A 101,011-nucleotide genomic window follows, 5' to 3' on the forward strand; every position below is an offset into this window, starting at 1 on the left:
CCGAACACTTCGGCGGAGTCCAGGATGCGGCGGTGCCACTCGTCACGGCCGACGTAGCGCTCCTTGCCGGGGCAGTACCGCTCGAAGAGGTAGGGGTCCCACACCTCGTAGTTGGGGTGGTAGATCCGCACGCCGTAGTCGTGGAAGCGCTGCACGTCCGCCTTGGGCAGCGCCTGGGCGACGACCTTGCCGATCCAGCGGCCCGGGAAGCGCTCCTCGATGGCCTTCGCGTACTGGCCGTAGAAGTCGGCCTCGTCCTTGCCCTGGAGACGCGTGGTGATGGCGCCGCCGGTGAGCGTGTACGCGGTGGACGACTTGTTCGTGTCGTACTTGTCGATGATGGCGAGGGCCTCGAGGACCTCGTCCATCGGCTTCACGCCCGTGTAGGGGCGGCCCGCCGCCTTCTGCTGGCGCCAGTTGTGGTTGATGTCGCAGTACTGGCACTCCTCCTTGGCGCCGAAGTACTGGCAGACCCGGAAGACCGTCAGGTAGATGAGGTAGCCCCACTGGATGGTGGGTGCCACCTCCATCACCGACTTGCCGTTCTCCAGCGTGTGCCGGTAGTAGTCCGGCATCGGCGGCAGGCCGACGTCGGAGATCCGGGCGCCGTCCAGGTAGAGGCCGAGCACGCCGTGGTCGTCGGCGGCCACGCGGTAGGGCGAGGACGGGTTCACACGGACCGAGACCACGGTGCGGCGCAGCTCGTAGGGGCCGCCGGTGAGGACGATCTCCTCCGGCGGGCGGCGCAGCGCGGCGGCGCCCAGTTCGGGGAGCGTGCCGTGGTCGAAGGAGAAGATGAAGTACGACTTCGGCTTGACCTCGCCGCCTTCGTTGTCGCTCAGCGCCGACTCGTCGAAGGCGATGCCGCCGCGCAGCAGATCCTCCTTGATGACGGCTTCCCGCGGCACGTGCGGGAACCGCTCCATGAGTGACTCGATGAGCTCGGTACGGCTCTCGCTGCGGCTTGGCATGGGCCGGGCACCTCGGATCCTGTCGGTCGATCTGTCCCGTCCACGCTAATACCCGGCCGATCCGTTCGGGACCGGGCTCCGGTCGTAGGGCGGCCGCGCCGCGCGGCTATGCTTTCAACAGTCGCGCCAGAACGCGGTCGAGCGCCTCGATGTCCGCTTCCGGCAGCTCCAGCAGGGCGTCGGGCGGTGTGGTGAGGATCGCGGTGGCGCGGGCGGCCGCGGCCCGGCCGTCCTCGGTGAGGCGGACCAGCTTGGACCGGCGGTCGTCGGGGTTGGTGAGGCGTTCGGCGAGGCCGCGGCGGACCAGGTCGTCGACGATGACGGTGGTGTAGGGCGGGTCGCTGCCCAGCCGCTCGGTCAGGTCCCGCAGCGTGATCGGGTCGCCGGTGAGGCGGCGCAGCGCCCTGATGCGGCTGAAGCTCATGCCGAGGCTCTCGGCCACCGCCTTGCGGCGGTTGTGCCGGTCGAGGACCAGGGTGCTCATTCCCTGCCAGACCCGGGTCGCCGTCCTGAGGGCCGCGTCGTCCGCCGCCGGCGGCTCGGTGTCGTGTGCGCGCTCCATCAGGCCTTCACTGTCTCCTTCGTCCCCTCCGCCTCCTCGGCGGCGAGCGTCCGCGCGGTGCGCCGGGCCGTTTCCCGGGCCCAGCGGCCGGAGGTGAGCGTACCCGTGACCAGCACGGCGGCGCCGCAGCCCGCGATGATCCACCAGGCCGTGCGGGCCGCGTCGGTGAAGCCCGCGGCGCCCGCGTGCACCCCGCCGGCCATCAGGGCGCCGATGACGGCGACGCCGAGGGACTGGCCGACCTGACGGCTGGTGGAGGCCACGGCGGCGGCGAGGCCGGCCTGCGAGCGGGGCATCCCCGAGACGGCCGTGTTGGTGATGGGCGCGTTGACCAGGCCGAATCCGGTGCCGAAGAGCAGGTAGGCGACGACGAGCACCGCCGTCGGCAGGTGCGTGGAGTAGGTGAGCGCCTGCAGTACGGCGCTCGCGCACAGCGCGGTCCCGGCGAGCAGCAGCGGGGTGCGGGGCCCGCGGGAGGCCACCATGCGGCCGGAGACCGGCGCGGTGAGCAGCGCCATGAGGGCCATCGGCAGCAGGAAGAGGCCGGCGTGCAGCGGGTCGAGATGGCGCACGTTCTGCAGGTACAGGGAGCTGACGAAGAGGAATCCGCCGAGTCCGGCGAAGGTGGCGACCGCGATGACGGTGGCGCCCGCGAACGGGGCGGAGCGGAAGAACCGCAGGTCGATGAGGGGGTCAGTGCGCCTGGGTTCGTACCGCAGCAGGCCGAGGAGCGCGCAGAGCGCCGCGGCCGCGCTGCCGGCGACGACGGGCGAGTTCCAGCCGCGGCTCGGCGACTCGATGATGGCGTACGTGAGGCTGAGCAGCAGGGCCATGACGAGTGCCTGGCCGACGGGGTCGACCCGGCGGGGGCGGGCCGCGCGTGATTCCGGCACGTACCTGCGGGTGAGGAAGAGCGCGGCCAGGCCGATCGGCACGTTGATCCAGAAGATGGAGCGCCAGCCGGCCGACTCCACGAGCGCTCCGCCGATGATCGGCCCGGCGGCCATGCTGATGCCGACGACTCCGCTCCAAACGCCGATGGCACGGGCCCGTTGGCGGGGGTCGGTGAAGGTGTTGCTGATGATCGACATGGCGACGGGGTTGAGCATCGAACCGCCGACGGCCTGGAGGATGCGTGCGGCGACGAGCCAGCCGAGGCCGGGGGCGAGACCGCAGAGCAGGGAGGCGGCGGTGAAGATCGCGAGACCGGCCCGGAGCGTGCGGCGGCGCCCCACCCGGTCGGCGGTCGAGCCCGAGAGCATCAGCAGGGCGGCGAGGACCAGCGTGTAGGCGTCGACGGTCCACTGCAGCCCGGAGACCGAGGTGTGCAGGTCACGCTGGATGGAGGGCAGGGCGATGTTCAGGATGGTGTTGTCGAGGCTGACGATCAGCATGCTCATGCAGCAGATGGCGAGCACGAGCCAGGGCCGCGGGCGTGCGGCGTCCTCCGGCATGGCGGAACTCCTCGGGTGGGTGCGCGCGGGTGCGCCTCATTTATTTGTGTTGTCACAACCATTGCGAGGCTACAACTAATGCGCCGGAGGTGTCATACGAGGTTGCGCGGCCGGCACATTTGTCTGGGGCCGCCCGCCCCGGCACCTCTACAACGCCACCGGCACCCCGCCGCGGGCCGACGCGTAGCCCGCCGCCGCGATGCGCAGGGTGCGCAGACCGCCCTCTCCGTCGGCGACGGTCATGCCGCCTTCCGCGGGGCCGAACAGGAAGGCGCGCAGCATGAGTTCGTCCAGGTCGACGCCGAACGGCAGCTCGATGCCGCGCCCCCGCCGTTCGCTGAATCCGTGCACCTTCTGGTCGAAGGCGTCCATCTCCAGGGTGGCCCGCTCGCCGACGACGGTGAGCTCCAGGCCGCCCCAGGAGTGGTGGGAGCGGGGGTGGGACCAGCTGCAGTCGATGGTGGCGACCGCGCCGTTCGCATAGGTGACGCTGACCAGTCCGCCGGTCTCGGCGGCGACCTCGTCCGCGTACAGGAGGTTGTTGGTCTGCGCGTACACCTCCACGGCCCGCTCCTCGCCGAAGAGGTCGTCGAGGAGGTCGGCGACGTGCACCGTGTGGTCCATCAGGGCGCCGCCGCCGGAGAGTTCGGGCTCGGCGAACCAGCGGCGGGCGCGGGTCGGCATGGCGCCGTTGTTCGCGGCCGACACGGTGAGGACCCGCCCCGCCCCGCCCGAGGCGACGGCCGACTTCACGGCGGCGTACGCGGGACTGAACCGCACCGGGTAGGCGACCGCGAGCCGGACGCCCGCGGCGCGGCAGGCGGCGACCATCGCCTCGCCGTCCGCCACCGATGCGGCGAGCGGCTTCTCGCAGAGGACGGGCACACCGTGCGCCGCGGCGAGCTCGACCAGCGGCCGGTGCCGGGCGTTCTCGGAGCAGACGATCACCGCGTCCGGGCCCCAGGCGAAGGCTTCCTCGTACGTCTGCGCGTACGCGGCGCCCGCGGCGTCGGCGACGGCTCGGCCGCGTACCTCACCGGGGGCGGCGCGGTCCGTGTCCGGGTCGCAGCCGAGGACCTCCGTCCCGGGCATCCGGGCGAGGAGCCGCAGATAGCCTGCGGCGTGGACGTGGGCGAACGACAGGACGGCGACCTTCATCACGCTGCCTCCTCGATCTCGACGACGCGGCCGGTGCGGCTGGACTCCACCGCGGCCTCGGCTATCCGCACGGCCTCGACGCCGTCGCGGGCGCTCACGCGGGGCGCGGGTCCGCCGTCGACGGTTCCGCCCTCCCGCCAGGACTCCGCGAATTCGCGGAGTTCGGTGAGGTAGGGGCTCTCGGTCATGGGGCTGTTGGGGATGCCTTCGTCGGCCTCCCGTACGCCCTGCGCGGTGATGCGGAAGCCGGGCGCGGCGGTGGAGTCGTGGTGCAGCAGGCCGTCGCGGCCCGCGACCCGGAAGGTGGTGCGGAACCGCTGGTCGGGCAGGCCCCACAGGCCGTTGATGTGGCTGACGGCGCCGGAGGCGTGGGTGAGGACGGCGGTGGCGGTGACGACTTCGGGCGGTGTGCCGGTGGCGCGTTCGACGCCGCGGGTCCGCGCGTGCACGCGGACGACGTCGCCCGCGAGCCAGCGGGCGATGTCGATGTCGTGCACCATCAGGTCCATGATGACGCCGCCGGACTGGGCGGGGTCGCCGAACCACGGCGCCCACCGGGGCCTGGCCCCGCCGCGTGTGAAGCGCAGCACGGCGAGCTCGCCGAGGTCGCCGCGGACCACGGCCCGCCGCAGGGCCGCGTACGCGGGGAAGTACCGCACCACGTGGGCGGGGTGGAGCCGCACGCCCGCCGCGTCGGCGGCCGCCGCCATCTCCTCGGCGTCGCGGGCGGTGAGGGCGAGCGGCTTCTCGCAGACGACGTGCCGGCCCGCGGCGACGGCGGCGAGGGCGAGTTCCTTGTGGGTGGGGGTGGGGGTGCAGACGTCGACGGCGTCCGTGTCCGCGAGGAGCGCGTCGGGGCTGTCGACCGCCCGGACGTCGTGCCCGCGCCCGGCGTACTCGGCGGCGAGCTTCTCGGCGGAACCGTCGACGGTGTACGTGCTCACCCGGGCGCCGAGCGCCAGCCAGCCGGGCAGATGGGCACGGGCGATGCCGCCCGCGCCGAACAGGCCGATGTGGAGCGGTGGCATAGAGGGGCTGCCTTTCCTTGCCGTGGGGGTGTGGTGGTCGTGCCGAGGGGGGGGCGGGGTCAGGTCTTGGAGCCGGAGAGGGCGACGCTCTGGACGAAGTGCCGCTGCAGGACGACGTAGACGAGCAGCATCGGCAGGCTCGCGATGAGCGAACCGGCCATCATCACGGGATAGTTCGTCTCGAACTGGCCACCGCGATCCCGGGAGCAGGGCGGATGTTGGGCGGTGCCTGCTTCGAGCCTCTGAACTGCTGTGATGAATTGCGACCAGTAGTGACGAGTGCGGACCCGATGGGCCGCCTAGCGCTCCCCCGGCGCTCCCCAAGCGTGAAACGCTCCCCGTAGACTCCCCGGCTTTCGCTTCCCAGCATCCCAGCCCTCTGTGCATTTTCCTACCCCAGGACCTCGCCAGCGTGCCCCGGTTCGTACTCGCTCCCCAACGCCGCGGCGGCTCCCTCTCGCGTGGCTTCCATGGCGATGACGCAGTCACGGCAGGCACGCACTTGGTACTCGCCGTCAGCTCGGGGGCGGATCGTTTTGACGACGGTGGTCTCGGTCGCGCCGAGGCTGGGGTGATGGAAACAGATACCCGACGCCCAGTCATAGAGGGCGAGGATCTGCTGGCGGTCCATGTCCCGACTCCCGTGGGTTGAGCTGGCATTGGCAACTGGGGTGACGCGCATAAATCCCTCCCCGGCAACTGCTTACGGCCTTACTGCACGCGTCAGGGTGCTGCAGGGCTACTGACAGGGGGTGGGCACGGGGTCCTGGCGCCCGGAGAGTGCGAGGCTGGGCACTCGCCCATGATCACAGAAAGCCTCAAATCTGATGCTGACTTATGATCATGGTCGGTAAAGCGTTGGCCGGGTGCACGCGGAACAGCAGGAATGGATCACTGACGCCCTCAGGGCCATCGGTGACCGCATCCGCGTCCGCCGGCACCACATGGACATGACCCAGGAGACGCTCTCCTTCAGCACGGAACTGGGCCGGTCGACCATCCAGCGCATGGAGGCCGGCGAGGAGATGAAGCTCAGCCATCTCCTGCTTGTCGCGCACGCTCTGCGCGTCCACGTCACGGACCTCCTCCACTAGGACCGGCCGGCAACAGGCGGGAGCGATGGGCCATAGCGCCTCTGCTGGTGATGTATGGCATTCAAATGCATATATCTGCCATGCGGAAGACTGCGTACAGCGATCGTTGCAGTGTTCCGTTCGCACGGGGTGCGAACTGATCACCCGTGGTGTAAGCGCTGGCCAGAGCTGCGCACGCACTGTGCACGGAACATCACCTTCGCGGCCGTACACCCGGGCAGTCAAGGTGCACCCGCACCGTGGACCCGCCCGCGGACGCGCTGTGGATGTCATGCGTGGTGTACGGCTCACCAGACCGGATCGGGTGGTCGCAGCGGGCGCAGATCACTGTTCCTCCCGGGCCAGGGAGTCGAGGTCGACAAGCCGGCGGCCGAGCTCGGCGACGCCGATGGCCGCGGCTAGAGGTGTCTCCTGCCGGGCTTCGTCAAGGGCGTCCTGGCTGTCGAGCAGTATCCGGCGTCGCGCGTACCAGCTGACCGAGTACTGCTTGTCTGCTTCGAACTGGCCCTGTACGACGGGCATGAGCTGGGCGATGTGCGCGCGCAGCCGGGCGTCGAGGTCGGCGAGCTGTTCCGGGGGCGGCAGGTCGCGGCAGGCGGCGCGTGCGCGGTCGATGAGCTCCTGAAATGTCGGGGCGCTCATGAGGGCCGCTCCGCCCTCGGGGCCCCGCCGACGGCGAGGATGCGGGCGATGCGTTCGGCGCATGCCTGCTCGTCTCCTCGTTCGCCGACCTCGTAATCGAAGCTGGTGAGGTATCGGCTGCCGATGAGTTGGATCTCTTCGGCGAGGTGTGAGTTGAGGGGGTTGGATACGTTGAGTTTCGGCTCGGGGCCGTGTGCGGTTACACGGAGGCCTCGGCTCTCGAGGTGTTCACCGAGTCGGTGCAGGTCGTCTTTGTCCACGCTTTGACGATCTCAATCCCGCTGGTGGGGGCGGGATATGACAACCTATGACACGGAGTGGATCATGCGGACGGTTGCTATCACGGGCACACGCAGCACAGGGCATCGCAGCCTCGACGAGTACGCCCGGATCTTCGCCGACTACCTCGGTCCGTTCACCCGCGACGCGCACTTCTACATCGGCGGCGCGAAGGGCATCGACTCCCTCAGCCTGCTGTGGCTGGCCGGGAACACGGGCGCACAGATCACCGTCGTCACCCCCGGCACGGTCGACCAGCAGCCGGCCGAAGCCCGCCAGGCGATCACCCGGGTACGGGACCGCATCAAGGAGATCGTCGAACTCGGGGCGCCGGAACTGCGGTCGGCCGCCTTTCACGCACGGAACCGGTGGATGGTCGACCGGGCAGGGATGACCATCGGATTCCCCAAGAGCGATGAGCCACAGTCCGGGACCTGGCAGACCCTCACCTACACCTCCGATATGGGTAAGCCGAGGCTGATCGTGCCCGTATAGGCAACGTCTGCGCCACTATGGCCGGATGGACCACAGAGCCGCCGGGGCTGCCGCACTGAAGCGGCTGCGGCATCGCCGCGGGCTGTCGCTGTCCGACGTCGCCCGTGCCCTCATCGAGCACGCCCAGGAGCTGCATCAGCCGCACCTGCCTGCGGTCGCGTCCGTGCAGCGGTCGGTGGCCCGCTGGGAGGCCGCCCGTCCGACGGTGCCGGACGAGCGGTACCAGCTGCTCCTCGCCCACCTGTATGCGCGTACCCCTGCGGGTCAGCCAGCCGTCGGTGCCGGCTCGGACTTCGACGTCCTCATGGAGGCGCTGCGACTGTTCGGGGAGAGCGAGCAGCGCATCGCCGAGCTGAGGTCGACGATGGTGCGGGCAGTCACTGACGAGGGCGGCGGCATGCTCGCGTTCCTCGCGCCGGGCGTCCAGGCCGGGCTCGCCTCAGCGCTGGCTGACCCGACGGGCGTCGATGACGACGTCGTGACCGGGTTGGCCTCGGTGGTGTCGGGCGTGAACTTGCAGGTGGGCTCTTTGCCGTTCGTCCGGCTGCAGTTGATGCTCGCACCGGCCGTCGAGGCGTGCCGTCGCCTGCTGGCCGGGCCGTCCCCGGAACCGCTGCTGCCCCGTCTGCGGGATACCGCGGTCGCCGCTTGCGCGCTCGCCGGCCGCTTGGCTTTCGAGACACGTGACGATGCCGCCTCCCGTGCTCTGTATGCGGAGGCGACCCGGGAGGCGGGGCTGCTTGAGCAGCCGTGGCGGCGGGCCGGCGTCCACATGAGCCATGCCCTGGTGACCCTCTACTCGACTCAGGGCATCGCGTCTGCCCGGCTCCTCGTCGATGAGGCGGTGCGTGCGGCTCGGTCCGGGGATTCGACTCTGGTGCGGGCGCGCGCTCACGCGTTGCAGGCGGAGATCGCGGCGCGTGCGGGTGAGGAGCGGCAGTCGCAGGCGGCGCTCGGTCTTGCCTGGTACGACCTGGATGCCGATCATGCCGGTGATCCGGCTCCCACCAGCTTCTCTCCTGGCCATCTGCGGGGCTTCGAGGGTGTCTGTGAGCTGTATGTGGGTGATCCGGCGGTGGCGCACGACCGGTTCGCTCGGTCCGCGGAGGCGCTGTCGGCGCCGCGGGAGCAGTTGCAGCGGGCGATCGTGACGACCGACCAAGCGTTGGCGCGGGTCAAGATGCGCGACCCGCGGTCGGCCGCGGAGTTGCTGCATGAGTGCGTGGCAGCGGCGTCGGCGACGGGTGGTCGGGTGCCTGCGATCCGTCTGCGGCGGGCTCGTCAGGAGCTGCGGCCGTGGCGGCGGGAGGATTTTGTGGCCGATCTCGACGATCACCTGATGGACGTTCTCGGCACGTGATCGTCATATGCCGGTCACGTCGGGATCCTGGGTGATGTCAGACCCGCCGCTTAGACTGTGGGCCATGATCCCCACTCCCCCGGCGTGTGGTTCCGCGCGGTCTGCCGCGGTGGTGAACGACGAGATCCGGGCTTTGATGCGCCGCCCGGAGGTACGGCTGTCGGGCGAGGACCGAGTCCGGTATGAGGTGCTGGTCGCGGAGTGGACGCGCGCCGAGCAGGCGGAGTCGCTGCGTGGCGGGATCGTCGAGGCGGCGTAACATCCGCCCGTGGCTATCGAACTCCCTGACGACCTGATCGCGCTGGAACGCTCCGCCTGGGAGGCAATCCAGGCCGGAACCCTCACCGTGGAGACCGCGAACGCGGTGCAGCAGCGGATCCGGGAGTTCGCCGCCGAATCCGGGGAGCCGCGGCTAGCCGTCGAGACCGAGCTGAAGAAGCTCGTGCGGCACCCGGAGCCGGAGGACGACGCGGCCTGAGCGCGCGCCAGACCGCCCGTCTCGCGCCTTGATGGTGAAACTGAGCGCCTTGATCGCGCGCCAAGCCCATCACCTCGCGCCCCAGCAGAGCGCCCCGCCCGGCACTGTACGGGCGGGGCGGCAACGCTGCAGCCACAGCGCGGATAGATGGCAGCAGCGTAGCGTCGAGCACCGACAACGCGGACAGGACCGCGGTCCCATTCGCCCACAAAATCGAACACGTGCTCTACTGGGAGAGGCGCACCCACCACCCACCGACGCCGAGCCGAGGAGCAGCCATGACCGACATCACCGAACGGCAACGCTCCGTCCTCGCCTCCATCCGCAACCACATCGCCGACCACGGTGAAGCACCCACCATCCGCGAGATCGGCGCCGCCGTCGGCCTGTCCAGCCCCTCCTCCGTCCTGTACCAGCTGCGCCGCCTCGAGCAAGCCGGCGCCATCGAGAGGGCCCGCGGCACCGGATGGCGGGACTACCGGCTCACCTGATGACCGACCACCGCCGCCTCGACGCACTCCGCTTCCTCGAGCGGGTACAGCTCCGTGACCTGGAGCGCACCCGCCAGTGGATCGCCGCCGAGGAACGGCGCGAAGCCGAACGGATCCGCGGTGAACAGGCCCGGCCGCCCGCCCCGGAATGGCTCCTCGAGATAGGCATCGGCGTCGCCAAAGCCCCGGTGTCCGTGCATGCCGGAGGCTGTCACATGACCGGGAAGCGCACCCGCAGCATCGACCGCGCCCAGGCCATGCAGCACCTCAGCGACGGCGTAGCCGCCTGCACACACTGCCGGCCCGACACCGAGCTCGGCGTCATCGACTGAAGCTGCTCACGCCGCGGCGGTGTCCTTCGGTGCGGGGACGTACTCGACCTGCTGGTGGCCGCAGCCCTCGGCGAGCTTCCGCAGGGCCGCGACCTCAGCCTTGTCCGCGGTCAGCGACCACCGCAGTTTCGTCGCGGTCCAGTCCGCGGCGTAGGTGCAGTAGGCGTCGGCGAGCGGCGGCAGCCACTGGGCGGGGTCCTGGTCGGCTTTGCTGCGGTTGGACTTTGCGGTGACGGCGACGAGGCTGCGTTCGGCGTCGAGATCGTTGGCGTAGTCCTGTCGGTGGCGTGGCGTCCACGTAGAGGCGCCGGAGTCCCAGGCCTCGGCGAGCGGCACCATGTGGTCGATGTCCAGGCCCTTGGGGTCGGTGAGGGTTTTCCCGTCGTAGTAGCTGAACCACGTGCCGGCGGTGACCTTGCACGTGCCCTCGATGACCGGCTCGGTGCGGGACTCGGAGATCAGCACCTCGGCGCGGGTGGTGCACTTGTCGCGGTCGGCGTCCACCCAGTGCTTGAAGCTGCTGCGGACGTACCCGTCACGGGACTCGGCCGCCAGCGGCAACGCGTCGATCGCCCGGGCCAGGGTCAGGTGGCGGGGTTCGGGGGCCGGTGCCGCGTGGGCGGGTACGGCGGCAGCAGCGGGCAGGACGAGGAGGGCGGCGGCGAGGGCGCGCAGCGGTGAGGAGAGCATGCGCCCGTGATATCGACTGCCGGCACCTAGGCGAAGGCGAACCCTGCCGGCGTCACCCGCTCGGGCCGATCAGTCGTACCGGAGAAACGACTCACCAGCGTCCGCGGCCTACGCCCCGCGCTTCTTCGCGGCCGTCTTCCTGCCCGCCGTGGTGGTCTTCTTCGCCGTCGTCTTCTTGGCCGTCGTCTTCTTCGCCGCTGCGGTCTTTTTGGCGGTGCGCTTCTTCGGCATGTCGTGGACGGTGGCGTCCTTGCCGGAGGGCTCGCCGCGGCCGGCCTTCGCCTTCTGCACGGACTCTTCGAGCGCGGCCATCAGGTCGATCAGCTTGCCGCTCTGCGCGGCAGGCTCGTCCGGCGCCGCGGGGGGCCGTTTCCCGTCGGCTTTCGCGGCGATGACTTCCTCGAGGGCGGTGGTGTAGCGGTCGGTGGCCCACTCCTGGTCGGCGATGCCGTCTTCCGTCATCGAGTCGATGAGGAGTACCGCCTCGTCGATCTCCGCCTCATCCAGCTCCACAGTCCGGGGCGCGAGCGTCTCGGGGCTCCGGACTTCGTCGTCCCACTTCATGGCGTGCAGCACCAGGACGTCGTCCTGCACGCGCAGCAGGCCCAGCCGTTCGCGGCCGTGCCACGCGAATTTCGCGACGGCCACCTTCGAATTCCGGGCGAGGGCCTGTGTCAGGAGGGTGTACGGCTTCGCGGAGACCTGCCCGTCGCCCTGCAGGTAGTAGCCCTCCGCGATCCGGACGGGGTCGATGCTCTCGGCCGGGACGAACGAGACGATCTCGATGGCCTTCGCGGTCGGCAGTGGCATCTCCTGCAGCTCCCGGTCGGTCACGGCGACGATCGTGTCCTTGGAGACCTCATAGCCCTTGCCGATCTCGCCCTGGCCGACCTCACGCCCCTCCAGCTCGCAAACTTTTCGGGTGCGGACGCGGCCCATGTCCTCCAGGTGGAACTGGTGGAAACGGATCGAGTGGTCCTCGGTCGCGGCCAGGGCCTTGATTGGGATCGTGACCAGGCCAAAGCTGATCGCGCCGGACCAGATGGGACGCATGGGGCACCTCCGTGACAGCCCCGAGAAGGCCAGGCTATGAGCGAGTCGCCTCGCGAGCACCTTGAGGCCGCCCGTCTGTACCGGATGCGACATCGGCGGTGAGTGCCGAGCCGCGATTGTCAGTGCCACCGGCGATGATGCGGTCATGGCGATCACGATGAAGAACTACGGCCTCACCTGGACCAACCCGGACGGCGTCCCGCACGCGACCGTGTGCAGCTACGACAAGAGCAGCGCCGAAGACCGCAAGAAGAAGCTCGAAGCCGACGGCTGCACCAGCGTGAAGATCAGCGAGACCAAGCCGGGACAACTGCTCCACCCGCAGACCTGACGCAGCTTGGCACGCGGGGCTGACAACCGATACAGGATTCACCTACCGTGGCAAAGCGGCCACCTGAGTTCGCAGCCACTTCGGTGGAGTCCTTCGGGACCTCGGTGGCCGCACCTACGTATCGGGGAGACGCCATGAACGACACCGCCTGGGGATAGAACGGCGCAACACAACGCCCCGCAGCCAGACGGCGCGGGGCGTTGACGTGCTCAGAGGATGTCGTCGGATGCGGCGTCGACCCACTTGTCGGCGTCGCGGATGTACCGCCAGAAGACCGGGCTCCCTTCCGCGTGGCCGGACTGTTCGCGGATCTTCTCTTCCCGCTTCCCTGCTCGCCGACTGGCGGTGATGAACCCGGCTCGCATCGAGTGCCCGGTCAGGCGGACGGTGACGCCCGCGCGTTCGGCGTTGCGGGCGATGATCTCTCGGACGGCTTCGGCGGTGAGGTGCCGGTCGGCGATGTTGCCCCAGACGTCGATGGCGCGGAAGGCGGCTCCGGTGGTGATGCCGCTGGCGGTCTTCCAGGTGGACCAGGCGCGGACGGGGCAGGTGTCGGGGTTCTTGTCGCGCGCGACAACGACTTCGCGAGCAGCCTTGCCCTTGACGCCGGGGATGCGGACTTTGAGGCCTTCGCTGTGGAGGGTGATGCCGTCGACTCGGAGGGCGGCGACTTCGGCGGAGCGTCCGGCGATGAAGAACGCCATGAGCCAGAGGGAGCGGTCTCGGAGTCCGGTGAGGCTGTCGGGTATGGCGGCGGCCATCTGGCGGAGCTGGTCGGGGGTGGCGGCTTTGGCTTGGCCTCTGCCGCGCGCGAGGCGTTCCTCGTCGCTCTTGAGTGGCTTGAGCGCCTGCCTCGCTGCAACGGTGACGTCCTTGGGGATCTCGATGCCGTGCTCTCGTCGCAGCGTGACGGTGACTCCGGTGATCCTGCGGTCGATGCTCGTGGGCGCGGCGAGCTTGATCGTGTCGAGCCAGACGACGAACCCGACGAGGGTGCCTTTGGTGACGTCGGTCAACGCGAGGCGGTGGCCGGTCTGTTCGGCGAGCCAGTCGTGGAACTCCTCCCACAGCGCCCAGTCGTTGGCGTAGCCGCGCTTCGTGTTGTGGGGGCGGATGGCGTCGAGGTGCTTCTCGGCTGCCTCTTCCATGGCGGCGAGGACGGCGAGCGTCGCAGCGTCACGGACGGCGGGGGTGGCGTGCGGCTGGTGCGGGACGAGGTCGGTCACGGGCCTTCCGTCAACTCCCTGTATCGGTCGGAGATCGCGGACATGGCGTCCTCCTCGGCCAGCCTTCCCGCAGTCCATCCAGCCCAGATGGCCATCACGTCGGTGGTGAATTGCTGGTATCCGCCTTCGAGGGCGGCGGCGATCTCCGTGGCGGCAGGGGTGGGGACGGTTACGCCGTAGCGGCCGGTGATGTCCCTGATCAGTTTCACGGCGTCGTGTGCCATCTCAAGTCCTCCTTGAAAACAATGTTGTCAGGTGGGCAGGTCGAGTTCGCGACGCAGCCTCAAGAGCGCGTGCGCCTTTGCGGCGACCCGCGCCTCCTCGCGCCACCGCTTCTCGACGTGCCCCGGGATCGGCCGACCGCCCTCCGCCGCCCGGAGGGCGTCGAAGACGTCGAAGAGCATCCGCTGCCCGCGATCGCGCGCCGCGTCATCCATGACGCCCCCCCTTCCGGTCCAGGTGCGTGAGCTGCCATTCCTCGGCGAGCTTCAGCCAGTTGTCACCGTCGGTGTACTGCGGTCGGCGGTCTGCCCAGCGCTCGAACGTCTTGGTAATTTCGCGGGTCGCCCAGTCGCTGATCCCGTGCTGTTCGATCAGGTCCCTCCAGGAGTCGCGAACCTCGTCGTACTGACGTCGGGAGTAGTCGAGGCCGTCGCTGGGGTCGATGTCGTCGATGTTGACGCCACAGTGGAGGCAGAGGGCGGTGTAGGCGTCGGCCATGGAGGTGCGCTGGTCCGCCCATTCGGCGGGGCTGTTCGGCTTGAGGGTGTGGGCGTAGTGGTCGCGAACTCGCCTCGGGTGGTACTTGCTGACCATCGTCACCCCTACCTTCAATCTGACCTGCATATCAGCTGTTTCTGTTAAACAAGAATGCCACCCCTCTTCGCCTGCGTCAAGCCGTCGCGCCAGATGAGTGCTAGATTCTGTTAAACACAAACCGAGGGGGAGTGATGGGGCGACCCGCCACCGGGCAGACGAAGGTCATGGGCTTCCGGCCGCCCAAGCCGCTGCGCGACGAGTTCGAGGCGCTGGCCAAAGCGGAGGACCGCTCCCCGTCCGACGCGCTCATTGAGGCGATGCACGACTGGGTGAAGAAGAAGCGGCGCGAGCGAGCGACGGAAGGGGATCCACAAAGGTCGCATACCCAAGACGGGGAGTCGGACAATCACCCCAAATAGCGCCCGCGATATGGCATGTTATCGAGAGCCGTCGCTGATCAACTCGCAGCGCGTAAGGGAACGTTATGCGCTAGCCCACACCCTTGACTGTAGCGTTCGATACATGCATCATTCGCTACATGAGCGATGATGAGACTGCCGCAGCCGAGCGGGAGTTGACCGAGTACCAGCGATGGGCCGACGGCCGCGACGACATGGTCCGCCGCGCGAACGCCGCCGGGGTGAGCAAGAACCGCATCCACGTCCTGACCGGCATCGCCCGCACCACCATCGACCGCATCCTCAAAGAGGAGGACTGAGATGCCCGCTCGTTTCCGCTCCGCCGATGCCACGATCGTCTGGCACGGCGTCGACGACGACACTCCGCCGGGCTACACCCTGGCCACCGGCACCGACAGCCTGGGTAACGGCTGGCTGTGGCTGTTCAAGGGCGACCAGCCGACCGACAAAGCGTTCGTTGGCTCGGTCGAGATTCCGACGAAGGCGGGCCGCATCCCGAGCGTCTACGGTCAGGGCGGCGGGTTCGTCGGACTGGCACCGAACACGAGGGACGCTCTGGCCAAGCTGGCGCAGCATGCCGAGGTGCTGGACACCTGAGCCCACCCCCGCCCCGTCACCAACCACATCCGCAAGCATCACGCCACCGAGGAGAGTTGAGATGCGATCCATGAATCAGATCCGCCGCGAGGCGATGGAGCAGTACGGCGATGCACCCGCCACTGCGGCCGAGGCACTGGCCCACGTCCTCGCCGTGTACGCCGACGAACCGGACGACCGCCTGATGATCGAGGCGACCAACAACATCTACGGCCAGGGCGTGCGCACCGGCCTCACCATGGGCGACCTCCGGGCGCTCACCGCCGAGAAGTGAGGAGACCGACCATGCCGGAGCAGCCGGCCGTTCAGCGGCTAGCGGCCATGCGGGAGAGCGTCGCGGACCTGGGCAGCCCCAAGCGGATGACCCGCGAGGAGTACGAGGAGAAGCGGCGTCGCCTGGAAGCGGACGCCGAGGACGCGAAGAAGACGTACATCCGCGCCAAGTCCGTGTACGACGGACTCTGCGACGAGCTGCGAAACCTGTGCGTCGACTGGAACGAGCAGCAGAAGGAGGCGAATCCGTGAGCTCCCTCAAGGCGGCCACCGACGTCCTGCGCGCCACGCTGGCCGCAGCGCAGGAGGAGCGTCCGAAGCGTCCCGACCTCGTCGACGGTCCGGACGGCCAGGAGTGCGAGTGGGCAACCTATGAGCGGTCCCGCATGCACGACACCGTCAACGCGATCCGCGCCGAGCGCGGCCTGCCCGCCATCCCCGCCGCCGCCATCGTGCGCGCCGAACGGCAAGCGGTCGGACACTCCGACTACAGCCGCAAGTTCGCGTTCTACTGCGCCGAACTCGCCGAGAAGTGAGGATGCCGACCGTGAGTACGTCCACCGAGCTGCGAGAGCAGGCCGCAGAGTTGGAGAGCCGGGTACCCCCTGTCACCGCCGGGCCTCGCACCGACGATGAGCGCATGTGGCTGGAGAAGGCTGCCGCCCTCCGTACCGAGGCCGACCAGCAGGAAGAGCGGGAGTGGGAGCGCACAGGGCTGATCTCGTGCTCGGACTGCGGAACCCTCGTCCGCACGAAGACGCTGGAGACCCTGCCCCCGCACAACTGCACTGAGCGGCAGCGCGCTAACCGCGGCACCAGAACGTGAGCGGCCCCCGCCTGCCGTTAACAGGCGGGGACCTCCCCGAACCCTACCGACTGCGCCCCGCTCTCACCCGAGGGTGGGGCACAGTCGTATCCGCATGTCACAGCCCGACCGCCCGCACTCCCCCGCCGGTCGCTTCTGCCCTACGGTGTCCCTCTAGCTCAACTCTGGGGGCACCCATGCGCGTTCGTACATCCGTAGCCACGGTGATCCTGCTCCTCGCGGCGCTCACCGCATGCAGCAGCGGAGACGGCGACCCCGACGAGAAGTCGGCCACCAAGGCGCCCGCGTCGAAATCGAAGGAGTCGAACGACGGGGACGGGGGCGGCGTCGACAAGACGCTGAAGCTCGGCGCGCCCGCGCAGACCACCGGCGACGGCGGGACCGGTGTCCTGCAGATCACACCCGACACCGTCGTGTACGTGAAGAAGACCGGCACAGAGTCCGCGAAGAACGGTGTCTTCGCCGTCGTCACGATGAAGGACAAGGCGATGACGGGGGCGCCGGCGGACGAGGTGGCCCCGATCAGCGGTGGGGGCTGGTCGTGGATCGCGCCGGACGGGGAGTCGATTGGCTTCGACAGCGGCAACTCGTCGAGTATCACCGTGGACAAGTACAACAACGCCGACCCGGTACAGCCGGGCACCTACCAGTGGCGGCTGCAAGCCTTTGACCTGACACCAGAGCAGGCACAGGAAGGCACGCTGATCTACGTGGACGGCGAGGAGACCGCCTACCGCTGGAAGATGCCCTCCGCCGACTCCGGGCCGCATGCTGCCGAGTTGAACAAGCAGCTGGCGGAGTAGACACACAGAAGAGCCCCACCCTCCCGAAGGAGGGTGGGGCTCAGTGCCAGGCGTCGGCAGCTACTCGGTCGGGCTTTCCGGGGGCGGGTCCGGTTCCAGGAAGAGGCCCTCGTAGGAGGGCTCCGGCTGCGGTTCGGCGAGACCGAGTCCGACGAGGGACGGCATGTCGCCTGCCGAGTCGTCGGTCCGGCGGTCCATGGGGCGCGGGTCGGGCATGTTCACACTCCAGTTCGATCGTATTCATGCACCAGAGGATGCAGGTCCGGGCCGGGACCAGTGCCACCACGACAGGAAACGCACCAGCAGCAGCAGGTCGACAGCCAGCAGGAAGCCCAGCGACACGGCTGCGTCGGGCCACCCGTCGTAGGGGCGCGGCATCCCTCCTCGCATGAGGATGAGGACGACGGAGCGCAGGAACCACAAAGCGGAAATGATCACCCAGCCTGATGCGTTCCAAGCTTCCGGCCGCAGCCAGGCCCGCGGCCTGTGCAGCAGGAGGAAGCCGAACGAAGTAGCCAGGCCAAGGCATAGAAGTGTCCATAGTGCAGCAGCAGTGACGGCAGGGTCTGGGCCGTTCATCGTTCGCCTCTCAGCACCTGCTCAATCCAGGTGTCGTACTCGTTCGCCATGTTGTGGAGGCGGAGACGGCCGGCCACTTCCCGGGACGCTTTGAGGCGGCTGCGGGAGGTGGCCAGTTCATCGTCTGCGCGGGCGGTGGACTCGGCGGCTTGATGCTGAGCGTTCTCCAAGGCGCGGCTGCGGCTACGTCGGCGGAACCACTTCACGTTGTTCCACCACCCGGCGGCAGTTGGGCGGGCTGGTGGCCAAGATGCCGGAGAAGCAACTCCGTCGTGTGGCTGGACTCGGTGGCCGCGTCCATCCGCTCGCGCTCGGCTTTGAGGGCGTCTTGGGTAGTGCGGTGCGCCAGCTGCTCCTGCTCGAACAAGGTTCGCCATGCCTGTGCGTCTTCCTGGGCTTTTACCAGTTCAGGCCGGGTGATGAGTACCCGCGTGAGCATGAGGATCACCAGGACGCCGGCAGGACCCCACTGGAGTATCTGCCGGGCGATTTCATCGGTCACGTGTTCGGGTCAGGTGCCTGCGGAGGCGAGCTGCTTGACCGGGCTGGACTGCTCCAGCTTGGTTGACGAGATCGGGGCGGTGACCTTCTCGCGCAGCCACAGGGTCAGGAGGGCGCCGATGGCGGCCATGACCTTGGACTGGTGGTCTGCGGACCAGTCGAGTCCGAGGCCGACACACAGGGCCATGGCGGCTTGCGCGAACTGAAGGAGCGCGGCGGCGACGGCACCGTTCTTCAGGACGATCGCGGTGATGACACCGACGGCCGCCGCGGACAGGGCGTTGATCGCGGTCTGGGTGCCGTCGGAGATGTCGACGCCGAACGCAGACAGGGCCTGGAGGGCGGCGGCGATGAAGCCGAGTATGTAGACGGGCTCGCGGCCGAAGAATCTCATGATCGTTCCGTTCTGTGGTTCATCGGGTGAGTGACAGGACGACGCCGATCACCGTGGCGACGGCGGCGATACCGGCCAGGAGGTACGCCCACCCGGCGGTCAAGCCCTGGCCGTGGCCCTCGCTCCGGTTGAGGCGGTCCGTGAGGTCCTGGATCCGCTCCGTGTTGCGGGAGATCGCCGCCTCTGCTTCCGTCCGGGTCATGAACTGCGTGGCCTGGTCGGACAAGGTCTGGCGGAACTCGTTGACGCCCTCGAACCTCTTGTCGTTGGCCAACTCCGCTTTGACCACGGCCTCTTTGGCGGCCAGCAGGGCTGCTTCGATGGCTTTCGTCTGCGCGTCGAACCGCTGCTGATATCGGAGGTCCCGCTCGTCGCCGATATCCGACAGGTGGACCATCAGCATTTCCGGTGTCCACCTGGGGCCGGTGCTGTCACCGCGGGAGTCAGCCATGTCGGGCCCGGGGCTACTTCCAGTACAAGCCGCGCAGGCGCGCGGTGGTGATGGTGATGGACCTCTGGTCGTCGGCTTCGATGGGCCAGTAGCAGGCTTCGAACCGCAGCTTCTCGGCGGCGGCGATAGATCCGGAGTTGTGGAAGTCCGCGAAGGTCGATCCGGCGGTCCCCTGGCGTTCGCTGAGTCCGGCTGTCCAGCGGGAGCCGTCGGTGCGGTAGTGGTAGAAGCGGCCCTGCAGCGTGGCGCCGTCGGGGAGTTCGGCGGTGAGCTGTGCCATGGCCTGGTAGGCGCTCGCCCCGGAGAGGAGGTCGGCGCCTTCGATGGGGATGGTGGTCCACTTGCCCGGTATCAGCGGGCGGTCTGCCGTCTCGTACCGGCCGAGCGTGTACGGCACTTCGTCCTCCTGCACGGGTGGGGTGGCGCCGCCCTTGGCGGCGGTGAGGATGGCGGCGATGGGGAAGGCTCCCGGGTCGCCGTGGTCGTTTTCGGGGACATGCTGGTGGCCGCAGTGCCCCTTGAAGTCCCGCCAGCGGCTGCCGCTCATGCGGGCGCTGGAGTTGCCGTAGCTGGAGGGGTACGCCTTGAACGTGAGGCCAGAGGAGAGTGGTACGCCGTGGCTCTGGTTGGCCCACTTCGCGAATGCGGCTAGGTCGCGGATCGCCCAGTCGGGCAGTTCCGGTGTGTAGAGGTGGGCGTATCCGGCGCGGCTCCACTTGGTGTGGGTGGCCGGGTCGCAGGTGCCGACGATCTCGATCTGGCAGGCATTGAGGGTGTTGGTCTCGACTCCACCGGCGCGGTTGACGAGGGCACGGGAGGAGACGTCGAATTCGAAGTGCTGGTACCAGACGAGTCGCTTCGCCGAGAAGTCCGGCTTCGCGGTGAAGTTGGGCGCTTCCGCTCCCCCGCCGTAGGACGGGAGGCTGGTGCCCTCGGTGGTGTGCCAGACGATGACGTTGGACTCCATCGCGGAGCCCGGATACTTGGAGCCGTACCAGTAGGTGGTGCTGGCTCCGGGGTAGCGCTGCGGACCGCTCTTGGCCACGATCGGCCCCCTTTCTAGTAGTCCCAGGTGGTGCCGACGAATTGGGCGTGTTCGAGGGCCCATGGCTCGTGGTGGTCGTGCCAGACTTCGACGCCGACGGGCTGGTTGGCCTGGCCGGCGAAGAACCACGACGTGGTTTCCCAGTTGCGGCCGGGGGTGGCGAGGTGGTCGGCGGCTCCTGTGTCGTCATGGATGCCGTGGGGGTCGCGGACGAAGCGGCTCATGAACTGCCGCGGCCTGGTGTCGCCGTCAGGGGTGGTGAGGGCGGCCCAGCGGAGGTTGCGGGCCCATAGGAAGTCCCCGTCGAACGGCGGCATGATCATGCTGAGTTGGCGGGCCATGGAGCGGTCGTTGCTGATGACCCGCTCGTAGGTGACGAGCGTCCACGTTTCCGGCGGGATGAGCTGCGGTTTGTCACGAAGGAGCTTGCAGACCGTAGCCATGGTGGCCTCCTCACAGGCTGCAGAAGGTTCCGTTGAAGCTGACCCACGGGGGTTGGATCTTCGGGTTGGCGGTCGACGTTGTGGTGCCGACGATCTGTATGCGGCCGTCGGTTCCGATGTCGAGTTTCACGGAGAGGACGTCAGAGTCGGTCGTCGAGCAGGCGCCGGTGATGGAGCGCAGCGATGAGGGGCGGGCGGCGGCGACCAGGGGCGTGTTGGTGACGAAGCCGCCGTTCGGGATGACCTTGGGACTCCCGCTGTAGGTGATGTTGACGGCGCCGCGCAGCATCAGCGTGTCCTCGCCGAAGAGGTTCACGATGCGGTACTGCAAGCTGCCGTTGCTGTTGCCGTTCTGGGTGAAGCCGGAGGCCAGCGACACGGTCGTCCACGCCTTGGTGCCGGAGCCGATCACCGACCAGGCGCTGCCGTCGTACACGGTGAGCAAGTCGACGTCCCGCAGCCACGCCACCATGCCCTCGACCGGGGCCGTGAGCACAGCGGACCGTTCGGAAGATGAGGCGAACCGCATGTTCGAGCGGGGCGCGACGGCATTGGCGATGTCACCGGCGAGCTTTCCCGCGTCCGGTGCGTCGGTGAGCGTGGCGATGCTGATGCCCTGCCCGTAGTCGTCTGTGGTGGGCATCAGACCTCCGGTACATCCGTGGACACCGACGCCGTGCGGCTGACCGTGACGGTGGTGGCACCTTCGAGACCTGAGGCTGCGCGTGCCAGCTGCCAGATGAGGGAGGGCATGGTGTCGTCTGTGACAGGCGAGTAGTCGCCTTCCCGCAGAGCGATATCGATCATGGATTCGCCGCCGTTCACGACGACGCGGTACGTGGCTGCAGCCATCAGGGCCCTTTCAGGTGAGCGGGTATCGGAAGCCCTTGAGGGCGAACCACAGCGTTTCGACGTCGCCCGCAGCTGCGGAGATGAGGGAGACGGTGCCGTCCGAGTCGAAGTCGACCTTGAGGCTGTGCACGACGGAGGTGCTCAGACTGACCCCGGTGATCGAGGTCGCGTTGCGTGGGGCGACGAACGACGCACGCGCAACGGGCCGGAACGTGGCGCCCAGTGCCGAGGACAGGATGTTGGCGGTCTGGGCGCCGCTCGCGCGGGTGGCGCCGCCGTCCCACTCCATCCACCAGCCGCCCTGCCAGTTGATGCGGCGGTAGCGGATGGGGCCGTTGTTGTTGCCCTGACTGCTGGTGTTGCCCTGCGTGTATCCGGTTCCGAGCGTCGGCGTGACCCACCCCGGGTCGCCGCTGCTGAGGCGGCCCATGGCGAGCCAGTTACCGTTGCTGGACTGGTCGACGCGGATCACGTCGCCGACGAGCGGCAGCGTGTACGTCTCCATCCGGCGAGCGGTGATTCCGTCGGTGGTGACGACGGTGCCGTCGCCGTTGACGGTCTGGACGGTGGCGAGCCGCCAGTCCGCGCCCCGCACGCTCGTCGCGGTGGAGCCGGCGGCCACGGCCTGCTGCTGGAGGGCGTCGGCGAGCTTGCGGACCGTCCCGAACGAGGAATCCACTAGCTGTCCTCCTTCGCGGCGATCGTCGTGATCGGGAAGTCGCCGCCGGTGTCCAGCGGCACAGCGAAGGACTGCACCTGGTGGAGCTCGCGGGTCCCGTCGGGGTGAATGACACGGATGACGTCGCCCGGCTCCAGGGCGGGGTTCGGGAGTGACGAAAAGTCGCCCGACGCATTCGGGGCCTTGCCTGCGGCCAGCTTCAGATTCGCGGCCTGCGCGCAGGCGTTGACGGTGGTGAGGGTCGACGAGCTGTAGAAGTCGGGCCGGCGCCCGTAGGGGCCGCCCCAGTACGTTGGCGAGTTGGTGTCGTCGTCCTTGGCGAGGTACTGCACCGGGGGCACGTTCTCTTCGGTGTTCTCACCGCGCGCCAGAACGCCGTTGGAGACCGTGTCGGAATTCATCGCTCGGCTGCCCTGCAGGTACACCCCGCCATCCCCGGCGGCGACTTCCCACACTGCGGGGGTGGTGAGGATGTCCGGGAGGCTGGCGATGACGAAGACGCCGTCGGCGTTGGTGTAGCACTCCGCGCCGGCCGCGGCGACGATCTCCTGGACGCCGGCCCATGGGTCGGCTTCGACGTCGAATGTCCTGGCGCCGATGGGTGCGTCGATGATCGTCGAGATGACGTCGGCATCCGGGAGGCTGCGCTTGATGAGGGCGGTGGCGGCGCCGACGACGGTACCCGTGGCCTTGTACGGCTCCACGAACTTATCGTCGGTGACACACGCCTCAAGGGATTTGCCCTGCAGGGTGACGGGCCCGTCGGTGGGGTCGCCGTCGACGCTGTCGAGGCGGAAAACGCCGAGCGGGACGAGTTCTTGGCTGCCGTCGCCGTAGGTGACCCCGCGGGCGATGCGTAGCCGGGATCCGTAGGTGGCGAGCTTGTCGGCAGGCGTGCGCGGGATGAGGCCGACGTCAGCTGTGGTCACACTGCAGGTGCGGCGGATCGTCTGACCGCGGTCGACGGGAACCGAGCCGCCAGTGTGCTCGAGCGTCACCACGGACCCGTCGGTCCTGAAGAGTTTCACCTCGGTGACGGGGATGTGGGATTCGGCGAGGCGCGGCAGGAACCTGCTGGTGACGGGGTACATGGTGTCACCCCGTCCGGCGGTCGAGGAGGAGGTCCTCCCAGGTCGCATAGGTGGCAGTCAGGGCGCCCCATGTGGCGAACTCGGACAGGATGTCCTGCCAGGTGCGGCCCGCAGACCCGCCGACGCCGGTGGTGACGGGCATGTCGGTCTCTACCAGCGGCAGCGTCCAGGCCCGCCAGGGCTCCATGGCGGTGCCGCCGACACGAGCTTCGGTGATCTGGGCGACGGTGATGTACATGTCGGAGACGCCCATGCCGGGGGCGGATTGCCACAGCAGTGCGTTCCCGGAGTCCAGGAGCCAGTGGAGTGCGGCGCGTTCGTCATCCGTGCGAGTCCAAAGCGTCAGGTCGCCTTCGAGCCCGCCGCGCAGTCCGGAGAGGGTGACGGCGTTGCGGCGCCCCTTGACCCGGTACACGGACTGCTCGATGGGCCGCTGCCAGTCCGGCGCCTTCGACACCATGACCTGCGTGTTCCGCTGCGGGTTTCCCGGGTCTTTGAGCCAGACCAGGTTGGGGTCGCCGGCGCTGATGGTGACCATTTGGGACATCCGGGTGGCAGCGGTAGTGGCCCCGTCGGGCCACACTTCGATCCGGTAGCGGACCGGCACGCCGAGGGGTGCCTCGTAGTCCTCGATGACCATCAGGTCCGATGTGATCAGGGTCTTGTCGAGGAGCCCCGCCGGGCCGCGCACGAGGGTGCGGGTACCGTCCGGCGCCTCACGGTAGACGCTGATCGACTGGCCGGCGGTGAGTTCCCGCAGCGTCAAGGTGATGCTGGCCGTCTCATCGACCACCTGCACGGCGGTGAGTGGCAGGGCCTTCCACAGGGCTGCCACGTCGACGTACATCGACGATGAGGTGGCTCCTGCGGTGAGGGTGAGCTCGATCGCTCCCTGCGTGGCGTTGGCGGGCGCACTGGCGTCGGTCGTCATCGCGTACCAGGACGCGCCGGGGAAGGTGTAGGTGGTGCCGCCGGTCGTCCCGAGGTCGTTGTTGGAGGCGTCGTACCAGCGGACCTTGATGTTGACGGTCCAGGAGCCTGCGCCGAGAGTGGCGAGGATCTGTGCCCGGTAGCTGGTGCCCACCCCGCCCGGGGCTGTGAAGCGTCCAGAGCGCACGACGCTGGCGGTGGCGGTCGCCGAGGTGACGGCCAGCGAGTAGGAGCCGTCGAAAGCGACTTGTCCCCACGGCGTGGAGCGGGCGATGGCCGCCACCCCGGAGGGGCGTGTCCAGCCGGCGGCGCCCTGCTCGAAGCTGCCGTCGGCATACGGGAGGATCGTCCCGGCCTGCAGGACGGGGGCGGCAGTGACGACGATGCCTTCGAGTCGCAACACCTGGCCTGCGGCTGCACCGTTGACGCCCGCCGCGACGCCGCAGGTCGCGGCGTTGGCTGGGGCGATGGCGGAGGCGCGCTGCCGATACCAGCCGGAGCCGGGGGTCGGCGAGACGAGGGTGGATCGGGTGGCGGAGATCTGGTTGCCGTTGGCGTCGTAGTAGCGGAGCTCAATCCAGCAGTCGGCCAGCAGCGTCGGGGGGTTGAGGTAGGCGTAGGCCAGGTAGTCGGTGCCCGGCGTGACGGCGGGCCGGTCGGTGGAGACCGCGGCGGCGTTGCCCGCACCGGTCGCGGTGACCGCGATGGTGTGGCCGCCCGCCAGATAGTTGTCGACCGCCCACGACGCCACCGGAACCTGCCGGGTGACGCCTGCGTTGACCTCGGCCGTCCACCCGGACGCATCGACCTCGGCGGACTCAGTGCCGAAGGCGAAGAGGTTGCCGACGGTTCTGATCGGCGATCCCAGATAGACGTTCTCCCAGTACTGGTTGACCAGTCCGGCAGCCGGGGTCGAGGACAGCAGAACTTGCGCCTGGGTGGCACCGGCTGGCGCTGTACCGGCCACGCCGACACGGTGCCAGCCGCTGGATGCTGCCGCGGTGGGCAGCGACCACGTCACCGAGATTTCGGCGCTGGCGGCGGACAGCCAGCGGATGCCGATCCGCTCAGGCACGACCCCGGCCGCGTCAGCGAACGTCTGGTAGACGGTGCCTGCGGTGACAGGGTAGGAGGAGACGGTGCGGGCCTGCATCTCTCCCGCCGCCACCGACTTGACGGCCAGGCAGCCGTCCCCGTTCCTCCCTCCGATGCCCTTGGCCAACGTGCAGTTGAGCTTGGATGTCCAGCCGCTGGTGTTCGGGTCGACGGACTCGGTGGTCTGGCTAAGGAGGTTTCCGGGGATCGGCATGTCTCACCTCCGGCCGGCGGTCAGCGTGGTGGCGAGTTCCGTCATCGTTTGCTGGACTTCGCCGCGGACGTGCCCGAGGAAGGCTCCGGAATCGAGGTACAGGTCGCCCTCGAACTGGCCGCCGCCCCCTCCGGACGGGGACATCGCCAGACTCGTCAACGCGCTCGCCTGCGTGGAAGTGAACACCGGCTCCGGCCGGCCCGTGCCGTTGTAGGCCAAGTTGAGGCCGGGCTCGAGGTAGCCGCCCTGGTCGTACCAGTGCGGGCTGCGCGACTGCCACATGGACCAGGCGCGGGCCGGCGACCCGTAGTCCTGGCGGCCCTTGATGTAGCCCAACCCCCACCGGATCTGCGTCTTGGCACTGGTACGCCAGTCCCTGCCGGCCGAGCGCATCTTGGAACCCGGGAGCGCCTGCGGGATGCCGTAGGCGTCGGACGACGGGTTGTCCGCATTCCAGCGCCAGCCGGATTCGTTGTGCCACAGCTTCTTGAGGGGCCCGAACTGGCCGGGCCCCCAGCCGTAGCGACCGAGGATGCTCTTCGCGTACTGCTGGGCGGCACCAACGGCGTTGGCACTGAAACCACCACTCGTCAGGTACGGCATCGGGTCGACCGCGCCGCCGTCCCGCCGGGCCTCCAAGTGAAGGTGCGAACCGGTCGTGTTGCCCGTCGCACCGACCCGGCCAATCTCTTCCCCGCCCAGGACCCGCGCACCACGGTGCGCGATGATCCGCGACATGTGCGCATAGAACGAGTCGAGACCACCACCGTGCCCGATGGTGAGGTGCTTGCCGTAGGGGCCGCCCGTACCGACCACGGAGACGCGGCCGTCATCGACGGCACGGATCTCGGTACCCGTCGCGGCGGGGAAGTCGAGGCCGGTGTGCCGGCCCGACGACCACATGCTGCCGCGGGCACCGAAACGCGTGCCGTAGGGGGCATCGACGGGCTTCTGCCAGAGACCGCCACCGTCACTGCCACCGCCGCCGAACATGTTCGACACCGCATTGACGAGCAGATCCTTCAGCCCGCCCACCATCTTCCCCGGAACCCGGCCGATCGCCTGACTCCACTGCCCGGCACCGGCCACCCCCTTGCCGACCTTCGACAAGATGGGCTTGACCAACCTCCCCCAGATCTTCGAAGGGTGGGCGATCAGGTCGGCGCCGGTCTTGACCCAGTCGATGCCCTTGCCGACGATGTCGCTGGTGGTGTCCTTCGTCCAGTCCCAGGCATCGCCGATCGGACCCAGGAACCCGCCCTTCGCCATCAGCTTCGTGCCCGCCGCGGCATGTAGCGCCTGCGCCCGGTTGCGGTATTTCGGATCAGTCGGGATCACGAATTCCGGATATCGGGGGTTTCCCTCGCCGACGATCGCGGTCGGCCGGTTGGTGACCATCGGGCGAGCGGGGTTCCACCCCGGCCCGACGGTGCCGCCTGAGGCGAGGAGGTCCGGCCCGGCGGGCAGCTTCTTAAGCCCGACGAACCCGGCAACCTTATCCCAAACCGCTTTAATTCCTCGGCGATATACCCATTTGATAACGAAGTTGACGGGCTCTTTGGTGATGCCCTTGATCTGCCCGAACGCCTTGCCGATCGCGGTCTTCGCCCTGTCGAACGCCCTCCCGACGAGCCGTACCGCTTCCTTGATCTTGTCGAAGGCCGGCTTCAAACCCTTGTGGTACAGCCACGACGCGCGGTCGGCGATCCACCCGAACGTCGGCCTGATGGCCGAGCGGTACAGCCACGTCGCCGTGCTGCCGATACCGTGCAGGGCCGGACGGAGAGCGGTCTGGTACAGCCACCTCCCGATCCTGCCGACGAACCGGAACGCGGCAGCGATCCCGTCCATCGCGGGCTTGATCGCCACCCGGTACAGCCAGCGGCCCGCCGCGGCGATCCCATTGAACGCAGGCCTGATCGCCTTCTCGTACAGCCAGCGCGCGAGAGCACCGATGCCCCTCAATGCCGGACCGATCGCGACCTTCCACAGCCACTTCCCGACTGCCGCAACCAGCCGGAATGCGATCACCAGCGGTGCGATGAGGACGACCAAAATGATCGCGATCAAGATGCGCGCGGCCAGAGAGATCCCATTGAACGCAGGCTTGATCGCGTTGCGCCACAGCCACATCGCGATGCGGCCGACCCAGTGGACGGCGCGCACGATCCCATCGAACGTCGGCTTCAGAATGCTGTTCCAGGCGAACAACGCCGCCACTTGGATGCCGTGCCACGCTGCCTGGACGGCCGCGCGGAACCAGCCGAAGTTCTTGTAGGCGTAAACGACTGCGGCGACGAGTGCGACGATCCCAAGAATGATCAGCGTGATCGGGTTCGCGTCCAGGACCAAGTTGAAAAGGAACATCGCGAGGGTCCACAGCTTCGTCGCGAAGTACGCCAAGTACATGCCCTGGATCAGCCACGGCAGGTTCACGGCGATCGACGCAATACCGCGCGCCAGCGCGCCCAGCACCTCCAGCACAGGGCCGGACAGCGGAGACAGGGCCCTCGACACCTCGAAGAAGGCGCTCGACATGTCGCCGATGGTCTTGGCCACCAACGGCCCGTTCTTTGCCGCGTAGTCGAGGAAGCGCTCGAATGCCGGCGAGCCCTTCAGGCTGGTGCCCCAATCAGCGAAGCGGCCGGTGATGGCCTGCATCCGCGCCGAGATAGAGTCCATATGCGGCAGGAAGGCCTGAATGATGCCGCCCATCCCCTTGAACAGGTTCCCGAAGGCGACACCCAGCCCGATGATCGCGGGGCGCGTGGCCCCGGCAAGATCGGTCTTGAATTCCTTCCAGCCCTCAGACTTGAAACCGCGCGAGGCGCGGTCCTGGAGCTCGCCGATCGCCTTCGCCGCGGCGAGCACGAACGGCGTCAGGCCCGGCAAGCTGTTCTTCAGCCCGTTCAGGGCACGCGTGAAGATGGGCATAACGGCGGGCTGGAGACTCTTGGACCAGGCGCCGAAAGCCCCCTTCAGCGCGACGAACGCATCAAAGGTCTGCCGGGCCGCGGGCGTCAGCTTCGCCAGCGCTGCCTGGTACTTGGCCTGCGCCACGGCAGCCTGATCGACGCCTCCGGCCGCCTGCTGCGACGCGGAGGCAATCTGACGCTGGGCAGAGGCAATGGAATCGGCTGCCGACTGCTGCGCGGCCACCAGAGACTCCTGGGCGCGCGCCACCGAACGCGCGCCGTCCTCCTGCACCTTCGTAACGTTGCGCTGGCTCTCGGCGACCTTTTCCTGAGCTGCGGCAATGTCCTGCTGGCCTTGGATCTGCTGGCGGGCCGCCTCAACACGCGTCTTACCGAGGGCTTTCTGCTGCTCGGACACCCCGCGCTCGGCAGCGGCCAGCCGCTCCTGGGCGCTCCGAACCGTTTCAGAGCCCTCAACCCCGGCCTTGTCGGCGGCCTTCTTCTCGCCGGTCAATGCCTTCGTCTCAGCCTGCTGCTCACGGAGACGCTGCACGGCCTGGTCATACGAGAGCTGCGCACGCTGCTGCTCCAGTGCCGTCGCTTTCGACCCGGCAGCCTGCGTCGCCCTGAGCCGGGCACGGGCTTCCTGCACCGACAGGACCGCATCCCGTTCCGACAACTGGGCATCCGCAAGCCGGCTCGACAGCTCAGCCAGCTCCGCGACGGCATCCTTGCGGGCCTGAGTGAGATCCTGCTGAGCCTGCCGTGCCGTGCGCTGAGCATCAGCGAGAGACTGCTCGGCCTGCGCAACACGCTCAGCGGCATCCCGCTGCCGGTCCGCAGCCTGCTGAACCGCATCGGCCAGCGACTGCTTCGCGGCCTTGACCTGCTGGGAAGCCTGCCGATTCGCCTCCGCTGACGAACGCACAGCGTCGCCGACGGCTTGCTCCGCCTGTCCGATCTGCCGGGCCGCATTGCGGTGCGCCGATGCCAGCGACTGCTGCGCGCCGGCCAACTGCAGGGCCTTCGACGCGCCCTGACCGGCAGCCTGCCCGCCCTTGATGGATGCGGTGGCCGCAGCGTCCTGGGCGGCCTTCTGTGCCTGCAGCGCCCCCGCGATGCCGACGAACGCGGGGATAGCGACGGCTGCGAGCGCACCGACGCCGACGCCGGCGGTAACAGCCGCCGCAGCGATGGCGCCCATGCCTGCGGCCAGGATCGGGATAGCAGGGATCACTGCTACCGACCCGAGGGCCACCGTCAACTGGAAGATCGCGCTCAGCGCCTGCGTGTTGCTGACGTTGAAGCGGATCGTCTTCCGCTCGTCGACCGCAGCAATCGCAGCTCGGACAGCAGCCAGCTGCGATAGCGCAGACGCGGTGTCCGCCCTGACCTGGACGTTCGGGTGCTTGGCGCCCAAGCGCGTCAGGTCCGCCTCAATCTGCTTGATCTCAGCCTTTGCCGCAGCCGCGTCGATGTCGATGCCGATGCGCTTGCTCGACAGGCGCTCCATGCGGGCGCGCAGCTCCTGCAGCTCGGCGTCCGCCTCCGAGGTGTTGGCGTCGATCTGGAGCTTCGGCAGCGACCGGAACGCCGCTTCGAGGCGGGTCTTCAGCGCGCGGGAGAAGGCGCCTGCCGTCTCGTCTCCCTGGCGGACAGCCGCAGGGCGAGCGTTACGCCCGCCCTGGGTGACGCCGTCACGGATCGCGTCCCGCAACGACGAGGTGATGCGGGCAGCGATCTGCTGCCCGATCTGCTCACCGATCCGCAGCCCGACATCGCCGACCTGTGCCTGCATCGCCGGACCGAAACTCCGGCCGGCGGCGTTGCCCGCGTCTTCACCAGCGCGGGTCGCAGCGGGTACGAGTCCGGCACGGAGCCGGGAGTAGATGCCCTGTGTGTTCGGGATGACATCGACTTCGACACTGCCGACCTGGATCGCCACGAGGAGGCCTCCCCTCGTAGCGCTATGCAGCGCCCCCGTTGATCAGTTGGAAGAGACGCTCGCGGGCCGCATCGGTAATCTTCGGTTTGGGTTTGCGCGGCTTCGCGCCAGGCCTCGCGGTGGGCTCGGGCAGCTCCGGCCGGTCGCGTTTGTGCTCGACGTTGGCGCAGATCGTCACGTACTCAAGACGCTTCACAGCGTCGAGAACCGACGCCGTCAGCTGCTCCAGCTGGCTCCAGCGTCCCCGCTCCGGCTCGCCCTGCTCGGCCTGCTCGGTGAGCTCCTCATCGGTGAGCTCGTTGCGCAGCGCGGTCATCGTGGACGACTCGGGCGGCAGGTGCTGGATCAGGACCCGCAGCTGCCGCCACGTCATCGCCCCGCGGTGCACGTCAAGGACGTCTCGCTGGTAGTAGCGCCAGAGATCGGCCTCTACCGCTTCCGCGTGCGCCTCGTAGACCTGTTGGGTCCACGCGATTTTCCCTGGCTCTCGCCGGACTTGGCCATCGCGTCCTCGACGAAGGCTTCGAACTCGTCGTTCGTCGGGTCGACGTCGAAGTAGAGCTCAAGGTCCTCGGGGTGGACAATGGCCTCAGCGAAGGCCTCGAAAAGCCCCTGGCGGAGGTACCCCTGCCAGGACTGCCGCCAGGCGCCGGGCGGCACCACGCGGATTTCCTCATCGGCGAGGAGAGCCGTCACGAAGTGGCTTTCCGCTTCAGCTGCCTGCGCCGCAGCGGCGTCATCGTCTTCGAATTCCTCTTCTGGCTCGGCTTCCCGAGTGGCAGGCGCGGCCTGGCGGGGCGGGCGGGTGGTGGTCTTCTTGCGGGCGGTTGCGGTCCTGGCGTTGGCAGCCATGGCGCGGGCCTCCTTCATCTATGGCGCGGGCAGGGCAGAGGTGGACGGGCCGGGCCCGCGCCGGCTGGCATAACAGCCCGTCCACCAGTCAGAGGGGTTGGATCAGGAGCCGGTGTAGTCGGGCGTCGCCGGGACCTTGTCGCTGTGGTAGACCGTGTTGCCTTCGTCGTCCGGGTAGGCGGTCACCGTGATCTCGTAGGCGCTCATTTCGTCCTGCTTGAACGTCACGTCGCTGCGGTCGGAGACTTCGCCCTGGGGGACGTAGAAGCCCTTCGCGGTGTCTCCGTCCATGACGAGGAACCACCAGGCGCGACGGTCCGGCACCGGGCTCGCGGTCTCCGCGAAGCTCGTGATGCCGCCCACGGGCTCAAGTTCCGCGGCGGGAAGCCGGTACATGATGCTCTGGACGGCGACACGGGCCGTCTCCCAGAGCGTGACCTTGAACGTGCGCACTGACTTCGTGATCTGTGTGCGGAACGGCGACGTGAGACCCCAGGGGGTGAACTCCTGGCTGTCCTCGTCGAAGCCGTAGGTGAGGCCGTCGTCCGAGATGGCGCCGAGCGGCTCCCAGGGCGCGACCGGCTGGACCAGCGGCGAGGCGGGCGCCGTGGTTCCGGTATCGGCCGTCCAGCCTCCCCCGTTGGCACCGATCACGGTGAGGTCCGCTGCGCGGGTGATGTTGACCATCAGTTGTCTCCAGACATGCGTGAAGCCCGCGCACGGGCGGGATTAGGGGGTCCGGCGCGGGCCCGCAAACGGTCAGGAGACCGGGTGGCTGTACATCTGGTAGGTGGCGCCGACACGGCGCAGGGAGGTGTTCTCATACGGCCGGGCTGCAGGGCGGGCGACCGTCGAGACCGACCCGACAACCGCCGTGCTCGTGGCCGTACCGCGCAGCCCCGTCAGCAACAGGCCATGCACGCGTGTAGCGAGCGCGGCAGCTTCCTGCCGGGTGGCGGCGTAGGTGTTGATGTCGACGAGGGCGCGGTCGAGCCGGAACCCGTCGTCGCCGCCACCCACGACCTCGACCTGCACCGTGGGCAGTTCATCGAGGAGGTTGTTGTCCAGCTCGTCGCGCACCAGCGCGTCAGCGGCCAGACGAGCCTGCAGCCAGCCGATGACCAGCAGCTCGACATCGACGGAGCCGACAGCGGCCATCAGCGACCACCTGCCTGCGAGGCGCGCAGAAGCACGTGGTGTGCCGGAGTGCGTTCCGATCCGTACTCCACCCAGCGGGCGTAGTAGGACGTGTTGCTGACGGTGGCGATAGCGCGATCCCGTCGCCGGCCACCCCGCAGCGTGCTGGTCACGTGGAAGCTCGACTTGTAGTGCCCGGGATGCGGGTCCCCGGGGCCGCCCACGGGAGCGATCGACTCGGCCACAGACTTGATGAGTTCGCCACGGCGCACCATCTCGCCACGGACCATCTCAGAGCGCAGCACCTGTCCCACACCCCTCCGGGACATCTTGAACCGCGCAGCAGCCATTGCCCCTCCTCAGCCCGTAACCCGGTCCGCGGCAAACTGCACGGGCCCACGAGTGCCGGAGAACGGACTCCGGCCCCAGTCGCCCGGCTCGCCGGTGATGTCGCAGGTCACGCCGCGAATCCGCACCTTGTCGCTGGTGCGCCAGTCGGAGCCCGCAGGCGCATACACGGTGAATCCGACAATGACGGTGTCCCTCGCCTGCTGCTCGTCCCCGCCGACCTGCGGCGCCGCCTGACGAGGCGCCACCACGCAGCCCGACACGGCCATCTCCAGCAGCGGTCCGGGGATCGGCTGCCCCCGCGGGTCCCGGCCCGGCGACGGCCCGCGCCGAAGGCGGACCACCGTCTCCCCGTAGGGGTAGGGGCCCGGCATCAGGGGTACCCCCAGCCCGGCTCGAACTCGTCCGCGAACCCGGCATCATCAAGCGGCCACGTCGGCGACGGGTCGGCCGCCTCCGGTGTGGGGTCGACGGTGAAAGCGCCGCCGCGGCCCGCCAGAGACTTGAGGGCCGACTTGTCGGCCTTGGTCAGATACAGGCCGCCCGAACCCGTCGGTCGCTGCACCGACATCGGGCCGATCGTCTCGTAAGACACCTGCTGCGGATTGGTGTAGGCCCGGCCAGCGACCGACAGGACTACAGCCTCGGCGCCCTCCGGAAGTGGCTTGACCACCGTCTGGCACAGGTTGACGGCCTGCCGGATCAACAGCGCCGCCCGGTCCCCGCCGATCTCGCTCAGGTCCAGGTACAGACCCAGATCCTCGGCTGTCGGCATCTCGAACGCCACGGGAGCCTCCTAGGCGGGCAGGGCTTCCACAGCGGCACACCATGCGGCCAGATCCGCCGCCGGATCGAGCTCTGCGGAACGGGCCATGGCGCGTTTCGACGCCAGCCGGTACTCGGCAGGCGTCTCCAGCTTCCGCAGGACCGCCTCCCAGCCGTCCAAATCCTGCCGCTCCAGGAAGACCCCACCCTCGGCCAGCGACTCACACAGGCCCGGCGTCGGATGCGCCAGGACGGGGATACCGCTCGCCAACGCTTCCACGCCGGCACGGCCCCACGACTCGTAGAACGACGGCATCAGCAGCACCTTCGTGCGGCTGTACACCGCCTCCCGCATCTCGTGACCGCACACCTGCTCAACGACCTCGACGTTCGGCAGGTCCGAGTAGTCGGTCTGCGCGCCATAGGCGCCCATCACTGCCAGGAACTTCCGGTCCGGCATACGCTTCGCCAGATCGTGGAACAGGACGCCGCCCTTGTCGGGATTCGTGTTGACCAGCGTGATCCGATCGCCCGGCTTCGTCGCATAGTCCTCGGCGAACACCGGAGGCCGGACGATCAGTGAAGCCCCAGGCCGGATCGACTTCGGGTACTCGGCGAAGAACACTTCGGCTTCCCGCTGCATCCACTGCGAGTTGTACACCGCCAACGCAGTCCCACCGGACGCCATGTCCCTGAACGTCGGCGTGAACGTGTTGTGGCAGATCGCCACGAACGGCTTCCCGTAGCCGTGGGCCAGAGCCGCCGTCGGTTTCACGTTCTCCAGATGCGACACCAGGACACTCGCCCGGCGGACAGCGGTAGCGAAGTCGAGGCGCGACTCCAGAGGGATCACCTTCACGCCGTCCAGCGCATACGGCTCGTGGTCCTCCCCGTACCTGGACAACCACACCGTGACGTCGTGTCCGCGCTCGACGAGAGCACGGAACATGCTCCAGGCCATCCACTCCGCCCCCGCGTTGTGCCGGGGCGGTGCGGCGTGCAGCCGGGCGACGACCTGCATCGTCCGGCCGCTCTTCCCGCCGCTGCGGGCCTCGGTCACGACCCGTAGGCCGGGGTGCCGGTGTACTTCACGAACGCGGACGAGTCGCCCTGCACGTAGCCGTAGTAGGCCTCCGCGAGGATCAGCACCAGGTTCTCCTGGAACGCCGAGTGGACGCCGCCGTCCTCGTCGATGTACGTGGCCTCCTTGGAGATCCGCACGGTGATGTCCATACCGACGCCGTAGGCAGCCTGCGACCAGTCGCCGCCGATCGCCCGCAGACCGGAGTCCGAGCTGGTGGACTGCCGGCGCTGCTTGCCCGACACCGAACGGGAGTAGGCGAGCGGCTCCCCGATCAGCGTGCCAGCCGCGGCCATGTCCGTGCCCGGGGTCTGCGTGTCGACCAGGATCGGACGGCCCGTCGTGTCCGTCGCCAGCAGCAGCTTCGGCTTCAGCCGGTGGTCGGCGACGGTCCCCGTGTAGTCGAAGTCATCGTCGATGACCTTCTCCATGCCCTTGACCAGGTCGGCCCAGATCCCGCCCGTGGACTGCGACGACGTGCCGAGAACCACCGAGTTGGTGGTCATCGCCAGGTAGTCGGAGAACGGACCGGCCGCACCCTTCATGGTCAGGCCGTGGATCGCCGCATGGTCGAAGGCTCGGGCGAAGGCGGTCGGCAGGTCACGCTGGAGCTGCGTGTACAGGCCGCCCGCGTTGGTCATCGCGACCTCTTCGGCGACCGGGATGAGCACGGCGAGCTTCTTCGCCGTCATCTGCTTGATGCCGACCGAAGAGCTCGACAGGGGCTTCTTCTGCGCCTGACCCACCCAGTCGGCCTGCGGCACATCCATGGGGATCGGCACGGACGTCGTCGCGTCGATCGCCAGCGGCGCCGGACGCGCGAGCGTCATCACCGCGGACTGCTCGACAGACTTCTCGAAGATCGGCGCCGTGATGGTGCGCGGCAGAAGTGAGGCGTTGACATCGGACAACTTCAGTGGGGCCGTAGCCACCATGGTCTACTCGCTTTCAGCAGCTACTTGAGCTGCGCATGAAGCCACCCGGAGAACTCGTCTTCGGGGGTGAGGGGGCGTGTCTTGTTGGCACTGGATGCCTGAGTGCGATCCGGTGCGGGACGCCGCGGGCCCTCCGGGGGCTGGGCCTTCGCCCAGTGCGGCTTGCGCTCCAAAAGCGCCTGGAGGTCGGCCTCTATGGCCGCCTCGTCGATGTCGCCGTCAGAGTCGATGTACGAGCCGAGGTCGAGTTCGCCGAACGCGTCAGCAGGATCGGCGAACGCCGCCCGGCCTTCCGTGGCGATGCCAGCGAGGGCCTGCACCTGGGAGCGGACAAGCCGCTGCCGGGTCTTGGAGATCTGCTCCTGCGCCGCGGCCAGCTGGTCGTTGAGGCGCTCGGACTCCGACTTCTCGGAGTCCTTGATGCGCTGCAGTTCGGCAGCCTTCGGCTCCAACTCCTTCAGGCGCAGCCGTAGGTTCTTCGCCTCCTGGTTCGCCTTCCGGATCTTCGCCTCGGCCTGCTTCCGGTCGAACGGCTTCTCCTCGACCTCGGTATCCGCCTCCGGGGCGTCCTCCGCGGTCTCAGCGGTGCCGCTCTCCTCGGTCGCCGTCTCCTCGACGGCCTCCTCGGTGCCGGCCTCGGGCTGCTGCTCGCTGGTCTGCTCGGTCTCTTCAGGCATGACGGATCGGCCCTCCAGGGGCTGCGGAAAAGGGAAAGGCCGCCACCAGGGCGACCTCGATGAACGGATCAGTGCGGCTGTCAGCCGTGCTCAGCTATAGCCCGCCGGAACCGGCGGAGCTGATCGCCCGGATGGCCTTGGGCGAACTCGCGGTAGATGCGATCCCACTCCGCCGCATGCGGGGAGAGCTCGAACCGCTGCCCCCTGAAGACAGGGACGATCGCGCAGTGGCAGTTGTTGTGGAACTTTGCCACCGAAGCGTCTCCAGAGAAGCGCTCGTTGGCCTCCCGACCTGCGGTTTCTGCCGTGGCATAGACGGCCCCGCGGGACGCGAGGAGCTTGCAGAACGAGCAGCCTCCAAGGGCTGCCGCCCGCGCGTAGGCGACCGCCTGCGGGTCCCGCTTCACGGCCTCACGAAGGGTGGCCCGGCCAGGATCAAGGGCGAGCCTCTGTGTGACGCCGTCAGCCTTGGCCATCGCGGCTTCGAGCCGCACGTCGAGCGGCTCCAACTGAGCGAGCGTCGCGTCAGCCTCATCGCGCGGCCACAGGTCTTTGGTCGCCCACCGCAACGACACAGTCGCCTGCTCGTCCGGCGGCGGATCCGCGAGCGGCACCGTGAACGTGCCTGGCACGCCCGCCGCGTCCCGCTCGCCGTCGTAAAAGTCGGCGGCCAGCGTCGCGGACACATCCGAGTAGCGGGCAATGACCGCCAGTACAGCCTCGATCCATGTTGGCACCGTGGCCTGCAGCCGATTCGGGTTGATGAGACGCCGCACGCCGCGGAGATCCCGCAGCAGCAGAGTCGTCAGACCGGCCTGAGCCGCTCTCCACCGGGAGACGCCCGCACCGCTATCCGAGGTTGTCGATGCCAAGGTCGGCCTCCGACGGCTCAGCACTCGGCGGGGTGTCGCCGGTAGAGAGTTCAGCGAGACGGTCCATCAGCGCGCTGCTGCTGGCACGGCCGGCGCCGCGGCGGCGATCGGCTGCAATGCGCTGCCGCTGCGGCTCCGTGAACCCGGCCATCTCCAGAGCGACATCAGAGTCGGCGGGCAGGATCTCCGCCTGCACCAGCTTGACCGTCGCATCCACCTGAGCTGCAAGAGTCGGAGTCGCAGGGTTGCGCCACACAGTCTCGATCCGCCGAGCCTTGTCCGGCGGCGAGCCGCCACGCACCCACAGGGCGAGGCGCATTGCCTGCTGCCATCCGGCTCCGAAACGCCGGATGCGGCGCTCCGCCTTCTTGACCTGCCGATTGTCGGCGAAGCGGATAGCGTCCGCCGAGGCGGGGTTGTCGCTGGAGTAGCCGAGGACGTGCGGGGCCACCGACATCTGCGATGCCATGATCCGCGCATACAGGTCAACGATCTTCGTTTGGCCGGACGGGTCGTGCGCCGAGAACTGGCCCACCTCGGGAACATTCCCGTCCTCGTCCCGCTCCAGGGCCAGCATCCGGCCGATGTACGTCTCCCAGGCGCTCTTGGCGTTGCCCTCAGCGTCCTGGAAAGCCGACTCGGAGGCGCCGAGAATGTAGCGCTGCGGCGCCCCGAAGAACTCGGCCGCCACCTCGATGCCCATCAGGCGACGACACGCCGCATCCGTGATCGACATGACGTCCGGAGTGACCTCCGACTTCCCCACCCGGTCCGCGGTCCGCTGCCGGTTCGCCAGACGGACCACCGGCACGACACCCAGGCCGTGCATGTCGCGGTCAACGACCTCCCAGCCGCCCGAAGCGTTCGGCAGGCACATCACCGTCTGGTCCGGCAGGTAGAGGACCAGCATCCGCTCCTCAGAGCCCGACTCGATATAGCTGTCCGCAGCGCACTCCCGCAGTGCCGCAGTACCCATACGGAGACGGGCATCCCACAACAGCGTCATATCCAGCGGCGACTCGGCAGTGATCAGCGGAGGGCTGTCACTGTCAAAGCCTCCCGAACCGACCGCCAGATACTCCCGGCCATAGACCAGCGCATCCAGGTGGGCCAACGACGACTCGTCGAGCAGATCATTCGCGTCGACGATCTCATCCAGATCGGACGAGTCCGAACCGTCCGCCCACCGGAACGCCTCCAAATCTAGGCGCTCCTCCAGCGACTCGATGCCAACCCGCGGCCAACCGATCACCGTATGCAGGCTCTTGAGCTGCGGCGGAATACTGATCCCGAGATCCCGGACCAGCTGCTCACCGTTGAAGTAGGCATCCCGCAACTGCAGGGCCCAACGGTCACGCAGCATGTCCGCCCGCAACATGTTGATCAGAGCGAGTTCGTCGTCCGACAGATTCAGCAGCGGGAGATCGGGAATCGAGATCGTCACCGCAGCACCACCACCCGTCCCTTGCCGCGCACGGTGGAGCGCTTCTGATTCTTCGGACTGTTCAGCACGAGACGCCGCAGCATTCGGGCACCAACCATGCAGACGGCGAGGTCGATCTTCCGAGCGGACTCGCGGTGCTCCTTGCCGATCGTGATCCCCCACGCATTCGTCCGCCTACGGGCGTTGATCACATGGGTGCGCATCACCTTGTGGCCGTCGTGCACCAGCGTCCGCTGCAGCACATCCTCACGGGTGCGCTTCACCGCGTCCGTGAACGTCTCCTGATTACGGCGATCACGCATGTCCCAGCGCACCGCATGCGCCCTCGGCCCGGCCGCCACAGCCCGCAGCATCAGCTTCTTCGCGAACGCCTGCCCCCACCGGTCCAGGTAGGTGTCCCAATACATTTCGCCGTCATCGTCCTTGCCGGAACCCGGGTCGGCGTAGAACGCCAGCACCTTGAACCGGGCGAACGCATTCACGACGACACCGTCGACGTCCTCCCGCGGCACCTGATACGGGACGTAGCCCAGAGTCTCTGGTGAAGGCCAGTTCGGCGGCTTCTGCCACACGCCCAGCGTCGACACCAGACCGTCCGACATGCGGCAGGCCGCCAGGCCCGTCGCATCGTCGCTCTTGGAGCCGTCGAAGAAGAGGACAACCTCGTCGCCGTCCGCCAGCGCCAGATCGTCGCGCTTGCAGGCATCCCACTCGTAGCGGGCCAGCCACGCATCCTCGGCCGCGGCGACCTGGTTGTACCAAAAGCGCCTCGAGCGGGACGGCGGGTTACGGACGTCGAGGATCGACGCCTTCAACCGCTCAATGTCCAACCACGTCGAATCCCCGCGCACCGCCCGCAACGTCGGCTCGATCCACGCCTCCGTCAACTTCGCCTCAGGCGGAGCCTCCAGCGAGTCGTAGAACAGCCCCACGTCCACGGCGCGACCGGCCTCTGCGGCTTCGTAAGCGTCGCGGGTCCGCTCGGCAACCGAATCCTCGCCCGGCTCGAACGAGTTCGTAATGGCCAGCGTTCGTGACTGGCCGTCCGTCGACTTGGTGGCGTTACGCTCGATCACCGCCGACATTTCGTGGCCCGAGTTCGACTCCAGCCAGTGATGCGTCTCGTTGGGGTAGGTGGCCGTCGGCCGCCCGCCCTCCAACGCCCGAGGCGACGACGTCACTGCCTCGATCCGGGCCCGCCCCTTGTCGGCGTAGATGATCTCCTTGCCGAGGTCGATTCGGTACTCCTGTATCGCCCGTTTTGACAGCAGGCTAGGGAAGATCGTCATCGTGTTGCGGGTCTGATCCTGCGACACCGCCGCCATCTGCACCCACGCCACCGGATGCTGCGCACCAAGAGGCTGTCCCGGGGGAACGTCCCACTCGTTGCCCTCATCCGCGACCTTGTCGAAGCGGCACGGACCGACGAACTCGAAGGCGCCCCACGAGGCGACGACCGGGTCTTTTCCCCAGCCCTTCAACCTCTGGACCACGCCGTCGCGGTACAGGAACCGGTTCGTCACCGGGTCCATCGCGTACCACCACAAGGTCAGGCGAGCCTGCTCGGCCGTGTACCGCCACGGCTTCCCCGCATAGTGCTGCAGGTACGCCGCAGTCCAGGCCAGCGCATGCCAACCCAGCGTGTACTCCGGCAGCACGAACTTGCCGTCCGGACCACGCTTCCACGTCGGGCCAAGGACGAACGGCTCGACGACAGCGGGGACTTCCTCGTCAGCCACCGATCGACGAGCGGTAGTCGGCGATCGCAGTCACCGAAGCCGACACCTGCTTCGCCGCGGGCTTCCGCTCCAGCTCCATTCGCGCCCGCCGCCGGTCACCTTCCGTCGTCAGCAGCGACGCCATCACCGAGTTCAGGGCGGCCACCAACTGACCGTTCGGGCCGCGCTCCGACATCAGCACCTTCGACATCAGATCCGCGGCATACCGGGCAACCGCCCAGTCAGAGGGCTGATAAAACGCCGACTGCCCAGACTCCCGCAACGACAGATACCAGTCCGCGGCGATCGGATGCCACAACGGATCAGCATCAGGCAGCTCCGGCAGATCCAACGGCGGCCCAGAAGGGGCCTTCGTGACAGAGTCCTTCTCTTCCTTCGAGCGATGGCCCATGCGCTCCTCAGAGCGCTTACCGATAGGTCCACGAGCACCCATGAAGACCTCCAGGGTCAGAGCACACCACCAGGGCGCACAGAGGGCTGGAAACAACGACGCCCGCACGCGGACGCCGCCGGGGCGTCAGAGCGAGGCGATCAAACCGGCCGCATCAGGCAGCTCGGCAAGACTGAGAGGCGTACCAGAAACACGGTCACCCACGATCATGTAGCGGCGATCCGAGTACACCTCGAACGCCAACTCCCCCCGGCGGACACGCCGGCCGTGCTCGACCGCGCCGCGGAACCACAGATGCAGGCCGGTACCGGACCGGCCGCGCTCCATGTACGTCGACGGCAACCGGTCCACGACCGCCTGCGCCCACGGAAGAACCCGTCCGCCCTCGACTGCGTGGTCCAGGTCGACGACGAGGATGCCGTCGCCGGCCGTCAGGACGAAGCCGATGCCGTCGCCGGTGCTCGAAGCTGACACCGCGGCGAAGTCCGACCAAGAGGAAGGGTCCGTGACTGAGGCGAAGCGGCCGTCCGTGCGCATCGGCACCTTGCCCTTGTGCCGCACCCAGCGAGGACGCGACGTCAACTCGGCCGGGATACGGGCCTGCTGCTCGGCGGCGACAGCTGCGGCGCGCTCACGCTTCCGGGCCCGAGCCGCCAGTACACGATGCGAATTGGAGCAGTAACGGCGGTCCGACCGGTGCATGACCGGCAGCTCTCCCCCGCAGTACTCGCAGCTTCGAAGCGTCTCTGGCATGTATCCAGGATAGCGCGGCGAGTTAACGACTAGAGGCCTCTGACCTGCATCGTTACCATCTCGCTACCCGAGGTGGGGCCCGAGGTGGACTAGACCCATACGGTAGAACCGCAGGTCAGGGCCTTGGAAACCCGGGCGGGATGTCAGGTGCTATACGGCCCGATCCGGCGACGCGGCGGGGGCGGGGGTGTCCCCCCGGGTAGTGGCGGTCGGCTGCGCTCGTGTCCGCTGGTCGGTGGGTTCTCGTGGGGGCGTTGGAGCCGTCGAGTTGCCCTTGCTCATGTGGTCTCAGGAGCGGACGTGATCGTGTCGACTGCCTTCGAATCGATCTTCTTTCTCGATCTTCTTCGACTTCAATCATTGATCATTTCACTGATCAATATCTGATCGAGATCAGATCACTCTCACGCGATGACCATCGCATCACCATGCAGCACTGTGCATGCATGGCCTTGCCCCTGCCCACTGCCCGTGCCCTGCCGGCCTGCCCCGGTAGGGGGCCGCGGCACCGCCTGCCCTCACCCTCACTGGTCGGTGTCGGCCTGCTCCTCGTGCGTCCATGCGTGTGCCCACACATCGGTGTCATCCACGACCAGAGTGATCGGCTCACCTGATGTGCGTGCAGGATCGGAGGTGATGGTGAGAGGGATCGGACAGTGGCACACGCAGCACCGCGAGTACGCAACGGCTGGCATCAACGGGTCCTGCGTCGACCAGGGTTGAGCCTGCTCCCCGTGTAGACCCCTGTGTTACGGCGGTGCAGGAGCTGACAGTAGCCCTTGGCTCTGGCTCCCATGTACTTGCTGAGCTTCCTGTTGCACCTGGTCCAGTCGCCTGGCGTTCCCCACCGGATCTTGGCGGCACCGGGGCCGCTGCTCCAGTACCGGCGTAGCGTCTCGGCGTTGCCTCGCCGGCTGCGGCTTCCTCGTCCCTTGCTCGCCACGTTGGATCACTCCTCGTTTGGCGCGGGCTTCTGGTCTTCGGGGGTTTGGTCCGCCCGTTCAACGCGTGCGACTTGCGCGGCAGGGATGGCGAGTACGACTCGGGGTTCCGTGGCGAGGACGCGTTCTCCGGAGGCGGCGGCCTGGCTCCAGAAGAGAACCCACCCGTCGGTGAATTCGACGGTGAGGTGGTCGTCTTCGACGAGCGTGTCGTCACCGCGACGTTCGGCGTGGATGATCAGGTATGCGGGCATGGTCGCGAGCCTCACAGTCAGAGGATCCCGGGGTGCGCTTCGGGGGTGCGCTTGCGTTTGGGTCGGGCCGCGAGGCCTTCGCGTGACGACTTGTAGCGATGGCAGTGCGGGGGTGTGCGGTCGTGGGCCCAGTCGAGGTTGTCGGGGCTGTGGTCGTCGCCGGGGTTCTTGTGGTCGAGGTAGTCGCCGCCGGGGAGTCCGCAGATGTGGCAGATGTGTTCGGGGTTGCGGGCGTGGGCGGCGGGTCGGATCTCGCTGGCCCAGTTCGAGGGGAGGCGGCTGCGCCTCGTGCTGCCCTTCCAGCCGCCGCTCATGCTGACCGGCTTTTCAGCTCCGCCTCGATCTCCTTGAGTGCAGGATGCTTCTTCCACTCCCCCACTCGAACGACCTTCGGATACCGGAGTCCGTGCAGCACCTCGGGGCGATCTGCGTGGATGACGTTGCGCGATGCGAGGCCCATGGTCGAGCTGAATTCGCGGGTCTCCTCGACGCTCCCAGCGATTACGACGGTCGGCCCTTCCTCCCAGGTGTCGACGGTCTGCAACTCGACCGACACCGCCCTGTCGGCGGGGACCGCAAAGACTCGCCGCGAGCTCTCCTTGAAGACGATCAAGCCGTCCTCAACTATGAAGTTCTCCGCTTCGATCGAGCGGACCTCGCTGGCCTGCCCCGAAGCTAGCTTGATCTCGTAGATGTTCATACCTACTCCTCGGGGTTGCGTTCAGTTTCGCTGCTGAGCGCCCATCCTGCGAACCCGGCGCGTTGTCCTGTCGGGGCTGAGGCTGCCGCGACTGCGAGGAGCCGGACAGCTACCTCTTCGGCGTGGGCGAGGGGGTCGTCGTCGCTGCCGTGGATCTCGACGGTGATCTCGCGGATGCCGTCGGATAGCTTCACCGTCACGTCAGGCATCGGGCTTGGCGGATCCGTCACGAAGCCGCTCTATCTCGTCGCGCAGGTGGGTGATTTGGGCTTCGTGGTCGGCCATGAGGCAGGCGTTCGCTCGCGGCATGGCATCGAAGATCTGCGCGGCCATGTTGAGGCGCTTCTCTGGCGTGGCTCGGTTCCATTGCCAGATCCACTGGCCAGGGGTGGGGGTGATTCGTTCATCGGTGACGGGTTCCTCGCCTGCGCGCATCTGATTCAGCGTCTCGGCTTGCGCGTCGCGTTCCTGTCGCAGCCCGGCGGCGGCGTTGCGGATGTCGTCCCAGTCTCGGGTGTGGTCCATGCCGAGGGCGTCGAGGAGTTCCCGCTTCTGTGTGGCGGGGCGGGAGGCGCTGTACTGCCGCTTGGCGTAGTCGAGGCCCTGCCGGATGCTCTCCTTGGCGTCGCCTTCGATGTGGACCTTGACGGTGCTGGGTGCGGGCTGGCTGCCGATGTACGCGCTGGTGTCGTTGGCGGGGATGTCGATGCGGCGGTCGGCGAAGAGGACTCCTCGGGCGCCGATCTTCTTGCCGAAGTCGTCCCAGTAGTTGGTGAGAGCGGCATGCGCGTCGAGCGTGTCGACGTCCCACTCGTCGACGACGAGCACGAAGGGCGGCCGGTCATCGTTGCCGCCTTCGGGGAGTTCGAGGATCTGGATGCGGGCCATCAGGCGTCCACCGCCTCGCCTTCGAGGCGCACGTACCGGTACGTGGCGGCTTCGGCCTTGACGACGCGGGGGTGGTCGGGGGCGTCGACGGACCTGGTGTAGAGCTGCAGGCTCACGATGTGGAAGTCGGAATCGACGGTTTCGACGCTGAGTTCGTCCGTGACGGGGAGCCGGTGGCCGTCGAGGTAGACGCCACCTGGCGTGATCTCCAGGCATTCGGCGACGTATCCGGCGGGCTCGGTTTCCGCCTCGTTTTCACTGTCCATGGCGCGGGCTCCTGTGGGGTGGTCGGTTACGGCTTCCAGTGCGACCCGCGTAGCGCTTCGGGTACGTCGCTGGTGGTGATCGGCGGAGTGGCGCGGATGTCGCCGAGTCCGAGGCGGCGTTCGCTGCTGGGCGGCGGCTTCGGCGCCTGCGGCTGGTCGAGTCCGGCGAGGATGTCGTCAGTGATGCCGTGGGCGTGGGCGAGGTCGAGGAGTTCGGGGCAGTCGTTCAGGTTGTCGACGTTCGACAGCTCCACGTCGCCGTAGGTGCCGCAGCCTTCGCAGGCGGGCTCGAAGGTGACGTTCGGGTCGAGCCGGTGCCGGGCGAGGATGCGGCGGTCCGCCTCGCAGCGCTTCTCGACGCGGCCCGCCAGTCCGCAACTGCACGGGCCAGTGTCGTAGACGTAGTCGAGGCAGTCGCAATCTGCCTCACCGCAGCAAGACCGGGGCTGAGGGGTGCTGTCGCAGTCGCGCAGGTGCGGGACCTCGGCCGCATCGACGGCGTCGACTTGCTGGGTGATCCAGGCGTGGAGATCCATGGCGCGGGCTCCTACCGGTCAGCTGTTGTCGGGTTGGCGGTTCTCGCCTTCCTGCTTCGCTTCCGGGCCGCCAGTGGACGTCGGCTGGCCGTTGAAGAGGGAGCCGGTGAGGGTGCTGAGGTTCTCGCTGATTCGTTTGCCGAACTCGTTGCCACTGGCCTTCTGTACGTAGGCGCTGATGGCTTCGGCTTGCAGGCGGACGTCGGCGGGCACGGCGTTGAGGACGCTGGTCAGGCAGGTGTCGTCCTTCGCGTGCAGGTCTTCGTGCCGCTGAATCGCGATGATCAGATTCCATGCCCACAGGGGCAGGTCAGGAACGGTGGAAGCCATGGCGCGGGCCTTCCGTGGGGTGGTCAGTGGTCGTGGATGCGCATGATCAGCACGCCGCTCCAGGTGCGGTACTCGGTGGTGTCGCCGTCGCAGTCCTTGATCAGGCACACCGTGCGGCTCGGACGCATGGGCCGCTCCCGCTCGGGCTGGCCGATGCCCAGCTCCCGTTCGAGCTTGTCGATCAGGGTGTAGTCGGGTGTGGTCATGGCGCGGGCTCCTGTACAGCTATCGGCGGTCGATCCCGTCCATGACGGTCGTGACGGCCCATCCGAGCCCGGCGCCTACGACGAGGAGGGCGAGGGTGGCGAGGAGGCTGGGCCAGGTCTCCGTCATTGCGCACTTCCCTGATGGTCGCGCGCCGCTTCATTGCCGGAGAGGTAGCCGAAGGTCCGGTTCAGGAGCCTTCCGAGCTCGATGCCCTTGCGCCTTTCACGGTCCATGAGTTGGAGCAGCTCGTCCGTGTAGTAGGCGATGAGCGTTCCGGCAGTGTCGTAGAAGGTGTAGCCCTGATGGTTTTCGGAACGCTCGGCCCGATCTGCGTTCGTCACGGTGTTGATCCGGAGATCACCCGTGTAGATCGCCAGCCCGTTGCCGGTCCGTTTGAACGTGACTTCGTGGCTGTCGGCCATGGGCGCGGGCCTTCCGGGTTAGGGCAGTTCCATGAGGTGCCAGACGAGGTGGTCGCCTGGGGCGATGGTGGTGCCGACGTGGCTGACGTCGTCGGGGATGGGTTGACCGGTTCCGTAGACGCGGAAGCCGCGCCGGGTCACGGGGCCGTCGGCGTGGATGGCCCACAGTTCGACGACGTAGATGCTGCGGCAGCCGACGTGGACGATGTCGCCGGTGAGGTCGGTTGCGTGCCACTGGTCGTCGACGGGGATCTCGTAGCGGTAGATCGCGCGGGTCACGTCAGATCTCCCGTCACGCTGCGAGGGCCCGCCGGATGCCCTCTTCGAGTTCCACGCGGGGCTGGTAGACGTTGAGCATCCGCTTCGGATCGCAGACGCGGTGGTGGACGCCTTGGGGTGCGGTCGCGAGGTGTTTGAACTGCGGCTGGTAGCCGGCCTCGGTGGTGACTAGGCCGGCGAGTTCGTCGAAGCTGACGGCTCTGCCCCAGCCGACGTTGATGGGCCCGGTCGCGTCTTGGTCGACGGCTGCGAGGGTCGCGCCGACGAGGTCGTCGATGTGGACCCAGTCGCGTGTCGAGGTGCCGTCGCCCCAGATCTCGAACGGGTCCTGGCGTTCGCGGGCCCGTCGGATGAACGCGGGGAACGGGTAGCAGTCGTTCTGATCTGCGCCGTAGCCGGAGAAGGGGCGGAGGATGTGCACGCGCGTCCCTTCGGCTTCGGCGTATTGGGCGAGCTTCTCTCCCGTGAGCTTCGCCCAGCCGTAGCTGGCGTCTGGCTGCTCGGGGTAGTCGAGGTTGATGGCGTCTTCGCGGAGGCGCCGGACGATGCCGGGTCCCTGCAGTCCGATCGGGTATGAGGCGGATGAGCTGAAGTACACGGCGCGTGGGGTGCCGGTGCGGGCGAGCCACCGCATGTACCAGGCGTCGAGCGCGAGGTTGGTGGCGACGCCGAGCGGGCTGCCGTCGATGGATGCCCGGCCTCCGACGATGGCTGCAGCGTGGATGGCGAGGTCCCAGCGGCGGTCGTCGGTGCGGAAAAAGTCGAGGGCGTCACCGCTGCGGGCGTACCGGGTGGCGTTGAGGTCGATGCCGAGGACCAGGTCGCCGCGGTCGAGGAGCGCACGGTGCAGGTGGCGGCCTACGAAGCCAGAGGCTCCGGTGAGGAGGACGCGCATGGTCGCCTCCTCAGCTGGTCTTGATGGCCCGGTAGACGCCCCACGGCAGGTCGCTGTCGAGTGGCTCCAGCCCGATTCGCGCACACGCGTCGGCCTGCTGCTCGCGGGACCAGGTGGTGACGCCGATCCAGCTGTCGGCTTCGGACGGCTGGTCGGAGACGGGCCAGTCGAGGACGAGGATGCCGCCCAACTTGGTCGCTGCCCGCAGGCGCTCGATGATGTGCAGGCAGTCCGTGTAGCTGTGGTGGATGAGGACGGCGAGCGCGTACACGGCGTCCATGCGGCGGCGGCCGAGGTGCGGGGCGAGGCCGTCGGCGTCCGCCTGCACGGTGGTCAGATCGGGGGCGCGTTGGGTGAGCCGGTCGAGCATCCGCTGCGACGAGTCGACGGCCGTCACCTCGTACCCGAGGGCGGCGAGCGGGATGGCGACGCGGCCGTCCCCGCAGCCGAAGTCCATAACCTTCGCCCCGTCGGGGATCACCGAGGCGAGCATGTCGGCCTGCGTCTTCCCGGACTCCCAGTACGCGTTCTCGGAGAGGCGGCGCGTCGGGTGGATCGCCTCGGGGTCGGCCTGGTCCCAGGCATGGATGACAGCTTCGGCGGTCACACTGCCTCCTGCCTGCTCGCCAACCAGCGGCGGACCGTCTGGTTGTGGCGGGCGTCTGCGAGGGCGTTGTGCTCGCCGGACTCCTGCTTCGGAAGGTCGTCCCAGGCGAGGCCTTGACGCCGGGCTTCCTGTTGGATGTCGTTGGTGAACATCGGGACACCCTCGGGGAGGTCGATCATCCGGCCCCAGAGCTGGGCGAGAGCGACGTGGTCGTAGGCGCCGTAGTTGGCCCACAGCTCCACGTCCGGTCCGGCGCCGCGGATGAAGTCCATGACGTCATCGGCGATCCGCTCGCGACGCTTCACGACCGGGTCGGCGTAGTCGAACAGCCAGGACAGCGGTACGTGGTTGCGACGGTCGCCGTGCCCCTTCGGCAGCCCCGGAACGACGTTCTCCATGAGCCACTTGTGCTTGCGGATCTTCCGCACGGGCATGTCGCGGTTGACGGCGTAGTACTCGCGGCCGTCGTCGCACACCATGCCGATGGAGATCAGCTCGATGGTGCGGCCGTCCTCCAGGAACTCCAGGTCGTAGTCGATGGCGGTCACGCTGCCTCCTCGACGAGCTTCCGCAGCTTGGCGAGGTCGGCTTCCAGGCCGCCGTTGTCTCGGTAGTCGTAGTAGGCGGCCGAGTCGGCAGACACCTGGGCGGGGCTGTTGCACTCCTCGTAGCCCTGATCCACCTCTGCCTTGCCGTTGGCGGGGTGGAGGTGCTCGATGACCATGTCGTCGAGGTAGGTGATCCGTCCCATGCCGCGACCCCATTCGACCCAGACAAGATCCACGCAGAGGTGGACCAGGGTGGGCGGGCACATGTACTCAAGCGCCGTCACGATGTCCGAAGTCATCGCCACGGCCGTCGCCATGGCCTCGCCCTGGAGGAGGTCGTTGCCGTAGACGATGCCGGGCCCACCGGACAGGCACTCCCGGATGCGGGCATCCCACGGCATCGCTGCGGGCCGCGGCCGATGGTCGTCGCCCATGAACGCGAGGAACCGGTACGACCGGGCTGCCTTCACCGCCTGCTGGTTAAGGGTGCCGACGAGCCGCCGCCGCTTGCCGAACACGAACCGCCCCCGACCGTCACTCTTCAGCTCGGCGGCGTGCTTCTTGTACGCGGCCAGCTCCGGGTCATCCGTGTCGACGGCGAACAGCAGGTCCGCGGTGGCGCCGGTGTCGTCCCAGGCTTGCACGATCTCCGGGACGGCCTGCGGTCTGCTGCGGGTGGGGATGATGACGAGGAGATCGTCGGCCATGGCGCGGGCCTCTCAGTAAACGGTGATGGTGCCGGTGCGGTAGACGGGCGTTTCGGAGCCGCCCGCGAATTTGATCCACACCGTGTAGGCGCCGGGCTCTAGCGTCGTGATGCCGCCGTTGGGGCCGATGAGGATCCGCCCGTGCGGGGCGATCCACTCCCCCGTCAGCCAGTCCTCGGTCTGCGGGCTGATGTCGGTGAGGAGGAACGCGAACTGCGGCGGGACCGCCAGCTGAATCTGTGTGCCGCCGCTCCGCGCCACGACGGTGACCTTCACGAACTCGGTTGAGATGGCGGCTAGATCCACGGCTGGCTCACCGTCCATCCCCCGCGGGGTTGGCTGTACTGGACGGTGACGTCGTCGGTGTCGACGGCGTCAGTTTTCGCGCCGAGCTGGCTGGACCCGGCGAGGTCTGCGGCTGCTCCGGCCGTCTGCACGGTGCTGGCGCCCAGCAGCGTCTCGGCGGTGAGGGCGGTGCTGACCACGTTGGACCGTGTCGCCGCGGCGGTCTGCGCCCCGTCGGCGGTCAGGACGGCGGCGGCGAAGTACGTGCTGGCCGAGCTTGCTGGGGTGTTGACGTTGTCGAACTCGGCGAAGTTGGTGGTGCCGTTGTTGCGGTAGGCGTACAGGTCGAGGGCGCAGACGTTGGCGCCGGCGGCCCATGCGGGCGTGACGATGGAGCGGCGGTTCGTCCAGGTGCTGCCGTCGGTGGAGGTGTCCCAGAAGACGGTGCCGCCGCCCTCGCGGATGCGGAGCCAGGCGTGGGTGGTGGCGTTGTAGGTGAGGACGGTGGCGCTGGCGTCGGTGTAGGCGACGTTGTTTTCGCAGCGCATCGTCCCGGCCACCGTGTTGATGTTGAAGGCGAAGTTTGTGCCGTCGGTTGTGCTGAGCACGGTGAAGGCGGTCTGCGCTTCTACGGTCGCGCCGTTCGCGGCGGCGGCGAGAGGCAGTTGCAGGTAGACGGAGCTGTTGGCGAGCGTCCACGTCTTGGCGGTCTGGTAGCCGGCGTAGGAGCCTGCGACGCAGGGGATGCGGGCGCGTCCGCCGGTCTCGGTGACGCCGCCGTAGGAGTTGCCCCAGTCGGGGCCGATGACGCCGTCGTTGAAGGTGTCGACGAGTGTCGAGATGGCGGGCATGACTTCCTCGTGATCAGGCCAGGGAGAATGACAGGGACCCTGCGGTGATCTTGAGTTCATCCCCGGCCAGCAGGGTGCGGGACGCGGTGAGCGCCCCGTACCAGAGGCGCACCGGTGTGCCGGCGGAGTCCCACACTTCGACGCCGACGAATGTGCCGGCGGGCATCCCGGTCCAGACGATGTCGGCGCTGTTGGAGGTTGCGCCGGAGGCTGCGGCGCCGACGGTGAGGTTCTTGCGGACGTAGCTGCCGCCGGTTGCTTCGGTGCCTGCCGCGGAGTCGGATCCGTTGGCGGTGACGATGGCGACCTTGAGCGGGAGGGTGGGTGCGGTTGTCGCCGTGCCCATAAGCCAGTCTAGAGCGCGGTTCTCGGCCGTATTCGAAAGGTTGTCGCTAATTACAATCACCACCTTTTCTGGGCTCCGTAAATTAATATGGAGCCATGTGCTCAATTGACGGATGTAAGCGGCCAGTTCATGTCCAACTCCGCGGATGGTGCCGCGCTCACTACTTGCGCTGGCACCGATTCGGAGATCCGTTGGCGTCCGCCCCGAAGAAAGACTTTCGGACCCGATATCTCGAAAAGGTCGATGAGCGCGGACCAGACGAGTGCTGGCCATGGACGAGCGCCTACGCGAGCCTCGACCGAGGTGCGTTCAGCTGGAAGGGCAAGACGCACATCGCAACCCGCGTCGGCTGGGAGATCCACTACGGATACCCGCCAGGAGACCTACACGTGCTCCACACGTGCGATCACGGCTGGTGCCACAATCCGCAGCATTGGTTCTTGGGAACTCATCAGGACAACATGACCGACCTCAAGGAGAAGAATCTCCCTCGCGGTCGACCGGTGGCGACCACGCCGGAGATTGATGCCCAAATAGAGGCAGCTCTCAGGACTGGAGAAAGCCACCTGAGTATTGCCCGACGTCTCGGACTTGGGCGATCAATAGTCGACCGACAGGCGCGGGGGGAACGAAACTTCGTAAGAGCCCCTGCCCCGCAGCGAACCCCTCCCGCGGACGCGTCCTAGGTGACGCCGAGGTGCCCGGACATTTCGACGATGTTTTCGCCGCCCGGCGGGTCAAAGGTGATCCATACGCGGTAGTCGCCGCGGGTGAGAGTGATCGCCCCACCGTCAGGTCCGACAAGGAGGCGGGCGGTTGCCCCGTCGCTCCATGCGGCGGTCTTCCAGTCACCGGCCGACGGGTTGCCGCGGTTGGTGACGGGGAGGATCGCGAGCTTCACGGGGGCGGTGGTGATGTCCACACCGGCGGGCGGGGTGACCTTGACCTTCACGTAGGCGGTGCTGCTGGCGGCCTGGTACATGGGGCGCCCACCTCCCATCCGCTGTCGTGCGGGTCGTCGGCGGCCCACACCTGACCGAGCGGTGTGACGGCGGCCGTCCAGCCAGAGGCCGGACGGCCGGTCTCCCAGTCGCCGTGGGGGGCGCCGATGACGTAGTCGACGTCTTCGGGCGGCTCGTTTCCGGTGAGGATCGCCAGGGCTGTGCAGGATTCGACCGCGGATCCGAGAGCGAAGGTCCTGTACGCCTGGATGGTCTGCGCGGAGCCTGCTTCTCCAGCAGCCGTGACGATGATGCGCTTGAGGCTGCCCACGGGCCGCGCTGTCTCGGTGCTGGTGGCGAGTCCAAGGGCTGGCGTCGCGCCGAAAGGCCGGCCGGCGCTTGTCTCGAATGCGGTCCCGAGGTGCCGGGTCTTGCGGCTTGAGGCCGTGAGCGGCTCGCCGGTCTCGATGGCGGTGCCGAGCGGCAGGGTCCGGGCGCCGCCGATCTTTTGAGTCTGTGTTGTTTCGGTGGCGGCGCCGAGCCGTTTGGCCTTGCCGGGTGCCGGGGGCAGCGGCTCGCCGGTTTCAGCGGCGAAGCCGAGGGCCAGGGCCCGCGTGCGGCCGAGGTCTTGAGTTTGCGTGTCTTCCGTGGCGTCGCCGAGCGGCGCGGTCTTGGCCCGGCCGACGGGTTGGGCCTGGTCGGTCTCAGCGGCGGCGATGAGGGCCCCTGCGGGCGTGACGGGCCGCGCCTCGTCCGGCTCCGCCGCCGTCCTCAAGGGCAGCGCCTTGCGGGCACTGAGCAGCTGTGCCCCGTCTGTCGCCGCCGCGGGGGCGAGCGGGTTCCTCCTGGTGGCGGTGGGAGCCTGTGCGGCTTCCTGCGTGCTCGCGGCGCCCAGCGTGCGGGACTTGACCGCTGTGCATGCCTGCGCGCTGTCCTGGCCGTCTGCAGGGGGCAGGGACGCAGTCCTGGCCCGGCCGAGGCCGGTGGATACGTCGCTCTGCACTGCGGGCGTCAGCGCCAGAGTCTTACGGCGGCCAAGGGCGTGCGCGCTGTCGATGGCCGACGTCATCGACAGGGCGCGTGCCCGGGTGTGCGTGAGGCCCTGGCCGGCGCCAGTCTCAGCTGCGGGGGCGAGCGGTTTGGCCCTCGTGTGGCCGATGCTCTGTGCGGTGTCGGTGCCCGTACCGGCTGCCGGCGTCCGGGACTTGGTGGCGGTCAGGGTGCGCGCTGTGTCGGTGCTGCCGGCGGTGGCCAGGGACTTGCGCTTGGTGCGGCCGGCCGCTTGTGCCGTCTCGCCGGCGGTCGCCGCGGTGAGGGGCTTGCTCCGGCCGGCTGTCTGCGCCGCCTCGCCGGCGGCTGCGGTGCCGGCCGTCTTGCGTTTCGACGAGGCCGCGGCTGGCGCGGTGTCCGTTTCGGTGGCGGTGCTGACGGTGCGCCGCTTGGCCCGGGTCAGGCTCTGCGCGGCATGCGTCTCAGCGGCGTTGGTGAGCGCCCGGACCTTGGTCCGGGCTGTCGACTGCGCCGTATCGGTTTCGGCTGCGAGTCCCAGTGCGCGGGTTTTACGCCGCGCCAGGCTCTGCCCGGCATCCGTTTCGGAGGACGTGTTGAGCGCCCTCGTCTTCGTGCGGCCTGGGCTCTGCCCGGTGTCCGTTTCGGCGGCCGTTCCGGCTGCGCGGGTCTTGCGTCGCGTCAGGCTCTGTGCGGCGTCTGTCTCCGACGCCATGCCAACGGTCTTGGTGCGGCTGGCAACCTGCGCGGTATCCGTCTCGGATGGGATGCCGGGAGTGCGGGCCTTTTGCCGTCCCAGGGGCTGGCTGGTGCCGGCCTCCGAAGCGACCCCGAGTGCGAGGGTCTTGCGGCGACCCGCGGCTTGCGCGGCCTCGACGGCCGACGCGACGCCGACAGCCCGGCGTTTGACCTTGCCGGGCGGCTGCCCCGTCCCGGTCTCGGACGCCACGCCGAGCGTCTTGACCTTGCGGCGGCCGGCAGCCTGCGCCGTCTCGACAGCGGAGGCCGTGCCAGCCGCGACGACCGTTGCTGTGGCGGACCGGGGCAGGATCAGCAACGGCATGACGCTCCCCCAGGGGGGTCTCGGCTCAGGCGTTCTGCGGCTGGATGAACACCTGGACGCCCAGGTACGGAGCGTTGACCGTGGCCGTGGCCCCGGACGGGAAGGTGCCGCTGAAAGCACCTGTGCCCTGGCCGGTGATCCGGTAGCCGTTGGGGACGTTGGCCGCTGCGGCGAAGACGTCCCCTCCGGTACCCAGGTTGGACATCACCCCGTTGAAGCCCTGCAGCGACGTGTGCTGCTGCGGGGTGGTCCTCACCGTGCAGTACTTGACCGCCAGCCAGTACAGGCCGGGGTCAAGCACCCAGTTGAAGCTGCCTGTCCCGGACGTCGGGCTCATGGTCAGCGTCGTGGCGGATGTGGACACGCTCAACGCGCCCGCCGCCGTCGCCTCGTTGACCAGTTCGCGCGGATACCCGGACCAGGCCACATCGTCGTACAGACCCCACCGGACGGTGCTGGTGCCGGTTGCGCCAGCCGTCGTGCCCGTCTTCAGCGCCAGCCGGTTCCAGAACTCTCGGCCCTGTGTGACCCATAGCGGGATGGCCCACAGTTCGCCGGACGCCGGGGTGATGCCGCCAGCTGTCGTCGCCGAGTGATCGGCGCTGTACCACTGGCCGGACACCCGGGGCCGCAGGCTCGGGCCGGTGCGGGGGGCTGAGACGTTCAGGTTCGCCGTGGCAGACGCGGACGTCGGCGTCAGCCGCCGCTTGGCGTCCAGGATGGCGTCGACGATGCGCGCCGCGCCGCGCTCGTTGGGGTGCAGGGCGTCGGTGAACAGCAGCGTGGCGTCCTTGCCGATCGCCGAATCCACGTCGGCGATCTGGACCATGGAATCGAACTCCGCGACCAGGGCGGTCAGGTCGCCGTTCCAGGCCTGCACGTCGGCATCGCGGGACGCCTCGGTTCCGGACCACCCCGCGTACTGGCCGGTGTAGCCGGCAGCGGGCAGCCTGGCGATGTTGCACAAGACCACTGGGGGCGGCTCCTTGGCCTCCAGCCACCAGCAGTCGAGCATGACCGCACCGCCGGAGTCGACCGTCGTCACCGTACCGATGATCGTCTGACCGGCATTCGCACTGGTCAGGTTCGTGATCCGCTTGACGACCGGGCAGTGCGTCGCGAGTCCGGTCGGCGTGATGTCCGACGTGGACGTCGTGCCGGTGACTCCGGCCGTGCCGGACCAGGTAACGATGCCACCGGACACTCCACCCGCACCGACCAGACCGATACAGACCGGCTCGCCCGCATAGTCGGACGGCAACGTGAGTGTGAAGTTCGCGTTCGTGGTGGCGGTGCACCAGTGCACGGTGGTGCCGGACGAATACGTCACGGCCACCGAGGAGAAACCGGCGCCATAGCTGGTCCGGGTGCCCACCTGGTAGTCATTCTCGTAGATCACGGATGAGCGCCAGCGGGAGATCGCCATACGCATGGCATGGATGTAGGCCGTCCGGACCTGGGTCGTCTGCCCGTTCACGCCGATGTCGTTGATGCCGTAGCACAGCAGCATGCAGCCGCCGTCAGCGACGTAGGGGCCGCCCCTGGTGGGGCGGTTGACGCGCTTCAGGATCCGCTCGAAGCCGCCGGTGGAGGCACCCTCGGTCATGATCTTGGCGCCGTTAACCGAGTAGTTCTGCCAGTTGGCGTGCTCGATATCGAGGGCACCCCTGAGCAGCGAGTCCGCGCGGCCTGTCTGGTAGTAGGTACCGAAGGCGTACTGCATATACGAGTGACCGAAGACCGACCAGAAGTCGGGGTCCCGGTACTCCCGGCGAGGCATCAGAGGCATGTGATCAGCTCGCCGTCGCCAGAAGGGAATTGACCGTCCCTGTCCCGGCCGAAGCGCCGAGCATGGACACCGCGAGCTGGGAGAGCAGCTGAGGCACCTCCCACCGGTCGCCCGCATCCAGATACCAGTGATGCGTGGCAGCCGTCGGCGCCGTGCTGTCGAACCGCAAGTAGATCCTCACGTTCGACGCGTTGACGATCAGCAGTGCGACACGGTTGATGTCGGCGGCGATCTGCGACGTCGACGCAGTCGTCGATGGCGTCCAGGTGTTGATGGCGGCGGCGGCCGTGGCATACGCCTCACGCACATACTGGTCGTGATCGGCCGGGGATGTACGGAGGAACGTGTTGATCGCCGTGCCCGCGCCCGCCGTCACGGCCACACTGCTGTCCGCACCCACACCCTCACCCCCGTCCAGTCAGCGTTGATCCGTCAGGCTGCGGACGTGGCGCGGAAGAAGTCTGTGATCGTCGCGGTCACGTCGCTGCCGTCCGGGGTGATCGCGAAGTCGTGCTTCGTCAGCGGAATCAGGTCCGTGTCTGTACCCGTGGTGGTGTCGGGGTCGTAGCAGATGACGATCGCGGAGATGGCGTTGCCGGTCGCCGCAGTCCACGTGATGTCGGCGGAGTCGATCGCGACACGGTCGTTGGTGTCGTCGACCGTGACGGTGACCGTGGCGAGTGTCTTGCGGCCCATGGTGGTCTGCTCGTTGGAGGCGCCGGCGAGGAGCGTGCCCAGATCGTCGTAATCCCGCATGACGGCGTCGGCGACAATGCCGGCCGTCTCGATGGGTACAGCGATCAAGGCGTCGTTCGTGGCGGGCAGACCAGCAAGGTAGGCCACGCGGCCGAGGGCGATGTTGAAAACGATGTTGGCCACGATGATCTCCTCTCGGGAGACAGCGGGGTGGGGTGTCCCGCCGCCCCGGCAGGGTGATGTGGGCGGCGGGACGAGGGGCGGATGAGCTTCGGGGCCGCCCCGTCTAGGGGTTGCGTGTCCGCCCGCCCCCCACGGGCGGGCGGACGACAAGGGCCGAGCGCTGGGGGCGCTACAAGGCCCGGCCTGCGCGACCACCAGCGCAGGGGTTCAGGCGGCGCGGGCGTGGGGGCCGCGACTGTTGGCGGCGGGGTCGGCGGGCTTGTACTTGGCGCCGCCTGCCGCTGCTCGCCGGATGGTGGGGAGGTGGAAGTACTGGCCTGCTTCGCCGTCGAGAACAGGCTCGATCTTTCGGCGGTTGATCCAGACGCGGATCGTGCCGGGCTTCACTCCGACACTGCGGGCGGCTTCCCACAGGTCGCCAAGGTCGGCGTTGCCTGCGATCTGCGCGAAGTGGATTTCGATGCCGTCCGGGTTCGGGTAGGCGACCACGACACCTCCACCAGGTACGCGAAAGCCCCCGCCGGTGTTGTCACGGCGGGGGCTCCAGAGGCGTGATGTGACTCGTGTGCCACGATTAGGGATCACGATTACAGATCGACTCGAAAACGTCAAGCAGCCTGACGATTCCGGCGCAGGTCGTTGGCGGCCACCACGACGAGGACGACAACAACCCCCGCGAGGGCAAGCGGCCAGACGAGGGCGAATGCTGCGGTGAGGATGGCATGCGCGGCAGCGTGGCCGTCTGGCTCAACTCCGGGGCCTCGCCTACGACAGATGGCGACCAGCACCAAGTCCAGAAGCCAGAGTCCTGCACCGATCGCCACATAGATCACTGCCGTTCCGCGCGACGGGCCCACCCACTGGTGCGCGACCACAGCGGCCAGCGACAGACCGACGAGCCACAGAGCGGCGTACAGCCTGAAGAGGCCTTGGTTGGGGACCATCTCGCTCACCACGCCACCTTCGGTCGACAGATGGTGCATTGCGGGCAGATGCAGTAGCCGGGCTCACCCCTCCCGATACGGGGATCTGCGCACCGTGAACAGTGGCAGACGCATTCAAGGTCCATGCGGGGATTCGGATGGCCGCACTCATCCAGCCCTGAGGGTTCCGGCGTCTCGCTCACGCTGCTACTCCTGCCGCTTCGGCGAGTACCTGCTGCTGCGCGGCGCGGGGTTGCCGCCGCCCGTCAGTCGCGTGCGTCGCCGTCATCTCCGTCTTCCGGGTAGTCGACGTAGTCGGGCGCGGGCCTGATGCCGGGAGGGTTGTGGCTGCGGATGTAGTTGAGGGCGAGGTCGACGTCACTGCTCGCCGACTGTCGCTCGGCGGGGGCGGTGGGTTCTGTGGGCATCATCTGCCTGAATCCTTCCGGACGGTAGGCGGTTGGCTGGTGCGGGTCGGCGCTGTGGGGCATTACTCTCATCCTCTCGCTGGATCGACTCGGCGTCTCGGGTTACCGCTCACGCCGCCGTCGCGGAGATTTCCGCCTGTCCTTCGGCGAGCACCTGCTCTTGTGCCGCCCGGAGTGTCCGCCATTCCCCCAGGGTCTCCCACCGGCTGCCGCATGCCGAGCATCGGACGCGGTGGGATGCGGCGGATGCGGTGAGCTGCTGACGGCAGAGGCCGTCGTCGAGCTGGACGGGACAGAGGCCGATCTGTACGCGGCCGGGCTTGCGTTCGTCGTGGACGATGGCAGTGCATTCGGCGTGGAGCTTGCGGATGGCCTCGATGTCCTGGCCGATGGACTCATAGCTGCCGCATGCCCACAGCAGGTTGTCGGCGAGGAACTTCACGTGCCGCTTCACGGCCTCGGCAGGGTTGATACGCCACGAGGCGAAGATCCTGTTGCCGTCACTGTCGGGCGTGATCACCCAGTCGAGGGCGGTCCGCCACGAGTCGTCTATCGCTCGCAGTCGGGCGGCGACACCTCCGCCGGGCGCGATGAGGCCGAGGACTTCGAGCCGGGGCGGGATCGGCGGGTTCTTCGTCCCGGACCCGCCGCCGCCTATTCGCCGAGCCCCCCGCATCAGCGCGGCCGTCGTGTCCAGTTGCCGGAACAGGGCGGGGAGTTCGACGAGGTGCTTCGCGGTGGCGTCTTCGCAGGGCCTGCACGCCCAACGGCCCGTCTCGCTGACCCAAAGCTGCCGTCCGCAGCCGGGGGTGACGCAGACGGGCCACACGTAGTCGGTGAGGTCGGTGGGGTGGTCGTGCATGGCAGGCTCCTCGCGGTGGTTCGGGAAGCAGGATGCGGTTGAGCCAATTGTGCACGCACCCGTTGACACCACCGGGCCATTGGCACACTGGAAGTGGCCTCAGGCGTGTTCTGGTGAACTCCCGCCACTCCCCCGCCGAGCCCGTCACACTCGCCTCATGGCGCTTCGTTTCGCAGTCCAGGCCGACTCGGAGTCGGAGTGCCGCCGCGCTCTGGATCTCCTGTGTGGGCAACTCGGGTTGGAGCCGGCGCTGTTGCCGCGGCTGATGTCGGACAACCGGTGGATGGCTCGTGCCGTGCCTGCACCGGTGTCCCGCGCGTCAGTCTCTGAACTGTCCCAGCAGTGACCGGAGCGGGTGCGTCTGCGCTGCGTGCCGCCTCACGTCCCCTTCGGCGCCTCGACCGGTCACCGCCCAGGCGAGTGCACCCCCGGCAGGCAGGAACGATCCGCTACTCGCGGAGCATCCGTGTGGGCCGCCAGCAGTAGTGCCAGCCGGCTTCTTCGTGTGGTGCGGCGCCGCCGGGTGTGAGGGCGTACACGTCTCCGCTGCGCACCATCCACGCCGGCAGGGGATCGGCGCCCCGGAATGTCTGCCCGTGCGAAGGCCCGCCCTCGATCCCCAGAACGTTCGTCACGCGGGGATCAACGGCGGGCCGATGGTGCGGGTTACGGAAGCGCGGTCAGCTCCAGGTCCAGTTCTGCCCGCTGCGGCCTGCCTGGCAGGCGGCGTCACCTATCTCGCGGGCGAGGGTGGCCCATTCGGCATCCATGAGGCGGTGGCCAGCGGCCTGTTGGAGGAGGACGCCGATACGGGACGCCTCCCGGGGCGGGATGCTGGCGATGTCGGAGAACCGGCCGTTGAACAGGTAGCTGATCTCCCGCCACTCGTGAGCTCCGAGGACGTGGGCGAGTTGGCTGCCGAGGTTGCTGATGGTGAGTGCGGAGCGGGTGCCGGCGACCCCGCTGATGCTAATTCCCATGTTGTGATCCTTTCCGGGTCGGTTACTGGCCGCGGGTGTCGGCGAGTTGAGCGGCACGGTCGAAGGCGAGGAGCACCGGGGCGGCCGTGGCCTGCCGGGTATTCCAGCTGGGGATGGTCTGCGCCCAGGTGAAGTCGCGCTGGATGGACTCGAGGAGCAGCACGCATGCGTCGTCCGCCAGGCCGCGGTCGCCGTGGGCTTCGAGGCGGATGGCGCGGATGGGACAGATGGCGCCGTCCTCGTCGTAGAGGGCGTCGCGGCACCAGCCGTCGCGGGCGAGCCGTTGCCGGGCGCGCTCGAGGAGGCCGGCGACCGGACTGGCGAGGGTGGGTTGCAGCACCGGGGTGAGCCGCAGCGGCGCTGTGATCTCGGGGACGGTTTCGGTGGGGATGTGGGCGGTGTTGACCTCGAATGCGACGGCGGCCTGCGCAAGGCGGGCAGTCATGGCTGCGTCGGTGAGGGCGAGGCGCGCGTCAAGGTCGAGTTCCGTCGGTGGCGCAGTTCCCCTCGGCGGGGTTGCCGGGGCAAGGGTGGGCGTGGTCATGTTCGTGGTGCCTCCTGCACGTTCGCGTGTGGCGGGTGGAAGGGGCGCCCCTGACTGCTGCCAGGCTGGGAGGGGCGCCCCGGCTGAGCTACTTCTCGCGCAGGGAGTAGCGCACGAGGATCACGTCGGAGACGGGGATCTGGTTTTCCTGCGCGTGGATGGTGCGGATCCCGTCGAGGAGGGTGCCGACGGTGGCGCCGGGCGGCGGGTTGTAGCTGCCGGTGCGGTCCTGTGCCGGGTTCACTCCGGGCCGTGCGGGGCCTCGGGTGAGGGTGGCGCTCCAGTCGTAGGCAGCGGCGGTGAGCGGGGTGTTCGGGCTGGTGTAGTCGGGCATCGGGGTCACTCGCCTTCGCCGAAGCGGACGCGCATGGTGGCGTGGCCGAGTTCGGCCGCTTCGCTGCCGTCGGTGGTCCGGGTGGCGAAGCGGGCAGTGACCTCGCGGACGATGCGGTCGGTGGTGGCGCGGTCGCCGCGCTTCTTGGCGGCGATGTAGTCGCGCACGGACTGATGGGTGATCTTCAGGTCGGACATGCGGGCTCCTTGATCGGTCAGACGCGCCAGATGCCGGGCTTGCGGCGAGTGGACGGGTTGCTGCCCTGTGCGACGTGCTTCTCCAGGCCGCGGAGTTCCGCCTCGTCCAGGACGCCCTCGTAGTTGTCGCCGAGCGGAGCGCCGACCTGGGGCGTGGGGTCGGCGATGCCGCGCATCCCGGCCGGCGGCTTCGCGTAGACGGTGCCGGACTGCGCGAGCAGGGCCTGAGCGGAGAGGTGGCCAGTCAGCCAGTTGCCGGTGACCGGACTGCGGTGAGTGAACGTGTGGGCGGTGTAGAGCTGCCCGTCCTCGTAAGGGGCGAGGTTGGTCGCCACATCAGCGACGGTGTAGACGACGGTGCCCTTGCGAATGTGCTTGTTGAGGTCGCGGGCGCCCCTTCTGGTGGGCTCCCAGGTCTTACCTGCCATGACGATCTCCAGTCTGGTTTGATGTGGTTTCTGTGGGTGGATACGACATGTTTTGCCCCGTCTTGCGGGGCGGATAGTTGATCTGAGGGGGTGGATAGAAGCCGGATACCATCCACCCGGCAGTCGGGTGGCAAGACGGGGCAAATCGCCCTCCATCCACCCGACAAGACGGGGCAAACATGACAACTAGCTGCCGAGCAGGAGGTCCAGCGCTTCCTTGATGTCGTCGCGTTGATAGCCGCGAACCTGCCCCTCACGGCCCGGGACCACGATCTTCACGGTGCCGCCCGCGCCAGCCGCCCGCAGCGCCTTGCCGAGCTCCTCGCCAGTGATGGCACCGATGACCCGCGCCATCTCGTCGAGCTGGGCTACATCCCTGCCGAGCTGATCCATCGCGGCCAGTGCCTCTCGGCAGCAGGCGATCTGGTGCTTCTGCTCCGACGTGTGGTTGAGCACGTTCCGGCCCGGCATGCCGTCACGCTTCGGCCCGCCGGCCGCAGAGGACAGGCCAGTGGTGTTGAGGAGGTGCTTCTCGATCGGGTCCTCCCATTGCCCGGCCAGACGCCCCGCCCTCTCGCGGATCTTCGCCGACTTCTCCAGCAGCAGCGTGATCTCGCCGCGCTCGTCCTCATCCAGGTCGAACGAGCGGGCTAGGTCGGTGACGCCGGCGAAGGGGTTCACCAGCCAGCCGAAGCCGGGCCGCGGCGGATCGAACTTGGAAGCGTCCCGGCCTGCGCTGGCCTGGCCGCCGCCGAGGATGGCGTTGGACTGAGTTGCGTTCTCGACGCGCATCGCCCACCGGGCGCCGCAGTTCATCGCCAGGGCCTGCGGGATGACGTCGGCCTCGGGGTACTGGGTGATCAGCACCATGAGGATTCCGGCACCCGCGGCGACCGCGGACAGCTCGATCAGGGCTTCGATGATCTCGTCGCGCAGGGGCTTGCCGGGGCGGGTGTAGGTGGCGAGCTCGTCGATGACCAGCAGCTCGATGCCGCCGATCTGGTCGATAACGGGTGCGACGAGCTTGGACTTTCCGAGCCTGCCGAGGTCGGCCTCGCGCCTGTCCTTGTCGGCGAGCAGGGCCTTGAGCAGGGCCAGCAGGCGGGCAGGGTCGGGCTTGAAGTAGGTGGAGGCGACGCCCGTCTTGGCGTAGGGGTCCCACTCGCCGTTGTTCTTTCCGGCGACGATCCGCAGGTTGATCCGCGGGTCGAAAGAGGTCCCGACGATGAGGTTGGAGGCGCCGACGCCCTTGCCGGAGCGGGTCATCCCGGCGATGACGTAGGACTGGTTGTTGATCGCCAGGCGGATGGTGATGCCCCGCTTGTTCCAGGCAACGGGCGCACCGTCCTTGAACGCGTCGAGCTGCGAGGGCGCCTTCAGGAGCGGGGAGGGCCTCGTCTCCTCGAACGGGTCGCGGTCGGTCATCCACAGGGAGGTGCGCACTTCGGCGCCGGCCTTCTCTACGTCGACCATGGATGCGTCTCGGCCGAGTGCCCCGGCCAGCCTGGGCAGATCCTTCTTCAGCTCGGCGACGGTCACGCGCGGCGGCAGATCGAAGACGACAGTGGTGTTGCCGTCGCCGTCTCGCTGCGGCACGGCAAGGATCTTGATCTCCTCGTTCGGCTTGACCTTCCCGATGTTGCGGAGCGCCTGATCGAGCTCCTCGACCGTGAGCGCCGGCGGCGGCGGGGCGTTGAAGTTACGCACTCCAGGCAGGGGTTCGGGCTTCGACAGGTTCACCGTCGGGAGGGCCAGCTGCTCCCCCATGGCCGGGGCAAGTGCAGGCTGGCCGACGTCGAAAGGGCGCGACACCAGGTACCAGCCGTAGCCCGCAGCAGTGCCGAGGGCGGCAAGGATGAACGGCTGCCCGTTCACGGTCTGCTCGACCGCGGCGCCGAGCATGGACAGAGATCCGAGTCCGCCACCTGCGAGAACGGCGGCGCGCGAGGCGCGCTTGCCGGTGCGGGCAGCAGTGATCTCCCGCTCGGTGGGCGGCATGACCTGCTGCGCCCGGTGGGCGGCGAGCTGCGATTCGGCGGTCGCGACCTGGCCGGCGAGGCTGGCCAGGGTGGAGGCGCTGACGCCCTCATCCTGCTCGCTTCGCGCCTTGGCGTGCGCCAGGCGGCCGTGGGCTTCGGCGGCGGCACGCTCCAGGTGAGCGGTCTTCTCGTCGTACCTTCGCTGCTTCTTCTGCGTGGCCAGCTGGATGACGTCGACCGGGTCGAGGTCGCCTCCGGCCAGCCATTCCCTGGTGCGGGCCGACATGTGGCCGTGCTGGACCCTCAGGGTCTTCTTCAGCCGCTGGCCCGCCGAGGGTTCCGGGGTGGTGGGCGGCTGGCCGGGCATGGGCGGGATCTGCTGTTCTACGGGCGCGGCCACGGTTCTCCTTTCCGGGGTGGGTGCGGGGCCTTGGTTGGGCCCCGCAGGGTCTACAGGCCGCCGAGGACTCCGCCGAGGGAGCCGATGCCGTTCTCGGTCATGGTCTTGGCCATCACGCCGATGACCGTGCCGGACAGGGCCACGCCGAGGAACACGAACAGGACGGCGTCACCGGCCTTGACCGGGCCCTTGACGCGGAAGTACGCCACGATGCCGAGGGCAAGGATCGCGACGATGCCGATGGAGATGGCGCCGCCGCTCGCCTTGGTCTGGATCTGGTTGGGGTTGTAGCCGGCGGGGGCCTGCTGGTTGGGCTGGTTGGGGTTGTTCAGCGCGGCGCCGGTCCCGTTGTCGGGGGTGAGGCCGTTGCCGATGCCGGCCGGGTCGTCCTTGTCGGCGGCGAGGGTGATCGTGCGGACGTGCTCGTCGCTGGCCCGGTAGGCGGCGGCGTCCATGCCGCGGACGTAGGTGGTCGTGCCGCCGGGCATGGTGACAGGGGTTCCGGTTGCCTGGTCGATGACGGTCTGCATGGTGGCGGCGGACGCGGTCGGCGCGGTCGCGGTGGTGATGGCGGCGGCGCCCCCGAGGAGGGCGACAGCCGCGCTGCCCGAAACGGCGATCCGGCGGATGGTGGGGTTCATGCTCTCTCCTGAGTAGTGGTCTAGTCGGCGTTCGGGCGGGTCAGTGGTGGTGGCCGTTTACGGCCAGTCGGGCTAGGGCTTCTTGGCTGTGCTGCTTCTTGGCGAGCGGACTGAACGGCACACTGTCGCCGGGGGTACGGCGGTGCAGTGGGGGCTTGCCGCGCGCCGCCTTCTTGGGCTCCTTGACGGGCCTCTCCGGGCGGGGGGATAGATCGGTAACCACCTGCCGCTTTGCGACCACCCCGGGTGCCTTCACGGGGGCCGGGTGAAGCAGCTCCAGGAGTCGACCCTTCATGCTCAGCGGAGAGCCGTTGGCGGCATCGAAGGCGGCAGCCAGAGCCTTGCGGGAGGTATGCGCCTGGGCATGCAGCACGGGCGTCATGCCGGGAGTGCGGGTGCCGTACTTGATCTCCCAGGCGGAGGCGAATGCCTCCTCGAAAGTTAGCGAGCCGTAGGGGGCGGCAGACACCAGCTTCTTAGCCAGCTCGACGACGTCCTTGTGATCCTTGCGGCGGCTCTTCTCGTGCGCGGTGCGCGCCTTCTCTTCCACCCGCTTCTTCGGGTCCGTTGTGGCAACGGTCAGGGTGAGGACCCACTGCCGCACTTCAAAGAACAGCGGGCCGAGCATGGTGACCGCGGCGAGCCCCCAGCCGACAGCTGCGGCATCCGCGGCGCTTAGGCCGTGGGCCTGAAGGCTGCGCCCGTAGGAGAAGTTGATGTGTGCGGCATAGCTGGCGGCTGCCATTGCGAGCCCACGCATCAGCCACCGCACCCACGGGGCGAGCTTCCGCTCGTCGGCGTAGGCGACGCCGGCGTTCATCACCCAGGCCGCGCCTTCGAGCGTGAACGGGATTGGCAGCAGCATGAAGCTGATCCCGACGAAGTGCATGATCTGCGCAGGCAGTGATGCTGCGGCGGAGGCGAGGACCAAGGCGAGGGTGCCCTTGCGGTACACGTTGCCGGGGGTGAGGGCCTTCTCGCGGCGGGCGGTGCGGGTCTGGCGCCGTACAGCGCGGTCCCGGCGCTGCTGCGCCTTGACCTCGCGAGCTTCTTCGCGGTCTTTGCGGCGTTCGTCGCGACGCAGCTTGGCGCTGAACGCCTTACTTTTCCGGCGCTCTTCGGCCTCGGCGGCGAGGTTACGCCGACGCTCTTCGTGCCAGCTGCTCACGGTGATCGGTGTCCTTTCGGGAGCTAGTGGGTGGTTAGGCGATCTTCTGGACGTTCACGTCCAGCTGCCGCGGGTCGGTCTTGGCGGCGGCGACCCGCTGCTGCAGGTCGTCCTCGTCGTAGACGGCGATGCTGTCCGAGGGAGCTCCGGTGACCGGGTCGACCTTGGCTCCGGTACGGGAAGTGGCGGTGAAGATCCACGTCGGCATGTCGGTTCCTCTCAGCGGGGGTGGGTGGCAGGGGATAGCGGGCCGGCGAGGCCGAGGAGGTGGTACGGGAACGGGTCACACTCGAGAGGAGGCTGGGAGAACCAGCCGCCCTTGGAGATCAGCCGCCAGTGAAAGTCGAAGCCGGGCAAGCCCAGTTCGAGCAGGGCGACCGCGCGGTGGTGCCCGTCGCCGACGTACACGTGACCGGCCTCGTCGTCGACGTCCAGCCAGATCGGCTTGGCCGGCCCGGCGAGCCGGGTGATCTCCGCCTTGTAGCGGTCGACGATCTCCCTGCGCCGGCCGCGAGCGAAGGCCGTGCGGCACTGATCCCAGCGGTTGAACTCTTTGGCCCGGACCTGCCGGTCGTTGAACAGCAAGGTCGGAAGATGCCCGCGGTACACCATTGGTGATCACCTCCACATTGGCTTTAGGTCAGTTCTCGACGGTGATGGAGGTCACGGTCTTGCCCTCCCGGGCGACCGCCTCGGACACGGCGCGCTCTATGTCCTCGTGCGGAATCGGGTCGGGGGAGGTGACATTGACGTTCAGCTCCTGCGACTTCCCGGTGTTCTTGTCGGTGACCTGCGTGACGGCCGTGTACGAATAGCTCACAGCGGACTTCCTTCCTGGCGTGGGATGCGGGGCTGTCCCGTGCTCCCCGTCACCGCCCGTGCGAGACAGGCGGATCGGGCAACCGGTCAGCGCGTTCCGCCGCGCCAGCGGGACACCTTCGCCGCCTTCTCGTTGGCGACCTGGTTGAGCCGCTGATACTCCGGCGTCTCGTGCCGGATCCCGGCCTTCTCCTCGCGCCGCTGGTTCGCGTGCAGAGCAGCGTCGGCAGCCTTCAACTCGGCGATCGCTGCCTTCTCCTCAGGTGACTTGCTGAACAGGCCCATGGGGGCCTCCTCTCGACGGGTGGCGGAACTCTGAGCGGTTCCCCGCGACCCCGGTGCAACGACCGGGATCACAGGCAGCCGGTCAGCCGCGGCCGGTGACCTTCTTGCCGGACGCGATGTACGCGCCGCCCCGAGCCATCTCGTCCCGGGTGAGAGTCCGCCGCATCACGTCCTTGCCGGTCTCCTTCTTGTCGCCGACGACCAACGCGATCGCGACCATCTGCTGCGCACACTGCTTGTCGGTCTTGCGGCCCACGGCGGGCTCCCTTCGGGTTGAGGAACGGGGAATGGTGGGCGAGCGAGATCAGAAGCTCTTCGTTCCAGGCGGGATGTTCTTGGCGTCGACGCCATCTGTGACGTAGGCGCCGCACTTAAGGCACTCGGCGACGTCGTCGAACGGCGCACGGGACATCGGCTGGCCGCAGTGCACCGGGTCCACCAGACCCTGCTGATCCATGGCCCTCGCTTCCTGCTCGCTGACGTTCATGTACAGACGGCCCATGCCAGGACTCCTTTACAGACGGAAGGTTGAGGTGTTGCAGTGCCCCGGGCCCGATTCGATCGGGCGCCCTCACGGCAGTACTCCAGGGCTGGCGGACTCGCCGCCGGCGGTGGGTTAGAGAGCAGCGGCCACCACAGCCATCAACACGTCGTCGAGGTCGGAATGAGCGACCAGACCCGGCCGGCTGAGGCGGCACAGCATGTCCACGTCCGCCTGCCGCGGATAGTCCGGGTGAGCGCCGACGACGATGCGGCGCCCCTCACCGAGCGCCTGACCGAGCTCGAACATGGCGATCGGCTGCGTCGTCACCGCACGATCAGACGCCGGGAACCAGAACAGCGTCACCACACCCGGCAGATGCAGATGATGCTGCTCCCAACTCACCTGCCCCCAGCCCGCCGACGGGTCATCGATCGGGAAGTCCCGCCGGTTCGGGTTCAGCACCACCAACGGCCGGCCAGCCGCCTGCAACACCTCGACCGCGTGGTCGTGCCACCGCTCCACCCCCGTGATCCCGCCCGCCAGGAACACCGCCGGCGGATCCGTGGGCCGCGGCCGGTAATAGTCCGGCGCCTCGAAGTACAAGCCCTGCATCACGCCACCGCCGGCTCGTCGCGGTCGCGGGCGATGCGCCGGATCTCGTCCATCAACCGCGGCCCGAACGGCTGCTCCTCGTCCAACTGCCGGGCCCGCACGGCGAGCCGGACACGGGCATCGTCATCGCCGGCCATGACCGCGGCCGTGAACCGCGGCACAATCTCGTGCGGCAGCGCGTTCTCCGGCGCCTGGCGGTCGAACTCCACCCACAGATCACGGGTGTTGGTCGCGACACGCACGGCCCGAACCTCAACGGAAGTAGCGGCGCGGTCGGCGTCGAACAGGTCAGTGGACATAGCGGGGTCCTCTCAAGGACGCAGGGGGTGGTGTAGCGGTGCTAGTGAGGTGGGAGCCGCGGTGGCGGAGTGGAGGGGAGCCGTGGACATCCGCCACCGCGGCGAACAGGGGGGAGCTAGGCGGCACCAGTCGGTACAACCACCAGGAAGCTGTCCGAGTCGAGATCCATCACGACCTCCGCCGGAACACCCTCCGCACGACGAGCCGCGGCAAACTCCTCCGCCGGCCAGACGCCGCGAGGGTTACCCGCCGGGACACGGTGCAGGATCCGACGGCGGACGAAGGAGGCGGCGGCAAACGTCGCCTCGTCGGCGGCGGACTTCATGGGGGTTGCGGTGGTCATGACGCCACCTCCGTGGTGGCCTGCGTGCGGGTCCGGTACTGGGCGCGGATCTCGACGAGGCGACGATGCGTCTCACGCATGTCCTCGACCCGGGCGGCCAGAGTGTTGATGACCGTCTCGAGCCCGTCCGGGTCAAGACCGTCGATGTAGTGCTCGTCGACCAGCTCGACCACGGCAAACGGCAGCCGTTCGGCGATCTTCGGGGACCACGGCTCGACCTTGATGAGCGTCGACAGGACGCGGAACTCCTCCGGCTGACCGTTCTCGTTGACCGGCAGCTTCAGGGACTCGTCCCAGAGCCAGCACCAGATGTCCTCGCGGACAGTCGGCGTCACCATCTCCGAGGTGTGGTTGATCGTGCAGCCGTCCATGCACGTGTACTGGACGGTCTCGCCCGTCTCGCGGTCGATGAACGACCAAGAGCGGGGAGCAGGGGTCGGTGAATCGGCGAGGGCCGAGGCCGACGTCAGCTGCTCAGAGGCAGCGTTAAAGTATGCGGTAGCCACAGGGTCTCCTCTACAGAACCTGGTGGTCAGGGCTGGACGTGCGCGATGTAGGAGTCGCAAGCGTCCAGCCCGTTTTTGTTTGTGGTGTGTCGATCGCGGACTGGGTCCGGTAGGAGTGATCAACACCTCGACGCTCAAGGTGCCACCTTGAGCACCTGGGAACAACGTAGAGCCACCGCCCAACCGCGTCAAGTCCCCAACTCACCTCATCAAGTTGAGTCTTGAGGGTGTGTCGGATGCCCTCTACGCTCTTGTCATGGCCGACTCCTACAACACTCCCTTCGCTCTCATCGAGGACCAGCTCCGCAGCATTCCGGACCTCGTCGACCGCTGGGACGCGTACCTCGCGGCAGCCGGTCGCCTTGATGACGAGCTCGAAGCGTTCCGGCGCCGCCAGCGGCAGGAGATCGCCCTCGGGCTGCGGTCGGAAGGCAAGAAGTGGAAAGAGATTGGGAAGCTCATGGGGGGCGTCACCTATCAGCGCGCTTTCCAGTACGGGAAGGGCGAGTGATCGTCGTGTCATGGCTTCGAGTCAACGCTCACGAGGGCGCACTCACCATGAAGCGACCACGCAGCCACATGCAGTGATCATGCAGCGGGCCTGCAGGCACCCTGCAGGTGCACCGTAATTCGCCCCACGATCCGCGGGCGGGGAGCCAATGTGGATGTGACCCAGTGGACCGGACGGCACGCGTGCTGGCTCCAGAACGCGTTCGAGGACACCCAGGAGGAGTACGCGGCACGCCTCGGCGTCTCCGTGCGCAGCGTCGCCTCCTGGCATTCGTCGCCGGACATGGTCCCCAAGCTGGAGACGCGAAGGATCTTGACGACGGCCTACGAGAGGGCAGGTGATGCGGTGCGCAGGCGATTCATCCACTACGCGCGGGCCCATGTCGAGAACATCCAGGCACAGGCGCTGCGAGTAGCCATCGCGGTGGTCCGCCGTGGCGACGAGGTGTTACTGGTCTGCCGACAGGACGGCGAGGAGATCAGTTGGCAGTTCCCCGCCGGCATCGTGAAACCGGGCGGGTCCGCGGCCAAGGTCGCAGTGCGCGAGACGCTCGACGAGACTGGAGTGCACTGCTCTGTCCGCGAGCACCTGGGTGAACGCCTGCATCCGATCACGCGGGCGATCTGCTCCTACCACCTCTGCGACTGGCTGCACGGAGAGGCGATCAACGGCGACGCCTCCGAGAACGCCGCCGTGGCCTGGGCCCCTATAAGGGAGCTCTCCCGTTACATCCCCACCGACCGCATCTACCCGCCGATCTTGAACGCCTTGGAGGCAGTGGCATGAGCGAGACCATCACCGAGAAGCCTGGCATCAGCGCCGCGATCATCGTCCAGGACGGCAAGGTCCTTATGGTCCGGCGCGCCGTGAAGGAGGGCGAGCTCATGTGGCAGTTCCCTGCCGGCGCCATCGAAGACGGCGAGACCGCCGAGCAGGCAGCAGTGCGCGAGACGCAGGAAGAGACAGGACTGACGGTCGAGGCCATCAAGCTGCTCGGCGAACGTGTCCACCCAAAGACCGGCCGCCTCATGTCGTACACCGCGGCCGAGGTAGTCGACGGCGAGGCTCACGTCGCAGACGACGAGGAACTGGACGCGATTGCCTGGGTCGCCCACGCCGAGATCAAGGACTACGTGCCCTACGGGCTGTTCGAGCCGGTGCAGGAATACCTCGACGGCGTGCTGCTGCGGGAGGCGTGAATGAGTGAACGCACCGCGCTGTACCGGTACTACGACGCCGACAACGTCCTGCTGTACGTCGGGGTCTCTAACGACCCGGACTTTCGCGGTAAGGCGCACCTCTACGAGCGCCGCCGCGACGACTGGCAGAAGCGGGCAGTGCGTCGCACCGACGAGTGGCTCCCGTCCCGCCAGCTTGCGCTTGACGCGGAAGAAGTCGCGATCAAGACGGAGAAGCCGCTGTACAACGGCAAGCACAATTATGATGATGTCGAATTCGATCCCTCGTCCTGGGAATCGGTCGCGGTTCGCCTCAAGGTCGCTCCGGTCGCCGCGCTGATGCGCCACGAGATCCTCAGCGGCCGATGGCCCGCGGGCTTCCGCATCCCCTCTCTCCGAGTGCTCGGCGCTGCTGCCGACGTGAGCATGAGCATCGTGAGTAAGGCATCGGCCATCCTCCAACGAGAGGGCCTGCTCCGTCTCGAACCAGGGCACGGCCTGTTCGTGTCGTTGCCTTCCGAAGATGGGCGTCGTGCCGCCTGACCCTGCACGCACATCAGCCCTCGCCCGGTGGTCCGGGCGGGGGCGTCGTGTCGGTGTGGGAGCACCTGGTGGGGCCCGCATTGCCGTAGAGCGCAGGCGCCGTCTATGGCACCTGTCGGTCGCCTTTCTCCGCTGTGTGGGCCGGTGGCGGCTCCGAGACGGCCGGGGTGCCGCCTACCGTCTCCTGGCGCCTGTGCGGCTGCCTGGTTCGCCCAATCGGGGCAGGCTCCGAGGTGGTCGTCTGACTCTGCGGGCCGGGTCGGTTCGCTGCAGTGGTTCTGCTTCCACCTCTTTCCGGCCAGTTCCAGCAACATCACGCGTCCGTTTCGCCCGTTGCTGCAGACTGGCTGGTAGGACTCGCGGGGAGCGCAAGTGAGTTGCTCTCAGTGCATCTTCGCTGGCTACGGTCACAGCGTGGACCTGCGGCAATACGTGGTATGGGCGCAAGACGTGCAGCTGTGGGGCCGTCAGGCCGGGCGGTCCGGTTGACATTAGTACGCGGCTGATCTGCGCCCGTGAGGGTGGGCCGAATGCTGATGGCCATCTATGTTTCTGGTCGGTCGGGCCGCTCGATGTGGCCCGCCATCGCGGATAGCTAGATCACCAACGCCCGTTCATATCGAGCCATGTTGTTACACCCTGCATTCTGCTCTTGACCGGCCTCGCCGTATGCCGCTTAGCGGGAAGCGCGAGGTCATTCCACCTGCGAACTTCTGTGATACCGACTGTCGTAGCATTACGAGCACTTGGGCAGTTGTTGCCGAATCTCTACCTAGTTCGATGGCCGGGATCTGCCTGTCGTATACGTTCCAACGACGCAAGAAGGCCCGGTGCGTGAACACCGGGCCCCTGCGACCAGCGAGTTCGCACCTCGCTGATCAATCAACCCGCTCCGTATCAGAGAGAAGGTCACTCATGAGCTTAGTGCAAACCGATCCGCGACCAGGCAACGCGGACCCCGGTTCGTCGCCGGTATCAGCCCGGAACGTTCCGGGGTGGTCCGCCTCCGCCCTCGAGCATCTGCTCGACACTCCGCTGCCGGACCTTCTTTCCGAGTACGGTGTGGAGCTCGTCGAGTCGTCGATCACGGACCGCGGCTTCTTGGGCGCCTTCGTGGAGTCGAAGAACGGCCGACGCGTGCTGGCGATGCCGTCGGGTCGGTCGCAGTTCGAGCGGGATACTGCGGCTCGGCTGCTGCTTGCGGAGGGGTTGGGGCTTGAGGCTCCCCCGCTGCCGGCGCCACTGACAGCCGTCCGCACCTGACCACGCCCTCCCTGCCACCCCACCGGCCTCCAGGTGGGGGGGCAGTCGCGTTCTGGGCATGCAGGAGGCGCCGTCTAGGCCATCGCGGGAGCTTGCGTGTCGATGTCGGCGCGCCAGGCGTCGCGGCCTTCGATGAGGCAGCGCATGACGTCGTTGAAGTCGTAGCCGAGGAGGATGTTGATCCCGTAGATGATGGCCCATGCGGCGTCGACTTCGGCTGGGTGGTCGCTGTCGCCGTAGTGTTTCGCGAGGCTTCTCATGAAGGGGTCCATGGGGAGCTGGTTACGTCCACTGAGCCGCTTTTGTGCTGCTTGTGCGCAGTCCACGATGGCGTCGAACTCTGTGCCGGTGTGGATGTACAGCTGGTCGAGCTGGGCGTAGGCGACGCGGAGCTTGTGGGGCCACTGATGGCGTGGTCCGTAGCGCTGTTTCATTGCGCGTTTGATCTGGTCCCGCAGTTCAAGACGCTCGTCACTGATCATGCTTCATGGTCGTGCCGGGTGGTTCGCGGGGCTGGCAGCGGCGCGCGAGTTGGTGGGTGAATCTGCGGGCCCAGGGTGGACTCCGCCGAGATCCACGCACCCCGCAGCGCCCCGGTCCGCGTGTGCGGGCCGGGGCGCTGTCATGTCAGGCTTCGTAGTACGCCACGGTCACGATGGTGCGTCGGATGGTCATCGTGTAGATGATGCGGACGCTGGTGCCGGGTGCCCGGTATTCCCACATGGGCCCGCCGTGTTCGATCTTTGGGCGGATGGTGCCGGCTGTGGGGTCGACGGCGATGGCGGACAGGGCGCGGTCGACGGCGATCTCTTCGGCGGTGGTGAAGCCGGCTGCCTGTCGGGCTGCGGTGGGGCCAAGGACGATGCGAGCTCCGGGCCTGCGATGCTGGGGCGCCATGGGCCCCGATTATGCCGCTGACCCGCTGACGTCGATGCCGTGTTGGGCGTAAAGGTCGACGCGGAGGGTCTCCCAGTCGACGGTCGGGGTTTCGCCGTCGCGGATGGCCTGCCAGTAGGTGGCGAGGTCCTCGTTGCCGGCTTCGCGGGCGGCGGCGATGGTCTCGTTGAGGTCGGCCAGTTCCTCGGCGCTCCATTGCTCGCTGCTCATCACGGCCTCCCGCTGTCGCCGGTTCTCATCTGAGTTCGCGGATTGCAATCCCGATGAGTTCTCGGATGTCATTCGGATGGTAGCGCGTGATATCAGGGTGATATCTCTCCTTGCTGTAGTTGCAGGTCAGAAGCTGTGCCCGTCCCTGTGGGCGGCCACCGTCGTTGCTCAGGTCGTGGACGATCTCGCTGCTGATGCTGCAGCCGCTTCCGGCCCGCTGGCCCCTCTCCTCCCGGTGCTGACGCTCGACGAGGCGCACGCCGTGCTGGACGTGCTGGCCGCAGTGGCAGACGGCGATCAACCAGACATCGACGCGGCCAGGGTGTTGCTGTCGAATCTCGCCGCCAGGGTGCCCTCGCGACCCGAGTCGCTGTTTGCCGTCATGGAGGCTGAGCTCTTGGAGGTGGCGGCGTTGTTCAGGCCGGGTCAGGTCTCTGATTCGGTGTACACGGCGTTTTACGAGTTGGCTCGAGCGTCATCTGCTTTGGGGAACGAGGCCATGCTGCGGAGTGCCCGGGATCGTGTGGCTCGCATCAATAGCGCCCGCATTCGGCTGCCCGCCGACGAGACTGGCAGGCGCCTGCGTGCCGCGCTGCATGGCTATGCGGCGGCCTGGGCTGCAGCCGATAGTCACCGTCCGGGTGTCGACGCGGGAGTAGCGCGGGCGGGTTAGTGCGAGTTGGCGATGCGGTTGAGGTCGGCGTCGAGGACGGCGAGGTCGGGGTGGTCGCGGAGTTGCTGTTCGCGCATCCTGTCGGCGATGTCGGCTTTGTGGGCGGCACGAACTTCTCCCGTACTGGTCCCGGTGACCAGCGCGATGTCCGCCACGATGTCGGGGTTAAGGCCGTTGTAGCGGTTGTCCGGGGCGTACATGGTGGCCGTGTCCGGGTCCAGGCCGGCTGCGGCCAGCTTCTCGCCCAGCCAGCGCCGGAGGAGGGTGTCCTGCTGCTTCCAGGCGGGGTCGTAGTCGTCGTATTCGGGCTCGTCGTGGCCGGGTCCGATGATGGGCATGCGGTGATCCTTCGCAGGGCGGGTGTGGTCTAGTCGGCGTGCTGGCGTTCGGTCGTTCACCTGGTGCGGTCGATGGCCATGCTGCCGACGTTGCGGTTGCGCGTGGCTGCTCCTGCGGGTTCTAGGTGTTGATCAGGTCGAGGGCTGAGGCGGTCCAGACGGCGAGGGCGAGTGCCGCCCCCAGCGCGTTGATCCACACGAGGTAGCGGGGGACGACGACGGGCTGGCCGAGCCAGCGGTTGAGCCGCGCCATCACTCGCCTGCCTTCTTGAGGTCCCAGCGCCGGTCGTCGGCGGCGGCTTCGGCAATGGTGGGTCCTTCGTAGGCGGCGAAGCCCTGTACGGCTCCCTGTGGCGCCTCAGAGCCCTGTCGAGGCAATCCGATGCCTCCCGGCCCCTGTTCGGCGCCCTGTGGGCCTTCTGTGGCCTCCTGTGGGGGTGTTGGGCGGTCGGTCATGCGGCGTCCTTCGGTTTGCGGGGCGGTGGGAGTTCGATTTCGTGTGGGTGGATGAGGCCGCGGACCAGGCAGATGGCGATGGCGTGGGCGCGGTCGCGGGCTCCGAGCCGCTCGTAGGCCAGCCGGATGTGTGTCTTCACGGAGTCCTCGGTGATCCACAGAACCTTGCCGATGTCGGCGTTGGAGTGACCGTTGGCCGCGAGACGCAGCACCTCGAGGCGGCGGGCGGTGAGGAGCGCCCTGTCCGCGGGGAGGCCTCTCACGGTGGGGCGGCGCGGGGGAACGGTCACAGCCACTCCCCCGCCACGTCGACGGTCTCGACCGTCTCCCACTGCCCGGCGGTGATGCCTTGCCGGCGGATGTCGGACGGCGGCTGGGCGGGGTCGGTCTGGTCGAGGAGGTCCGTGTCGGAGAGGCACGGCTCATGCCAGGTGGCGGTCACGTCCGCCTCCCGCTGGTTTTGATCCTGCCGCGGCTGTCGACGATGCCGTCGGCTTGGGCGAGGAGTTCGAGGGCGCGGCGCAGGACGGATGGGGCGGCCTCTTTGTGCGCGGCGAACGCGGTGAGGATCTTCGCGGAGCGTTCGTCCGGCATCCAGCGGACCGGCTGCCGGGCGGTCACTGGCGGCCTCCGTTCGCGGTCAGAGCCCTGGCCTTCCTCAGGGCCGCGACCACGTCCAGGACGGGCTCCACCGCAGAGCACTCCTCGATTCCGCCGCAGCACGGCAGCCCTTCGTCGCAGTGATCGGCGGTACGTTCGAGCAGGCTGGCCAGGGCCAGGCCCACCGCAGGGTTCATCGCCGCGATGTAGAACGCGACCTGCTGGTCGACGTAGCCGAAGGGCGCGACGCCCTTGGCCTTGACGTCGCTTGCCTGGATCAGCTGCTTCCAGCGGGTGGTCCAGAGGCGGGCGCGGGTCCGCCACTGAGGGCCGGGAAAGTCTTGTTCGTGGAAGTCGCAGCAGGCGATCCAGTGGCCGTCACCCTTGGGGTTGGCGACATCGGCGAGACCTCGCAACGTCCGGGCTTCAGCGCGGAGTTCCTCAGCATGTGTCATGTGCGTGCTCCTTGCGGTTCGGGGTGGGGTGGCGGCCGGAACCGCCGCCCTAGGGGTGAGTGGGCTAGCTGGCGTCGACGGGTGTCAGGTGGTGCGCTGGCACGGTGAGGAGCCGCCCGTCTTCACCGATGACCTGCACGGCACCGAAAGGCAGGCGAGAGGAGAGTTGAACGAAGACGGTCTCGCCCGCGCCCTCGGGATGGGTGCGGTAGATCATGGGGGTGTCGGGCGAGGGCGGAACGATGGGCTGGCCGCTGATCTCCCCGTACTCCCACGCATCGACTGCGGCCTGCGCTGCCACATGATCGGGCCACAGCTGTGCGGGCGTGAACGCCCGACCGCCCCTGATCAGGCGCTGCACGACGCGCGGCAGGAGCAGCGGTTCAGCCCAGCGAGGTAGTTCCTTCAAAGGCTCGGGTTCGCGGGCGAGGGCTCCGGACGCCTTTCGCGCGCCCCACATCCACTGTTGCGCAGGGTGCTCCCAGATCAGGCTGATGCCGTGCCGGTGTACAGGCGGGGTGACGTCGAGATCGCACTGGCTGGCGTCCCATTCGAGGGTGGCGGTGAGCATGCATGCGACGCCGGAATGGTCGTCGTCTCGGTAGCGGTCGAGATCGTTGTCCTCGATCCATGTGTCGGAGGGCGGGATCTCCTGCTGCGTGCAGGCTTTGACGACCGCGTCGATGTACTCGCTGTGGGGCGGCGGGATAGTCACGGGTTCCTCTTCTCGGTTCGGGGTGGGGCGGCGGCCGGAACCACCGCCCCGGGGACTAGTCGGTTGGCTTCTTCGGGGTGTCGAGGAGTTCGAGTCCGAACCAGGTGGCCGCGAAGAGGACTCCGGCGATCCCGAACCCGACTACCGCTTCGAGGAGTTGCCCTGCGAGTGCCGCGAGTGTGAGGAACGTCGCCGGTACGGTTGCCAGCAGCGCCCATCCGGCGAGACGGCGGGCGGTCATCGGTCCTCCCCCGCCTGCTGCGCCTCGTCGGCCATGCGGCGGAGCTCGGTCTCGATCAGGCGGGCTCCGTGCAGCGCACCCTGGCGGTCACCGGATCCGCGGGCCGTCCGGCGAAGGAAGCGCGCGGCCTCCCGCCAACCCTCTGCTGGCGTACCGAAGGGCTCCATGCCGCAGGCGTCGCAGAAGCCGCACTCGTCGACGCACACCAGCTCGTCATCTTCGGCGTTCGCCGCAGCCTCAGCGGCCCGGTCGGCGGGCGCGGGGAGGACGGCCTGCTCGGAGTCCGCCACCGGGCATCCCGCCCAGTGCGAATAGGTGCCCTCGTCTTCGCGGTGTGGAGCCGGGTCGCAAGCACACCCGACCTTCCGCAGGTCGTCGGCGAGGCGCTGCAGTCCGGCCTGCGCGTCGAACGGACGGCGGACCTCGGGGAGGAGAGCCAGGACGGCGTCGGCGTGCTCGCCGTACTCGTCGGGCTCCAAGCCGTCGTCGCCCCACTCGAAGCCGCTGGCCTCGCAGATGGCGCGGCGGATACGGTCGCGGAGGTCGGTGGCGGCGGGCGCAGACGGGACGGCGGCCTGCCGATGCGCCATGCGGGCGTCGTTCTCCGCCCTCAGGCGAGCTTGCTCCGCCGCGTCGACTCGGGCCAGCAACGTCTCGTTGTTGACGAACACGGCGTCGCGCTGGTCGCGGAAGCCGTCGCGCTCCCTCCGCAGCCGCTCGATCGTGGCGCGCATCTCGGTGAGTGCGGTCCGGTCTTCGTCGTGCCACTGATGGAGCTTCATGTTCTCCGCCGCGTACTCGCCGAGCAGCGGGGCACGACGGGTCAGCTCTGCGGACAGCGCAGCGGCGCGCTTGCGGGCGCTGCGCCAGGCGGCGCGGTATCGGGTATCGCTCATGGTCATCTCCGTTGCGGTCTGGGAAAGTGGCGTCTGCCGCAGCGCCCGGATACGAGCCGGGCGCTGCGTGCTCGGGATCACGGGGCGGGAGTCGTGGTTGCGGCCCGACCGCCGAACGGCCGGTTGGCCCAGAGGACTTCGGTGCGGGCCCGGCTCAGGTCGGCTCTCGCGTTGCCGGCGCTGGCGGTCAGCTCAGCCCGGTGCCAGCCGGTGTACAGCTCGTCGTACAGCGGCGAGTGGTAGCCGGAGAGGACGACCGCTGCCTCGCAGCCAGCCAGAGCGGCAGCCAGCTCGCGATGCTCGGCCTCCGTGCGCATCTCGTGCCGGTATCCAGTAGCGATCCGGGTCGAGCCCAGATAGGGCGGATCCACGTACAGCAGGACGTCCGGCCGGCCGCCGAATGCGGTGATCAGTTCCAGGGCTGGCCGGGCTTCGAGCTGCACACCCATCAGCCGCTGCGCCGCCGGGTGCAGGCGGGTGCGGTAGCCGTCCAGGTAGGCGGGCATGTTCGTGCCGATGTCGGCGATGCAGTGCCGCCACCCGGTGTGGTCCATGCGCCCGGACCGTCCCTGGGTGAGCCGCACCCACACCCGGCGGGCCGTCTCCAGGTCGCTGGCTGCGGGCTCGTAGGACAGGGCGTGCTCGCTACGCGAGTGCGGCGTCAGGGCGCACAGCCGGGCGAACTCCTGCGGTTGGTCGCGCAGGATCCGCCAGAAGGTGACCAGCTGTCCGTCGAGGTCGCTGGCCGTCTCCAGCGCGGACGGCTCCTTGGCGAGCAGGACGGACAGGCCGCCGCAGTACGGCTCGACGTAGTGCGTGTGGTCGGGCAGGAGTGCAGCAATCCGGCGGGCGAGACGCTGCTTCCCGCCGAAGTACGGGACAGGCGGCCGAGACGGCGCGGTGGTCACGGTGCTTCTCCTTCGGGTCGGGTCGGGGATCACGGGGCGGGCTTGCAGGTGGGGCAGAGGTCGACGTACCGGCCGTCGCGGCGGCGCCGGGTCCATCCGTCCGTGCGGCCGTCGGCGCGGACCTGTACGGCGGTGAGGGAGCCGAAGCGGGCGCGGGCCGCGGCTGAGTCCGGGCAGTCGCGGGCCTCGTCGGCTTCCGGCTCCTCGTCCTCGTCGACGTCGTCGATGTCGGACTCGCAGTCGGCATGCACGTCAGCGGGATCGCCTGCCTTGATGCCGCAGACGCAGCACTCGAGGAAGTCACCGCTCTCACCGGTCTCCGGCTTGAACCAGCTCGCAAAGTGCAGCAGCTCGGTGGTACCGCAGTCATGGCAGGCCATCGGGCCGGTGTAGCCGTGGCAGCGGGCGATCTCGGATGTGGTGGTCATGAACGCTCCTGGGTCTTGTGGGTCTCTTCGGTGGGGGCGGATTGGCGGGCAGGGCCTTTGATGCGGCGGAACTCGATTCCTGGTTCGCCGGGCCGGTAGCCGTAGCAGCCGGCGAGCGGCCCGTTGCAGGCGCGGCACCGGCTGGTGTCGAACCAGGTGCCGCGGTTGCAGTCGCCGCAGCGGGTGAGCCAGGCCGTACCGGGCCGGGTGGAGGTCCAGTTGGGGTGGCCGCCGTGGCGGCGCCCGAGGTTGTGCATCACCTGGTAGCTGGCGCCCTCGAGTTCCGGATCCGACCAGGCGCTGTAGGGCTTGGGCGGGTGACCGATGAGGACGAGCTCCCCGCCGGGCCAGCGGCAGTCACACCGCGGCCGGCGGCAGCCGCAGACGAGCGACGCGGCGAACTCGAATGCCTTCGCGACGCGCGGGACTCCGGGCCCTTTGACTTCGAGCCAGGCGCCGATGTCGGGCAGCCGGAAGTCGGGGGTGTAGGTGGTACCGGACGGCAGGGTGATCGTCTCGGGTTCGTACTGCCAGGCGATGTCGAGGGTGTCGAGGGTTGCCGCCCACGAGGCTTCGAGGGCCGAGCGGAACGTGGTGCCGCCGTAGTACGTGGGCAGGGCCTCGACGGTCATGTCCCCGCCGAGGGCGCCGGGCCGTCCGGGTATGTGCTCTCGGCGGACCATCTGCTGGTGGATGGATTGCTCCAGCACCTCGCCGACAGTGGCGCTGTGCCAGTCGCGTTGGATGGTCACCAGATGGCTCCTGTCTCGGAGTAGCCGCTGAATTGGTCGGCGTCGATGGGCCGGTAGGACTGCCAGGGCCACTGCTCGCCCTGCTTCACGAAGGCGGGCCAGTCGCGTTCGTCGCGGCTGCCGCGCCAGGGGACGACCCGCCGGCCGCGGGCGCCTTCGACGTTCTGTGCGGACTTCTCGTCCTCGACGGGCCGCAGGCCGAAGCCGAACTCGGGCCAGCGCATCCACAGCGAGCTGCCGAGGGGGCGCAGGGAGCGGGGTCCCATGCCGTTGCCGTGGGGGGCGTGGGCTTCCATGAGGACGGTGCACCCGGCGGTGGCGCGGGCTTCGTCGATGACGACGGAGACTTTGCGGGCGAGTTCCTCGTCGTTGGGGTTGCCGGCGTGGAGCCGGTAGACGGGTCCGATGATGAGCACGTCGGGCTTGATTTTCTCGACGCGGCGCATCGTCCATGCCCGGTCGGACGGCTTGGTCAGGTCCAGGCCGGCGGGGCGGCATTCGATGTGGAACTGGCCTCGGCGCACCGGCTGCTCGAGGTGTTCGGCCGCCGCGAGGAGGGGGCGGAACTTGCGGCGGGATGCGGCCTCTCCGTTCTCGCAGTCGAGGGTCAGAACCCTCACGGGGTCGATCGTCTGTGAGGTCCGGAAGGGGTGGATGCCTGCAGCGAGGGTGACGGACATCTGGCGCAGCAGCGTCGACTTGCCGCCGCCTTCGGATGCCGTGAGGATCAGCCGGTCCTGGCGCTCGAGGAGGCCGGGGACCACCCAGTCGTAGATGTCTTCCTTCTTGACGAAGTCGAGGATGTCCTCGACCGGCAGGTCCTCGGAGGCCATGCCGCGGTCTCGGAGGTCCCGGGATTCGGCGACGACACGTTCGATGAGTTCGGTGGTCTCGCCGGTGGTGCCGTAGCCGGCCTGCACCGTGCGGGTGCCGAGTTCGATCAGGGACCGGCGCAGGCCGCGGTCTTGGACGATCTCGGCGTAGTACTCGCCGTTGGCGGCCGTGGGGACGGCGCGGACGAGTTGGTACAGGTACTGGGTGCCGCCGGCGCGGATGAGGTCGCCGGTGTCGGCGAGGTATTTGCCGAGGGTGATCTGGTCGACGGACAGGCCCCGGGAGTTCATGTGGGCGATGGCGTTGAAGATCAGTTGGTGGCGGGGCTGGTAGAAGGCGGCGGACTCGACGACGTCGAGGACTTCAGCGAGTGCGGTCTTGGAGAGCAGGCAGGCACCGAGGGCGCCCTGCTCGGCTTCGAAGTCCTGTGGCGGGACGCGCTCGAGCGGGATGTCCGCGTAGTCGGGCTCGAGGTCGGTGGTCACTTAGAAGATCCCCCTGTCTTCGGGGCTTTGGCCTACAGCCCTCAGGTGTGGGCGGCCGACGTGGACGGGTGTGCCGGTAGCCGGTTTGGGCGGGAGTTCGGCCCAGCCGCGCATGAAGTACTTCGCCGACTCGACGGAGGTGCGGTCGGCTGTCCGGCGGGCGTAGGCAACGAGTGCGGGGATGCCGCATTTCTCGATCAGCGACAGCACGGGGAACCACTGGTCTCCCTTGAAGGGCCAGCGGACGATCACGCCGCTGGCGCTCATGCTGTCGACGAGTGGCCGCGCCGCGTCGGGGATGCCGTAGCTGCTGTCGGCGGGCTCGTCCGGCGTCCCCTCTGCTTGCTTGCTGGGAGTAGTTGGGGAGTGGGGGCCGGATTCTGACCCTCTAGCACCCCCTAGAGGGCCGGATTCTGACCCTCTAGCACTTGCACCTTGATCCCGTAGTGGGCCGGATTCTGACCCCCCTTGATCCCGTAGTGGGTCAGAATCTGGCCCACTAGGCGTCTGACCTTGATCCCGTAGTGGGCCGGATTCCGGCCCACTAGCAGAACTCGGGCGGACGAAGCCAGTCGCTCGCGGCAGCCGGTACAGAGCCGCCCGAGTCCCCTTGCCAGGCTCCGCGATCTCCAGTTCACCCAAGTCCACGGCGGCCTTCACAGCGGCCTTAACGGTTGACCTCGGGGCGTTCATCGCCCCTACGAAATCCGGGTAGCTGAGCCGCACCTCGCACGCGGAGGTGCGCACCTGGTCGGCCACGTAGAGCAGCGCGATCCGTGCGTTCCCCTTCGACCGGGAGTGGCTCCACACCCAGTGCATGGCGTCCAAGGTCACGGCGGTCTTCTTCCTGGCGGTGCGGATAAGGCGGGTGCGAGTGCCGGCCGGTCAGGGCCCGGCTCGGGCGGGGCGGGCCGCGGTCACGCGGCGGCCTGCTGATCGACTGCAGCTCGCTGGTGGAGCAGGGGGATGGCGGTGGCTGCCTGCAGGCGGACGACGCCGTTGCCGAGGGCGCGAAGCATGGCGTTGCGGAGGGCCGCGGGCGACATGCCTTCTGGTCCGGGGGTGCAGGTCACCCAGCCGTCGGGGAGGCCCATCATCCATTCGGAGAAGACGGGGGTCAGACGTCCCCGAAGGTCAGTTGGCCAGGGGGCGGGTCGTCCGAGGATTCGCCCCCAGCGCCGGATGGCGGGTTCGTACACGCCCCAGTCAAGGTGGGGTTGCCCCGGCCGTAGTTCGAGGACTTCCGCTCGCCATCGGAGGCCGTCGGCGTCGGGAGTAGTTGCGAGGCGGCACTGGGCAGCATCAGGTCGCCAGAGCTGCCCCGCTGGTTCGGGCCACCCTTGTCCCCGTCCGAGGCTCGGGGCGTCGGAAGAAGTCGTGTGACATCCGTCAGCGTCATGCCGTACCCCGACCCGTAGGGCGTCCCGTCCGGCCGGAAATTCGCCGTGTCCCGCGAGTCCGCCACGGTCGGCGTCGGCAGCAGCTTGTTCACTACCACCTCGTTCAACGGTCTGGCGTTCGTGCCCAGCAGGTTCGACTCCCCCGACTTCCAGTCCCGGGCCGCCGGCGTCGGCAGCAACGAGATCGCCGTTCGCAGGTCCGGCCCCCCGTCGCCGTGCAGTCCCGGGCCGTTCGTGTCCGAGGTGCGCGGCGTGGGAAGCAGCTTCACCGCCATGCCGAGCGGCGTGCCCTGCCCGTTCCCGTTGATCCCCTTCGCGAGACTCCGCTGCCGCCTTGCCTCGAATGATTGCGGCGATTCCCCGGCGTTCGGGTTCGATGCGGTCGGCGTCGGCGGCAGCGGGCCACGCGACGATGAAGACGCGCTTCCTGGGGTGGGGAGCGCCGACCTCCGACGCTGCCACGCGTGCCCATTCCGCATCGAGCCCGAGGGTGGCCAGGTCTCCGAGTACGGCACCGAGAGCTCGAAGAATCCCTCCTGTTCCGGTGTCCGTACCCAAAGCCGCAGATCCGGGTTCCAGTCCGCGGTCAGCTTCCGCCGAGAGGAGGCCCTCGACATTTTCGATCACCACCAGTCGTGGTCGGAGTTCGAGGATGGCGCGGGCCATGTGGGCCCACAGGCCAGAGCGGGACTCGGCGGTCAGGCCTGCGCGGCGGCCGGCGGAGGAGACGTCCTGGCAGGGAAAGCCGCCGGTGAGGATGTCGATGGGGCCGTGCTCGTTGAGGACGGCCTGCCAGTCGACCTTGGTGATGTCGCCCAGGTTCGGCGTCATGGGCCAGTGCCGGGCGAGGATCTTCGCGGCGTACTGGTGCTTGTCTTCCTTGCCATTCTTGTCGGGCGGCTCGTACTGGGAGTGCCAGACGACTTCGGCGTCGAAGACGTCCATCACGGCCAGGTCCAGGGCGCCCGTGCCGGTGAACAGGGAACCGATGCGGCACCGCCGGCGCGCGTCGTCGTCGTTGCGGTACGGCATTAGGCGGCTTCCTTCAGGTCGTTGGTGGCGATGACGCGACCGCGGGCGCGGACGACGGTCCGCTGGTGGCAGCCGAGTTGGAGGGCAATCTCGGTGGCGCTCTTGCCTGCGGCGGTGAGGCGGGCGACTTCACGGGCGTCGATTTCGGCGGGGCGTCCGCGCTTGTCGGCGTGTGGGTCGACGTCGGGCTGGGCGGCTGGATCGTCGACGTCGTCCCAGGCGAGGGGGCCGTGCCAGCCTTCGACGGAGGCGCGGCGCTGGTTCTTCCAGTTGATGCCGCGCGTGGTCATGAGCTGCCGGTAGGCACGGTCGACTGCGGCGGCTCGGCGGCCGTCGATGACGGTCCAGCGTCCCTCGGCGAGCAGGCTGATCCCGGCGATGCTCAGACCCGTCAGGGAGGCGATGGTCTGCCGTGAGTGGCCGAGGTAGTACAGGGCCCGGATTCGGCGGATGCTGCCGGTGGCGGGGCGTTCCGACAGGTCATCGAAGCGGCGGGGCTGGACGCCGAGGATGCGGGCGGCGACGTCGTGACGGCAGGACTGGCTGCGGCCGTTGACCAGGTAGGTGATGGTGCTTTGGGCGCAGGCCGCGTTGCGTGCGATGAGGGTGCGGCTCATGCCGCTGTCGAGGAGTTTCTGGATGTGGGGCAGGAGTTCGGCGCGGGGGATCATGTTGCGTTCGCCGTGGAGGAGGCGCCGTTCGCGGGCGATGCCGGCTTGGCGTTGGCCGCGGATGCACTTGGGGCAGCGGCATCCGGGGCGTCCGGTCCTGGTTCCCCGGTAGCGGGCTTCGCTTCCGTGGGGCGGCAGGGGCTTGGCGGTCACCGCTCCTCCTCCCTCGGCTGTTGGATGTCGGTGATGGTCTGCTGGGCGCGGGTGAACGAGGCGCCGATGCGGTCGAAGGCGAGCCGGCCGATGGCGATGACGAGCCAGGCGGCGGCCCCAGCGAGGACCATCGCGGAGGCGGCCCAGATCCACATGGCCCACTGCATGGCCGTCGCGTAGACGTCGATGAGGGCGAGGGCGTCGGTCTTCACGCTGCCCTCCGCTGTTCGGCGCGGGCCTGGCGACGCTGGCGTGCGATGCGGTGGCCGTCGGCGGTCAACTTCCAGACAGCGATCGGATGTCCGTGGGTGGGGCCGCTGGTGGAGGGCACGTACTGGCCGGTCCGCTCGATGATCCCCGCGGTGCGGAGGGAGTTGATGGCGGCGCCGAGGAAGCCGGTACCAAGGTCGGGGAGGACGTCGCGGAGCAAGTTGCAGCTGAACGTGTCGTGGGTCGCCCCGAAATGCAGGACTGCCTGCTCGACGAGGAATCGGTCCCACTCGGAGTGGCGGGCGATGTCGTCGAGGAGCGCGTCCTTGGCGGTCGACGCGAGGCGCTCGGCGACGGTGAGGTGCTTGGTCACAGCTGGTGCTCCTTGATGTAGGCCGCCTCGTCGGCGTGCTCGCGGTCGTGGCAGGGGACGCAGAGCTTGGGCTGGAGGTCGAAACGGTCGATGCGGGCCTCGCACCAGCGGTCGCCGCCGTCGCGGATCTGGTCGATCCACTCGGCGGCCTCGGTCAGCCGCATGTATCCCGCGACATCGACGCAGTCGTGCTCGGGCTTGTACGGGAAGACGGGGCGGGGCTGCTTGCAGCGCTCACAGCGCCCCTCGACCGGCTCCGGCGTCATGACTGCGCCCCGTTGGCCATGCGGAGCCAGCGCTCCGGGGTGCGGGTGCGGAAGAGGACGACCGGGTCGACCACGGCGACGACGATCGCGAACGGGCAGTGCCAGGACAGGTCGGGTGTCAGGCAGTCCGCGTCGCGGTCGACGGGGCTAGCAGGCAGTACCTGGTACAGGGTGCCGTCGGGATAGAACGCGGCGTAGGCCTTAGCGACTTGGCGCTGAGTCGTCAGGTAGACGATGTCGGTGCGCCGGGCGTGGACTGGGCCGTCTAGCTGTGTCACGTACTTGCTAAGTGTGTGATCGGTGCCGGTCTTGTCGGGCGGGAGGAGGGAGTCGCCGACCTTCAGGCCGGGCACTCCGCCGTGGAAGTACGTCATCTCGTGGTCTCCTTGGAGGGAGCCGGCCGCCTTGCCCGCGGCCGGCTCAGGCGTGTGCGGGCTACTGCTGGGCGCTCTTGAGCGCGGTGCCGCGTTCCTTGATGAAGTCGCCGAGGTTGGTCGGCTCGCCGCTGGTCGGGTGCAGGAACGGAGTGGCGAGTGCGCCGTGGGACTCGGCCTCGCGGTATGTAGCGAGGAGTGATTCCGCGGTGGCGTCGTCGGCTGTCGCGGCGTCAATCCAGGCCGACGGGTCGACGGATGCGACCCCGTCGTTCAGCCAGTCGAGGAGCGGCTTGGCGATGTCGGTGCCCCCGTCGGGCCGCTCGAGCACCTGGTTGTGAAGGGCCGGGCAGCGGGACTTGAGGATCTTGAGCGTGTTGCTGACGTCCATGGCGCCGACGACGTCGAACTCGTACTCCACGCCCTTACGCTGCTCGGCGCGCATCCCCATGGCGACGGGCTCCTTGCGCCCGCGGTCGTTCTCCTGGAGGACCCATTCGGTGTGGGAGCGCATCGTGACGACTACGTGCCCGGGGTACGAGAGGAGGGCGTCGATCATCTCGTTCTGCATCGGGGTGACGTCCTTCCACCCGGCGAACGAGTTGTTCCCGTACTTGCCCTTGTGCTTCTCGACCTGATCGAGAGCACCGTCGGTGCCCTTCCAGTAGTGCGAGAGGGAGTCGACGAGCACGACGTCGTATCCGGCCTGCGCTGCGGCGGCGAGCGCCCTTACGAGATCGCGGGGGTCGAAGCGGGACATCTGCAGGACGTCGAACTGGATGCCGTGAATGCCGACGTACTTGGAGGCGGCGCCGCGTTCGGTGTCGATGACGGCGAACCGCTTGGCGCCGGCGAGGCCGTTGGCGAGGGCGAGTGACGTCCACGTCTTGCCGGATCCGGATACGCCCTGGATGGCGATGCGGGCCTTGGCCTGCTCCTTGGTGGCCGGGCGGAAAGTGAAGCCGCCCTCGTCGTACTCGTCGGTCTTCTGCTGGCGTCCGGTGCGGACGGGCTGGCCGAGCTGGGACATGCGGTTCTCCTAGCGGTATTCGCGCTCGACCCAGGCGGGGAGCGAGACGAGGGGGGTTTGGATGTAGCCGGGCCAGTCGTTGGCCGTGCGGCAGAGGGCGTAGGTGTTGAGGGCCCGTTCGTTGAGGTGGCGTCCGATGCCGCAGGCCGTCGAGTCGAGTTCGATCACCGACACGAGGTAGGGCGGTTCCTTCTCCTGGAAGATGAACTTGAACGGGCAGACCAGTTCGGTGAGCCCGAACTCCAGGGCGCCGTCGCGGTAGTACTCCTGCTGCTGGTGGTAGCCGTAGTCGAAGATGTGGTGGGGAAGCTTCGACGGGTTGGCGGTGCGGCAGGACTTGTAGTCGACGAGGGTGCCGTCGTGGCGGGCCCAGTCGATGCGGATGCGTCGCCATACGCCGCGGTCGTTCCAGATGATCGTGCGTTCGGCGATTCCGCTGCCCGGTTCGAGGAGTGCGGCGGCTTCGGGGTGGGAGCGCAGGGCGTCCGCCATGGCGTGGACTTTGTCGAGGTCGCGTTGCTTGAGCGGGATGTTCCCGGCGGCGCGGATCTTCCGGATCTGCTCTTTGACCTCGTTCGTGTCCCATCGGTCGCGCTCGACGAGGACGAGTTCGGGTCCGTCGCCGAGGACGACCTTGTGGGCTGCGGTGCCGAAGTCGAAGGTCGGCTTGTGGGGCTCGGGGTTGTCGACCCAGTGCTTGAACGCGGCGGGGCATTCGGTGGCGAGCTTGCGGGCCCCGGTCGAGGAGAGGCTGCCGCCCGGTACTGGGTCTGCGTGGTAGACCTCGCTGGGGACGTTGTCGTACACGCCCGGCTCGACGTCGGCCGGCGCTTCGACCTCGACGGTGGCGGTCATGCGGCGCTCTCCGTGCAGGTCTCGCAGCGGCCCTGGAGGTCGAACGGGCCGACGCTGTCGCCGCACTTGCAGCCGAGTGGCCCCTCCCCTGTCGCGATGCGCTGGAGGCTGGCGATGCCATTCGGGTCGAGCTTGGCGGCGACCATGGCAGCGGCGTACTCGGGGTAGACCTCGGCGACCTTGGCCGTGTTGACCATGTCGGCGAAGGAGAGGGCGTACAGCAGGTGCTCGGTGAAACTGCCGGGCTGATGTCCGCCGTCCTGGCCGAAAAACCACAGGACATGGCGGGCGGTTTCCCGCGGGATGGTGGGGCTTGTGGTGCTCATGGGACTCCGTTTCGGGGTGTGCTGGGTGGCGGGCCAGGCCCCCGTCGGGGGTGGGGGCCTGGCCCTGGGGTGCCGCGGAGCTGGCCGGCGGCTCGACGCGGCTGGCTATGGGTGGTGTGGTCAGGCGGCGGGCTCGGCCTTGGCGACGTCCTGCTCGGCGCGCTTCTTCAGGTGCGCCTCGTAGTCGTCGTGCCACTTCTGCGGGTCGAAGCCCGCCTTCTCGGCGGCATCCCAGGCGTACTCGCCGAGTTCACCCGCTTCGAGTTCGCCCGCGGTCTCGTTGACGGCCGCCTGAGCGGCACGCGGATCAGCGGCGTAGAGGGCGGTGAGATACCGGAAGGCCGTCCAGTTGGCCACACCGATGTGGATGTGGGCGTGCCACAGATCCGTCTGCTTGTCGTAGTCGGTTTCGCTGAGGTCAGCGGTCGACCGCAGCACCGCCCGGAGCAGGGTCTCGCCCGTCTCGCGAATGTCGGTGGTGACTTCGTAGCGGGGCCGGTCCTCGTCGTAGGCGGCGCCCTCCATGCTGGCGTCCTTCGAGCCTGCGGCGAGCGTCCACAGCCACGACTGGTGGGCGCCGGCGAAGTCCTCTTTCGCGGCCGGGTAGATACCGGCGTGGCGGGTGGGCATCTGCGCGCCGATGAAGTCCTCGGCGAAGAACAGCAGGGGCTTGTCGTCGCCCGCGATACGAAGGCGCACGGTGTCGCCGTTGTTGAAGCGGGACAGGAAGCCGGGGTTGAGGGCGGGGAACATGTCGGTGCCGTCCGCGGGCTGCTCGACCTGCTGGCGGAGGATGCCGCGCCAGTCCGGGAACTCCAGGCTCGTACTGACGGCGATGCTGTAGGTGGTCTGCGGCGAGTCGAAGACCAGCGTGCTGTCCCCTGCCTCGATGGTGATGATGTCGGCGCCCTGTCGGGCGTGGAGCCACTCCCGGAGGGTCCGCAGGTGCGCGGCGGGGATGGTTCGCGCCCACGGCTCCTGCGGCTGGTCGCTCAACTGGTAGCGGGCGACGGCGATCGTGTACCGGTCGGAAGCGACGGCGTACAGGTACTTGGCGTCGACGTCGAGGCGAATGCCGTGCAGGGTCTCGGTGTACTCCGAGCCGATGTGGTCGATCGTCTTGTCGATGAGTCGACCGACTTGGTGGGCGTTGATCGTGACGGTCACGGGTTCCTCCGTGGGATGCTGGTGGGGTCCCCGCCCGCTAACCCCGGGCGGGGGTTCGTGCGTTGGTGGCCGGGCTCGCCGACCGCTGTCATCCGGCGGCCCGGCGGTCTCAGGCGGCGGGCGGTGCGGCCCGCAGCGGCTGCGTGTCGTCGACGCCCCAGGACGCCTGCCGGACGTGCCCGGGGTCGGTGACCGCGGCGAGCGGGGATGCGTGTAGCGGAACGACGGGGATGGGCTGGGTCTCGGTCACGGCTGCTTCGACGTGCTTCTTGTCAGTGCCGCGGCTGAGCGCTTCTTCGAGGTCTTCGCGCAGGGTGCGGATAATGCCCGCCTGTTGTGCGAGATGCTTGCGGTCGATTTCCGCCTGCCCGGTGAGCCGCCGCACGTCGCTTTCGAGGTCGGCGATGAGCCGCTCCTGGACGGCCGCACCATCGTCGGCATCGGCCTTGGCGTTGAGCAGCGCGACGTTCTCGGCGCGAAGCCCCTGCATCTGCAGCTCGTGCTTCTGCTGGAGGGCTTTGATGTAGTCGTCGACCCGGTGCTTAGGGTTGCCCTTAGGCCGGTCTTTGCGCGTCAGCATGCTCACGTGTCCCCCTGTGCGAGGTCGCGGATGCCGGGCCGCGGGCGGGCGACGGTTTCGCCGAAGGGGTGGGCGGGGCAGAGGTGGGGTCCGCCGCCGGCGTCGTACTGGTCGCGGTAGGCGCCCTCGTTCGCGGCCTGGAGTGCCCGCAGGAGGTCGTCCTGGCGGGCGGCTATGTCCTTGTACTGGCGTACCTCCGCTTCCAGGCGGGCGACCGTGTCGCGTTCGGGAAGGGGCGGGAGGATCGGGTCGGTGATGGTCACTGGTAGCTCCCGGGTGTGCGGGCGACACGGTCGGTCTCGATGCGGGCGAGGGTGGACTGGACGAGCGCCTCGACACCGGCGAGAAACAGCAGGACGGAGGCCAGGAGCACGAGCGAGTCGGCGGTCATGAGGTGGCCTTCCGGGTGAGGCGGTAGGAGTCGGCGGTGCGGCCCGGGGTGAGCAGTCCACGCCGGTGGAGGTCGGCGATGTCGCGGCGGGCGGTGGTCCGTTTCGGGGCGCCGAGCCGGAAGTTCAGGGCGTGGATGCGGCCGGTGGTGACCTCGGTGTCCCACGCCTTCAGTTCCTCGAGGAGCCGGGTCTGTCGGGCGGTCAGTCCGTGCATCACGCCTCCTGCGGCGGGTTGAGGTCGTCGGGGATCTGGTAGTGGCCGTCGAGGATCGACTGGATCGTGTCCGGGTCGGTGATCCAGGCGGGGACGCGGCGCACGGTGAGACCGACAGCGGAGAGGAGGCCGGGCAGGATCACCGGCGGCGCCGACGCGGGCATGGACGGCAGCTCCCCGAGGACGGTGGACTGCTCCGGGAGGATCGCGGTCACGACGCCTGCCTTTCCTGCCAGCGGCGGAAGTTGGCGTAGCGGGCGTGGACCTTGGCGATGTGGTCGAGGTATTCCTGGGTCGTCCACGGCTTGGGTCCGCCTGCTCGCCGGCCCCACTCCTGCTCGACGGCGATCAGCGACTCTTCTTCCAGGTCCGCCAGCGGGCGTCCCTCGATCACGGCGCTCATGCCGCCACCGCCCTGATGCCGTGCCTGCCGGTCTGCTGCTGCGCGGCGTGCGCGAACGCCTGAGAGAGGGCGTCCAGGACGGCCACGTCGACCGTGGCGGGGATGTCGAGAGCGAGGGCCCCGCCGACGTACACGACCAGTTCCCCGGAGCGCGTCTCGGCGAGTACGACGTCCTCGGCACGGCCGCCCAGACGGGCTCGCGTGTAGGTGATCTGCGTGTCGGTCATGACCGGGCCTCCTTGCGGGCCTTGGCGTTGTGGGCTTGGAGGGCGGCGATGTGCTCCACCCAGCCCGGGTAGTCCGCGTCCTCGGAGACCCGGGCTTCGGGGTGGGTGACGAGCTGCTGGTCGAGGCTCCAGGCGAGCCGGTCCGAAGGGGACCAGCTGCGGACGCACGCCTCCAGGAGCACGGCCACCGCGGCGACCTGCTCCAGCGGCACGTCCAGGCGCTCGATCGGGTTGACGGTCATCGGCCTGCCTCCTTGCCGGTGGTGCCGTACAGGAAGGTGAACAGCGCTTGCTGCAGCGCGATGAAGTCGAGGCCACCGGTGATCTCCGGGTAGCCGTGCTCCTTCAGGACGTTCAGCACGTCCACGGCGAGACCGAACGTGAACCGGGAGTCGTCGTCCGGGACCGGCCGGATCGGGTACTGGCGGGCGGTCATGACGTGACCTCCGTCCACGCGCCGTGGCGCACAGTCCGCTGTACGAGGACGGCTTCGGGATAGCAGTCGCGGTAGCGGACCAGGCGTTCCTGCTGCTCGACGAGATCGGTGACCGTGCCGTTCAGCACGCTGCCGTCAGGGATGCGGATGCCGTACTGGACCACGTCGGCCCGGCGATCCTGTCCCGGAGGGCGCACGCCGTCCGCGGCCTCGCGGACCACTGCCACCCACTCCGGGACGGGCAGCGGGTGCTCCCAGCGGAGAGAGTCCCTTTCGGCCTTGTCGCACACGTGGTGCACGTCGTCGAGGCGCCGGGCGAGCTCGGCCATCTCCTCGGCGACCGTCGGCTCGTGGCCGACGTACTTCGCCAGCTCGGCGCGGAGGCTCTGGGTGTGCCCCTGCTCCTGCTCCAGCCAGCCCTGGCACGCCTCGCGGTCCTTGACGACTCGGAGGATGCCCTCGCCGTAGGCCTCAGCGCGGAAGCGCGCGGACTGCCAGGCGGTGCGGTACCGGTCGCGTTCGGCGCGGACCGCAGCCAACTCGGCTTCGCGCTGCGGCGACAGGCGGTCACTCATCGCCCTCACCCGCCTCAACGGCATCCGCCATGGCGCGGACCTCATCTGCGGTTTTGGACTGCGCCGTCGCCCCGCCCGGATATACGAGGCCGGTCAGGTAGTGGACTCGCTCGTCCTGCCGGTCCGACCAGTCATTCGCTGCCTGTCGCGACTCGGTCCGCAGCAGCCGAAGCCATTCCGTCTGCCAAGCCTCGTAGGAGCCGATAACCGCCAGCCACACGAGGCGGTGTCCGTAAGAAACCGGGATGCCGACCTTGCCGGTGCGAGCGTCATCCTCATCCATCAGCTCTGCCAGGCGGCGAAGAGCCTCGCCGTCGGCTTCGCGCTGCGGTGTCAGGCGGGCGCTCATGAGGCACGCTCCTCGCGTGCGGCCCGGATCTCGCGGTCGGCCAGCAGCGCCGTCCAGTACGTGTAGAAGAGGACGTCGAACGCGGCTTCCTTCTCCGCCTCCGGGAGGCTGTCGAGCGCGACGCGGCCGATGTCGAGGACGTCGAAGCCCTCCGGGTGCGCTTCGCGGAGCATCTCCTCCGCCTCGGCCCACATCGCCTGCCACGGCGACACCATCGGAACCTCACGGGTGATCACATCGAACTCGTCGGGGACGTCAGGGTTCTGAGAGAATGTGGACACGGTCCACGCTCCTGTTCTTCAGGGTTCTGAGGTGTGGATCGGAGGCCCCGGCTGCCGGGCTTGGCCCCCGGCGGTTGGGGCCGCATCGCCGTCAGGCGGCGGACTTGGCGCGGTGGGTGAGTCGGGGCTCGGGCGGCCGGCTGTTGTACTGACGGTCGGGGTCGGGTTCGACGGCCTGCTGGTACTGGGCTTCGAGGTAGGCGTCGAGGTCCGTGATGCGGTAGGCGACGTAGCGGCCGATTGGGAAGCCCTGGGGCCCCTTGCCGTGGACCCGCCACTTTCGGAGGGTTGCGAGGGTGAGGCCGATGTAGGGGGCGGCGTCTTCGATCCAGAGGCACCCTTCGGGCGCCTTCTGCTTGGGTCCTTTCCTGTTGTGCACTGCTACTCCTGTTCGGTGGGGGGATCTTCTTGAGACGCATCGTCCAGTTCTGGAGACGCGGAGGGCGCAAAGAGGACCAGCAGGGCGACGCCGAGGGCCTCCACTAGGGAGTGAGCGGCTTCTACGTCCGCCGTCTGCTGCTTGCCTGTCGCGAGTTTCTCGATGAGTCCACGTCGGCAGCCACTGGCTCCGGCGAGGCTGTCGTACCCGTAGGGGGCCCCGCGACCTGGGTGTTTCATGATCCATCGGAACTTCTCGGCGTCGCGGAGTATGTATCTTCGGCTCAACGTTTCCCCCGTAGTGCGGAGCGGCCTCGATAAGACGAGTTAAGCACCACAGAGACGAATCGTCTACCGTTCTGGACGACTCGGTGTCAGCTATCGGCAAACTTCCCGGCCGGATAGCATTGATCCGTAGACGATCCGTCTCCGGCGAGCGATGGTTGTATGGACCGACCTGCTACTTTCCCGGCGCCATCACCTACGGATAGAGACAGTCGGTGCGAATGTGACGCGAGAGGACGAGGACATGACGGTCCCGGCCACCGCCCCGGACCCCGGCGCGGCCGAAGCCCCTTCCCCTATCGGTGCACTCTCCCAGCTCATCCAGGAAGCCCTCGACATGGGCGAGTCCTACCAGCGCCTCGCCGACCGGGCGATCGACCCGGAAAGCGGCGAGACAGTCTCCAAGCCCTACCTGCAGCAACTCGTCAAGACCCCTCCCGCCAATCCGCCCACCCCGCACCGGATGGGCGCGATCGCCGCAGCCCTCGGCAAGCCGCTGCGACGGGTCAAGGAAGCCGTTGCCGAGCAGTGGCTGCAGTACGAGGCGACCGAGCTCGCCGGCTACGACGAGGAGGTCCGGATCATCGTCGGACACCTGGCCGGGAAGTCGAAGGCTGATCTCCTCCGCTGGCGGATGATGATCGAGGCTGACGAGCGAGCCCGGCGAGAAGCCGGGGACTGACGCAGACATCTTCCCAACCGATTGTCGATGGCTGTCAGTAGTCGTACCCTTCACCCACCGTGCACTTCTGGACGTTCTTGCCACAGGTGCACCGAGTCCGGGGAGGGCACCATGCTGCGAGTCATCTACGAAGCGGTCGAGAGCCTCGAATCCGGCAAACTCGCCGATATCAGCGAGGTCCGCGGAGGCACCCGCGTGCGCGTCGTCCGCGGAAGCAGCGTCGAGGCCTACGCGAACGCCCTGAACGCGGAGATGGCGGACTTCCTCGACGGATCAGACTGGTTCCAGCTGTGGCGCGAGGAGGTCATCTCGCGCAGCGGCGGCAGCTGCATGCTCTCCGTCATCTTCAGCATCCACGACCTGGATCCCGGCGACTACGTAGTGATCAGGGAGACCAAAGGTCTCGTCGACATCCGCGTCGAACGCACAGCGTCCGTCGATCAGTTCGTGCGGGCCGTCAATCCGGCCATAGAGGAGTTCCTCGCCGGTGCACAGTGGTTCCAGCTGTGGCAGGGCGAGATAGTCGACATGGACTCGCCGGAGATCGCGCACTAGGGAGCTGGCGATGCCGGGATACATCGAAGATCGCTGGTACACCAAACGCCCCGACCCCGAAACGGGCCAGAAGCGCAAGACCGCCCGGCACGGGCAGGGCAAGCGCTACCGCGTCGCCGGCGTCCCCGGCGTTCGGGACCGCAGTTTCGACAAACTCATCGGGCCCGCCGGCGCCAACGCGTGGCTCGTCAAGGCCCAGCACGAGTCGAGTAAAGGCGAGTTCGTCGACCCACGGGACGGCGACATTCTGCTGTGCGACTACGTCACGCTGGAATGGTGGCCTTCGCTGAAGTCGGACCCGGCGACGATCGCGACGGTGAGGGGCCGGGTCTGGACCCATGTTCTGCCTCACCTCGGCGGGATGAAGTTGCGTGCCATCAAGGTCAGCACGCTGCGGATCTGGCTGAAGAACCTTGAGGAGACGGTCGCCCCTGGAACGGCCAACGCCGTGTGGGGCTACCTGTCCAACATTCTCGCCTGCGCCGTCGATGACGAGCGGATCGCCAAGAACCCGTGCAAGGCGAAGACCATCAAGCCGCCTTCCGCTCCGCCGCAGAAGGCGCGGGCCTGGACGCGGGACCGGGTCATGGCAGTCCGGGCCGAGCTGCACTCCCGCTATCAGATCCTCGTTGACATCGGGGTGGGTGCTGGTTGCCGGCAGGGTGAGGCGTTCGCGATCGACGTTGACGAGGACGTCGACGAGGAGGCCGGTGTCCTGCACATCCGCCGACAGGTCAAGCGCGTGGCGAGCAGGTTGGTCTTCGCCCCGCCGAAGGGCGGGAAGGAACGCACCGTCCCGCTGCCGACGCATCTGGCTGCGCAGATCAGGGCGCATAAGAAGGCGTTCCCGCCGCAGGAAGTGACGCTTCCTTGGCGGGACCCGAGGCCGCCCAAGTCGAAGAAGGAGGCAGAGGAGCGGGCGCCTCGAACACATCGCCTCCTAGTGACGAACGTCGAGGGCGGGGCGATTCGGGCCTACTCATGGAATCAGCACTACTGGAAGAAGGCGCTGGCCGCGGCCGGTGTCATTCCTGCCCCGCCAGAGCAGTCGCGCCGGCCGAACGGAAGCCTGACCTACGGGGCTGCGAGGGAGTTCGGCTTTCACGCCCTTCGCCACACCTTCGCTTCGGTTCATCTGGACGCGCGCGAGTCCGTCGTGTCGGTCTCCACGTGGCTGGGGCACGCCAACCCTTCGATCACCCTGCGCGTGTACGCCCACTTCATGCCGGAGGCAGACGGGCGCGGCCGGAAGGCGATGGATTCCTGGTTCGCGGGCGCCGCCTCCCCCGGTTTCGAAACGATCTCCCCAGATTCTCCCCGGCGCGAGGAGCAGGGCGAAGAGCCCCCTTCTGCGGAGGCCGCGGTTGTCCTCTGCCACCCTGCTGCAGATCACGCCGTCACCCCAGGGCGGGCGGCGGTGCCGGCTGGCTAGCTGGCGGGCGTTTACGCAGTTCGCGGGGTCAGGTCTTGGAGCCGGAGAGGGCGACGCTCTGGACGAAGTGCCGCTGCAGGACGACGTAGACGAGCAGCATCGGCAGGCTCGCGATGAGCGAACCGGCCATCATCACGGGATAGTTCGTCTCGAACTGGCCCTCCAGGGAGGTCAGTCCGGCGCTGATCGGCATCTCCTGCGGGTCGGTGTTGACGATGAGCGGCCACAGCAGGTCGTTCCAGGACCACATGGCGGTGATGACGGCCAGGGCGGCCAGCGCGGGCCGGATCAGCGGCAGCATGATGGACCAGAAGATCCGGAACGCCCCGGCCCCGTCGATGCGGGCGGCCTCCTCCAGCTCCCTGGGCAGTGCGAGGAAGAACTGCCGCAGCATGAAGGTGCCGAAGGCGCTGAACATGCCGGGCAGGAAGAGCGCGGGCGCGGTGTTCAGCAGGCCGAGCCACTGCACGATGTCGTACTGCGGAAGCACCAGGAGAGAACTCGGCACCATCAGGACGGACAGGAAGAGCGCGAACAGCGCGTTGCGGCCGCGGAATCGCATGCGCGCGAACGCGTAGGCGGCGAGCGAGCAGAAGACGAGCTGGCCGAGGGTGCGCCCGACGGTGTTGATCAGGCTGTTGGTGAGCATCTCGCGGAACGGCAGCGAGGAGAACACCTCGTCGAAACTGGAGCGGTTCCAGGTGTCGGGCAGGAAGGTGGGCGGCACCCGCGAGGTCTCCGCGAGGGTCTTGAGCGCGGTGAGCAGCTGCCACAGGAAGGGGAAGACCATCACGAGCGCGCCGAGCGAGAGGACGGCATGAGTGGCGAGGGATCCGGCGTCGAAACGCCGCCGTCCGGCGGGTTTTCCGGTCTCGTCAGGCATAGTGCACCCACCTCTTCTGGAGCCGGAACTGCAGGAAGGTCAGCCCCGCGATGACGAGCATCAGCAGGAAGGCGAGCGCAGCGGCGGCGCCTTGCGCGTTCTCCACGAAGGCCCATTTGTAGAAGAGGCCAACGATCGACTGGGTGTCTCCGATCGCGGGATTCTTCTCGGCCATCATGATGTAGACGAGATCGAAGGTCTGCAGTGAATTGATCATGCAGATGATCGAGGCGAAGAAGAGGGTGGGGCTGAGCAGCGGCAGGGTGATGGTGAAGAACCTCCGCAGCGCGCCCGCCCCGTCGATCTCCGCGGCTTCGTAGTAGTCGCGCGGAATTCCCTTGATGCCCGCCATAAAGATGATCAAGTAGTAGCCGGTGGTCGACCAGACGATGACCGTGCCGATCGCGTAGACGGCCGTGGAGGGGTCGGAGACCCAGTAGTGGCGGTCCACGCCGAACCAGCTCAGGATTTCGTTGAGCAGCCCGAAGTCACCGTTGTAGAGCCAGTTCCAGACCAGGCCGACGGCGACCGGGAGGGTCACGAACGGCACGAAGTACAGGGCCCGGTAGACGGGGACGCCGCGCAGGCCGCGCCGGTTCAGGAGGGAGGCGACGACGATCGCGATCGGCAGCGCGGTGAGCCCGACGAGCGTGTAGATCAGGGTGTTGCCGAGGGCCTGCCAGACGGTGACGTCCTTGACGACGCGGACGTAGTTGTCGGTGCCGATGAACGTGTGGCCGCCGAACGCCCCGAATTCGGTGAAGCTGAAGTAGAACGTCTGCAGCAGCGGCCAGAAGTAGAAGACGGCGAAGCCGATGCCGAGCGGCGCGACGAACAGGTACGCGGCCTTCTCGTTGCGGGGCCGGGGGCGGGAGCCGGACGCGGTGACGCGGCGGTCGGCCGCTTTCGCGGCGGCCGTGGCGGGAAAGACACTCATGAGTCGCGTTCCTCCTTCAGGGCCCGGTCCATCTGCTCGCCCAGCGTGCGGGCGGCGCTCTCGATGCCGCCCTTTCCGCTGAACGCGGCGCCGAGCAGCGGGTATTGGAGGTTCTCCCAGACGGCGGTGTTCTTGGAGCTCGGATACGGAACGCCGTACTTCTGCATCTCGATGAAATGCTTGAGGTCGAATTCGGGCATCGACGTGAGCCAGGCGTCCTGCGTTCCCTCGTACGAGGAGATGGTGACGCCCGCCTCCGCCTGGATCTCGGCGGCTTCCCGGCCCGCCATGAAGTGCACGAACTTCCAGGCCGCCGCCTTTCTCCGGCTCTTGGCGGAGATCACGTTGGCGAGGCCGTGGATGATGGTGGCCCGGCGCCGGCCCTTGGGCAGCACGGCGATGCCGCCGTGGTCCTTGAGCGCGGGCACGGCGTACATCTGGCCGGCCATCGCGGACAGGTCGTAGTTCATGGCGACCTTCTCCGACCAGTAGCGCACCCGGCCGACGGACTCGGTCATCGCGCTCTGCGGCGGCGACCAGCCCCGGTCGATCATGTCGGTCAGGAAGCGCAGGCCCTCGATGGACCGGTCGTCGCCGAATCCGGAGCGGCCGTCCTCGATGACGTATCCGTCGGCGCCGCAGACGGCCGGATAGATCTTCATCTGCCGGTCCATCTCGGCGGCGAAGCCGTGCACGCGCTGGTGCGGGTCGGTGAGTTCGGCCGCCGCGTCGCGCACGTCGTCCCAGGTCCAGTCCGCGTCCGGATAGGAGATGCCCGCCTTGTCGAACAGCTGCTTGTTGTACCAGAGGCCGATGGTGTCGAAGTCCTTGGGAAGGCCGTACTGCGTGCCGCGGTAGGAGTAGAGCCTCACCAGGGCCCGCGGGTGGCGGTCGACGGGTGTGGCGTCGGCTTCGATGTGGCCGGACAGCGGTTCGAGGACACCGCTCGACGCGTACAGCTGAATGTTGACGGCGTTCATCCAGAAGACGTCAGGGGCGGTGCCGCCGCGCATCGAGGTCTTGAGGGTGGTCCAGTAACTCGCCCACGGTGTGAGCTCGATGCGCACGGAGATCCGCGGGTTCGCCTTCTCGAACGCGGCGATGATCTTCTCCATGCCCGGCACCTGCGCCGGGTCCCACATCCCGTACGAGAGCGTCGTGCGGCCCCCGCCTCCGCCGTCGGAGCCGCCGTCCCCGCCGGAGCAGGCGGTGAGCAAGGGGGCCGCGAGCGCCCCGCCGAGCAGTGTCCTTCTGCGCATCCGCGCCTTCGCCTCCCAGGAAGTCGTCGGGCGCCGCCGCGGTCCGCTCCCGTCTCCGGGCGCGCCGTCAGGACGCCGTGTCCGCGAGCAGTTCCTCCTCCACGTGGTCGAGCGCCTTGCGTACGGCGCCGATGGCCACGCCCCGCTCGCCGAGCGAGCTCAGCGCGATACGCGGGACGTGCAGGGTCAGGGGGCGCAGCCGCTCCCGGAGCAGCGGCACCAGGTGCCGGCCGACCGGGGTGGCCCCGCCGGTCAGCACGACCAGTTCCGGGTCGACGGCGAGGGAGAGCGCGGCGATGCCCGGGGCCAGCCGGTCGGCGAACTCCGCGACGGCGGCCAGGGCCCGCGGGTCGGCGGTGTCCGCGGCGCGGGCCAGCGCGGCGACCTCGGACTCGCCGTCGCGCCGGGCGCCCGGCCACCGCAGGGCCTCCTGGGCGGCGCTCAGGCCGAGCAGCGGCAGCAGGCCGAGTTCGCCGGCTCCGCCGCGGCTGCCCCGGTGCAGCCGGCCGCCGATGGTGAGGCTGCACGAGACGCGGTGCCCGGTGAGGACGCAGACGACGTCGGCGGCGAGGGTGGCGGCGCCCTGCCACCGCTCGGCGAGGACCGCGAGATTCACGTCGTTCTCGACGAGGGTGTGGCCCGGCCCGTCGTCCTCGATCAGCCGCCCGAGGTCGACACCGGACCACTCGGGCACCACGAGGGAGGTGACGACCCCGCCCCTGTCCACCACACCGGGCACACCCACGCAGCGGGCGAGCACGGTGGCGCGGTGCGGGACGTGGGCGTCGAGGAAGCTCTCCACCGCGTGGCGCAGCAGTTCGAGACGGGCGGCGCCGCCCAGTTCCGGGTCGATGTCGCGGCGATGGGCCGCGAGGACGGTGCCGCCGAGGTCGGCGAGGAGCAGCACCACCTTGTGCAGCCCTATGTCGACGCCGAGCACGTGTCCGGCCTCGGTGCGGAAGCGGAACCGGCGGGCGGGCCGCCCCGGGGCCCGTCCGCCCGGCTCGTCGGCCGCCTCGCCGACGAGCCCGCGCTCGGCGAGCTCCTCGACGGCGGCTTCGACGGTGGGCCGGGACAGGCCGGTGGCCGCGGCGAGTTCGGCGAGGGTGCGGGGGCTGCGGCGGTGCAGGGCGCGCAGCACGACGGTGGTGTTCAGCCGCCGCAGCGCCACCAGGTCGTGCCCGCGTGCCGTGTTCCGCATCAGTGCTTCACCTCATGTCCGCGCGACGGCCGCCGTGTTGACGGGCCGCGATGTCCGGCGGCCCACGGAATTGGAAAGGAGACTTGCATAACTCGCCGGGCCCGGGAACCCCTTCGACGGGACGGGTTCGGCGAAGGGCGCGCGCGGTCGCGCGGGCGGTTCCGGAACGGCTCGGTCCGCCGGTCGGCGAGCGTGGCCGGTTCGTGAAGATCCAGGTGGGGGCACGTGTGCCCGGCGGCGCCTGATGGGGCAGGATGACGTCCGCGCGGGGCCGGGGCTGCCGGCCCGGCGTGAACCGAACTCCCTGAATCGAGCAGGTATCTCAAGGTGACGTCACCTCACATGCGCCGCGTCACGGGGCAGTCGCCCCGCAGGGCGGAGTGCGTGTCCCATGCCGCGTACGCCTCCCGTCCGGCGGATCACACGTCCCGTACGGCGCGGCGCGCCGACCGTCCGACGCGACGCGCGTCCCGTACGACGGGAGCAAACCGATGACCCGAGCACTCACACTGCACGACTGGATAGCCGCCGGAATCGCGGTGGCCGCGGGCGTCCTCGCCGGGCTGCTGCTCCGCGCCCTGCTGCGCTGGCTGGGCGAGCGGGCCAGCCGCACCCGGTGGAGCGGCGACGACGTCATCGTCGACGCCCTGCGCACCCTCGTCCCCTGCGCGGCCATCACGGCCGGCCTCGCCGCCGCGGCGGGCGCGCTGCCGCTCGCCCCGCGCACCGGACGCAACGTCACCATGACGTTGACCGCGCTCCTCATCATCGCGGGCACGCTCACCGCGGCACGGATTGTCACCGGCCTGGTCAGGGCCGTGGCGCAGTCCCGCTCGGGGGTGGCGGGGTCGGCCACCATCTTCGTGAACATCACGCGGGTCGTGGTGCTCGCGATGGGCTTCCTGATCGTGCTGCAGACCCTCGGCGTCTCCATCGCGCCGCTGCTCACCGCGCTCGGCGTGGGCGGTCTCGCGGTGGCGCTCGCGCTGCAGGACACGCTGGCCAACCTCTTCGCCGGCGTGCACATCCTCGCGGCCAAGACCGTCCAGCCCGGCGACTACATCCAGCTCAGCAGCGGTGAGGAGGGCTATGTCGTCGACATCAACTGGCGCAACACCGTGGTCCGGCAGCTCTCCAACAACCTGGTGATCATCCCCAACGCCAAGCTGGCCGGCACCAACATGACCAACTTCAGCCGCCCCGAGCAGGAGATGTCCATCACGGTCCAGGTCGGGGTGAGCTACGACAGCGATCTCGAGCAGGTCGAGCGGGTCACGA

159 protein-coding genes (2 of these 159 only partly in view) are annotated in these 101,011 nt (G+C 68.4%); 27 read left to right on the forward strand and 132 right to left on the reverse strand.

Going from position 1 to position 101,011, the window contains the following annotated elements; all coding sequences use genetic code 11:
• The 6 genes from ACZ6B8_RS35095 to ACZ6B8_RS35120 all read right to left on the reverse strand — a co-directional run.
• Positions 1-971, reverse strand: the 5' portion of a protein-coding gene (locus tag ACZ6B8_RS35095) for a radical SAM protein (RefSeq protein ID WP_362361309.1). Its footprint begins 388 nt before the window's first position; 971 of the gene's 1,359 nt are visible here — the first part of the coding sequence; the start codon lies at positions 969-971; its stop codon lies off the left edge, out of view.
• A gap of 106 nt (positions 972-1,077) precedes the next feature.
• On the reverse strand, positions 1,078-1,533 hold the full coding sequence (locus ACZ6B8_RS35100) for a MarR family winged helix-turn-helix transcriptional regulator (RefSeq protein WP_471072233.1): 456 nt from the start codon (positions 1,531-1,533) through the stop codon (positions 1,078-1,080).
• Complete coding sequence (locus tag ACZ6B8_RS35105; protein ID WP_471609796.1) at positions 1,533-2,987, reverse strand: MFS transporter; 1,455 nt, start codon at positions 2,985-2,987, stop codon at positions 1,533-1,535. The genes ACZ6B8_RS35100 and ACZ6B8_RS35105 overlap by 1 nt, the downstream gene beginning before the upstream one ends.
• A gap of 147 nt (positions 2,988-3,134) precedes the next feature.
• The gene (locus ACZ6B8_RS35110) at positions 3,135-4,145 is read right to left on the reverse strand and encodes a Gfo/Idh/MocA family protein (RefSeq protein WP_471609797.1); all 1,011 of its coding nucleotides are present in this window, start codon (positions 4,143-4,145) and stop codon (positions 3,135-3,137) included.
• Entirely contained in the window at positions 4,145-5,173 is a 1,029-nt protein-coding gene (locus ACZ6B8_RS35115; protein ID WP_471072242.1) for a Gfo/Idh/MocA family protein, read from the reverse strand. Before ACZ6B8_RS35115 ends, ACZ6B8_RS35110 begins: the two co-directional genes overlap by 1 nt.
• Positions 5,174-5,564: 391 nt before the next feature.
• Positions 5,565-5,804, reverse strand: a complete 240-nt coding sequence (locus ACZ6B8_RS35120; protein WP_471609798.1) for a hypothetical protein — start codon at positions 5,802-5,804, stop codon at positions 5,565-5,567.
• Between the two features lie 235 nt (positions 5,805-6,039).
• On the opposite strand from ACZ6B8_RS35120, the gene ACZ6B8_RS35125 reads away from it, so the two are divergent.
• Positions 6,040-6,267 carry a helix-turn-helix domain-containing protein gene (locus ACZ6B8_RS35125; RefSeq protein WP_471609799.1) on the forward strand — a complete coding sequence of 76 codons (228 nt, stop codon included), beginning with the start codon at positions 6,040-6,042 and terminating at the stop codon, positions 6,265-6,267.
• 324 nt (positions 6,268-6,591) lie between these two features.
• On the opposite strand, the gene ACZ6B8_RS35130 is transcribed toward ACZ6B8_RS35125, so the two are convergent.
• Positions 6,592-6,909: a DUF6415 family natural product biosynthesis protein gene (locus tag ACZ6B8_RS35130; protein ID WP_471609800.1), complete on the reverse strand. Its 318-nt coding sequence runs from the start codon at positions 6,907-6,909 to the stop codon at positions 6,592-6,594.
• Entirely contained in the window at positions 6,906-7,169 is a 264-nt protein-coding gene (locus ACZ6B8_RS35135; protein ID WP_471609801.1) for a hypothetical protein, read from the reverse strand. Before ACZ6B8_RS35135 ends, ACZ6B8_RS35130 begins: the two co-directional genes overlap by 4 nt.
• A gap of 64 nt (positions 7,170-7,233) precedes the next feature.
• On the opposite strand from ACZ6B8_RS35135, the gene ACZ6B8_RS35140 reads away from it, so the two are divergent.
• The 6 genes from ACZ6B8_RS35140 to ACZ6B8_RS35165 all read left to right on the forward strand — a co-directional run bounded on the left by ACZ6B8_RS35140 (position 7,234) and on the right by ACZ6B8_RS35165 (position 10,344).
• Positions 7,234-7,683, forward strand: a complete 450-nt coding sequence (locus ACZ6B8_RS35140) for a DNA-processing protein DprA (protein ID WP_471609802.1) — start codon at positions 7,234-7,236, stop codon at positions 7,681-7,683.
• A gap of 25 nt (positions 7,684-7,708) precedes the next feature.
• A complete protein-coding gene (locus ACZ6B8_RS35145) occupies positions 7,709-9,043 on the forward strand; it encodes a hypothetical protein (RefSeq protein ID WP_471609803.1) in 1,335 nt (444 codons plus the stop codon).
• A gap of 64 nt (positions 9,044-9,107) precedes the next feature.
• On the forward strand, positions 9,108-9,302 hold the full coding sequence (locus ACZ6B8_RS35150) for a hypothetical protein (protein ID WP_471609804.1): 195 nt from the start codon (positions 9,108-9,110) through the stop codon (positions 9,300-9,302).
• Positions 9,303-9,311: 9 nt separating this feature from the next.
• Entirely contained in the window at positions 9,312-9,521 is a 210-nt protein-coding gene (locus ACZ6B8_RS35155) for a hypothetical protein (RefSeq protein ID WP_471609805.1), read from the forward strand.
• Between the two features lie 278 nt (positions 9,522-9,799).
• Entirely contained in the window at positions 9,800-10,012 is a 213-nt protein-coding gene (locus ACZ6B8_RS35160; protein WP_471609806.1) for a LexA family protein, read from the forward strand.
• Positions 10,012-10,344: a DUF6233 domain-containing protein gene (locus ACZ6B8_RS35165; RefSeq protein ID WP_471609807.1), complete on the forward strand. Its 333-nt coding sequence runs from the start codon at positions 10,012-10,014 to the stop codon at positions 10,342-10,344. Before ACZ6B8_RS35160 ends, ACZ6B8_RS35165 begins: the two co-directional genes overlap by 1 nt.
• A gap of 6 nt (positions 10,345-10,350) precedes the next feature.
• Here the strand turns inward: ACZ6B8_RS35165 and ACZ6B8_RS35170 are convergent, their stop codons facing one another.
• The gene (locus ACZ6B8_RS35170; protein WP_471609808.1) at positions 10,351-11,034 is read right to left on the reverse strand and encodes an HNH endonuclease family protein; all 684 of its coding nucleotides are present in this window, start codon (positions 11,032-11,034) and stop codon (positions 10,351-10,353) included.
• A 108-nt stretch (positions 11,035-11,142) separates the two neighbouring features.
• Positions 11,143-12,087 (reverse strand): non-homologous end joining protein Ku, encoded by a 945-nt coding sequence (gene ku / locus ACZ6B8_RS35175; protein ID WP_471609809.1) that lies wholly within the window; start codon positions 12,085-12,087, stop codon positions 11,143-11,145.
• A 145-nt stretch (positions 12,088-12,232) separates the two neighbouring features.
• Here ku and ACZ6B8_RS35180 point away from each other — a divergent pair, with 145 nt between their 5' ends.
• Positions 12,233-12,418, forward strand: coding sequence for a hypothetical protein (locus ACZ6B8_RS35180; RefSeq protein ID WP_471609810.1), 186 nt, complete (start codon positions 12,233-12,235; stop codon positions 12,416-12,418).
• 209 nt (positions 12,419-12,627) lie between these two features.
• Here the strand turns inward: ACZ6B8_RS35180 and ACZ6B8_RS35185 are convergent, their stop codons facing one another.
• The 4 genes from ACZ6B8_RS35185 to ACZ6B8_RS35200 are packed head-to-tail and all read right to left on the reverse strand — an operon-like array spanning position 12,628 to position 14,460.
• Entirely contained in the window at positions 12,628-13,644 is a 1,017-nt protein-coding gene (locus tag ACZ6B8_RS35185) for a tyrosine-type recombinase/integrase (RefSeq protein ID WP_471609811.1), read from the reverse strand.
• Positions 13,641-13,868: a hypothetical protein gene (locus tag ACZ6B8_RS35190; protein WP_471609812.1), complete on the reverse strand. Its 228-nt coding sequence runs from the start codon at positions 13,866-13,868 to the stop codon at positions 13,641-13,643. Before ACZ6B8_RS35190 ends, ACZ6B8_RS35185 begins: the two co-directional genes overlap by 4 nt.
• A 27-nt stretch (positions 13,869-13,895) precedes the next feature.
• Positions 13,896-14,081, reverse strand: coding sequence for a hypothetical protein (locus ACZ6B8_RS35195; RefSeq protein ID WP_471609813.1), 186 nt, complete (start codon positions 14,079-14,081; stop codon positions 13,896-13,898).
• Complete coding sequence (locus ACZ6B8_RS35200) at positions 14,074-14,460, reverse strand: hypothetical protein (protein WP_471609814.1); 387 nt, start codon at positions 14,458-14,460, stop codon at positions 14,074-14,076. The genes ACZ6B8_RS35195 and ACZ6B8_RS35200 overlap by 8 nt, the downstream gene beginning before the upstream one ends.
• Positions 14,461-14,594: 134 nt before the next feature.
• Here ACZ6B8_RS35200 and ACZ6B8_RS35205 point away from each other — a divergent pair, with 134 nt between their 5' ends.
• The 8 genes from ACZ6B8_RS35205 (at position 14,595) to ACZ6B8_RS35240 (ending at position 17,321) form a co-directional block, all read left to right on the forward strand.
• Positions 14,595-14,822, forward strand: a complete 228-nt coding sequence (locus tag ACZ6B8_RS35205) for a hypothetical protein (RefSeq protein WP_471609815.1) — start codon at positions 14,595-14,597, stop codon at positions 14,820-14,822.
• An 83-nt stretch (positions 14,823-14,905) separates the two neighbouring features.
• Positions 14,906-15,121 carry a DUF6003 family protein gene (locus ACZ6B8_RS35210; RefSeq protein ID WP_471609816.1) on the forward strand — a complete coding sequence of 72 codons (216 nt, stop codon included), beginning with the start codon at positions 14,906-14,908 and terminating at the stop codon, positions 15,119-15,121.
• 1 nt (position 15,122) lies between these two features.
• A complete protein-coding gene (locus ACZ6B8_RS35215) occupies positions 15,123-15,419 on the forward strand; it encodes a hypothetical protein (RefSeq protein WP_471609817.1) in 297 nt (98 codons plus the stop codon).
• Positions 15,420-15,480: 61 nt separating this feature from the next.
• Positions 15,481-15,693: a hypothetical protein gene (locus tag ACZ6B8_RS35220; protein ID WP_471609818.1), complete on the forward strand. Its 213-nt coding sequence runs from the start codon at positions 15,481-15,483 to the stop codon at positions 15,691-15,693.
• An 11-nt stretch (positions 15,694-15,704) separates the two neighbouring features.
• Positions 15,705-15,944, forward strand: coding sequence for a hypothetical protein (locus tag ACZ6B8_RS35225; protein WP_471609819.1), 240 nt, complete (start codon positions 15,705-15,707; stop codon positions 15,942-15,944).
• The gene (locus tag ACZ6B8_RS35230; protein WP_471609820.1) at positions 15,941-16,228 is read left to right on the forward strand and encodes a hypothetical protein; all 288 of its coding nucleotides are present in this window, start codon (positions 15,941-15,943) and stop codon (positions 16,226-16,228) included. Before ACZ6B8_RS35225 ends, ACZ6B8_RS35230 begins: the two co-directional genes overlap by 4 nt.
• Before the next feature lie 11 nt (positions 16,229-16,239).
• Positions 16,240-16,518: a hypothetical protein gene (locus ACZ6B8_RS35235; RefSeq protein ID WP_471609821.1), complete on the forward strand. Its 279-nt coding sequence runs from the start codon at positions 16,240-16,242 to the stop codon at positions 16,516-16,518.
• 176 nt (positions 16,519-16,694) lie between these two features.
• Positions 16,695-17,321: a hypothetical protein gene (locus ACZ6B8_RS35240; RefSeq protein ID WP_471609822.1), complete on the forward strand. Its 627-nt coding sequence runs from the start codon at positions 16,695-16,697 to the stop codon at positions 17,319-17,321.
• 60 nt (positions 17,322-17,381) lie between these two features.
• On the opposite strand, the gene ACZ6B8_RS35245 is transcribed toward ACZ6B8_RS35240, so the two are convergent.
• The 46 genes from ACZ6B8_RS35245 to ACZ6B8_RS35470 all read right to left on the reverse strand — a co-directional run bounded on the left by ACZ6B8_RS35245 (position 17,382) and on the right by ACZ6B8_RS35470 (position 50,616).
• A complete protein-coding gene (locus ACZ6B8_RS35245; protein ID WP_471609823.1) occupies positions 17,382-17,537 on the reverse strand; it encodes a hypothetical protein in 156 nt (51 codons plus the stop codon).
• A 24-nt stretch (positions 17,538-17,561) separates the two neighbouring features.
• Positions 17,562-17,900: a hypothetical protein gene (locus ACZ6B8_RS35250; RefSeq protein WP_471609824.1), complete on the reverse strand. Its 339-nt coding sequence runs from the start codon at positions 17,898-17,900 to the stop codon at positions 17,562-17,564.
• A gap of 202 nt (positions 17,901-18,102) precedes the next feature.
• Complete coding sequence (locus ACZ6B8_RS35255) at positions 18,103-18,402, reverse strand: hypothetical protein (RefSeq protein ID WP_471609825.1); 300 nt, start codon at positions 18,400-18,402, stop codon at positions 18,103-18,105.
• A 9-nt stretch (positions 18,403-18,411) separates the two neighbouring features.
• Positions 18,412-18,795 (reverse strand): hypothetical protein, encoded by a 384-nt coding sequence (locus ACZ6B8_RS35260; RefSeq protein WP_471609826.1) that lies wholly within the window; start codon positions 18,793-18,795, stop codon positions 18,412-18,414.
• Between the two features lie 19 nt (positions 18,796-18,814).
• On the reverse strand, positions 18,815-19,198 hold the full coding sequence (locus ACZ6B8_RS35265; protein ID WP_471609827.1) for a hypothetical protein: 384 nt from the start codon (positions 19,196-19,198) through the stop codon (positions 18,815-18,817).
• Positions 19,199-19,259: 61 nt separating this feature from the next.
• Entirely contained in the window at positions 19,260-20,291 is a 1,032-nt protein-coding gene (locus ACZ6B8_RS35270) for a hypothetical protein (RefSeq protein WP_471609828.1), read from the reverse strand.
• A 14-nt stretch (positions 20,292-20,305) separates the two neighbouring features.
• Complete coding sequence (locus ACZ6B8_RS35275) at positions 20,306-20,734, reverse strand: hypothetical protein (protein WP_471609829.1); 429 nt, start codon at positions 20,732-20,734, stop codon at positions 20,306-20,308.
• A gap of 10 nt (positions 20,735-20,744) precedes the next feature.
• The gene (locus ACZ6B8_RS35280) at positions 20,745-21,377 is read right to left on the reverse strand and encodes a hypothetical protein (protein ID WP_471609830.1); all 633 of its coding nucleotides are present in this window, start codon (positions 21,375-21,377) and stop codon (positions 20,745-20,747) included.
• Positions 21,377-21,586, reverse strand: a complete 210-nt coding sequence (locus ACZ6B8_RS35285) for a hypothetical protein (protein ID WP_471609831.1) — start codon at positions 21,584-21,586, stop codon at positions 21,377-21,379. The genes ACZ6B8_RS35280 and ACZ6B8_RS35285 overlap by 1 nt, the downstream gene beginning before the upstream one ends.
• Before the next feature lie 10 nt (positions 21,587-21,596).
• Complete coding sequence (locus ACZ6B8_RS35290; protein ID WP_471609832.1) at positions 21,597-22,265, reverse strand: hypothetical protein; 669 nt, start codon at positions 22,263-22,265, stop codon at positions 21,597-21,599.
• Positions 22,265-23,356: a DUF5047 domain-containing protein gene (locus tag ACZ6B8_RS35295; protein WP_471609833.1), complete on the reverse strand. Its 1,092-nt coding sequence runs from the start codon at positions 23,354-23,356 to the stop codon at positions 22,265-22,267. The genes ACZ6B8_RS35290 and ACZ6B8_RS35295 overlap by 1 nt, the downstream gene beginning before the upstream one ends.
• Before the next feature lie 4 nt (positions 23,357-23,360).
• Complete coding sequence (locus tag ACZ6B8_RS35300; protein ID WP_471609834.1) at positions 23,361-25,595, reverse strand: hypothetical protein; 2,235 nt, start codon at positions 25,593-25,595, stop codon at positions 23,361-23,363.
• Between the two features lie 3 nt (positions 25,596-25,598).
• Entirely contained in the window at positions 25,599-30,455 is a 4,857-nt protein-coding gene (locus tag ACZ6B8_RS35305; RefSeq protein ID WP_471609835.1) for an aggregation-promoting factor C-terminal-like domain-containing protein, read from the reverse strand.
• 22 nt (positions 30,456-30,477) lie between these two features.
• Positions 30,478-30,828 carry a hypothetical protein gene (locus ACZ6B8_RS35310; protein WP_471609836.1) on the reverse strand — a complete coding sequence of 117 codons (351 nt, stop codon included), beginning with the start codon at positions 30,826-30,828 and terminating at the stop codon, positions 30,478-30,480.
• Between the two features lie 56 nt (positions 30,829-30,884).
• A complete protein-coding gene (locus tag ACZ6B8_RS35315) occupies positions 30,885-31,307 on the reverse strand; it encodes a hypothetical protein (protein WP_471609837.1) in 423 nt (140 codons plus the stop codon).
• Positions 31,308-31,409: 102 nt separating this feature from the next.
• The gene (locus ACZ6B8_RS35320; RefSeq protein WP_471609838.1) at positions 31,410-31,994 is read right to left on the reverse strand and encodes a phage tail tube protein; all 585 of its coding nucleotides are present in this window, start codon (positions 31,992-31,994) and stop codon (positions 31,410-31,412) included.
• 72 nt (positions 31,995-32,066) lie between these two features.
• Positions 32,067-32,465, reverse strand: a complete 399-nt coding sequence (locus ACZ6B8_RS35325; protein ID WP_471609839.1) for a phage tail termination protein — start codon at positions 32,463-32,465, stop codon at positions 32,067-32,069.
• Complete coding sequence (locus tag ACZ6B8_RS35330) at positions 32,465-32,794, reverse strand: HK97 gp10 family phage protein (RefSeq protein ID WP_471609840.1); 330 nt, start codon at positions 32,792-32,794, stop codon at positions 32,465-32,467. Before ACZ6B8_RS35330 ends, ACZ6B8_RS35325 begins: the two co-directional genes overlap by 1 nt.
• A 9-nt stretch (positions 32,795-32,803) precedes the next feature.
• Complete coding sequence (locus tag ACZ6B8_RS35335; protein ID WP_471609841.1) at positions 32,804-33,166, reverse strand: hypothetical protein; 363 nt, start codon at positions 33,164-33,166, stop codon at positions 32,804-32,806.
• On the reverse strand, positions 33,166-33,579 hold the full coding sequence (locus tag ACZ6B8_RS35340; protein WP_471609842.1) for a hypothetical protein: 414 nt from the start codon (positions 33,577-33,579) through the stop codon (positions 33,166-33,168). Before ACZ6B8_RS35340 ends, ACZ6B8_RS35335 begins: the two co-directional genes overlap by 1 nt.
• Positions 33,580-33,588: 9 nt before the next feature.
• The gene (locus tag ACZ6B8_RS35345; protein ID WP_471609843.1) at positions 33,589-34,617 is read right to left on the reverse strand and encodes a glycosyltransferase family 4 protein; all 1,029 of its coding nucleotides are present in this window, start codon (positions 34,615-34,617) and stop codon (positions 33,589-33,591) included.
• Positions 34,614-35,549 (reverse strand): phage major capsid protein, encoded by a 936-nt coding sequence (locus tag ACZ6B8_RS35350; protein WP_471609844.1) that lies wholly within the window; start codon positions 35,547-35,549, stop codon positions 34,614-34,616. Before ACZ6B8_RS35350 ends, ACZ6B8_RS35345 begins: the two co-directional genes overlap by 4 nt.
• A 44-nt stretch (positions 35,550-35,593) precedes the next feature.
• Positions 35,594-36,250: a hypothetical protein gene (locus ACZ6B8_RS35355; protein ID WP_471609845.1), complete on the reverse strand. Its 657-nt coding sequence runs from the start codon at positions 36,248-36,250 to the stop codon at positions 35,594-35,596.
• Between the two features lie 80 nt (positions 36,251-36,330).
• The gene (locus tag ACZ6B8_RS35360; RefSeq protein WP_471609846.1) at positions 36,331-37,146 is read right to left on the reverse strand and encodes a VG15 protein; all 816 of its coding nucleotides are present in this window, start codon (positions 37,144-37,146) and stop codon (positions 36,331-36,333) included.
• Positions 37,100-38,566, reverse strand: a complete 1,467-nt coding sequence (locus ACZ6B8_RS35365; protein ID WP_471609847.1) for a phage portal protein — start codon at positions 38,564-38,566, stop codon at positions 37,100-37,102. The genes ACZ6B8_RS35360 and ACZ6B8_RS35365 overlap by 47 nt, the downstream gene beginning before the upstream one ends.
• Positions 38,563-40,305, reverse strand: a complete 1,743-nt coding sequence (locus tag ACZ6B8_RS35370; protein WP_471609848.1) for a terminase — start codon at positions 40,303-40,305, stop codon at positions 38,563-38,565. Before ACZ6B8_RS35370 ends, ACZ6B8_RS35365 begins: the two co-directional genes overlap by 4 nt.
• Positions 40,298-40,738: a phage terminase small subunit gene (locus ACZ6B8_RS35375; RefSeq protein ID WP_471609849.1), complete on the reverse strand. Its 441-nt coding sequence runs from the start codon at positions 40,736-40,738 to the stop codon at positions 40,298-40,300. The genes ACZ6B8_RS35370 and ACZ6B8_RS35375 overlap by 8 nt, the downstream gene beginning before the upstream one ends.
• 84 nt (positions 40,739-40,822) lie before the next feature.
• Entirely contained in the window at positions 40,823-41,449 is a 627-nt protein-coding gene (locus ACZ6B8_RS35380) for a bifunctional DNA primase/polymerase (RefSeq protein WP_471609850.1), read from the reverse strand.
• Between the two features lie 949 nt (positions 41,450-42,398).
• Entirely contained in the window at positions 42,399-42,644 is a 246-nt protein-coding gene (locus tag ACZ6B8_RS35385; protein ID WP_471609851.1) for a hypothetical protein, read from the reverse strand.
• Positions 42,645-42,661: 17 nt separating this feature from the next.
• Entirely contained in the window at positions 42,662-42,958 is a 297-nt protein-coding gene (locus tag ACZ6B8_RS35390; protein ID WP_471609852.1) for an HNH endonuclease, read from the reverse strand.
• Positions 42,955-43,344 (reverse strand): hypothetical protein, encoded by a 390-nt coding sequence (locus tag ACZ6B8_RS35395; protein ID WP_471609853.1) that lies wholly within the window; start codon positions 43,342-43,344, stop codon positions 42,955-42,957. The genes ACZ6B8_RS35390 and ACZ6B8_RS35395 overlap by 4 nt, the downstream gene beginning before the upstream one ends.
• A gap of 2 nt (positions 43,345-43,346) precedes the next feature.
• Positions 43,347-43,553: a hypothetical protein gene (locus ACZ6B8_RS35400; protein ID WP_471609854.1), complete on the reverse strand. Its 207-nt coding sequence runs from the start codon at positions 43,551-43,553 to the stop codon at positions 43,347-43,349.
• Positions 43,546-44,232 carry a hypothetical protein gene (locus ACZ6B8_RS35405; protein ID WP_471609855.1) on the reverse strand — a complete coding sequence of 229 codons (687 nt, stop codon included), beginning with the start codon at positions 44,230-44,232 and terminating at the stop codon, positions 43,546-43,548. Before ACZ6B8_RS35405 ends, ACZ6B8_RS35400 begins: the two co-directional genes overlap by 8 nt.
• Positions 44,232-44,498 (reverse strand): hypothetical protein, encoded by a 267-nt coding sequence (locus tag ACZ6B8_RS35410; protein WP_471609856.1) that lies wholly within the window; start codon positions 44,496-44,498, stop codon positions 44,232-44,234. Before ACZ6B8_RS35410 ends, ACZ6B8_RS35405 begins: the two co-directional genes overlap by 1 nt.
• Positions 44,499-44,524: 26 nt before the next feature.
• Positions 44,525-45,034, reverse strand: coding sequence for a hypothetical protein (locus ACZ6B8_RS35415; RefSeq protein ID WP_471609857.1), 510 nt, complete (start codon positions 45,032-45,034; stop codon positions 44,525-44,527).
• A gap of 18 nt (positions 45,035-45,052) precedes the next feature.
• Positions 45,053-45,364 (reverse strand): hypothetical protein, encoded by a 312-nt coding sequence (locus ACZ6B8_RS35420; RefSeq protein WP_471609858.1) that lies wholly within the window; start codon positions 45,362-45,364, stop codon positions 45,053-45,055.
• A gap of 23 nt (positions 45,365-45,387) precedes the next feature.
• The gene (locus ACZ6B8_RS35425; protein ID WP_471609859.1) at positions 45,388-45,570 is read right to left on the reverse strand and encodes a hypothetical protein; all 183 of its coding nucleotides are present in this window, start codon (positions 45,568-45,570) and stop codon (positions 45,388-45,390) included.
• A gap of 123 nt (positions 45,571-45,693) precedes the next feature.
• Complete coding sequence (locus ACZ6B8_RS35430) at positions 45,694-45,993, reverse strand: hypothetical protein (protein ID WP_471609860.1); 300 nt, start codon at positions 45,991-45,993, stop codon at positions 45,694-45,696.
• A gap of 18 nt (positions 45,994-46,011) precedes the next feature.
• A complete protein-coding gene (locus tag ACZ6B8_RS35435) occupies positions 46,012-46,272 on the reverse strand; it encodes a DUF7352 domain-containing protein (protein WP_471609861.1) in 261 nt (86 codons plus the stop codon).
• A 13-nt stretch (positions 46,273-46,285) separates the two neighbouring features.
• Entirely contained in the window at positions 46,286-47,167 is an 882-nt protein-coding gene (locus ACZ6B8_RS35440) for an NAD-dependent epimerase/dehydratase family protein (protein WP_471609862.1), read from the reverse strand.
• Between the two features lie 10 nt (positions 47,168-47,177).
• Complete coding sequence (locus ACZ6B8_RS35445; protein WP_471609863.1) at positions 47,178-47,774, reverse strand: class I SAM-dependent methyltransferase; 597 nt, start codon at positions 47,772-47,774, stop codon at positions 47,178-47,180.
• Entirely contained in the window at positions 47,771-48,322 is a 552-nt protein-coding gene (locus tag ACZ6B8_RS35450) for a 3'-5' exoribonuclease domain-containing protein (protein WP_471609864.1), read from the reverse strand. Before ACZ6B8_RS35450 ends, ACZ6B8_RS35445 begins: the two co-directional genes overlap by 4 nt.
• Positions 48,319-49,029, reverse strand: a complete 711-nt coding sequence (locus tag ACZ6B8_RS35455; RefSeq protein WP_471609865.1) for a hypothetical protein — start codon at positions 49,027-49,029, stop codon at positions 48,319-48,321. The genes ACZ6B8_RS35450 and ACZ6B8_RS35455 overlap by 4 nt, the downstream gene beginning before the upstream one ends.
• Before the next feature lie 12 nt (positions 49,030-49,041).
• Positions 49,042-49,335, reverse strand: coding sequence for a hypothetical protein (locus ACZ6B8_RS35460; protein ID WP_471609866.1), 294 nt, complete (start codon positions 49,333-49,335; stop codon positions 49,042-49,044).
• Positions 49,326-50,165, reverse strand: a complete 840-nt coding sequence (locus tag ACZ6B8_RS35465) for a hypothetical protein (protein ID WP_471609867.1) — start codon at positions 50,163-50,165, stop codon at positions 49,326-49,328. The genes ACZ6B8_RS35460 and ACZ6B8_RS35465 overlap by 10 nt, the downstream gene beginning before the upstream one ends.
• 13 nt (positions 50,166-50,178) lie before the next feature.
• Entirely contained in the window at positions 50,179-50,616 is a 438-nt protein-coding gene (locus ACZ6B8_RS35470; RefSeq protein ID WP_471609868.1) for a phage tail fiber protein, read from the reverse strand.
• On the opposite strand from ACZ6B8_RS35470, the gene ACZ6B8_RS35475 reads away from it, so the two are divergent.
• Positions 50,607-51,197 carry an HNH endonuclease gene (locus tag ACZ6B8_RS35475; RefSeq protein WP_471609869.1) on the forward strand — a complete coding sequence of 197 codons (591 nt, stop codon included), beginning with the start codon at positions 50,607-50,609 and terminating at the stop codon, positions 51,195-51,197. The genes ACZ6B8_RS35470 and ACZ6B8_RS35475 overlap by 10 nt on opposite strands.
• Here ACZ6B8_RS35475 and ACZ6B8_RS35480 read toward each other — a convergent pair.
• The 27 genes from ACZ6B8_RS35480 to ACZ6B8_RS35610 all read right to left on the reverse strand — a co-directional run bounded on the left by ACZ6B8_RS35480 (position 51,194) and on the right by ACZ6B8_RS35610 (position 68,550).
• Positions 51,194-51,493 (reverse strand): hypothetical protein, encoded by a 300-nt coding sequence (locus tag ACZ6B8_RS35480; protein WP_471609870.1) that lies wholly within the window; start codon positions 51,491-51,493, stop codon positions 51,194-51,196. The genes ACZ6B8_RS35475 and ACZ6B8_RS35480 overlap by 4 nt on opposite strands.
• Positions 51,460-53,523 (reverse strand): hypothetical protein, encoded by a 2,064-nt coding sequence (locus ACZ6B8_RS35485; RefSeq protein WP_471609871.1) that lies wholly within the window; start codon positions 53,521-53,523, stop codon positions 51,460-51,462. The genes ACZ6B8_RS35480 and ACZ6B8_RS35485 overlap by 34 nt, the downstream gene beginning before the upstream one ends.
• A 25-nt stretch (positions 53,524-53,548) precedes the next feature.
• On the reverse strand, positions 53,549-55,246 hold the full coding sequence (locus ACZ6B8_RS35490) for a hypothetical protein (protein WP_471609872.1): 1,698 nt from the start codon (positions 55,244-55,246) through the stop codon (positions 53,549-53,551).
• A gap of 70 nt (positions 55,247-55,316) precedes the next feature.
• The gene (locus tag ACZ6B8_RS35495) at positions 55,317-55,712 is read right to left on the reverse strand and encodes a hypothetical protein (protein WP_471609873.1); all 396 of its coding nucleotides are present in this window, start codon (positions 55,710-55,712) and stop codon (positions 55,317-55,319) included.
• Positions 55,713-55,744: 32 nt separating this feature from the next.
• A complete protein-coding gene (locus ACZ6B8_RS35500; RefSeq protein ID WP_471609874.1) occupies positions 55,745-56,191 on the reverse strand; it encodes a hypothetical protein in 447 nt (148 codons plus the stop codon).
• A gap of 207 nt (positions 56,192-56,398) precedes the next feature.
• Positions 56,399-56,680: a hypothetical protein gene (locus ACZ6B8_RS35505; protein WP_471609875.1), complete on the reverse strand. Its 282-nt coding sequence runs from the start codon at positions 56,678-56,680 to the stop codon at positions 56,399-56,401.
• Between the two features lie 119 nt (positions 56,681-56,799).
• The gene (locus tag ACZ6B8_RS35510; protein WP_471609876.1) at positions 56,800-57,144 is read right to left on the reverse strand and encodes a hypothetical protein; all 345 of its coding nucleotides are present in this window, start codon (positions 57,142-57,144) and stop codon (positions 56,800-56,802) included.
• A 236-nt stretch (positions 57,145-57,380) separates the two neighbouring features.
• On the reverse strand, positions 57,381-57,545 hold the full coding sequence (locus ACZ6B8_RS35515) for a hypothetical protein (protein ID WP_471609877.1): 165 nt from the start codon (positions 57,543-57,545) through the stop codon (positions 57,381-57,383).
• A gap of 106 nt (positions 57,546-57,651) precedes the next feature.
• Entirely contained in the window at positions 57,652-58,404 is a 753-nt protein-coding gene (locus tag ACZ6B8_RS35520) for a hypothetical protein (protein WP_471609878.1), read from the reverse strand.
• Between the two features lie 680 nt (positions 58,405-59,084).
• Positions 59,085-59,384 (reverse strand): DUF7739 domain-containing protein, encoded by a 300-nt coding sequence (locus ACZ6B8_RS35525; protein ID WP_471609879.1) that lies wholly within the window; start codon positions 59,382-59,384, stop codon positions 59,085-59,087.
• A 22-nt stretch (positions 59,385-59,406) separates the two neighbouring features.
• Positions 59,407-59,829, reverse strand: a complete 423-nt coding sequence (locus ACZ6B8_RS35530) for a DUF6197 family protein (RefSeq protein ID WP_471609880.1) — start codon at positions 59,827-59,829, stop codon at positions 59,407-59,409.
• Between the two features lie 187 nt (positions 59,830-60,016).
• Entirely contained in the window at positions 60,017-60,262 is a 246-nt protein-coding gene (locus ACZ6B8_RS35535) for a hypothetical protein (RefSeq protein WP_471609881.1), read from the reverse strand.
• A 5-nt stretch (positions 60,263-60,267) separates the two neighbouring features.
• Positions 60,268-60,459: a hypothetical protein gene (locus ACZ6B8_RS35540; RefSeq protein WP_471609882.1), complete on the reverse strand. Its 192-nt coding sequence runs from the start codon at positions 60,457-60,459 to the stop codon at positions 60,268-60,270.
• 17 nt (positions 60,460-60,476) lie between these two features.
• Positions 60,477-60,887, reverse strand: coding sequence for a hypothetical protein (locus tag ACZ6B8_RS35545; RefSeq protein WP_471609883.1), 411 nt, complete (start codon positions 60,885-60,887; stop codon positions 60,477-60,479).
• A gap of 186 nt (positions 60,888-61,073) precedes the next feature.
• Complete coding sequence (locus ACZ6B8_RS35550; RefSeq protein ID WP_471609884.1) at positions 61,074-63,233, reverse strand: hypothetical protein; 2,160 nt, start codon at positions 63,231-63,233, stop codon at positions 61,074-61,076.
• Between the two features lie 83 nt (positions 63,234-63,316).
• Positions 63,317-63,907 carry a hypothetical protein gene (locus tag ACZ6B8_RS35555; protein WP_471609885.1) on the reverse strand — a complete coding sequence of 197 codons (591 nt, stop codon included), beginning with the start codon at positions 63,905-63,907 and terminating at the stop codon, positions 63,317-63,319.
• 40 nt (positions 63,908-63,947) lie between these two features.
• Positions 63,948-65,075 carry a hypothetical protein gene (locus ACZ6B8_RS35560; protein WP_471609886.1) on the reverse strand — a complete coding sequence of 376 codons (1,128 nt, stop codon included), beginning with the start codon at positions 65,073-65,075 and terminating at the stop codon, positions 63,948-63,950.
• A 34-nt stretch (positions 65,076-65,109) separates the two neighbouring features.
• On the reverse strand, positions 65,110-65,283 hold the full coding sequence (locus ACZ6B8_RS35565; protein WP_471609887.1) for a hypothetical protein: 174 nt from the start codon (positions 65,281-65,283) through the stop codon (positions 65,110-65,112).
• Between the two features lie 11 nt (positions 65,284-65,294).
• Complete coding sequence (locus ACZ6B8_RS35570; protein WP_471609888.1) at positions 65,295-65,660, reverse strand: hypothetical protein; 366 nt, start codon at positions 65,658-65,660, stop codon at positions 65,295-65,297.
• Between the two features lie 55 nt (positions 65,661-65,715).
• Positions 65,716-65,895, reverse strand: a complete 180-nt coding sequence (locus ACZ6B8_RS35575) for a hypothetical protein (protein ID WP_471609889.1) — start codon at positions 65,893-65,895, stop codon at positions 65,716-65,718.
• 86 nt (positions 65,896-65,981) lie between these two features.
• Positions 65,982-66,179 carry a hypothetical protein gene (locus tag ACZ6B8_RS35580; RefSeq protein WP_471609890.1) on the reverse strand — a complete coding sequence of 66 codons (198 nt, stop codon included), beginning with the start codon at positions 66,177-66,179 and terminating at the stop codon, positions 65,982-65,984.
• Positions 66,180-66,261: 82 nt separating this feature from the next.
• Positions 66,262-66,435, reverse strand: a complete 174-nt coding sequence (locus tag ACZ6B8_RS35585) for a hypothetical protein (protein WP_471609891.1) — start codon at positions 66,433-66,435, stop codon at positions 66,262-66,264.
• A 48-nt stretch (positions 66,436-66,483) separates the two neighbouring features.
• The gene (locus ACZ6B8_RS35590) at positions 66,484-66,681 is read right to left on the reverse strand and encodes a hypothetical protein (RefSeq protein ID WP_471609892.1); all 198 of its coding nucleotides are present in this window, start codon (positions 66,679-66,681) and stop codon (positions 66,484-66,486) included.
• 114 nt (positions 66,682-66,795) lie between these two features.
• Complete coding sequence (locus ACZ6B8_RS35595) at positions 66,796-67,275, reverse strand: nucleoside 2-deoxyribosyltransferase domain-containing protein (protein ID WP_471609893.1); 480 nt, start codon at positions 67,273-67,275, stop codon at positions 66,796-66,798.
• Entirely contained in the window at positions 67,275-67,574 is a 300-nt protein-coding gene (locus ACZ6B8_RS35600) for a hypothetical protein (protein WP_471609894.1), read from the reverse strand. The genes ACZ6B8_RS35595 and ACZ6B8_RS35600 overlap by 1 nt, the downstream gene beginning before the upstream one ends.
• 116 nt (positions 67,575-67,690) lie before the next feature.
• Complete coding sequence (locus ACZ6B8_RS35605; protein WP_471609895.1) at positions 67,691-67,918, reverse strand: hypothetical protein; 228 nt, start codon at positions 67,916-67,918, stop codon at positions 67,691-67,693.
• A complete protein-coding gene (locus ACZ6B8_RS35610) occupies positions 67,915-68,550 on the reverse strand; it encodes a DUF6907 domain-containing protein (protein WP_471609970.1) in 636 nt (211 codons plus the stop codon). The genes ACZ6B8_RS35605 and ACZ6B8_RS35610 overlap by 4 nt, the downstream gene beginning before the upstream one ends.
• Before the next feature lie 130 nt (positions 68,551-68,680).
• On the opposite strand from ACZ6B8_RS35610, the gene ACZ6B8_RS35615 reads away from it, so the two are divergent.
• From ACZ6B8_RS35615 to ACZ6B8_RS35635, 5 genes are all read left to right on the forward strand, one after another.
• Positions 68,681-68,935: a hypothetical protein gene (locus ACZ6B8_RS35615; RefSeq protein ID WP_471609896.1), complete on the forward strand. Its 255-nt coding sequence runs from the start codon at positions 68,681-68,683 to the stop codon at positions 68,933-68,935.
• 150 nt (positions 68,936-69,085) lie between these two features.
• Complete coding sequence (locus ACZ6B8_RS35620) at positions 69,086-69,721, forward strand: NUDIX hydrolase (RefSeq protein WP_471609897.1); 636 nt, start codon at positions 69,086-69,088, stop codon at positions 69,719-69,721.
• On the forward strand, positions 69,718-70,134 hold the full coding sequence (locus ACZ6B8_RS35625; RefSeq protein WP_471609898.1) for an NUDIX hydrolase: 417 nt from the start codon (positions 69,718-69,720) through the stop codon (positions 70,132-70,134). The genes ACZ6B8_RS35620 and ACZ6B8_RS35625 overlap by 4 nt, the downstream gene beginning before the upstream one ends.
• On the forward strand, positions 70,135-70,656 hold the full coding sequence (locus ACZ6B8_RS35630) for a GntR family transcriptional regulator (RefSeq protein WP_471609899.1): 522 nt from the start codon (positions 70,135-70,137) through the stop codon (positions 70,654-70,656).
• Between the two features lie 915 nt (positions 70,657-71,571).
• On the forward strand, positions 71,572-71,919 hold the full coding sequence (locus ACZ6B8_RS35635) for a hypothetical protein (RefSeq protein ID WP_471609900.1): 348 nt from the start codon (positions 71,572-71,574) through the stop codon (positions 71,917-71,919).
• A 74-nt stretch (positions 71,920-71,993) separates the two neighbouring features.
• Here ACZ6B8_RS35635 and ACZ6B8_RS35640 read toward each other — a convergent pair whose 3' ends face one another.
• From ACZ6B8_RS35640 to ACZ6B8_RS35650, 3 genes are all read right to left on the reverse strand, one after another.
• Entirely contained in the window at positions 71,994-72,401 is a 408-nt protein-coding gene (locus tag ACZ6B8_RS35640; protein ID WP_471609901.1) for a hypothetical protein, read from the reverse strand.
• A 145-nt stretch (positions 72,402-72,546) separates the two neighbouring features.
• Complete coding sequence (locus ACZ6B8_RS35645) at positions 72,547-72,816, reverse strand: hypothetical protein (RefSeq protein WP_471609902.1); 270 nt, start codon at positions 72,814-72,816, stop codon at positions 72,547-72,549.
• A 9-nt stretch (positions 72,817-72,825) separates the two neighbouring features.
• A complete protein-coding gene (locus tag ACZ6B8_RS35650) occupies positions 72,826-73,026 on the reverse strand; it encodes a hypothetical protein (RefSeq protein WP_471609903.1) in 201 nt (66 codons plus the stop codon).
• Positions 73,027-73,201: 175 nt separating this feature from the next.
• Between ACZ6B8_RS35650 and ACZ6B8_RS35655 the strand changes: the two genes are divergently transcribed.
• A complete protein-coding gene (locus ACZ6B8_RS35655) occupies positions 73,202-73,699 on the forward strand; it encodes a hypothetical protein (RefSeq protein ID WP_471609904.1) in 498 nt (165 codons plus the stop codon).
• Here the strand turns inward: ACZ6B8_RS35655 and ACZ6B8_RS35660 are convergent.
• From ACZ6B8_RS35660 to ACZ6B8_RS35845, 38 genes are all read right to left on the reverse strand, one after another.
• The gene (locus ACZ6B8_RS35660) at positions 73,696-74,037 is read right to left on the reverse strand and encodes a hypothetical protein (RefSeq protein ID WP_471609905.1); all 342 of its coding nucleotides are present in this window, start codon (positions 74,035-74,037) and stop codon (positions 73,696-73,698) included. The genes ACZ6B8_RS35655 and ACZ6B8_RS35660 overlap by 4 nt on opposite strands.
• Positions 74,038-74,158: 121 nt before the next feature.
• The gene (locus tag ACZ6B8_RS35665; protein ID WP_471609906.1) at positions 74,159-74,290 is read right to left on the reverse strand and encodes a hypothetical protein; all 132 of its coding nucleotides are present in this window, start codon (positions 74,288-74,290) and stop codon (positions 74,159-74,161) included.
• A complete protein-coding gene (locus tag ACZ6B8_RS35670) occupies positions 74,290-74,493 on the reverse strand; it encodes a hypothetical protein (protein ID WP_471609907.1) in 204 nt (67 codons plus the stop codon). Before ACZ6B8_RS35670 ends, ACZ6B8_RS35665 begins: the two co-directional genes overlap by 1 nt.
• Complete coding sequence (locus ACZ6B8_RS35675) at positions 74,490-74,783, reverse strand: response regulator transcription factor (protein WP_471609908.1); 294 nt, start codon at positions 74,781-74,783, stop codon at positions 74,490-74,492. The genes ACZ6B8_RS35670 and ACZ6B8_RS35675 overlap by 4 nt, the downstream gene beginning before the upstream one ends.
• Positions 74,780-74,935: a hypothetical protein gene (locus ACZ6B8_RS35680; RefSeq protein ID WP_471609909.1), complete on the reverse strand. Its 156-nt coding sequence runs from the start codon at positions 74,933-74,935 to the stop codon at positions 74,780-74,782. Before ACZ6B8_RS35680 ends, ACZ6B8_RS35675 begins: the two co-directional genes overlap by 4 nt.
• On the reverse strand, positions 74,932-75,114 hold the full coding sequence (locus ACZ6B8_RS35685; protein WP_471609910.1) for a hypothetical protein: 183 nt from the start codon (positions 75,112-75,114) through the stop codon (positions 74,932-74,934). The genes ACZ6B8_RS35680 and ACZ6B8_RS35685 overlap by 4 nt, the downstream gene beginning before the upstream one ends.
• Positions 75,111-75,548 (reverse strand): hypothetical protein, encoded by a 438-nt coding sequence (locus ACZ6B8_RS35690; protein ID WP_471609911.1) that lies wholly within the window; start codon positions 75,546-75,548, stop codon positions 75,111-75,113. Before ACZ6B8_RS35690 ends, ACZ6B8_RS35685 begins: the two co-directional genes overlap by 4 nt.
• A 64-nt stretch (positions 75,549-75,612) precedes the next feature.
• Positions 75,613-76,263, reverse strand: coding sequence for a hypothetical protein (locus tag ACZ6B8_RS35695; protein WP_471609912.1), 651 nt, complete (start codon positions 76,261-76,263; stop codon positions 75,613-75,615).
• Between the two features lie 55 nt (positions 76,264-76,318).
• Positions 76,319-76,504: a hypothetical protein gene (locus ACZ6B8_RS35700; RefSeq protein WP_471609913.1), complete on the reverse strand. Its 186-nt coding sequence runs from the start codon at positions 76,502-76,504 to the stop codon at positions 76,319-76,321.
• On the reverse strand, positions 76,501-77,400 hold the full coding sequence (locus ACZ6B8_RS35705) for a hypothetical protein (RefSeq protein WP_471609914.1): 900 nt from the start codon (positions 77,398-77,400) through the stop codon (positions 76,501-76,503). The genes ACZ6B8_RS35700 and ACZ6B8_RS35705 overlap by 4 nt, the downstream gene beginning before the upstream one ends.
• A gap of 77 nt (positions 77,401-77,477) precedes the next feature.
• A complete protein-coding gene (locus ACZ6B8_RS35710) occupies positions 77,478-78,308 on the reverse strand; it encodes a DNA adenine methylase (protein ID WP_471609915.1) in 831 nt (276 codons plus the stop codon).
• A 29-nt stretch (positions 78,309-78,337) separates the two neighbouring features.
• On the reverse strand, positions 78,338-78,736 hold the full coding sequence (locus ACZ6B8_RS35715) for a hypothetical protein (protein WP_471609916.1): 399 nt from the start codon (positions 78,734-78,736) through the stop codon (positions 78,338-78,340).
• Positions 78,733-79,488 carry a PDDEXK family nuclease gene (locus ACZ6B8_RS35720; RefSeq protein ID WP_471609917.1) on the reverse strand — a complete coding sequence of 252 codons (756 nt, stop codon included), beginning with the start codon at positions 79,486-79,488 and terminating at the stop codon, positions 78,733-78,735. Before ACZ6B8_RS35720 ends, ACZ6B8_RS35715 begins: the two co-directional genes overlap by 4 nt.
• Positions 79,485-80,807 carry a DnaB-like helicase N-terminal domain-containing protein gene (locus ACZ6B8_RS35725; RefSeq protein WP_471609918.1) on the reverse strand — a complete coding sequence of 441 codons (1,323 nt, stop codon included), beginning with the start codon at positions 80,805-80,807 and terminating at the stop codon, positions 79,485-79,487. The genes ACZ6B8_RS35720 and ACZ6B8_RS35725 overlap by 4 nt, the downstream gene beginning before the upstream one ends.
• On the reverse strand, positions 80,808-81,074 hold the full coding sequence (locus ACZ6B8_RS35730; RefSeq protein ID WP_471609919.1) for a hypothetical protein: 267 nt from the start codon (positions 81,072-81,074) through the stop codon (positions 80,808-80,810).
• A gap of 650 nt (positions 81,075-81,724) precedes the next feature.
• On the reverse strand, positions 81,725-83,239 hold the full coding sequence (locus tag ACZ6B8_RS35735; RefSeq protein ID WP_471609920.1) for a DNA cytosine methyltransferase: 1,515 nt from the start codon (positions 83,237-83,239) through the stop codon (positions 81,725-81,727).
• A complete protein-coding gene (locus ACZ6B8_RS35740) occupies positions 83,239-84,063 on the reverse strand; it encodes a hypothetical protein (RefSeq protein WP_471609921.1) in 825 nt (274 codons plus the stop codon). The genes ACZ6B8_RS35735 and ACZ6B8_RS35740 overlap by 1 nt, the downstream gene beginning before the upstream one ends.
• On the reverse strand, positions 84,060-84,275 hold the full coding sequence (locus ACZ6B8_RS35745; RefSeq protein WP_471609922.1) for a hypothetical protein: 216 nt from the start codon (positions 84,273-84,275) through the stop codon (positions 84,060-84,062). Before ACZ6B8_RS35745 ends, ACZ6B8_RS35740 begins: the two co-directional genes overlap by 4 nt.
• Positions 84,272-84,646, reverse strand: coding sequence for a hypothetical protein (locus tag ACZ6B8_RS35750; protein ID WP_471609923.1), 375 nt, complete (start codon positions 84,644-84,646; stop codon positions 84,272-84,274). Before ACZ6B8_RS35750 ends, ACZ6B8_RS35745 begins: the two co-directional genes overlap by 4 nt.
• Positions 84,643-84,912, reverse strand: coding sequence for a hypothetical protein (locus tag ACZ6B8_RS35755; protein ID WP_471609924.1), 270 nt, complete (start codon positions 84,910-84,912; stop codon positions 84,643-84,645). Before ACZ6B8_RS35755 ends, ACZ6B8_RS35750 begins: the two co-directional genes overlap by 4 nt.
• On the reverse strand, positions 84,909-85,286 hold the full coding sequence (locus ACZ6B8_RS35760; protein WP_471609925.1) for a hypothetical protein: 378 nt from the start codon (positions 85,284-85,286) through the stop codon (positions 84,909-84,911). Before ACZ6B8_RS35760 ends, ACZ6B8_RS35755 begins: the two co-directional genes overlap by 4 nt.
• 61 nt (positions 85,287-85,347) lie before the next feature.
• Positions 85,348-86,316 (reverse strand): ATP-binding protein, encoded by a 969-nt coding sequence (locus ACZ6B8_RS35765; RefSeq protein ID WP_471609926.1) that lies wholly within the window; start codon positions 86,314-86,316, stop codon positions 85,348-85,350.
• 9 nt (positions 86,317-86,325) lie between these two features.
• A complete protein-coding gene (locus ACZ6B8_RS35770; RefSeq protein ID WP_471609927.1) occupies positions 86,326-87,171 on the reverse strand; it encodes a PD-(D/E)XK nuclease-like domain-containing protein in 846 nt (281 codons plus the stop codon).
• Positions 87,168-87,497, reverse strand: a complete 330-nt coding sequence (locus tag ACZ6B8_RS35775; RefSeq protein ID WP_471609928.1) for a hypothetical protein — start codon at positions 87,495-87,497, stop codon at positions 87,168-87,170. Before ACZ6B8_RS35775 ends, ACZ6B8_RS35770 begins: the two co-directional genes overlap by 4 nt.
• A gap of 120 nt (positions 87,498-87,617) precedes the next feature.
• Positions 87,618-88,664, reverse strand: a complete 1,047-nt coding sequence (locus ACZ6B8_RS35780) for a hypothetical protein (RefSeq protein WP_471609929.1) — start codon at positions 88,662-88,664, stop codon at positions 87,618-87,620.
• A gap of 109 nt (positions 88,665-88,773) precedes the next feature.
• On the reverse strand, positions 88,774-89,250 hold the full coding sequence (locus ACZ6B8_RS35785) for a hypothetical protein (RefSeq protein WP_471609930.1): 477 nt from the start codon (positions 89,248-89,250) through the stop codon (positions 88,774-88,776).
• The gene (locus ACZ6B8_RS35790; protein ID WP_471609931.1) at positions 89,247-89,507 is read right to left on the reverse strand and encodes a hypothetical protein; all 261 of its coding nucleotides are present in this window, start codon (positions 89,505-89,507) and stop codon (positions 89,247-89,249) included. Before ACZ6B8_RS35790 ends, ACZ6B8_RS35785 begins: the two co-directional genes overlap by 4 nt.
• On the reverse strand, positions 89,504-89,635 hold the full coding sequence (locus ACZ6B8_RS35795) for a hypothetical protein (RefSeq protein WP_471609932.1): 132 nt from the start codon (positions 89,633-89,635) through the stop codon (positions 89,504-89,506). The genes ACZ6B8_RS35790 and ACZ6B8_RS35795 overlap by 4 nt, the downstream gene beginning before the upstream one ends.
• Positions 89,632-89,850 (reverse strand): hypothetical protein, encoded by a 219-nt coding sequence (locus tag ACZ6B8_RS35800; protein ID WP_471609933.1) that lies wholly within the window; start codon positions 89,848-89,850, stop codon positions 89,632-89,634. The genes ACZ6B8_RS35795 and ACZ6B8_RS35800 overlap by 4 nt, the downstream gene beginning before the upstream one ends.
• Positions 89,850-90,065, reverse strand: a complete 216-nt coding sequence (locus ACZ6B8_RS35805; protein WP_471609934.1) for a hypothetical protein — start codon at positions 90,063-90,065, stop codon at positions 89,850-89,852. The genes ACZ6B8_RS35800 and ACZ6B8_RS35805 overlap by 1 nt, the downstream gene beginning before the upstream one ends.
• Positions 90,062-90,253, reverse strand: coding sequence for a hypothetical protein (locus ACZ6B8_RS35810; RefSeq protein ID WP_471609935.1), 192 nt, complete (start codon positions 90,251-90,253; stop codon positions 90,062-90,064). Before ACZ6B8_RS35810 ends, ACZ6B8_RS35805 begins: the two co-directional genes overlap by 4 nt.
• Positions 90,250-90,480 carry a hypothetical protein gene (locus tag ACZ6B8_RS35815; RefSeq protein ID WP_471609936.1) on the reverse strand — a complete coding sequence of 77 codons (231 nt, stop codon included), beginning with the start codon at positions 90,478-90,480 and terminating at the stop codon, positions 90,250-90,252. Before ACZ6B8_RS35815 ends, ACZ6B8_RS35810 begins: the two co-directional genes overlap by 4 nt.
• Positions 90,477-90,722 carry a hypothetical protein gene (locus tag ACZ6B8_RS35820; protein ID WP_471609937.1) on the reverse strand — a complete coding sequence of 82 codons (246 nt, stop codon included), beginning with the start codon at positions 90,720-90,722 and terminating at the stop codon, positions 90,477-90,479. The genes ACZ6B8_RS35815 and ACZ6B8_RS35820 overlap by 4 nt, the downstream gene beginning before the upstream one ends.
• Positions 90,719-90,916 carry a hypothetical protein gene (locus tag ACZ6B8_RS35825; protein ID WP_471609938.1) on the reverse strand — a complete coding sequence of 66 codons (198 nt, stop codon included), beginning with the start codon at positions 90,914-90,916 and terminating at the stop codon, positions 90,719-90,721. Before ACZ6B8_RS35825 ends, ACZ6B8_RS35820 begins: the two co-directional genes overlap by 4 nt.
• Complete coding sequence (locus tag ACZ6B8_RS35830) at positions 90,913-91,491, reverse strand: hypothetical protein (protein ID WP_471609939.1); 579 nt, start codon at positions 91,489-91,491, stop codon at positions 90,913-90,915. The genes ACZ6B8_RS35825 and ACZ6B8_RS35830 overlap by 4 nt, the downstream gene beginning before the upstream one ends.
• On the reverse strand, positions 91,484-91,840 hold the full coding sequence (locus ACZ6B8_RS35835; protein ID WP_471609940.1) for a hypothetical protein: 357 nt from the start codon (positions 91,838-91,840) through the stop codon (positions 91,484-91,486). The genes ACZ6B8_RS35830 and ACZ6B8_RS35835 overlap by 8 nt, the downstream gene beginning before the upstream one ends.
• Positions 91,837-92,121 (reverse strand): hypothetical protein, encoded by a 285-nt coding sequence (locus ACZ6B8_RS35840; RefSeq protein ID WP_471609941.1) that lies wholly within the window; start codon positions 92,119-92,121, stop codon positions 91,837-91,839. Before ACZ6B8_RS35840 ends, ACZ6B8_RS35835 begins: the two co-directional genes overlap by 4 nt.
• 91 nt (positions 92,122-92,212) lie before the next feature.
• Positions 92,213-92,500 (reverse strand): helix-turn-helix domain-containing protein, encoded by a 288-nt coding sequence (locus ACZ6B8_RS35845; RefSeq protein WP_471609942.1) that lies wholly within the window; start codon positions 92,498-92,500, stop codon positions 92,213-92,215.
• A gap of 507 nt (positions 92,501-93,007) precedes the next feature.
• On the opposite strand from ACZ6B8_RS35845, the gene ACZ6B8_RS35850 reads away from it, so the two are divergent.
• The 3 genes from ACZ6B8_RS35850 to ACZ6B8_RS35860 all read left to right on the forward strand — a co-directional run bounded on the left by ACZ6B8_RS35850 (position 93,008) and on the right by ACZ6B8_RS35860 (position 95,453).
• The gene (locus tag ACZ6B8_RS35850; RefSeq protein WP_471609943.1) at positions 93,008-93,466 is read left to right on the forward strand and encodes a hypothetical protein; all 459 of its coding nucleotides are present in this window, start codon (positions 93,008-93,010) and stop codon (positions 93,464-93,466) included.
• 111 nt (positions 93,467-93,577) lie between these two features.
• The gene (locus tag ACZ6B8_RS35855; protein WP_471609944.1) at positions 93,578-94,021 is read left to right on the forward strand and encodes a hypothetical protein; all 444 of its coding nucleotides are present in this window, start codon (positions 93,578-93,580) and stop codon (positions 94,019-94,021) included.
• A gap of 10 nt (positions 94,022-94,031) precedes the next feature.
• Positions 94,032-95,453, forward strand: a complete 1,422-nt coding sequence (locus tag ACZ6B8_RS35860; RefSeq protein WP_471609945.1) for a tyrosine-type recombinase/integrase — start codon at positions 94,032-94,034, stop codon at positions 95,451-95,453.
• Positions 95,454-95,481: 28 nt separating this feature from the next.
• On the opposite strand, the gene ACZ6B8_RS35865 is transcribed toward ACZ6B8_RS35860, so the two are convergent.
• The 4 genes from ACZ6B8_RS35865 to ACZ6B8_RS35880 all read right to left on the reverse strand — a co-directional run bounded on the left by ACZ6B8_RS35865 (position 95,482) and on the right by ACZ6B8_RS35880 (position 99,733).
• Positions 95,482-96,336, reverse strand: a complete 855-nt coding sequence (locus ACZ6B8_RS35865) for a carbohydrate ABC transporter permease (protein WP_471609946.1) — start codon at positions 96,334-96,336, stop codon at positions 95,482-95,484.
• Complete coding sequence (locus tag ACZ6B8_RS35870) at positions 96,329-97,273, reverse strand: carbohydrate ABC transporter permease (RefSeq protein ID WP_471609947.1); 945 nt, start codon at positions 97,271-97,273, stop codon at positions 96,329-96,331. The genes ACZ6B8_RS35865 and ACZ6B8_RS35870 overlap by 8 nt, the downstream gene beginning before the upstream one ends.
• A complete protein-coding gene (locus ACZ6B8_RS35875) occupies positions 97,270-98,532 on the reverse strand; it encodes an ABC transporter substrate-binding protein (RefSeq protein ID WP_471609948.1) in 1,263 nt (420 codons plus the stop codon). Before ACZ6B8_RS35875 ends, ACZ6B8_RS35870 begins: the two co-directional genes overlap by 4 nt.
• A 67-nt stretch (positions 98,533-98,599) precedes the next feature.
• Positions 98,600-99,733 (reverse strand): ROK family protein, encoded by a 1,134-nt coding sequence (locus ACZ6B8_RS35880; protein WP_471609949.1) that lies wholly within the window; start codon positions 99,731-99,733, stop codon positions 98,600-98,602.
• Positions 99,734-100,224: 491 nt separating this feature from the next.
• Here ACZ6B8_RS35880 and ACZ6B8_RS35885 point away from each other — a divergent pair, with 491 nt between their 5' ends.
• A protein-coding gene (locus ACZ6B8_RS35885) for a mechanosensitive ion channel family protein (protein WP_471072256.1) crosses the window boundary here: on the forward strand, positions 100,225-101,011 show its 5' portion. It continues 305 nt past the right edge of the window; the window shows 787 of its 1,092 coding nt (coding positions 1-787); its start codon is at positions 100,225-100,227; its stop codon lies beyond the right edge, outside the window.

Source organism: Streptomyces sp. NPDC041122 (genome assembly GCF_055592445.1).

What these genes read in the sequence shown, in the direction of transcription:
- ACZ6B8_RS35595 (WP_471609893.1), bottom strand. Translation starts at nt 67,275, where the DNA reads ATGCAGGGCTTGTACTTCGAGGCGCCGGACTATTACCGGCCGCGGCCC.
- ACZ6B8_RS35170 (WP_471609808.1), bottom strand. Translation starts at nt 11,034, where the DNA reads ATGCTCTCCTCACCGCTGCGCGCCCTCGCCGCCGCCCTCCTCGTCCTG.
- ACZ6B8_RS35355 (WP_471609845.1), bottom strand. Translation starts at nt 36,250, where the DNA reads ATGCCTGAAGAGACCGAGCAGACCAGCGAGCAGCAGCCCGAGGCCGGC.
- ACZ6B8_RS35180 (WP_471609810.1), top strand. Translation starts at nt 12,233, where the DNA reads ATGGCGATCACGATGAAGAACTACGGCCTCACCTGGACCAACCCGGAC.
- ACZ6B8_RS35200 (WP_471609814.1), bottom strand. Translation starts at nt 14,460, where the DNA reads ATGGTCAGCAAGTACCACCCGAGGCGAGTTCGCGACCACTACGCCCAC.
- ACZ6B8_RS35530 (WP_471609880.1), bottom strand. Translation starts at nt 59,829, where the DNA reads ATGACTGCCCGCCTTGCGCAGGCCGCCGTCGCATTCGAGGTCAACACC.
- ACZ6B8_RS35260 (WP_471609826.1), bottom strand. Translation starts at nt 18,795, where the DNA reads ATGAGATTCTTCGGCCGCGAGCCCGTCTACATACTCGGCTTCATCGCC.
- ACZ6B8_RS35775 (WP_471609928.1), bottom strand. Translation starts at nt 87,497, where the DNA reads ATGAGCACCACAAGCCCCACCATCCCGCGGGAAACCGCCCGCCATGTC.
- ACZ6B8_RS35145 (WP_471609803.1), top strand. Translation starts at nt 7,709, where the DNA reads ATGGACCACAGAGCCGCCGGGGCTGCCGCACTGAAGCGGCTGCGGCAT.
- ACZ6B8_RS35490 (WP_471609872.1), bottom strand. Translation starts at nt 55,246, where the DNA reads ATGCAGTACGCCTTCGGTACCTACTACCAGACAGGCCGCGCGGACTCG.
- ACZ6B8_RS35760 (WP_471609925.1), bottom strand. Translation starts at nt 85,286, where the DNA reads ATGACGTACTTCCACGGCGGAGTGCCCGGCCTGAAGGTCGGCGACTCC.
- ACZ6B8_RS35300 (WP_471609834.1), bottom strand. Translation starts at nt 25,595, where the DNA reads ATGCCGATCCCCGGAAACCTCCTTAGCCAGACCACCGAGTCCGTCGAC.
- ACZ6B8_RS35405 (WP_471609855.1), bottom strand. Translation starts at nt 44,232, where the DNA reads ATGGCCCGCATCCAGATCCTCGAACTCCCCGAAGGCGGCAACGATGAC.
- ACZ6B8_RS35565 (WP_471609887.1), bottom strand. Translation starts at nt 65,283, where the DNA reads ATGCCGACGTGGATCTTCACCGCCACTTCCCGTACCGGAGCCAAGGTC.
- ACZ6B8_RS35205 (WP_471609815.1), top strand. Translation starts at nt 14,595, where the DNA reads ATGGGGCGACCCGCCACCGGGCAGACGAAGGTCATGGGCTTCCGGCCG.
- ACZ6B8_RS35430 (WP_471609860.1), bottom strand. Translation starts at nt 45,993, where the DNA reads ATGGCCGACAGCCACGAAGTCACGTTCAAACGGACCGGCAACGGGCTG.
- ACZ6B8_RS35640 (WP_471609901.1), bottom strand. Translation starts at nt 72,401, where the DNA reads ATGATCAGTGACGAGCGTCTTGAACTGCGGGACCAGATCAAACGCGCA.
- ACZ6B8_RS35240 (WP_471609822.1), top strand. Translation starts at nt 16,695, where the DNA reads ATGCGCGTTCGTACATCCGTAGCCACGGTGATCCTGCTCCTCGCGGCG.
- ACZ6B8_RS35245 (WP_471609823.1), bottom strand. Translation starts at nt 17,537, where the DNA reads ATGCCCGACCCGCGCCCCATGGACCGCCGGACCGACGACTCGGCAGGC.
- ACZ6B8_RS35630 (WP_471609899.1), top strand. Translation starts at nt 70,135, where the DNA reads ATGAGTGAACGCACCGCGCTGTACCGGTACTACGACGCCGACAACGTC.
- ACZ6B8_RS35770 (WP_471609927.1), bottom strand. Translation starts at nt 87,171, where the DNA reads ATGACCGCCACCGTCGAGGTCGAAGCGCCGGCCGACGTCGAGCCGGGC.
- ACZ6B8_RS35700 (WP_471609913.1), bottom strand. Translation starts at nt 76,504, where the DNA reads ATGACCGCCCGCCGTCTCGCCGGATGGGCGCTGCTGGCAACCGTACCG.
- ACZ6B8_RS35705 (WP_471609914.1), bottom strand. Translation starts at nt 77,400, where the DNA reads ATGAGCGATACCCGATACCGCGCCGCCTGGCGCAGCGCCCGCAAGCGC.
- ACZ6B8_RS35330 (WP_471609840.1), bottom strand. Translation starts at nt 32,794, where the DNA reads ATGGCTGCTGCGCGGTTCAAGATGTCCCGGAGGGGTGTGGGACAGGTG.
- ACZ6B8_RS35825 (WP_471609938.1), bottom strand. Translation starts at nt 90,916, where the DNA reads ATGACCGCCCGCCAGTACCCGATCCGGCCGGTCCCGGACGACGACTCC.
- ACZ6B8_RS35660 (WP_471609905.1), bottom strand. Translation starts at nt 74,037, where the DNA reads ATGCCCATCATCGGACCCGGCCACGACGAGCCCGAATACGACGACTAC.
- ACZ6B8_RS35225 (WP_471609819.1), top strand. Translation starts at nt 15,705, where the DNA reads ATGCCGGAGCAGCCGGCCGTTCAGCGGCTAGCGGCCATGCGGGAGAGC.
- ACZ6B8_RS35625 (WP_471609898.1), top strand. Translation starts at nt 69,718, where the DNA reads ATGAGCGAGACCATCACCGAGAAGCCTGGCATCAGCGCCGCGATCATC.
- ACZ6B8_RS35380 (WP_471609850.1), bottom strand. Translation starts at nt 41,449, where the DNA reads ATGCCAGAGACGCTTCGAAGCTGCGAGTACTGCGGGGGAGAGCTGCCG.
- ACZ6B8_RS35515 (WP_471609877.1), bottom strand. Translation starts at nt 57,545, where the DNA reads ATGATGCCCACAGAACCCACCGCCCCCGCCGAGCGACAGTCGGCGAGC.
- ACZ6B8_RS35535 (WP_471609881.1), bottom strand. Translation starts at nt 60,262, where the DNA reads ATGCCCGACTACACCAGCCCGAACACCCCGCTCACCGCCGCTGCCTAC.
- ACZ6B8_RS35835 (WP_471609940.1), bottom strand. Translation starts at nt 91,840, where the DNA reads ATGAGCGCCCGCCTGACACCGCAGCGCGAAGCCGACGGCGAGGCTCTT.
- ACZ6B8_RS35105 (WP_471609796.1), bottom strand. Translation starts at nt 2,987, where the DNA reads ATGCCGGAGGACGCCGCACGCCCGCGGCCCTGGCTCGTGCTCGCCATC.
- ACZ6B8_RS35285 (WP_471609831.1), bottom strand. Translation starts at nt 21,586, where the DNA reads ATGGCTGCAGCCACGTACCGCGTCGTCGTGAACGGCGGCGAATCCATG.
- ACZ6B8_RS35220 (WP_471609818.1), top strand. Translation starts at nt 15,481, where the DNA reads ATGCGATCCATGAATCAGATCCGCCGCGAGGCGATGGAGCAGTACGGC.
- ACZ6B8_RS35670 (WP_471609907.1), bottom strand. Translation starts at nt 74,493, where the DNA reads ATGACCGACCGCCCAACACCCCCACAGGAGGCCACAGAAGGCCCACAG.
- ACZ6B8_RS35855 (WP_471609944.1), top strand. Translation starts at nt 93,578, where the DNA reads ATGCTGCGAGTCATCTACGAAGCGGTCGAGAGCCTCGAATCCGGCAAA.
- ACZ6B8_RS35645 (WP_471609902.1), bottom strand. Translation starts at nt 72,816, where the DNA reads ATGGCGCCCCAGCATCGCAGGCCCGGAGCTCGCATCGTCCTTGGCCCC.
- ACZ6B8_RS35310 (WP_471609836.1), bottom strand. Translation starts at nt 30,828, where the DNA reads ATGACGTGGCGGCAGCTGCGGGTCCTGATCCAGCACCTGCCGCCCGAG.
- ACZ6B8_RS35480 (WP_471609870.1), bottom strand. Translation starts at nt 51,493, where the DNA reads ATGTACCAGGCCGCCAGCAGCACCGCCTACGTGAAGGTCAAGGTCACC.
- ACZ6B8_RS35440 (WP_471609862.1), bottom strand. Translation starts at nt 47,167, where the DNA reads ATGCGCGTCCTCCTCACCGGAGCCTCTGGCTTCGTAGGCCGCCACCTG.
- ACZ6B8_RS35525 (WP_471609879.1), bottom strand. Translation starts at nt 59,384, where the DNA reads ATGGGAATTAGCATCAGCGGGGTCGCCGGCACCCGCTCCGCACTCACC.
- ACZ6B8_RS35800 (WP_471609933.1), bottom strand. Translation starts at nt 89,850, where the DNA reads ATGCACGGACTGACCGCCCGACAGACCCGGCTCCTCGAGGAACTGAAG.
- ACZ6B8_RS35160 (WP_471609806.1), top strand. Translation starts at nt 9,800, where the DNA reads ATGACCGACATCACCGAACGGCAACGCTCCGTCCTCGCCTCCATCCGC.
- ACZ6B8_RS35540 (WP_471609882.1), bottom strand. Translation starts at nt 60,459, where the DNA reads ATGTCCGACCTGAAGATCACCCATCAGTCCGTGCGCGACTACATCGCC.
- ACZ6B8_RS35810 (WP_471609935.1), bottom strand. Translation starts at nt 90,253, where the DNA reads ATGAGCGCCGTGATCGAGGGACGCCCGCTGGCGGACCTGGAAGAAGAG.
- ACZ6B8_RS35730 (WP_471609919.1), bottom strand. Translation starts at nt 81,074, where the DNA reads ATGAGCGCCAGCGGCGTGATCGTCCGCTGGCCCTTCAAGGGAGACCAG.
- ACZ6B8_RS35115 (WP_471072242.1), bottom strand. Translation starts at nt 5,173, where the DNA reads ATGCCACCGCTCCACATCGGCCTGTTCGGCGCGGGCGGCATCGCCCGT.
- ACZ6B8_RS35755 (WP_471609924.1), bottom strand. Translation starts at nt 84,912, where the DNA reads ATGACGCCGGAGCCGGTCGAGGGGCGCTGTGAGCGCTGCAAGCAGCCC.
- ACZ6B8_RS35605 (WP_471609895.1), bottom strand. Translation starts at nt 67,918, where the DNA reads ATGACCACCGCAACCCCCATGAAGTCCGCCGCCGACGAGGCGACGTTT.
- ACZ6B8_RS35880 (WP_471609949.1), bottom strand. Translation starts at nt 99,733, where the DNA reads ATGCGGAACACGGCACGCGGGCACGACCTGGTGGCGCTGCGGCGGCTG.
- ACZ6B8_RS35820 (WP_471609937.1), bottom strand. Translation starts at nt 90,722, where the DNA reads ATGACCGTCAACCCGATCGAGCGCCTGGACGTGCCGCTGGAGCAGGTC.
- ACZ6B8_RS35190 (WP_471609812.1), bottom strand. Translation starts at nt 13,868, where the DNA reads ATGGCACACGACGCCGTGAAACTGATCAGGGACATCACCGGCCGCTAC.
- ACZ6B8_RS35765 (WP_471609926.1), bottom strand. Translation starts at nt 86,316, where the DNA reads ATGTCCCAGCTCGGCCAGCCCGTCCGCACCGGACGCCAGCAGAAGACC.
- ACZ6B8_RS35425 (WP_471609859.1), bottom strand. Translation starts at nt 45,570, where the DNA reads ATGACCACACCCGACTACACCCTGATCGACAAGCTCGAACGGGAGCTG.
- ACZ6B8_RS35520 (WP_471609878.1), bottom strand. Translation starts at nt 58,404, where the DNA reads ATGCACGACCACCCCACCGACCTCACCGACTACGTGTGGCCCGTCTGC.
- ACZ6B8_RS35395 (WP_471609853.1), bottom strand. Translation starts at nt 43,344, where the DNA reads ATGAACATCTACGAGATCAAGCTAGCTTCGGGGCAGGCCAGCGAGGTC.
- ACZ6B8_RS35100 (WP_471072233.1), bottom strand. Translation starts at nt 1,533, where the DNA reads ATGGAGCGCGCACACGACACCGAGCCGCCGGCGGCGGACGACGCGGCC.
- ACZ6B8_RS35870 (WP_471609947.1), bottom strand. Translation starts at nt 97,273, where the DNA reads ATGAGTGTCTTTCCCGCCACGGCCGCCGCGAAAGCGGCCGACCGCCGC.
- ACZ6B8_RS35860 (WP_471609945.1), top strand. Translation starts at nt 94,032, where the DNA reads ATGCCGGGATACATCGAAGATCGCTGGTACACCAAACGCCCCGACCCC.
- ACZ6B8_RS35615 (WP_471609896.1), top strand. Translation starts at nt 68,681, where the DNA reads ATGGCCGACTCCTACAACACTCCCTTCGCTCTCATCGAGGACCAGCTC.
- ACZ6B8_RS35215 (WP_471609817.1), top strand. Translation starts at nt 15,123, where the DNA reads ATGCCCGCTCGTTTCCGCTCCGCCGATGCCACGATCGTCTGGCACGGC.
- ACZ6B8_RS35120 (WP_471609798.1), bottom strand. Translation starts at nt 5,804, where the DNA reads ATGGACCGCCAGCAGATCCTCGCCCTCTATGACTGGGCGTCGGGTATC.
- ACZ6B8_RS35110 (WP_471609797.1), bottom strand. Translation starts at nt 4,145, where the DNA reads ATGAAGGTCGCCGTCCTGTCGTTCGCCCACGTCCACGCCGCAGGCTAT.
- ACZ6B8_RS35315 (WP_471609837.1), bottom strand. Translation starts at nt 31,307, where the DNA reads ATGGCTGCCAACGCCAGGACCGCAACCGCCCGCAAGAAGACCACCACC.
- ACZ6B8_RS35650 (WP_471609903.1), bottom strand. Translation starts at nt 73,026, where the DNA reads ATGAGCAGCGAGCAATGGAGCGCCGAGGAACTGGCCGACCTCAACGAG.
- ACZ6B8_RS35600 (WP_471609894.1), bottom strand. Translation starts at nt 67,574, where the DNA reads ATGTCCACTGACCTGTTCGACGCCGACCGCGCCGCTACTTCCGTTGAG.
- ku (WP_471609809.1), bottom strand. Translation starts at nt 12,087, where the DNA reads ATGCGTCCCATCTGGTCCGGCGCGATCAGCTTTGGCCTGGTCACGATC.
- ACZ6B8_RS35555 (WP_471609885.1), bottom strand. Translation starts at nt 63,907, where the DNA reads ATGAACCCCACCATCCGCCGGATCGCCGTTTCGGGCAGCGCGGCTGTC.
- ACZ6B8_RS35375 (WP_471609849.1), bottom strand. Translation starts at nt 40,738, where the DNA reads ATGGGTGCTCGTGGACCTATCGGTAAGCGCTCTGAGGAGCGCATGGGC.
- ACZ6B8_RS35635 (WP_471609900.1), top strand. Translation starts at nt 71,572, where the DNA reads ATGAGCTTAGTGCAAACCGATCCGCGACCAGGCAACGCGGACCCCGGT.
- ACZ6B8_RS35420 (WP_471609858.1), bottom strand. Translation starts at nt 45,364, where the DNA reads ATGGCTTCCACCGTTCCTGACCTGCCCCTGTGGGCATGGAATCTGATC.
- ACZ6B8_RS35390 (WP_471609852.1), bottom strand. Translation starts at nt 42,958, where the DNA reads ATGAGCGGCGGCTGGAAGGGCAGCACGAGGCGCAGCCGCCTCCCCTCG.
- ACZ6B8_RS35320 (WP_471609838.1), bottom strand. Translation starts at nt 31,994, where the DNA reads ATGGTCAACATCACCCGCGCAGCGGACCTCACCGTGATCGGTGCCAAC.
- ACZ6B8_RS35735 (WP_471609920.1), bottom strand. Translation starts at nt 83,239, where the DNA reads ATGCCGTACCGCAACGACGACGACGCGCGCCGGCGGTGCCGCATCGGT.
- ACZ6B8_RS35475 (WP_471609869.1), top strand. Translation starts at nt 50,607, where the DNA reads ATGTGCTCAATTGACGGATGTAAGCGGCCAGTTCATGTCCAACTCCGC.
- ACZ6B8_RS35665 (WP_471609906.1), bottom strand. Translation starts at nt 74,290, where the DNA reads ATGGCGCGGCTCAACCGCTGGCTCGGCCAGCCCGTCGTCGTCCCCCGC.
- ACZ6B8_RS35545 (WP_471609883.1), bottom strand. Translation starts at nt 60,887, where the DNA reads ATGGCAGGTAAGACCTGGGAGCCCACCAGAAGGGGCGCCCGCGACCTC.
- ACZ6B8_RS35265 (WP_471609827.1), bottom strand. Translation starts at nt 19,198, where the DNA reads ATGCTGATGGTCCACCTGTCGGATATCGGCGACGAGCGGGACCTCCGA.
- ACZ6B8_RS35550 (WP_471609884.1), bottom strand. Translation starts at nt 63,233, where the DNA reads ATGCCCGGCCAGCCGCCCACCACCCCGGAACCCTCGGCGGGCCAGCGG.
- ACZ6B8_RS35165 (WP_471609807.1), top strand. Translation starts at nt 10,012, where the DNA reads ATGACCGACCACCGCCGCCTCGACGCACTCCGCTTCCTCGAGCGGGTA.
- ACZ6B8_RS35400 (WP_471609854.1), bottom strand. Translation starts at nt 43,553, where the DNA reads ATGCCTGACGTGACGGTGAAGCTATCCGACGGCATCCGCGAGATCACC.
- ACZ6B8_RS35455 (WP_471609865.1), bottom strand. Translation starts at nt 49,029, where the DNA reads ATGGCCGACGATCTCCTCGTCATCATCCCCACCCGCAGCAGACCGCAG.
- ACZ6B8_RS35485 (WP_471609871.1), bottom strand. Translation starts at nt 53,523, where the DNA reads ATGCCGTTGCTGATCCTGCCCCGGTCCGCCACAGCAACGGTCGTCGCG.
- ACZ6B8_RS35325 (WP_471609839.1), bottom strand. Translation starts at nt 32,465, where the DNA reads ATGGCCGCTGTCGGCTCCGTCGATGTCGAGCTGCTGGTCATCGGCTGG.
- ACZ6B8_RS35815 (WP_471609936.1), bottom strand. Translation starts at nt 90,480, where the DNA reads ATGACCGACACGCAGATCACCTACACGCGAGCCCGTCTGGGCGGCCGT.
- ACZ6B8_RS35590 (WP_471609892.1), bottom strand. Translation starts at nt 66,681, where the DNA reads ATGGGCCGTCTGTACATGAACGTCAGCGAGCAGGAAGCGAGGGCCATG.
- ACZ6B8_RS35465 (WP_471609867.1), bottom strand. Translation starts at nt 50,165, where the DNA reads ATGCCCGCCATCTCGACACTCGTCGACACCTTCAACGACGGCGTCATC.
- ACZ6B8_RS35130 (WP_471609800.1), bottom strand. Translation starts at nt 6,909, where the DNA reads ATGAGCGCCCCGACATTTCAGGAGCTCATCGACCGCGCACGCGCCGCC.
- ACZ6B8_RS35150 (WP_471609804.1), top strand. Translation starts at nt 9,108, where the DNA reads ATGATCCCCACTCCCCCGGCGTGTGGTTCCGCGCGGTCTGCCGCGGTG.
- ACZ6B8_RS35415 (WP_471609857.1), bottom strand. Translation starts at nt 45,034, where the DNA reads ATGGATCTCCACGCCTGGATCACCCAGCAAGTCGACGCCGTCGATGCG.
- ACZ6B8_RS35715 (WP_471609916.1), bottom strand. Translation starts at nt 78,736, where the DNA reads ATGACCACCACATCCGAGATCGCCCGCTGCCACGGCTACACCGGCCCG.
- ACZ6B8_RS35865 (WP_471609946.1), bottom strand. Translation starts at nt 96,336, where the DNA reads ATGCCTGACGAGACCGGAAAACCCGCCGGACGGCGGCGTTTCGACGCC.
- ACZ6B8_RS35295 (WP_471609833.1), bottom strand. Translation starts at nt 23,356, where the DNA reads ATGTACCCCGTCACCAGCAGGTTCCTGCCGCGCCTCGCCGAATCCCAC.
- ACZ6B8_RS35275 (WP_471609829.1), bottom strand. Translation starts at nt 20,734, where the DNA reads ATGGCTACGGTCTGCAAGCTCCTTCGTGACAAACCGCAGCTCATCCCG.
- ACZ6B8_RS35250 (WP_471609824.1), bottom strand. Translation starts at nt 17,900, where the DNA reads ATGAACGGCCCAGACCCTGCCGTCACTGCTGCTGCACTATGGACACTT.
- ACZ6B8_RS35410 (WP_471609856.1), bottom strand. Translation starts at nt 44,498, where the DNA reads ATGGACAGTGAAAACGAGGCGGAAACCGAGCCCGCCGGATACGTCGCC.
- ACZ6B8_RS35280 (WP_471609830.1), bottom strand. Translation starts at nt 21,377, where the DNA reads ATGCCCACCACAGACGACTACGGGCAGGGCATCAGCATCGCCACGCTC.
- ACZ6B8_RS35830 (WP_471609939.1), bottom strand. Translation starts at nt 91,491, where the DNA reads ATGAGTGACCGCCTGTCGCCGCAGCGCGAAGCCGAGTTGGCTGCGGTC.
- ACZ6B8_RS35795 (WP_471609932.1), bottom strand. Translation starts at nt 89,635, where the DNA reads ATGACCGCCGACTCGCTCGTGCTCCTGGCCTCCGTCCTGCTGTTTCTC.
- ACZ6B8_RS35875 (WP_471609948.1), bottom strand. Translation starts at nt 98,532, where the DNA reads ATGCGCAGAAGGACACTGCTCGGCGGGGCGCTCGCGGCCCCCTTGCTC.
- ACZ6B8_RS35690 (WP_471609911.1), bottom strand. Translation starts at nt 75,548, where the DNA reads ATGACACATGCTGAGGAACTCCGCGCTGAAGCCCGGACGTTGCGAGGT.
- ACZ6B8_RS35580 (WP_471609890.1), bottom strand. Translation starts at nt 66,179, where the DNA reads ATGGGCCTGTTCAGCAAGTCACCTGAGGAGAAGGCAGCGATCGCCGAG.
- ACZ6B8_RS35385 (WP_471609851.1), bottom strand. Translation starts at nt 42,644, where the DNA reads ATGCCCGCATACCTGATCATCCACGCCGAACGTCGCGGTGACGACACG.
- ACZ6B8_RS35195 (WP_471609813.1), bottom strand. Translation starts at nt 14,081, where the DNA reads ATGGATGACGCGGCGCGCGATCGCGGGCAGCGGATGCTCTTCGACGTC.
- ACZ6B8_RS35335 (WP_471609841.1), bottom strand. Translation starts at nt 33,166, where the DNA reads ATGCCGGGCCCCTACCCCTACGGGGAGACGGTGGTCCGCCTTCGGCGC.
- ACZ6B8_RS35140 (WP_471609802.1), top strand. Translation starts at nt 7,234, where the DNA reads ATGCGGACGGTTGCTATCACGGGCACACGCAGCACAGGGCATCGCAGC.